We start from the raw sequence: 112,781 nt of genomic DNA on the forward strand, positions 1-112,781 counted from the left end.
CCTACGGCGTGCTGGCGCTGATCATGCTGGGCTACTTCGTCCTGGGCGCCATCATGGACGAGCTGGCCATGATCCTGCTCACGGTGCCCATCGTGTTCCCGGCCATGATGCAGCTGGGGTTCGACCCGGTGTGGTTCGGCGTCATCATCGTGATGGCCGTGACCTTCGGCATGATCTGCCCGCCGGTGGGCATCAACGTGTTCGTCATCAACTCCATCGCGCGCGACATCACGCTGGGCCGCATCTACCGCGGCACCATGCCCTTCATCGCGGTGGACCTGGTGCGGCTGGTGATCCTGTGCGCCTTCCCGGCGATCTCGCTGTGGCTGCCGGGGCTCATCCGATGACGTCCTTGGTGCCCCTGGTCGAAACCGACCGCGGCGGCACGCTGGAGTGCGTGCACTTCGGTGCAGTGGCGGTGGCCGATGCCCAGGGCCGGCTGCTGGCCCATGCCGGCGACGCGCGCTGGCTCACCTTCAGCCGCTCCACGCTCAAGGCGCTGCAGGCGCTGCCCTTCATCCAGGGCGGCGGTGCGCGGCAGTTCGGCTTCGGCGCGCCCGAGCTCGCGCTGCTGTGCGCCAGCCACAGCGGCGAAGCCGTGCACGTGGCCACCGTCGACGGCATGCTGGCCAAGGCCGGCCTGCGCCACCAGGCGCTGCGCTGCGGCTGCCATGTCCCGATGTTCGTGGAGCTGGGCCTGGGCCCGGCGCCGGCCCGGGTGGACGAGCGCCACCACAACTGCAGCGGCAAGCATGCGGGCTTCCTGGCGTACTGCGTGCAGCACGGGCTGGCGCTGGACAGCTATCTCGCGCCCGACCACCCGCTGCAGCAGGCGATCCGGCGCGACGTGGCGCGCGCCGTCGGGATGGCGCCGCAGGAATTGAGGATGGGCATCGACGGCTGCTCGGCGCCCAACTACGCCCTGCCGCTGGCCCACCTCGCGCGCGGCTATGCCCGGCTGGCCAGCGGCGCGGCCGATCCCGAGTTCGGCGAGAGCTTCGCCCTGCTCGCGCAGGCGATGACGTCGCATCCCGAGCTGGTCTCGGGCAGCGGCCGCAACGACCTGGCCTTCATGCAGGCCGGCCGTGGCGACTGGGTGAGCAAGGTGGGGGCCGACGGCGTGCAGGTGGTGGGCAGCCGGTCCCGCCGCCAGGCCTTTGCGCTCAAGGTCGCCGACGGCAGCAAGCTGGCGGCGCAGGCTGCCAGCGTCGAGGTGATGGAGCAGCTGGGCTGGCTGGACGCGGAGCAGCGTGCGGCGCTGCAGCCCTGGCGCGCCGAAACCCTCCTCAGCGTGCGCGGCACCCCAGTGGGCCGGCGCCGGGCCGTGTTCCGCCTGGCGGGCGCTTCCGGCTGAGCCCCGGCCCGCGCGTGGCGCGGGGGCCTCAGGACGTGGCGACCAGCATCAGCGCGGCTTCGAGCCGGTTGATCTCGTCGCCCAGCTCGAGCTTGATCTGCGGCTCCTCGAACGGCGGCTGCAGCGTGCCGCCGTCGATGGCGCTGAGCACCAGCCGGGCGTCCAGCAGCGCGTCAAGCAACAGCTTCAGTTCTTCGGGGGTGAACTGCGCGGTGGAGGGGGCCATGGCAGGCAGTGTGCGGCGGGCCATGGCCATGCCGGAATGGCCCTTTCGCATCATCTTGGTGAGCAAACGCTGCTTTGGCAAAGTGTCGTTACCAAGGTTCGCAGGCACGCGCCGGGGAAAGGGCGGTCTCCTACGTGCTCGCATGCTAAGCATTCTTACGATGGGCCATCCTCTGCTTGCACCGACCGCGCCATGAACGACACCTCCCAAGAATCCCCCCTGGCCAAGCTCAAGCGCTACGACGACATGCGGCCCGGCATCCCCGGCGAGCACTGGCTGACCCTGGCCGCCGGGCTCGGCGTGTGGTGGGTCTCGCGCAGCCACCGCTCGCCGGTGGTGCGCACCCTGGGCATGGTCGCCGCCACCGCGCTGGTGGGCCGTGCCGCCAGCGGCCGCGATGGCCTGGCCAAGGTGCTGCGCTGGCTGCCGGTGGGGCAGGGCATCCGCCCCATGTGAGGCCCGGCGGCGCCGGCTTCAGGCGCTGCGGAAGATGAAGTACACGGCGCCCACCATGCACAACGCCGCCCACAGGTAGTCGAGCTTGAGCGGCTCCTTCAGGTAGAACACCGCGAAGGGCACGAACACGGCCAGCGTGATCACCTCCTGCATGATCTTGAGCTGGCCCACGCTGAAGCCGGCCTGCTGGTAGCCGATGCGGTTGGCCGGCACCTGCAGCAGGTACTCGGCCAGCGCGATGCCCCAGCTCACCAGCGCCGCCACGTACCAGGGCGCGGTGGCCAGGTTCTTCAGGTGGCCGTACCAGGCCAGGGTCATGAAGACGTTGCTCGCGACGAGCAGCGCGATGGTCTGCAGCGAGAGCGGCAGGGCGGTGAGGGTGTTCATGGCGCGGCAGGATACCTGCCGCACCACCAAACTCAGCGCCGGCGCCGCAGCAGGTAGACCGCCAGCCCGACCGCGGCGGAGGCCACCACGGCCTTCCGGACGAAGCCGGCCCGGTTGTGGCGCCACTCCGCGCCCGCGCCCATCTCGCCCAGGATGTTGGGGATGTGGCCGTGCGCCAGGTCCGAGAGCAGGCCCTCGCCCACGTTCACGCGGTCGGCTGCCAGCAGGATCATCCAGTGCCGGATGTCGTTCTCGCTGAACCGGTAGGCGACGTCGCGCAGCTTGCCCGACAGCCCCGCCGGCGGGGCGCTGGTGCCGAACACCGGCGTGATGCCGGGCCGCTCGATGGAGTGGTAGACCTTGACCTTGGGTTGCTGCTGCGCCGGCGCGTCCCAGTGCACGTTGTCCAGCCGCGGCGGGGTGCGCTCCATCGGCACGGCGGGCCGGTTGGCACGGTCCAGGTCGGCGCCCCAGCCGGGGATGTGCGACATGTCCTCGGCGGTGCGGCCGTGCTGCCGCTGGTGCTCGACCGGATCGGTCTTGTCCGCGTAGCGGGGCGCCTGGTGGTCGGTGGAGGGGGTGATGACGGTGTCCATGGGGCCTCCTTGCGTCAGTGCCGGTTCGGTGGGATCAGCACCGGCTTGATGCAGTTGTCCAGCTTGCTGGAGAACAGGTGGTAGGCGTCGGCCACCTCTTCCATGGGGATGCGGTGGGTGATGATCTCGCTGGGCTTGATGTGCCCGGCCTGGATGTGCTCGATCAGCCGCGGCAGGTGGCGCTTGACACTGGCCTGGTTCATGCGCAGCGTCAGTCCCTTGTTGAGCGCGTTGCCGATGGGCACGGCGTTGAAGGTGGGCCCGTACACGCCCACGATGGAGACGTTGCCGCCCTTGCGCACGGAGTTGATGGCCCAGTGCAGCGCGGTGGCGGCGCCGGCCTGGATGGGCAGCACCACGCCGGTCAGCCGCTGCATCGCATTGCCGGAGGCCTCGGCGCCCACGGCGTCGATGCACACGTCCGGCCCCAGCCCGTCGGTGATCTTCTTCAGGTGCATGGCCATGTCGCGCACGTCCTTGAAGTTCACGATCTCGCAATGGGCGAACTCCCGCGCGAACTCCAGCCGGTATTCGAGGTGGTCGACCACGATCACCCGGCCGGCGCCGAAGAACCAGGCCGAGCGCGCCGCGAACAGGCCGACCGGGCCGGCGCCGAACACCACCACGGTGTCGCCCTGCTCGATGCTGCCCATCTCGGCCGCCTGGTAGCCGGTGGGGAAGGCGTCGGTCAGCAGCACCGCGTCGTCCACGTCCATGTCCTGCGGGATCACCGTGGGGCCGACGTCGGCCATGGGCACCCGCACGTACTCGGCCTGCCCGCCGTCGTAGCCGCCGGCGGTGTGGGAGTAGCCGTAGATGGCGCCCACGGCCGTGGCCTGCGAGTTGGTGTTGTGGCAGTTGCCGTAGAGCTCCTTCTTGCAGAAAAAACAGGAGCCGCAGAAGATGTTGAAGGGCACCAGCACGTGGTCGCCCTTCTTCAGGTTCTGCACCGAGGGGCCCACCTCCTCCACCACGCCGGTGAACTCGTGGCCGAAGGTCATGCCCACGCGGGTGTCGGGTACCAGGCCATGGTAGAGATGCAAGTCCGAGCCGCAGATGCATGAGCGGGTGACGCGCACGATGGCGTCGTTCGGGTGCTCGATCTCGGGCTCCGCCTTCTGGGCGGCGCGGACGCGGTAGGGCCCGCGGTAATTCATGGCCAGCATGGAACCTCCAGCAAGTAAAAAGTGGATACAGCGGGACGGGGCAAACGGCATGCCTGCTCGACATCGGCCCCGGCGGCGGCGGTTGTCGCCACAATGGGGCCGATGGACGAGACCCGCAGGACCATTGCCCTCATCGGCGCGCCCACCGACGTGGGCGCCAGCGTGCGCGGCGCCGGCATGGGGCCGGACGCACTGCGCGTGGCGGGCCTGGCCGATGCCCTGCGCGCGCACCGGTTCACGGTGGTGGACCGCGGCAACCTGGCCGGCCCGCCCAACCCGGGGCTGGCGCCCGAAGGCGGCCTGCGCCACCTGCAGGAGGTGGTCACCTGGAACCGCTCGGTGTTCGACGCGGTCGACGCGGCGCTGGGGCAGGGCGAGTTCCCGCTGCTGATGGGCGGCGACCACTGCCTGGCCATCGGCTCCATCAGCGCCGTCGCCTGGCACTGCCGGCGCCAGGGCAAGCAGCTGCGCGTGATCTGGCTGGACGCCCACACCGACGTCAACACCGAGGCCATCAGCCCCAGCGGCAACATCCACGGCATGCCGGTGGCCTGCCTGCTGGGCCACGGCCCGGCCTCCCTGGTGGGCTGGAGCGGCGAGCGCGCGGCGCTGGAGCCGCAGGACATCGACTTCATCGGCATCCGCAGCGTGGACCGGGACGAGAAGCAGGCCATCCGCCAGCTGGGGCTGCAGGTCTACGACATGCGCCACATCGACGAGCACGGCATGCGCAACACCATGACCGAGGCGCTGCACGACATCGGCGACAACACGCACCTGCACGTGAGCTTCGACCTGGACTGCCTGGACCCGATGGACGCGCCGGGCGTGGGCACCGGCGTGCGCGGCGGCCCCACCTACCGCGAGATCCAGCTGTGCATGGAGATGATCGCCGACACCGGCCGCATGGGCTCGCTGGACGTGGTGGAGATCAACCCTGCGCTGGACGTGCGCAACCGCACGGCGGAGCTGGCCGTCGAGTTCGTGCAGAGCCTGTTCGGCGCTTCCACGCTGGCGCGCTGACCTTCCCGGCCCACGGGCCGGGAAGGTCAGCTCTTCCGTAAGCGCTTTGCTACCATGGGCCCCGCCGAGCAGTCGATGTCTCTTCGCAGCGCTGCATTTCAATTCCTACCGAAGGGAGCTGGCGTATGAACGCGGCGAACCAACCCGGACTGCTGTCCACCGGCATCCCCGGCCTCGACACCATCCTCGGCGGCGGTCTCACCCCCCACCGCATCTACCTGGTCGAGGGCGAGCCCGGCAGCGGCAAGACCACCTCCGGCCTGCAGTTCCTGATGGAAGGCGCGCGGCGCGGCGAGTCGGTGGTGTACATCACCCTGGCCGAGTCGCGCGAGGAGCTGGCCGCGGTGGCCGGCGGGCATGGCTGGGACCTGGCCGGCATCCACCTGCACGAGGTGCTGCCCAAGGAGGACCTGCTGGCGACGGAGCAGCAGTACTCGATGTTCCACCCCTCCGAGGTCGAGACCGCCAGCACGCTGCAACTGATCCTGGGCGTGGTGGAAGAGCGCAAGCCCACCCGCATCGTGCTCGATTCGCTGTCCGAGCTGCAGCTGCTGGCCGAGTCGCCGCTGCGCTACCGGCGGCAGGTGCTCGCGCTCAAGCAGTTCTTCTCCTCGCGCCAGGTCACGGTGCTGCTGCTGGACGACCGCACCGCCTCGGCCGCCGGCGACCTGCAGGTGCGCAGCATCGCCCACGGCGTGATCCAGCTGGACCACGCGGTCAAGGAGTACGGCGCGGAGCGGCGGCGCCTGCGCGTGGTCAAGTACCGGGGCCGTGGTTTCGTGGGCGGCCTGCACGACTACAACCTGGGACAGGGCGGCCTGGTGGTGCACCCGCGGCTGGTGGCGGCCGACTCGCGCGCCATCGGCGCCCGGGAGCAGGTGCACAGCGGCCTGGCCACGCTGGACGTGCTGCTGGGCGGCGGCCTGGAGGAGGGCACCAGCACCCTGATCGTCGGGCCGCCCGGCACCGGAAAGTCGTCGTTGGCCGCCCAGTTCGTGGATGCGGCCAACCGGCGCGGCCAGCGCGCGGCCATGTTCCTGTTCGAGGAGTCGGCCAGCAACATGCTGCACCGCGCCGACGGCCTGCAGATGAACCTGCGCAACTCCATCGATGCCGGATTGCTCAGGGTGCAGCAGATCGACCCGGCCGAGCTGACGCCGGGCCAGTTCGCCGCCGCGGTGGTGCAGGCGGTCGAGAGCGGCGTCAAGTTCGTGGTGATCGACAGCCTCAACGGCTACCTGAACGCCGTGCCGGACGAGCGCTTCCTCACCACCCACCTGCACGAGCTGCTCACCTACCTGGGCCAGCACCAGGTGGTGACCCTGCTGGTGGGGGTGCAGCAAGGCATGCTGGGCGGCACCATGTCCAGCGCGCTGGACGCGAGCTACGTGGCCGACAACGTGCTCATGCTGCGCTACTACGAGCACAATGGGGAGATCCGGCAGGCGGTGTCGGTGTTCAAGAAACGCGGCAGCACGCACGAGCGCACCATCCGCGAGTTCTCCATCACGCAGCAGGGCATCCGCGTGGGCGAGGTGCTGCGCGGCTACCGCGGGCTGCTGACCGGCGTGCCGGTCCCGCTCGCCGCCGCGGCGAACGACGACACCGACTGATGGAACGGCGCATCCTCATCCACGCCCCGCAGGGACAGGATGCCCGCCTGGCCGAGAAGCTGTTCCGTTCGGTCGGTCTGGACGTCGGCAGCTGCGCCTCGGACGGCGAGCTCGGCGCCCAGCTCGAGCAGGGCGTGGGCGCGCTGCTGGTGGTGGAAGAAGCCGTGGCCGGCGCGCTGCGCGGCGGGCTGGGCCGCTACCTGGCCCAGCAGCCGGCCTGGTCGGACCTGCCGATCCTGGTGCTGGCCAAGCACGGCGCCGACTCGCTGGAGGCGCAGCGCGCGCTCGGGCAGCTCGGCAACGTGACGCTGATGGAGCGGCCGGTGCGCACCATGGCCCTGGTCAGCGCCGCCCGGTCGGCCTTGCGGGCGCGCGAGCGGCAGTACCAGGTGCGCATGCTCAACCAGCGCAAGGACGAGTTCCTGGCCACGCTGGCGCACGAGCTGCGCAACCCGCTGGCGCCGATCCGCAACGCCATGTCCATCATCGAGCGCCAGCATCCCACGCCGCAGACCACCCGGCTGGTGGCCATGGTCGAGCGCCAGGTCGGCCACCTCAAGCGGCTGGTCGACGACCTGCTGGACGTGGCCCGCATCACCAGCGGCAAGCTGGAGCTGCAGCGCTCGCTGACGACGGTGGACCAGGTGGTGACGCACGCCGTCGAGATCGCCCAGGCCGCCATCGCCGAGAAGGGCCACCGCCTGGCCATCGAGCAGCCGCCGGCCCCCGTGACGCTGCTCGCGGACCACACCCGGCTGGTGCAGAGCGTGGCCAACCTGCTGGTCAACGCGGCCAAGTTCACGCCGCCCGAGGGCGACGTGGCCCTGGTGGTGGAGATCGACGGGCTGCTGGCCCGGTTCGCCGTCCGCGACAGCGGCAAGGGGCTGGAGCCCGGTTCCCTGGAGCGCATCTTCGACATGTTCGAGCAGGCCCGCACGGTGGGCGAGCCCACCGGTGGCCTGGGCCTGGGGCTGCACCTGACGCGCGCCTTCGCCGAGCTGCACGGCGGCACGGTAAGCGCGCGCAGCGAAGGCCTGGGCCGGGGCAGCGAGTTCCTGCTCAGCCTGCCGGTGGTGGTGGAGGAGGGCCGGGCACAGCCGGGATTGGCCGTAGCGGGCGCCGCGGGCGCCGCCTTGCCGCGCAAGGTGTTGGTGGTGGACGACAACGTCGATGCCGCCCTGACGCTGGAGGCGCTGCTGTCGCTGCATGGCCTGGCGGTATCGGTGGCGCACGACGGTGCGGCGGCCGTGCAACGCGTGCAGGCCGAGATGCCCGACGCCGTGGTCATGGACATCGGCATGCCGGTGATGAACGGCTACGAGGCGGCGCGCCGCATCCGCAGCGATTTCAGCGGCGGCAAGCCGCTGCTGATCGCCCTGACCGGGTGGGGGCAGTACGCCGACCGGACCCGGGCCCAGGAGGCCGGCTTCGACTTCCACTTCGTCAAGCCGCTGGCGATCGACGAGCTGATGGGCTGCCTGTCGCGTTCGCTGCCGGTGGGGGGCGCACTTTAGGCAACGTTCTTACTCACAGTTACTCACAGGGTTTTGCCCATGCTCGTTACTGTCGAGCTTGCGGCGATACTGGTTGCCATGGGCAGGAAGACAGGCAGCAAGAAGTGGGCTCCGTTGCAGGGCGCGGGTCGCCGTTCCGGGGAGGGACTGTCGACCATCCTGCCCTACCTGGTAGGCGCCCCCAGCGGCCTGCCCTCGGTGCTGGAAGGGCCCACGACGATCCAGCAGCCCGACCCGGGCGATCTCTACCCGCCCGCCCTGGAGGAAATCGCCGGCCCCTTCCATGGCTACTACTTCGCCTGCTACACGGTGCCCGAGCCGGGGGGGCACCGGGCCTACGCCAAGGTGTGCACCCGGCAGCCGACCGACGTCTGGATGGACGCGCCGGCCGGCGTGAAGGTCGCCGGGCCGCTGTGCGTGGACGAGTCCGAGGCGGTGCGCAAGGTGATCCGCGAGGCCCGCCGCCGGCTGGGCATCAGCTCGGACGGCAGCACCATCATCCGCATGATCGACCAGCTGTTGAACTGATCAGCCCGACAGCGCCTGGTTCAACGAGCGCAGATCGGCCGGCTTGACCAGGTGCCGGTCGAAGCCGGCCTCGCGGGCGCGCTGGCGGTCGCCCTCCTGGCCCCAGCCGGTCAGCGCCACCAGGCGCACCGCCGTGCCGCCCGGCAGCGCCCGGATGCGCCGGCAGGCCTCGTAGCCGTCGCAACCCGGCATGCCGATGTCCAGCAGCGCCGCCTGCGGCCGCAGCCGGCGCGCGGCCTCCACCGCTGCCAGGCCGTCGTGCACGCAGGTGACCTGGTGGCCCAGCGCGCGCAGCAGCAGGGCCATGCCGTCCGCCGCGTCCACGTGGTCGTCGGCCAGCAGGATGCGCAGGCCGCCGGCCGCTGCCGGCCCGGCGGACGCCGCCGCCGGGGCCGGCAGGGCCGCTGCAGCGCCCGGCGCCAGCGGCAGGCGCACGGTGAACACGCTGCCATGGCCGGGGCCGGCGCTGTCGGCGCGCACCTCGCCGCCGTGCATCTGCACCAGGTTCCTGACCAGGGCCAGGCCCAGGCCCAGCCCGCCCTGGCGCTGCGGCGACGGCTCGACCTGCACGAACAGGTCGAACACGCGGCCCAGCATGTGCCCGGGGATGCCTTCGCCGTCGTCCTGCACCCGCACCACCGCCTGCCGGCCTTCGGCCACCAGGGACAGCCGCACCGTGCCGCCGCGCGGGGTGTAGCGGGCCGCGTTGTTCAGCAGGTTGGCGAACACCTGGGCCAGCCGGACCTCGTCGCCGTCGACCCACAGCGGCTGCGGCGGCAGTTCGAGCACCAGCGCATGGCCGGCCGCCTCCAGCGCCGGCCGGCTGGTCTCCAGCGCGCCGTGCAGCACGCCGGCCAGCGCCACGCGGCTGCGCCGCAGCGGCACCTGGCCGTGGCTGATGCGGCTGACGTCCAGCAGGTCGTCCACCAGGCGGACCATGTGGCTGACCTGGCGCTCCAGGATGGCGCGCGCCCGCGCCGCCGTCGGCGCGTCCAGGCCGGGCTGCGCCAGCAGCTCCAGGCCGCTGCGGATCGGGGCCAGCGGGTTGCGCAGTTCGTGCGCCAGCGTGGCCAGGAACTCGTCCTTGCGGCGGTCGGCGGCGCGCAGCGCCTCCTCGGCCTGCTTGCGTTCGGTCAGGTCCACCGCCACCGAGATGTGCAGGCCGGGGTCCTCCAGCAGCGCGCCAGCGCTGAGGAAGGGCGTGCGGCCGCCGTCGGGCCGCAGGAACACCTTCTCGTAGCCGCCGCCCTGGCCTTGCGCCAGCAGGTCCGCCTCGGCGCGGGCCTGGGCCGGGGCCGACTCGGGCGCCAGCGCGGCGCGCCAGTCGAGCCGCCCGGCCTCGAAGTCGGCGCGGGTGCGGCCCATCATGCGCAGCATCTCGTCGTTGACGTAGCTGACGCGGCCCTGCAGGTCGCCCACGCCGACGCCCACCAGGTTGGCCTCGGCCAGGCGCCGGAACATCGCCTCGCTGCGCTGGCGCGCCGCCATCTCGCGCTCCAGGTCGCGCCGGCGCCGCTCGGAGCGGTCCCGCCCGCGCCGCAGCGAACCGACGATCAGCAGCGTGGCCGCCGCGGCGAGCACCGCGATGAAGAAGACGGCATGGCGCATGCCCGGCCCGGTCCAGGGCGCCACCAGCAGCTGCAGGCCCAGCGCCGCTGCCGTGGACACCGCCAGGGCGGCGATGCCGTAGCGCGCAGCTGTCCGAACCGCCACGGCCTGCATGTCAGCCCGAGCTCGCGGGTTGCGTGGCGGACCGGCCGCGCGCGCGCGCCGTCAGCAGGGCGCGCAGCGTCTCGGGCTCGACCGGCTTGACCAGGTGGTGGTCGAACTCGGCCTGCCGGGTGCGCTGGCGGTCGCGCTCCTGGCCCCAGCCGGTCAGGGCCGCCAGCGTCAGGGCCCGGCCGCCGTGGCGCGCGCGCAGGCGCCGCGCCACCTCGTAGCCGTCCATGCCGGGCATGCCCAGGTCCAGCAGCACCAGCTGCGGCTGCCAGTCCTGCGCCAGCGCCAGGGCCGAGGCGCCGTCGTGCGCCACCCGGGCCTGCGCGCCCAGCGTCGCGATCAGCAGCGCCAAGCTGTCGGCCGCGTCGGGGTTGTCGTCGACCACCAGCACGCGCGCCACAACCAGCGCCTCGGCGGCGAAGCGCCGGTGGGGGCGCGGTCCGGCGGCGGCCGGCGCCAGCAGCGGCAGGCGCACGGTGAACTCGCTGCCGCACCCCAGGCCGGCGCTGTGCACGCGCACCGAGCCGCCGTGCATCCCGGCCAGCCGCTGCGCCAGGCTCAGGCCGATGCCCAGGCCGGACTGCGCGCCGCTGTGGCGCCGGTCCACCTGGGAGAACATCTCGAACAGGCGCGGCAGCTGTTCCGGCGCGATGCCGATGCCGTTGTCGCGCACGCTGACGCAGGCCTGCCCGGCCTCGGCCCACGCCGACAGCTCGATGCGGCCGCCCCGCTCGGTGTAGTGCGCCGCGTTGTTCAGCAGGTTGCTGAACACCTGGGCCAGCCGCACGGCGTCGCCATGCACCGGCAGCGACGCCTGGGGCGGGCTGCAGCGGAAGTCGTGGCCCATGCGCTCCATCTCGGGCCGGCTGCTCTCCACGGCCGCCCGCAGCACGTCGGCCAGCTCCAGCCGCTCGCGCCGCAGCTCGATCTTGCCCCGGCTGATGCGCGAGGCCTCCATCAGGTCGTCCACCAGCCTCACCATGTGCAGCACCTGGCGCTCCAGCATGTCGTGCAGCTGCCGGAAGTCGACCTTGTGCCCGCCGGCGTAGCCCATCAGGTGCACCGCGTTGCGGATGGGCGCCAGCGGGTTGCGCAGCTCGTGGGCCAGCGTCGCCAGGAACTCGTCCTTGCGTGTGTCCGCCTCGCGCAGCGCCTGCACCAGCTGGTGGTGTTCCAGCCAGCCGGCGGCCGAGCGCGCCAGCAGGTCGGCGATGCGGGTCTCGCGGTCGTCCGGCCGGCCCGGCTGCTCGCGGAACAGCGTCAGCACGCCCAGCACCCGGCCGTCCATCGCCAGCAGGGGCGTGGCATGGGCCGCGCGGTAGCCGCCCACGCGGGCGGCCTCGCGGTAGGGCGCGAACAAGGGGTCCTGGTCGGTGTCCGCGATCACCACCCGTTCGCCCAGCAGCCAGCAGCTGCCGCAGGCACCGGCGCCTTTGGGGATGCGTCCGACCAGCTGCAGATAGGCACTGCGGAAGCCGCCGCTGGCGACCAGTTCCAGCTCGTCGCGCTGCGGCCGTACCAGGCTCAGCGTGCCACGGGCGGTGCCGCTGAGCGACAGGGCGGCCTGCATCACTCCCTGCAGGGTTTCCTGCAGGTCGCGGCCTGCGGCCAGGCGGGTGGAGGTCTCGTGCAGCTGGGTCAGGTCGTGGACCATGCGGCGCAGCCGCTCCTGATCCTGCAGCCGCTCCTGCTCGGCGCGCTTGCGCGCGCTGATGTCGATGGCGGTGCCCAGCACGCGCACGCAGCGCCCCGACGCGTCGAAGAGGCCGCGCCCCTTGGCGGCGACCCAACGCAGGATGCCGTCCTCCTTGCCGACGGTGCGGTATTCCACCTCGTACAGGGTGCGCAGCGCCGGATCGCAGGCCCTGGCGAAGGCCGCGGACGTGGCTTCGCGGTCCTGCGGGTGCAGGCCGGCGTAGAAGTCGTCCATCGACACGGGCACTTGCGGCGAGATCCCGAACATGGCCTTGACGCGCGGCTGCCAGAACAAGGTGCCGGTCAGGAGGTTGACGTCCCACAGGCCGACCTCGGCGGCCTCGGTCGCCAGGCGCAGCTGCTCCTCGCGCTCCTGCAGCGCCTGCTGGATGCGCCGGGCCTCGGCCGACTCGTCGGCGTCGCCGTGCGGGAACACAGGAACGGAAGAGGTGGGGGAAACGGTGGCGGTCATGGTCGGCAGCCCGACCACACACACCGTGAGGACGGGCGCCGACTATAGGCGCGGCCACTGCGGCGAGCAATACGTCACTGTCAGAACTGGCAGGGTCACCCCTGAACAGTCCAGTTGCTTTGCCCGCGAAAACAGCTTCAGGCCGCCTGGGTGCTGGCCGGGGCGCTCCTGGGCTTGTAGCGTGCGACGTACTCGGGCTGGAAGCTGCGCAGCTGCCCGTCGGCGAAGGCCACCGTCACCTGCACGCTGGACGCCTCGCGCACCTCGCCGCGGCCGTAGCGCCTGACCTTGACCAGGTCGCCGGGTGCCAGGGCAGGCGGCGATGCGGGCGCGGGCTTGCGCAGGCCGGCGTCGGGCTGGACCGCCGGCGCAGACGCCTGTGCGGCCTCGGCCTGCCGGATGCGCACGCAGTTGTCGCAATGGCCGCAGTGCTCGAATCCGGCATCGCCCTCCAGGTGCTCGAGCAGCACCCGCCAGCGGCACTGGCCGGTCTGCGCGTAGAACACCATGCGCTCCAGGGTCTCGCGGTCCTGCTCGCGCTTGTCGCGGTAGGCCGCCATCAGCGGGCGCACCGCGTCGCCTTCCAGGTTCTCGCGCAGCAGCCGGATGCCGCCATCGGCATCAATGGCGACGATGCCGCGCCGGCGCAGCAGGCCCAGCGCCACCTGGAGCTTGGACTTGGGACGCCCCAGCCAGGCCTGCAGCAGCGCCAGCGTCCAGGCGCCGCCCTCGTGCGGCGGCCCGCGCAGGGCCTGGTACAGCGCCACGGCATCGTCGTCGGTGGGGTAGCGGCCGGCCATGAAGAACTGCTGCACCGCCTTGTCGGCGCGCAGGTAGAGCAGGTGGCACAGCGCCGCCTGCCCGTCGCGCCCGGCGCGGCCGGCCTCCTGGTAATAGGCCTCCAGCCCGGACGGCAGCTGGTAGTGCAGCACGAAGCGGATGTCGGGCTTGTCGATGCCCAGGCCGAAGGCGTTGGTGGCCACCATGACGCGCAGGCGGCCCTCCATGAAATCGTCCTGCGCCGCGGCGCGCGCGGCCGCGGGCAGCTTGCCGTGGTACAGGCCGGCGCTTTCGTCGGCGGCCAGCAGGGCCTCGTGCAGCGCCTGCGCGGCCTTCACGGTGGCGGTGTAGACCAGGCCGCTGCCCTGGGCGCCGCGCACGAAGGCCAGGGCGCGCTCGAGCTTCTCCGGCTCGCGCGCGACCTGCTCCACCTTGAGCGCCAGGTTGGGCCGGTAGGCGCCGGTGTTGACGATGCCGGCGGCGGGGATGCCCAGCTGCTGCGCGATGTCACGCGCCACCTCCTCGGTGGCCGTGGCCGTGAGCGCCAGCACGGTGGGCCGGCCCAGGGCCTCGACCGCCGGCCCGATCTCCAGGAAGGCCGGCCGGAAATCGTGGCCCCACTGCGAGATGCAGTGCGCCTCGTCCACCACCAGCAGGCTGGTGGGGTGCCCGGACAGCGATTGCACGAAGCCTGGTTCGGCCAGCTTCTCCGGCGTGAGCAGGAGGATGCGCGCGGAGCCGTCCTCGGCGGCGGCTTGCGCCGCACGCGCCTCCTCGCTATCCAGAGCGCTGTTGAGCTGGACCGTGTGGACGCCGTGCTCGCGCAGCGACTCGCACTGGTCCTTCATCAGCGCGATCAGCGGCGAGACCACGACCGTGCGGCCGGGCAGCAGCACGGCCGGCAGCTGGTAGCACAGCGACTTGCCCGCGCCGGTGGGCATGATGGCCAGCGTGGGCCGGCCGGCCAGCACCCGGTCGATCACCGCGCGCTGGCCGGGGCGCATGCGGCGCACGCCGAAGGTGCGCTCCAGCGTCGCCTGGACCTGCTGCCGCGTGGCCGGCGCAGCCGCCTTGCGGCCTGCCATCCTCAGCGGTCGGACTCGGCCGTGCCCTCGTCGGCGCCGGCGTCGTCGGCATCCAGGTCGGTGAACTCCTGGCCATCGGGGTCGGCTTCGGGAAAGCCGTTGCCGCTGCCGGGGATGTTGTCGTCCTCGTTCATGCCGGCCGCTTCGCCGGCGGCGTCCATGCGCACCACGCGGTCGGGCGCGATGTCGGCGCCTTCCACCGCGTCAGCGCCGGCCACGGCGCCGCGCTCACCGGTGCCGGCACCGTCGCTGTCGCCGTGGATCTCGTCGGAGAACAGCGCATCGCTGCCGCTGTCGCTGCTGTCGCTGGGTCCCAGCAGGTCGCTGCCGCGGCCGCTGGGTTGGGTGGGCGCCCGGTCGGCGCCCAGGATGCTGCTGTAGGCCATGTGTCCTCCGAGGAATGGGTGCGTAGCGGCAGTGTGGGCGCGCACCCGGGCCCGCGGCGTCGGCTGCGGCGTGCGCCGGCTGTGGGACAAGGGCTACGCGCGGCGCGCGGCACCGTTCTTGCCCTTGTCCGTGCATGACATCTGCTCCCGTGGTGGTGATCGGTGCCTCCTTCGGGGGCGTCAACGCCTTGCTCGAACTGGCCGCCGCGTTGCCGCCGGACTTCCCCGCCATCGTGGGGGTGGTGCTGCACGTGGGCAGCCGCGCCAGCATCCTGCCCCAGCTCCTCAGCCGGCGCGGACCCCATCCGGCGGTGCACCCGAAGGACGGCGAGCCGCCCCGGCCCGGGGTGCTGTACGTCGCCCCGCCGGACCACCACCTGCTGCTCACGCCGCAGGCGGTCCGCCTGAACCGCGGGCCGCGCGAGAACTATGCGCGCCCGGCCATCGACCCCCTGTTCCGCAGCGCCGCCCTGGGCTGGCGCGAGCGCGCCATCGGCGTCATCCTCACCGGCGACCTCGACGACGGCACGGCCGGCCTGGCCGCCATCAAGCGGTGCGGGGGCATGGCGGTGGTGCAGGACCCGCAGGAAGCGGTGGGGCCCAGCATGCCGGCCAGCGCGCTGGCCCATGTGCAGGTCGACCACTGCGTGCGGCTGGCGCAGCTGGCGCCGCTGCTCGCGAAGCTGGTGGGCCAGCCCGCCCGGTCGCCCGCCACGGTGCCGCAAGACTTGCAAAGGGAGCAGGCCCTGTTCGAAGGAAACGATCCCATGGACCAACTCGCGCATCTCGGAGAGCCCTCCCTGCTGACCTGTCCCGACTGCGGCGGCGGCCTGGTCGAGCTGAAGGGGTCGCAGCCGCTGCGCTACCGCTGCCACACCGGCCACGGCTTCACCGCCCGCTCGCTGGAGGCGGCGCAGCAGGAGCAGGCCGACCACGCGCTGTGGAGCAGCCTGCGCTCGCTGCAGGAGCGCAGGCTGCTGCTGCTGCGCCTGGCCACCGTGGCCGAGGCCACGGGCGATGTGGCGCAGGCGCAGGCGGGCCGCCGCCAGGCCGAGCGTCTGCGCGAGCAGGCCGAACAGCTGAGCAGAATGATCGAGTCAGCGGACGCATAATCCATGCCCCGACCGGAAGGGGCAGGGATGAGCGCACAACCCGAAGCAGAACAGCACCAAGAACCCCCGACGGATGGCCTGGACGACGCGGTGCCCAGCCAGGGGTATCGCCTGATTCCGCTGGTGGGGCTGGGCGGCTCGGCCGGGGCGATCCCCGTGCTGCAGCAGTTCTTCCGCGCTGTGCCGGCCGAGGCCGGCCTGGCCTTCGTGGTCGTCATCCACCTCAATGCGGAGCACGAAAGCACGCTGGCCGAGCTGCTGCAGCGCACCACTCGCATGCGCGTCACGCAGCTGACCGAGCGCCAGCGCGTGGAGCCCAACACCGTCTACGTCATCCCGCCCGGCAAGTCCATCAAGGTGGGCGACGGCTTCCTGCGGCTGGACAGCCTGCAGCCCGAGCGCCGGCACGTGGCGGTGGACCTGTTCTTCCGCTCGCTGGCCGACGCGCACGGGCCGCACTCGGCGGCGGTGGTGCTGTCGGGCGCGGACGGCGACGGCGCCATCGGCATCAAGCGGATCAAGGAGCGCGGCGGCCTGACCATCGCGCAGGACCCGCAGGAGTGCGAGCATGGCGGCATGCCGCGCAGCGCGATCGCCACCGGCATGGTCGACTGGGTGCTGCCGGTGGCCGACATGGCGCCGCGGCTGCTGGCCTACTTCCGCCTCGAGAAGGCCCTGCGGCTGCCGGCCGAGGAGGCGCCCCCGGCGGCGGCCGCGCCGCCCGGGGGCCCGGGGCCGGCGGGCGACGGCGAGGAGGCGCCCCTGCGCGACGTGCTGGCCTTCCTGCGCACCCGCACCGGCCGCGACTTCTCGGCCTACAAGCGGGCCACCATCGTGCGGCGCATCGCCCGCCGCATGCAGGTCAACGGCACCGACAACCTGCACGGCTACCTGAACTGCCTGCGCACCCGGCCCGGGGAGGCGGGCGCGCTGCTGCAGGACCTGCTGATCAGCGTCACCAACTTCTTCCGCGACGCCGACTGCTTCGGCGCGCTGGAGGCGCACCTGGGCGAGCTGTTCCGTGACAGGGCGCCGGGCGACACGCTGCGCGTCTGGGTGCCGGCCTGCGCCACCGGCGAGGAGGCCTATTCGCTGGCCATCCTGCTGTGCGAGCGGGCCCGGCAGCTCGACGCGCCGCCGGTGATCCAGATCTTCGCCACCGACCTGGACGAGGAGGCCATCCGGGTGGGGCGCGAGGCGGTGTATCCGGCCACCATCGAGGCCGACGTGCCGCAGGAGCACCTGCGCCGCTACTTCCTCAAGGAGCACCAGGGCTACCGGGTGCGCCGCGAGGTGCGCGAGCTGGTGCTGTTCGCCCAGCACGACGTGCTCAGGGACTCGCCGTTCTCGCGGCTGGACCTGGTCTCCTGCCGCAACCTGCTGATCTACCTGAACCGCGAGGCGCAGCAGCGCGTGTTCCAGACCTTCCACTTCGCCCTGCAGCCCCACGGGCGGCTGTTCCTGGGCGCCTCGGAGTCGATCGAGGAGGCCGGCGGCCTGTTCTCGGTCATCGACAAGAAGAACCGCATCTTCGGCCTGCGGCCGGCACCGCGCCTGAGCCCGCCGACGCCGCACGGCCCGAGCTCGCTGGCGCTGGCGCTGGACCTGCCGCCGGCGCTGGCCGAGGCGCCCGCGATCCCCGGCCGCGGCCTGCAGCCGGTGGTCGCGCCGGTGCGTGCGCACCGGGCCGGCGAGGCCGGCCGCGGCACCTCCTGGGGCGAGGTGCACTTCAAGCTGCTGGAGGTGCTGGCGCCGCCCTCGGTGCTGGTGGACGCGGAGCACGAGATCCTGCACCTGTCGCCACAGGCCGGCCGCTTCCTGCAGTACGGCGGCGGCGAACCCAGCCGCAACCTGATGCGCGCCGTGCACCCCAGCCTGCGCATCGAGCTGCGCGCGGCCCTGTTCCAGGCGGCCCAGACGCAGCAGACCGCCGAGGTGGTCGCCACCCCGGTGGAGCTCGCGGGCCAGCCGATGGAGGTGCAGCTGCGCGTGAGCCCCACGCTCGAGCTGGCGCCGGACCTGTTCATGGTGATGTTCTCGGCCCGTCCGGTGGATGCCGCGCGCGCTCCCGCCCTGGCGGGGCCGGAGCGCGCCGGGGCCGACCCGGTGGCCCACCACCTCGACCGCGAACTGGAGCGGCTGAAATCGCACCTGCGCGACACGGTGGAGCAGTACGAGGCCTCCACCGAGGAGCTCAAGGCCAGCAACGAGGAACTGCAGGCCATGAACGAGGAGCTGCGCTCGGCCACCGAGGAACTGGAGACCAGCCGCGAGGAGCTGCAGTCCATCAACGAGGAGCTCTCCACGGTCAACTACGAGCTCAAGGCCAAGGTGGAGGAGCTGGCGCACGCCAACAGCGACATCCACAACCTGATGGACGCGACCGAGATCGCCACGGTGTTCCTGGACCGCGAGCTGCGCGTGATGCGCTACACGCCGTCGGCCGTGCGCATCTTCAACCTGATCCCCACCGACCTGGGCCGGCCGCTGGCCGACCTGGCGACCCGGCTGGAGTACCGCGAGCTGGGCGACGACGCCCGGCGGGTGCTGGAGCGGCTGATCCCGGTCGAGCGCGAGGTCGGGCTGGCGGACGGCAACTGGTTCCTCACGCGCCTGCTGCCCTACCGCACCCTGGACGACCGCATCGCCGGCGTGGTGCTGTCCTTCATCGACATCACCGAGCGCAAGAAGGCCGAGGAGGTGCGGCTGTGGCTGTCGGCCGTGGTCAACTCGACCAGCGACGGCATCGTCAGCTTCGCGCCGGATCTCACCGTGCTGAGCTGGAACTCGGGCTGCGAGCGCATCTTCGGCTGGAGCGCGCAGGAGATGATCGGGCAGTCGCTGGCCCTGACGGCGCCAAGCCAGGAGGAGCGGCTGCGCGCCAACGTGCGCCTGCTGGAGGAGGGCCGGGACCTCCATTTCGAAACCCTGCGCTGGCGCAAGGACGGCACCGAGATCCAGGTGGCCCTGTCCATCTCGCCCATCCGCGACCCCGACGGCCGGGTGATCGGCGGCACCGCCATCGTGCGCGACGTCACCGAGACGCGGCGCGCGCAGGAGCAGCTGCGCGCCAGCGAGGAGCGGCTGCGCCTGATCGTGGAGAACGCGCGCGACTTCGCCATCTTCTCGCTCGACCCGGAGCGCCGCGTCACGGCCTGGAACAGCGGCGCCCAGCGCCTGCTCGGCTACTCCGAGGAGGAGGTGCTCGGCCGCAGCGGCGACGTGATCTTCACCGAGGGCGACCGGGCCGCCGGCGCTGCGGAAGCCGAGGCGCGCAAGGCGCTGGCCGAGGGCCGGGCCGAGGACGAGCGGCCGCACCGGCGCAAGGACGGCAGCACCTTCTGGGCCAGCGGCGTGGCCATGCGCATGGACGACGCGGCGGGCACGGCGGTGGGCTTCGTCAAGATCCTGCGCGACCAGACCGAGCAGCGCGAAGCGCGCGAGGCGCTGGTGCGCAGCCAGGGCGAGCTGGTGCGCGCGCTGGAGGACAACCTGCGCGCGCGGCGCGAGCTGGAGGCGGCCGACGCGGCCAAGGACCGCTTCCTGGCCGTGCTGTCGCACGAGCTGCGCAACCCGCTGGCTTCCATCAGCAGCGCCTCGGAGATGCTGGCCGCGCCGGATACGTCCGGCGACGACCTGCGCCGCGCCGCCGACGTGGTGCGGCGCCAGGCCGACGCCATGCGCGAGCTGCTGGACGACCTGCTGGACGTTTCGCGGCTGCGCCTGGGGCGGCTGACGCTCAAGCGCCAGCCGGTCCTGCTGGCGGACGTGGTGGCCGCCGCGCTGGAGAGCACGCGGCCGCTGGTGCGCGCCGCCGGCCACCGGCTGACGGTGCGCCTGCCGCAGGAGCCGCTGTGGCTGCAGGCCGACCCGCTGCGGCTGGGGCAGCTGCTGTCCAACCTGATCGGCAACGCGGCCAAGTACACGCCCCACGGCGGGAAGATCGAGCTGTCGGCCGAGGCCGACCCGGAGCAGGTGGTCGTCACCGTGGCCGACAACGGCATCGGGATAGATCCGTCCGAGATCGAGCGCATGTTCGACCTGTTCACGCAGGCCCATGACGAGCGCGGCCGGCCCAACGACGGCCTGGGCATCGGGCTGGCGCTGTCGCGCAGCATCGCCGAACTGCACGGCGGCTGGCTGCGCGCCGCCTCGGCCGGCCGCGGCCAGGGCAGCCGGTTCCAGCTGGGCCTGCCCCTGCACCGGCCCGGCGCGGCCGAAGGCGCGGCAGCGGCCGCGGCGCCGGCTTCCTCCCCGCCGGCGGCGGAGCCGGGTGGCGGGGAACTGGTGCTGATCGCCGACGACAACGTCGACGCCGCCTGGGCGCTGGCCAAGCTGATGGAGCTGTCGGGCTTCCAGGTGGTGGCGGTGCACAGCGGCGAAGAGGCGCTGCGGCTGGCCCAGGCCCGGCGGCCGGCCATCATGCTGGTGGACATCGGCATGCCCGACCTCAGCGGCCACGAAGTGGCGCGGCGCGTGCGCGCCGGCGCGGGCGGCCAGGACGTGATGCTGGTGGCGGTGACGGGCTGGGGCCAGGAAGGCGACCAGCGCGACTCCCTGGCCGCCGGCTTCGACGCCCACCTTACCAAGCCGCTGAACATGGGCCGGCTCAAGTCGCTGCTGGCTGAGCTGCGGCGGCGCCGCGCGCGCTGAACGGGCGCGGTCCTTTCCGAGGGGGCGGCGCGGCCTGGTCTGACGCGCCGCGCACCCGGGGTTTGCCACATTGGCCGGCACTCCCCCGCATCCCCTGACTGAAAGGAAAATACCCATGGCAACCGACATGCGCCCGGGCTCCTCGGCCGCCCCGCTGGCCGCTTCCCCCACCCACCTCAATGCGCTGGACTGGATCTCGCTGGTGCTGATGATCGTCGGCGGCCTCAACTGGGGCCTGGTGGGCGCCTTCGACTTCGACCTGGTGGCCGCGCTGTTCGGCAGCGGCAGCATGCTCTCGCGCATCGTCTACATCCTGGTCGGCCTGGCCGCGGTGTACGGCATCGTCCTGATGGCGCGGCTGGCCCGCGGCCCGGCGCGCTGAGCGTGGACGCCTGGACGGCCGCCGCCTGCGGCGCGCTGTCGGCGGCATTGACGGGCGTGGTCCTGCTGCAGGCCGCCCGGCTGCAACGGGCCATCCAGCTGGCCGAGCGGCACCGGGCGCTGCCCCTGTTCCAGCGGCGGCGCCCCGGGGCGCCGCTGCGCATCCTGCTGCTGGGCGACAGCACCGGCGTGGGGGTGGGCTGCGACCCGGCCTCGCACTCGATAGGCGCGCGCCTGGCGCGCGACTGGCCCGACGCCGAGATCGTCAACGCCTGCAGCAGCGGCGCCCGGGTGCGCGACACGCTGGCGCGGGTGGCACGCGAGTCGCCGCAGTGGCGGCGCTTCGACCTGGTGCTGCTGCAGGTGGGCGGCAACGACGTGCTGCGCTTCGCGCGGCTGGATGCGCTGCGGCGCGACCTGCAGGAGCTGCTGGCGCGGCTGGCCGGCATCGCCGACCACGTGGTCTGGGCCGGCCTGGCCAACGTGGGCCGGGCGCCGCTGTTCATCCCGCCGTTCTCCTGGCTGCTCAGCGGCCAGGCGCGGCGCTGCTGCCGCCTGTTCGCCGAGTGCGCGCGGCAGGCGGACGTGGCCTTCATCGATTTCTACCGCGAGCCCTCGGAAGACCCGTTCTCGGCGGACGCGCCGCGCTACTACGCGCACGACGGCCTGCATCCCAGCGGCGAGGCCTACGCGTACTGCTACCGCGCCATGCGGCCGGTGATCGCGCGGGCGCTGGCCTAGCCGGGCATCAGCCCGCCAGCAGGGCGACGTTGCCGCCGGCCGCCGCCGTGTTCACGGTCAGCGTGCGCTCGGCGCAAAAGCGCGGCAGGTAATGCGGGCCGCCGGCCTTGGGCCCGGTGCCCGACAGGCCCTCGCCGCCGAACGGCTGCACGCCCACCACGGCGCCGATCATGTTGCGGTTGACGTAGACGTTGCCCACCCGCGCCCGCGCGGCCAGCGCCTGGGCGCGGCTGTCGATGCGCGTCTGGATGCCCAGCGTCAGGCCGTAGCCCAGCGCGTTGACCTGCTCGACCACCGCCTGCGGGTCGCCCGACCAGCGAGCTATGTGCAGCACCGGGCCGAAGATCTCGCGCTGCACGTCGGTGACGCGCTCCACCTCGAAGGCCTGGGGCGCGATGCAGTGCGGCGGCGCGGCGGGCGCCTCGGCGGGGGCAAGCACCGCGCGGGCCGTCTGGCGCAGCCGCTGCAGTTCCCCCTGGAGGCCGGCGAAGGCCTGCGCGTCGATCACCGGGCCGACGTCGGTGGACAGCAGGGCCGGGTCGCCCACCGTGAGCTCGCGCGCGGCGCCGGCCACCATCTCGATCACCGCGTCGGCGATTCCCTCGTGCACGCACAAGAGCCGCAGCGCCGAGCAGCGCTGGCCGGCCGAGCGGAAGGCGCTTTGCACCACCGCGTCGGCCACCTGCTCCGGCAGGGCGGTGGAGTCGACCAGCATGGCGTTGATGCCGCCGGTCTCGGCGATCAGCGGGACGATGGCGCCGTCCTTGGCGGCCAGGGCGCGCTGGATCAGCCTGGCGACCTGGGTGGAGCCGGTGAACACCACGCCGGCGACACCGGGCGCCGCGACCAGGGCCGCGCCCACCGTCTCGCCGGGGCCGTGCAGCAGCTGCAGCGCGTCCGGCGGCACGCCCGCCTCGTGCAGCAGGCGCACCGCTTCCCGGGCGACGGCCGGCGTCTGTTCGGCCGGCTTGGCCAGCACGGTGTTGCCGGCGGCCAGGGCGGCCGCGACCTGGCCGGTGAAGATGGCCAGCGGGAAGTTCCAGGGGCTGATGCAGACCCAGGGTCCGCGGCCGGCCAGGCGCAGTTCGTTGCGCTCGCCGGTCGGCCCCGGCAGCAGCGCGGGCTGCATCACGCGTTCGGCCTCGCCGGCGTAGTAGCGCAGGAAGTCCACCGCCTCGCGCACCTCGGCCACGGCGTCGCCCCAGGTCTTGCGCCCCTCGGCGACCAGCAGCGCGCACAGCGGCGCCATGCGCGCCTCCATGGCATCGGCGGCGCGGCGCAGGGCTTGGGCCCGTTCGGCCACGGGCCGGGCATCCCAGGCCGGGAAGGCCGCGGCGGCGCGCGCCACCGCGGCCGGCGCTTCGCCCGCCTGCGCCTGCGCCACCGGCGGCACCCGCAGCTGCGCATGCGCCGCCAGCAGCGGCGCGCGCATCGCCGCCACCGCCAGGTCCAGGCCCGCGCTGTTGCGCCGGCCGGGCCCGTACAGCCCGGCCGGCAGCGGCAGGGCCGGCTGCTGCGCCAGCCGCGCCAGCGAGGCCCGGGCCTGGGCCAGCGGCGAGGCCAGCAGCTGGTCCAGGCCCACGGATTCGTCGGCCAGCTGGTGCACGAAGGAGGAGTTGGCGCCGTTCTCCAGCAGTCGGCGCACCAGGTAGGCCAGCAGGTCGCGGTGCTTGCCGACGGGTGCGTAGACCCGCACGCGCGGCTCAAAGCCTCCCCCGGATGGGGGAGGTTGGGTGGGGGCGAGCCCAGCCTGCCCCGAAGGGGTGTATCGCGAAAGAATTTCGCGATACACCCCCTCTCCCATGCCGTGCAGCCGTTGCAGTTCGAATGCGGCACCCTCGCGCTCGGCCATCTGCCGGATGGCGGCGATCGTCCCGGCGTTGTGCGTGGCGAACTGCGGGTAGATGGCGTCGGCGGCCTGCAGCAGCGCCCGGGCGCAGGCCAGGTAGGACACGTCGGTGTGCTGCTTGTGCGTGAACACGGGGTAGTGCGGCAGGCCCAGCTCCTGGGCGCGCTTGATCTCGGCGTCCCAGTACGCGCCCTTGACCAGCCGGCACATGAAGCGCAGGCCCAGGCGCCGCGCCAGGTCCGCCACGTGCTCGATCAGTTCCAGCGCGCGCGTCTGGTAGGACTGCAGCGCCAGGCCGAAGCCGCTCCAGCGCGGATGCCGCTGCGCGACGCTTTCGGCCAGCGCCTCGAACACCGCCAGCGACAGCTCCAGCCGGTCCACCTCCTCGGCGTCGATGGTGAGGTTGAGGTTGGACCGGGCGGCCTGCTCGCACAGCTGCCACACGCGAGGCACCAGCTCGCGCAGCACGCGCTCGCGCTGCGCCTCCTCGTAGCGCGGGTGCAGCGCGCTCAGCTTGATGGAGATGCCGTCGCTCTCGGCCGGCGCCCGCGCGGCGTCGCCGCGCGCCGCGATGGCGGCGATGGCCGCGCGGTAGCTGGCCAGGTAGCGCTCGGCGTCGTGCGCGGTGCGCGCGCCTTCGCCCAGCATGTCGTAGGAGAACAGCAGCGCGGGCTGGGCGCGCCGGGCTGCATCCGCTTCGTCCAGCGCGGCGCCGATGTCCTGCCCCAGCACGAACTGGCGGCCCAGCAGCTGCACCGCGCGCAGCGTCGCGGCCACCACGGTGCGCGCGCCCAAGCGGGCCAGCAGGCCGCCGCCGTCCGGGGCGTCCGCCTGCTCCGGCAGCAGCTTCTTGGACAAGGCGATCGCGGCATTCGACAGCCGCGCCAGGGCGCCGTCGGCCGCGCCGGAGAAATCGGCACGGCCCAGCTGGTCGGCGGTCAGCGCCACGGCAGTCTCGGCGTCCGGCACGCGCAGCAGGGCCTCGGCCAGGCGCATCAGCGCCAGCCCCTCGGCGCTGGAAATGGGGTACTCCTTGAGCAGGCTTTCCATCGCCCAGAAAGGCGGCGGATGCCGGCGCACCGCCTGCACCCAGGGGGCGGCGGCGGCCGCGGCGGCAGCCCAGTCGAGGGCGCCTTCGAGCCGGCGCAGGCGGTCGGCCAGGACGGCGGCTTCGGGGCGGTAGGGGGAAGGCAGGCGGTCGGCGGCAGGTGTGTCCATGCCGCCATGGTGACGGGGTCTGTGGTGAATTTCAGGCTAAATATCGCCTTATCGCCGAACAATTCACTACGAAAAGGCTGGGCCGTGGCCGACATCGACCGCATCGACCGGAAGATCCTGGACGTGCTGCAGCACGACGGGCGCATCTCCAACCTCAAGCTGGCCGAGGCCGTGGCGCTGTCGCCCACGGCGGTGCTGGCGCGGGTGCAGCGCCTGGCGCGCGAGGGCTACATCCTGGGCTACGAGGCGCGCCTGGACCCGGCCAAGCTGGGCGCCGGCCTGCTGGTGTTCGTCGAGGTGCTGCTGGACCGCACCACGCCGGGCGTGTTCGACGCCTTCAAGGCGGCGGTGCAGGTGCATCCGGAGATCCTGGAGTGCCACATGGTGGCTGGCGGCTTCGACTACCTGCTCAAGACCCGCATGGCCGACATGCCGGCCTACCGCGGCTTTGCCGGCACGGTGCTGTGGCAGCTGCCGGGCGTGCGCGAGACGCGCACCTACGCGGTGATGGAGGAGGTGAAGAACACGGCCCGGCTGGCGCTGGGCTGAGCGGTGCCGGTGGGCAGTTTTCCTCACCCGGGCCGGGCGCGATGCGTCCTGGGCCGTTGCTGAGCCCCCGCTGGCGCGGGGAAGGTCACCATGGACCGTCCTCAACCCGACAAGGAGCAGCACGATGACCGACAAGTTCAGGCCGGGCGACCCGGTGGAGTGGAACTCGCACGGCGGCATCGCCAAGGGCAAGGTCAAGAAGAAGCTGACCAGCCGCACCCGCATCAAGGGCCACCAGGTGGCCGCCTCGCCCGACAACCCGGAGTACCTGGTCGAGACCGCCAGCGGGGCGCAGGCCGCGCATAAGCCCTCGGCGCTGCGCAAAGCGGGCCAGGAGGACAAGGCATGACGGCCGAGGCCGCATCGACCCTGGACGAGGCCAAGACCGTCCGCAACGAGTTCCGCGAGGCGGTGAACATGACGGTCGCGGAGCTGGAGAAATGGCTGGCCACGCCCGAGTCGCGCGAGGTGGGCTGGAAGGAGGAGGGGCAGGGCGAGTCCGTGGGCCACGCCTCCGGCCGGCGCATCGTGGAGCTGCTGGGCAAGCGCGCCCGCGACCTCAGCCGCGACGACCTGGCCCACATGCGCAAGGTGGTGGGTTACGTCCACCGCCACCTGGCGCAGCGCCCGCAGGCGGTGGAGAAGAGCCGCTGGCGCTATTCACTGATGAACTGGGGGCACGATCCGATGCGCCGCTGAGCGGCCGTCGGCCTCGTGCCCCGGGGCCGTTCAGCGGACCTTGCCGTCCTTCCAGGCCTGCAGCAGCTTGTCGTAGTCGATGGTCTCGCCCTTGGGCTTCTCGTTGGCCAGCTTGGCCCAGGGGGCGCCATTGGTGCTCAGGTACTTGGCCGGGTCTCCCTTGGGATTGAGCTTGGGCGCGCACTTGGCCATCCCGGCGCGCTCCAGCCGCGCCATCACCTGGTCCATCTCCTCGGCCAGCGTGTCCATCGCGGCCTGCGGGCTCTTCTCGCCGGTCACGGCCTGGGCCACGTTCTTCCACCACAGCTGCGCCAGCTTGGGGTAGTCCGGCACGTTGGTGCCGGTGGGCGTCCAGGCGACACGGGCCGGGCTGCGGTAGAACTCGACCAGGCCGCCCAGCTTGGGCGCCATGTCGGTCATGGCCTTGGACCGGATGTCGGATTCGCGGATGGGCGTGAGGCCCACCAGGGTCTTCTTCAGCGACGTGGTCTTGGCGGTCACGAACTGCGCATACAGCCAGGCCGCCGCCGTGCGGTTGGCGTCATGGCCGTTGAAGAACGACCAGGAGCCCACGTCCTGGTAGCCGTTCTGCATGCCCTGCTTCCAGTAGGGGCCGTTGGGGCCGGGGGCCATGCGCCACTTGGGCGTGCCGTCGGCGTTGACCACCGGCAGCCCGGGTTTGGTCATGTCGGCGGTGAAGGCGGTGTACCAGAAGATCTGCTGCGCGATCTGGCCCTGCGCCGGCACCGGCCCGGACTCGCCGAAGGTCATGCCGGTGGCGTCCTTGGGCGCGTACTTCTTCATCCAGTCCACGTACTTGGTCAGCGCGTAGACGGCCGCCGGCGAGTTGGTCGCGCCGCCGCGGGCCACCGAGGCGCCCACGGGCGTGCACTTGTCGGCGGCCACGCGGATGCCCCACTCGTCCACCGGCAGGCCGTTCGGGTTGCCGACGTCCGCGGTGCCGGCCATGGACAGCCAGGCATCGGTGAAGCGCCAGCCCAGCGACGGGTCCTTCTTGCCGTAGTCCATGTGGCCGTAGATCGGCTTGCCGTCGATGGTCTTCACGTCCTCGCTGAAGAAGGCGGCGATGTCCTCGTAGGCGCTCCAGTTCAGCGGCACGCCCAGGTCGTAGCCGTACTTGGCCTTGAACCTGTCCTTCAGGTCCTGGCGGGCGAACAGGTCGGCGCGGAACCAGTACAGGTTGGCGAACTGCTGGTCGGGCAGCTGGTAGAGCTTGCCGTCCGGCGCCGTGGTGAACTTGGTGCCGATGAAGTCCTTGATGTCCAGCCCGGGGTTGGTGAACTCCTTGCCCGCGCCGGCCATGTAGTCGGTCAGGTTCATCATCTTGCCGTAGCGGTAGTGCGTGCCGATCAGGTCGCTGTCGCTGATCCAGCCGTCGTAGATCGACTTGCCGGACTGCATCGAGGTCTGCAGCTTCTCCACCACGTCGCCTTCCTGGATCAGGTCGTGCTTGACGCGGATGCCGGTGATCTCCTCGAAGGCCTTGGCCAGGGTCTTCGATTCGTACTCGTGGGTGGTGATGGTCTCGGACACGACCGAGATCTCCTTCACGCCCTTGGCCTGCAGCTTCTTGGCGGCCTCGATGAACCACTTCATCTCGGCCATCTGCTGGTCCTTGCTCAGGGTCGACGGCTGGAACTCGCTGTCGACCCACTTCCTGGCTTCGGCCTCGCCGGCCCAGGCCTGGCTTGCGACCGCGCAGGCGGCGGCCAGGGCCAGTGCGGAATAGCGCATCTTCATCTCATGTCTCCTCAAGGATCACGCGCTCCCCCGATCTGCAGTGAGGGTCACCACGGCCCCGGGGAAGCAACCGGGCCGGATTCCCGAAACCAAGGCTAGCCGCGCCGCATGATCAGGGCCAGCACGGCCATCGAGACGGCGAAACTGATCCAGATGCTGGGCTCGCGCTCCAGCCCGAACCACTGGGTGAACTTGCCGGCCAGGCCGATGAACGCCAGGTTGATGTAGCCTGCCGCCAGCAGCCCGATGAACAGCCGGTCGCCGCGCGTCGTGGCGATCGGCAGGAAGCCCTTGCGCAGGGTGGTGGGCGACTTGAGCTCCCACACGGTCATGCCCGCGAGTAGCAGCACGATGCAGGTGAAGAACACCGCCACCGGCAGGGTCCAGGCCATCCAGTCGAGCATGGCGGTCCTCCTTCGTCAGACGCGGCCCATCGCGAAGCCCTTCGCGATGTAGTGCCGCACGAACCAGATGACGATGGCGCCCGGCACGATGGTGAGCACGCCGGCGGCCGCCAGCGTCGCCCAGTCCATGCCCGAGGCCGAGACGGTGCGCGTCATGGTCGCCACGATGGGTTTTGCGTCCACGCTGGTCAGCGTGCGGGCCAGCAGCAGCTCGACCCAGCTGAACATGAAGCAGAAGAACGCCGCCACGCCGACGCCGGCCTTGATCAACGGCAGGAAGATGGTGAGGAAGAAGCGCGGGAACGAGTAGCCGTCGATGTAGGCGGTCTCGTCGATCTCGCGCGGGATGCCGCTCATGAAGCCTTCCAGGATCCACACCGCCAGCGGCACGTTGAACAGCAGGTGGGCCAGGGCCACCGCGATGTGCGTGTCCATCAGGCCCACGGTGGTGTAGAGCTGGAAGAAGGGCAGCAGGAACACCGCGGGCGGCGTCATGCGGTTGGTGAGCAGCCAGAAGAACACGTGCTTGTCGCCCAGGAAGCTGTAGCGCGAGAAGGCGTACGCGGCCGGCAGCGCCACCGTCAGCGAGATGACGGTGTTGATGGCGACGTAGATCAGGCTGTTGATGTAGCCCGAATACCAGGACGGGTCGGTGAAGATGGTGCGGTAGTTGTCCCAGGTGAACTGCCGCGGCCAGAACGAGAAGCTGGAGAGGATCTCGCCGTTGGTCTTGAAGCTCATGTTGACCATCCAGTAGATGGGCAGCAGGGCGAAGACGATGTAGGCGACGAGGAACAGCGAGCGCGCCTGGAAGCGGGGCCTATTCATGGCCGTCCTCCTTGGATTGCGTCCCGACCCGCTGCATCCAGTTGTAGAGGATGAAGCACAGCAGCAGGATGATCAGGAAGTAGATCAGCGAGAAGGCCGCCGCCGGGCCCAGGTCGAACTGGCCCACGGCCTTCTGCGTGAGGTACTGCGACAGGAAGGTGGTGGCGTTGCCGGGGCCGCCGCCGGTGAGAACGAAGGGCTCGGTGTAGATCATGAAGCTGTCCATGAAGCGCAGCAGCACCGCGATCATCAGCACGCCGCGCATCTTGGGCAGCTGGATGTAGCGGAACACGGCGAGGCGGCTGGCGCCGTCGATGCGCGCGGCCTGGTAGTAGGCGTCGGGGATGGAGCGCAGGCCCGCGTAGCACAGCAGGGCAACCAGCGGCGTCCAGTGCCACACGTCCATCACCAGCACCGTGAGCCAGGCGTCGCGCGCGTTGCCGGTGTAGCTGTAGTCGATGCCGGCCTTCTGCAGCGCGGCGCCCAGCAGGCCGATGTCGCCGCGGCCGTAGATCTGCCAGATGGTGCCCACCACGTTCCAGGGGATCAGCAGCGACAGGGCCACCAGCACCAGCACCAGGGAGGCCTTCCAGCCCTGCGCCGGCATGGACAGCGCGAGGGCGATGCCCAGCGGGATCTCCACCGCCAGCACCGCCAGCGAGAAGGTGAGCTGGCGCAGCAGGGCACCGTGCAGCTCCTCGTCGCGCATCACCGAGGCGAACCACTCGGTGCCGACGAAGACGCGCCGGTCGGGCGAGATGATGTCCTGGACCGAGTAGTTCACCACCGTCATCAGCGGCAGGATGGCCGAGAACGCCACGCACAGCAGCACCGGCAGGACCAGCAGCCAGGCCTTCTGGTTGACGGGTTTGGTGGTTCCATTCATGCGACCAGCTCCTCGTCCTTGTAGAAACAGGTGTGCTCGCCCACCAGCTGCAGCCAGACCGGCTCGCCAGGCGCCGGCACGGGCGTGCCGGGCGCCAGGCGCGCCTTGACGCTCTGGCCGGCCACGGCGGCGGTGAGCATCAGGTAGGTGCCGATGTCCTGCAGCCGCGCCACCTGCGCGGGCAGGGCGCCCGCCTCGCCGGGGGCGGCCAGCCGCACGTACTCGGGGCGCACGCCGAGCTTGAGCTCGCCCTCGGGCAGCGCGCGCCCGGCGGCCAGCCGGGTGCCGCCCACCGACAGCGAGCCGCCGCCGTCGGCCTGCGCCGGCAGGAAGTTCATGCCGGGCGAGCCGATGAAGTGGCCGACGAAGGTGTGCCGGGGACGCTCGAACAGGGCGTCGGCGCTGCCCACCTGCACCGCGCGCCCGCGCGTCATCACCACCACCTGCTCGGCGAAGGTGAGGGCCTCGACCTGGTCGTGCGTGACGTAGATCAGCGTGAGCCTGAGCTCCTGGTGGATCTGCTTGAGCTTGCGCCGCAGCTGCCACTTCAGGTGCGGGTCGATCACCGTGAGCGGCTCGTCGAACAGCACGGCCGACACGTCGGAGCGCACCAGGCCGCGGCCCAGCGAGATCTTCTGCTTGGCGTCGGCGGTGAGCCCCGCCGCCCGCTGGTTCAGCTGGCCGGAGAGTTCCAGCATCTCGGCGATCTCGCCGACCCGCCGGGCGATCTGCGCCTGCGGCAGCCGGCGGTTGCGCAGCGGGAAAGCCAGGTTCTCGGCCACCGTCATGGTGTCGTAGATCACCGGGAACTGGAATACCTGCGCGATGTTGCGCTGTTGCGGGCTGCGGGTCGTGACGTCCTGGCCGTCGAAGCGGACGCTGCCCTGCGAGGGCGTCAGCAGGCCCGAGATGATGTTCAGCATGGTGGTCTTGCCGCAGCCCGAGGGCCCCAGCAGCGCGTAGGCCCCGCCGTCCTCGAAGCTCATCTTCAGCGGCAGCAGCGCGTAGTCGCTGTCGGCGCGCGGATTCGGGCGGTAGGCGTGGGCCAGGTCCAGGTCGATGCGCGCCATGTCAGGTCCTGGGCGGCCGGGGCGGCGCCACCAGCAGGGCGCCGTCGCTGCCGAACACATAGGTCTGCGAGGGATGCAGGTACAGGGTGATCGCCTCGCCCAGCCCGAAGCGGTGCACGCCGGGCAGCTGCGCCACCACCTCGCCGACGCCGGTGGCCACGTGGACGAAGGTGTCCGAGCCGGAAATCTCCGCCAGCTCCACGCTGCCCGCCAGGCCGATGTCGCCCGGGCCCTGGCGCACCCGCAGCGCCCCGGCGCGCACGCCCAGGGTCAGCGCCCCCGAGGCGGCGGACGGCAAGGGGATGGACAGGGCCAGCCCGCCGCCCAGCTCCACCCCCAGGCTGGCTGCGGTGGCCGCCAGCAGGTTCATCGGCGGGTCGCTGAAGGCACGGGCCACGCGCAGCGAGCGCGGCGCGTGGAACACCTCGGCGGTCGGCCCGTACTGCAGCAGCTCGCCGGCATCCAGCACGGCGGTGTAGCCGCCCAGCAGCAAGGCCTCGCCCGGCTCGGTGGTGGCATAGACGACCGTGGATTCGCCCGCGGCGAACAGCTGCGTGAGCTCGTCGCGCAGCTCCTCGCGCAGCTTGTAGTCCAGGTTGACCAGCGGCTCGTCCAGCAGCATCAGCGGCGCGCCCTTGGCCAGCGCGCGGGCCAGCGCCACCCGCTGCTGCTGGCCGCCGGAGAGCTCGGCCGGGTAGCGGTCGAGGAACATATCGATGTGCAGGCGGCGGGCCAGCTGCCGCACGCGGTCGGCGACGTTCCTGTCGCCGCGCAGCTTCATCGGCGAGGCGATGTTGTCCGCGACGCGCAGCGACGGGTAGTTGATGAACTGCTGGTAGACCATGGCGACATTGCGCTCGCGCACGGGCACGCCGGTCACGTCGCGCCCGTCCACCCGGACGCTGCCGCGGCTGGGGCGGTCCAGTCCGGCCATGATGCGCATCAGGCTGGTCTTGCCGGCCTGCGTGGCGCCCAGCAGCACCGTCACGGCGCCGGGCTGCGGCGCCAGGCTCATCTCGTACAGCCACTGCTGCGCGCCCACGCTCTTGCCGATGCGGTCCAGGGTCAGCTGCATCACGCCACCATCCGTGTTTCGTGCCGATCTTCCATCCAGCAGGCCACCGCGTCGCGCTGCGCCGGGCTGGAGTGCAGCCCGAGCTTGCTGCGGCGCCACAGCACGTCGTCCGCCCGGGTGGCCCATTCGTCGCGGCGAAGGTGGTCGAGCTCGGCCTCGTACAGGCCCGGCGCCACTTCCCGGCCCATGCCGGCGGCGGAAGCTGGCAGGAACCGGTCGACGCGGGCGCCATAGCTGCGCGCGAGGCGCAGCAGCAGCGGGTCCGGCAGCCAGGGATGGCTCCGCGCCAGGGCCTGGCAGAACCGCGCCAGGTCCACGTCGGGCCGCCGGGCGGGGCCGATCCAGGCGCTCAGGTCGCCGCCGGGAAGCAGGGCCTGCCGGGTCCACGCCGGCCGGGACTGGCCCAGCATGCGGCCGACCTGGTCGGCCGCCTCCTCGGCCAGCTTGCGGAAGGTGGTGATCTTGCCGCCCCACACCGTCAGCAGCGGCGCGCCCACCGTGTCCGGCTCCAGCAGGTAGTCGCGCGTGACGGCCGACGGGTCGCCCGAGGCGTCGTCCAGCAGCGGGCGCACGCCCGAGTAGCTCCACACCACGTCGGCCGGGGCGACCGGCCTGCGCAGGTAGCGGCTGGCCTGCCCGCACAGGTAGGCGGTTTCGGCGGCGTCGATGCGCGCGCCGCGGGCGTCGCCGCGCAGCTCCACGTCTGTGGTGCCGATCAGGGTGAACCGCTGCTCGTACGGGATGGCGAAGATGATGCGCTTGTCGGCGTTCTGGAACACGTAGGCGTGGTCGTGCTCGAAGCAGCGCGGCACCACGATGTGGCTGCCCTTGACCAGCCGCAGGCTGCGGCCGGGGCCCGCGCCGGCGCCGGCCGGGCGGGCCTGGCGCAGGAAGCCCTCGGCCCAGGGGCCGGCGGCGTTGACCAGCACCCGCGCGCCCAGCTCGCGGGCCGGGCCGCCGGCCGGCTGCAGGGTTGCCGTCCAGCCCTGCGCACCGCGCACGGCGGCTGTCACGCGGGTGCGGGTGTGGACCACCGCGCCGCGCTCGCGTGCATCGATCGCGTTGAGCACCACCAGGCGGGCGTCGTCCACCCAGCCGTCGGAGTACACGAAAGCGCGGTCCAGGTGCGGCTGCAGGCATTGCCCCAGCGCATGGCCGCGCAGCGAGACCGTCTGGCAGCCGGGCAGCAGCTGGCGCCGCGCCAGATGGTCGTACAGGAACAGCCCGGCGCGGATCATCCAGGCCGGGCGCATGGCGGCGTCGTGCGGCATCACGAAGCGCAGCGGCCGCATGATGTGCGGCGCGCTGCGCAGCAGCACCTCGCGCTCCTGCAGCGCCTTGCGCACCAGCGAGAACTCGTAGTGTTCGAGGTAGCGCAGGCCGCCGTGGATCAGCTTGGTGGACGCGGACGAGGTATGCGAGGCCAGGTCGTCCTGCTCGCACAGCACCACCCGCCAGCCGCGGCCGGCGAGGTCGCGCGCGATGCCAGCGCCGTTGATCCCGCCGCCGACCACCAGCACGTCGCAGCCGGCGCACGCCGGGGCCTCGCCGCGCGCGGCGGGGGGTGCCTGCGTGTGTGCTCCAGGATTCACGGCCTGCCCTTGTGTGTGTCCGTGGTGGTTCGGTTTTTTTCATTCTTGTTGTTTTGGGCGCGCTTTCCCTCAGCGTTTTCCCTCGCCTTGTTCGTTATTTTTCGTTTTAGAGTCGCCCGCTGGATTGCCAGGGCCCAATGGGATGTGGTGGTGAATTCGAATCCGCGCCAGATCAAGCTGCTGAACGTGGTCCGTCTGCGCGGGGCGGCCACCGTGGAGGAACTGGCCGACACCCTGGGCGTGACGCTGCAGACCGTGCGGCGCGACGTGCAGCGCCTGGCGGATGCCGGCCTGCTCGCGCGCTTCCACGGCGGGGTGCAGGTGCCGAGCTCGACGGTCGAGAACATCGCGCACCAGCAGCGCGAAAGCCTCAACGCCGCCGGCAAGGCCGCCATCGCCCGCGCCGTGGCGGGCCAGGTGCCCAACGGCTGCTCGCTGGTCATCAACATCGGCACCACCACCGAAGCCATCGCCCGCGCCCTGCTGCACCACACGGGGCTGCGCGTGATCACCAACAACCTCAACGTGGCCGCCATCCTCAGCGGCAACCCCCAGTGCGAGGTGATCGTCGCCGGCGGCGTGGTGCGCACGCGCGACCGGGGCATCATCGGGGAGGCGACGGCCGACTTCATCCGCCAGTTCAAGGTCGACATCGCCCTGATCGGCATCTCGGGCATCGAGGCCGACGGCTCGCTGCGCGACTTCGACTACCGCGAGGTCAAGGTGGCCCAGACCATCATCCAGCAGTCCCGCGAGGTCTGGCTGGCCGCCGACCATAGCAAGTTCAACCGGCCGGCGATGGTGGAGCTGGCCACGCTGCCGCAGATCGACCGCCTGTTCACCGACCGCGCGCCCCCGGAGCCGTTCCCCACCCTGCTGGCCGACGCTGGCGTACGCTGCGACATCGCCGCCGAATGAAAGCACACGCATGACCTACCTGCTCGCCCTGGACCAGGGCACCTCCAGCTCGCGCAGCATCGTGTTCGACGGCCAGGGCCGCATCGTGGCCCAGGCGCAGCGCGAGCTGCCGCAGATCTTCCCGCAGCCCGGCTGGGTCGAGCACGACGCGATGGAGATCTGGCGCGGCCAGCTGGCCACCGCGCGCGAGGCACTGGCCCAGGCCGGCATCCATGCGCGCGAGGTGCGCGCGCTGGGCATCACCAACCAGCGCGAGACCACGGTGCTGTGGAACCGCGCGACGGGCCAGCCCATCCATCACGCCATCGTCTGGCAGGACCGGCGCACCGAGCCCCTGTGCGTCCGGCTGCGCGAGCAGGGCCACGAGGCGCTGATCCGCTCGCGCACGGGGCTGGTGATCGACGCCTACTTCGCCGCCACCAAGATCGCCTGGCTGCTCGAAAACGTGCCCGGCGCGCGCGAGCAGGCGCTGCGGGGCGAGCTGGCCTTCGGCACCATCGACAGCTGGCTGCTGTGGCAGCTGACGGGCGGCGCCCTCCATGCCACCGACGTGAGCAATGCCTCCCGCAGCATGCTGTTCGATATCCACCGCAACCGCTGGGACGACGAGCTGCTGGCACTGCTGGACATCCCTGCCTCCTTGATGCCCTCGGTGCTGCCCTCCAGCGCCGCGTACGGGCCCACGCGGGCCGATCTGCTGGGTGCGCCCATCGCCATCGGCGGCGTGGCCGGCGACCAGCAGAGCGCGCTGTTCGGCCAGGCCTGCTTCGCGCCCGGCATGGCCAAGAACACCTACGGCACCGGCTGCTTCATGCTGATGCACATGGGCGGGCGCTTCCAGCGCTCGGCCAATGGGCTGATCACCACCAGCGCGGCGCAGGCCAGCGCCCGGCCCGAGTTCGCGCTGGAGGGAAGCGTGTTCGTCGGCGGCGCCGTGGTGCAGTGGCTGCGCGACGGCCTCAAGGCCATCAGGAGCAGCGCCGAGATCGAGGCCCTGGCCGCCAGCGTGCCCGACACCGGCGGCGTCACCCTGGTGCCGGCCTTCACCGGCCTGGGCGCGCCGTACTGGCAGCCCGACGCCCGCGGCACCCTGACCGGCCTGACCCGCGGCACCACCATCGCCCACGTGGCGCGCGCCGCGCTGGAGAGCATCGCCTGCCAGAGCGCGGCGCTGCTGCAGGCCATGAGCCGCGACGCCCAGGTCGCCGGCGGCGCCCCGCTGGCCGAGCTGCGCGTGGACGGCGGCGCCAGCGTGAACGACCTGCTGATGCAGTTCCAGGCCGACCTGCTGGGCATCCCGGTCGTGCGGCCGGCGGTGACCGAGACCACGGCGCTGGGAGCCGCCTACCTGGCGGGGCTGTCGGCCGGCGTGTTCGGCGGCACCGCCGACCTGACGGCCCTGTGGCGCGCCGAACGTCACTTCGAGCCGGCCTGGGACCGCGGCCGCGCGGCCGAGCACATGGCGCGCTGGGAGCACGCGGTGCGGCAGGCCACCGCTTCCTGAAAGCGCCGCCCGGCGCGCACAATGGCCTGGCCCGCTCCAGGGCATGCCCCCAAGGAGACCGCCATGACACGCCAACCCGTCCTGATCGCCGTGGCCGCAGCCGCGCTGGCGCTGCCGGCCTGGGCCCAGAGCCTCAAGCCCGGCCTCTGGGAGGTGCAAAGCCGCCTGCACGGCAACCCGCAGATGGAGCAGGCCATGGCCGAGATGAACCGGCAGATGGCCGGCATGTCCCCCGCCCAGCGAAAACAGATGCAGGAGACGATGGCCCGGCAGGGCGTGCAGATCGGCGCCGGTGCGGGCGGCGCCACCGCCACCCGCATCTGCATGACCCGCGAGATGGCCGAGCGGGGCGAGGTCACGGGCCAGCAGGGCGACTGCAGGACCCACGGGCAGCAGCGCATCGCCAACACCCTGAGGATGGCCTTCACCTGCACCCAGCCGCCCGCCCGCGGCGAGACGCAGGTCACCTTCCTGGGCCCCGAGGCCTACAGCATGAAGATGACCTCCACCACCACGGTGGCCGGCAAGGACGAAACCGTGAGCATGGAAGGCTCGGGCAAGTGGGTCGCCGCCGACTGCGGCAACATCAGGCCGCTGGTGCCGCCGAAGAAGTAGGCCCGCGGCTCTTTTGCACTTCCCAACACGGCAGGCGCCCCACAGCCGGCCTGGCTGTGGTCCAGTGGATGGCATGGACCACCACCCCGGCATCTTCCCGACCTTCTTCCTGTCCGGCTTCGAGTGCTCGACCTTCGACTGGAAGGGCGGCGGCCGCCGCAACCTGGTCGAGGAAACCCAGCACCGCGAGCATGCGATGGAGGACTACCGGCTGCTGCGCGAGCTGGGCATCGCGGTGGCGCGCGAGGGGATCCCCTGGCCGCTGGCCGACCGGGATGGGCGGTTCGACTTCAGCTGCATCGAGCCCATGGTCGAGGCCCTGCGGACGCACCGCATCACGCCGGTCTGGGACCTGTGCCACTACGGCTACCCCGACGGCCTGGACCCTTTTTCCGCCGAGTTCAGCCGCTCCTTCGCGCGCTACTGCCGCGCCGCGGCCGAGCATGTGTCGCAGCGCCTGCCGGGCCCGTACTTCTTCACGCCGATCAACGAGATCACCTTCTTCGCCTTCTGCGGCGGCGAGTGGGGCTGGGTCGCGCCGTACTGCAACAGCCGCAAGGACCGCGAGCGCCTGCGCATCGCGCTGTGCGCGGCCGCCATCGCCGGCGTCAAGGCGATCCGCGAGGTGCTGCCCGAGGCGCGCATGATGCACGTCGATCCGCTGGTGCAGGTGGTGGCGCCGAGGGACCGGCCCGACCTGGCCGACGAGGCGGCGCACGAAACCCACGTCGACACCTTCCTGGCGTGGGACATCCTGTGCGGGCTGGCGCACCCCGAGCTGGGCGGCTCGCCCGAGGTCCTGGACATCGTCGGCGCCAACAACTACTCGTTCGGGCAGATGGAGTACCGGCAGGAGGGCCCGCACCAGGCACTGGAGCCCGGCCATCCCGGCATCGAGCCCCTGTGCCACCTGCTGCAGCGCATCTGGGAGCGCTACCGCCGCCCGATGGTGATCGGCGAAACCAGCGGCATGGGGCAGGGCCGGCCGGAGTGGCTGCGCGACGTGATGCACGAGGCGCTGGCGGCGGTGAACCAGGGGATGGACCTGCATGGCGTGTGCCTGTTCCCGGCCGTGGACATGCCCGACTGGCACACCGGACAGTGGCTGCACAACGGCATCTGCGACCTGGTCGAGGAAGAGGGCGGGCGGCTGCGGCGCGTGCCGCACGCGCCCTACGTCGACGAACTGCGCCGCTGGCAGAAGGAGCTGAACCGGGTGACGGTGCTGGACGCGGACCCGTACAGCGACCCGGTGGACCTGGGCGACGTGGTCGAGGCCGCCAGGCGCCTGCGGCCGCGCCCGGACGCCGACTGGCACTAGGGCTTCGTCGCATCGATCCAGTGCTCGACGGCGTTCGATGGAGAGCCCAGACCTGGTGCCGGCGCAAAGGAGTGCAGTAGCGCCGGTGCACCGAAAGGAAGACCGGACCATCTCAGCAATCCCAAGCAACAATTCAGACGCAGAGCCGCTGCGTCACGACGTCTGCTCTGGGTCGGAAGCGGACATCTTGAAGTTATAGGGTCGTGAATCCGCCATCCATCACGATTTCGCTACCGATCGCGTAGGCCGACTCGTCGGAGGCGAGGAATACCGCAGCGTGCGCGATTTCCACCGGGTCTGCGAACCTTCCGGCCGGCAGCTGCTTGAGCAGGGACTGGCTCATCTCCTGCAGCGCGTCGTCAGGCAGGCCCAGTTTTCGGTAGATCGGTGTTGCGACGGGGCCCGGACTAAGCGTGTTGACGCGCACGCCACGTGAGACAAGTTCGCCCGACAGCGTGCGCGCCAGTGAGCGCAGTGCGGCCTTCGTGGCCGAATAGACGCTGGAAGTCGCCATTCCGATGTGTGCATTGACCGAGCCGGTTAGCACGATGGACGCAGGATTTGCGAGGACCGGAAGCAAGGCCTGCATCAGGAAGAAGGGTCCCTTGAGGTTGACGTCGACAGAGCGGTTGAAACTCTGTTCGTCCCACTCCTCCAAGGGCTTGAACACGCCGATGCCGGCGTTGAGCACGGCGACATCGAGTCGGCCGAAAGTATCCTCCACGCGCAAGCGGAGCAGTTGCTGGTCGCCGGCTTTGCCGGCATCAATCCTGACCACAGGGACTTCGCGTCCCAGTTCCTGCCGCGCGCGGTCCAGGGTGTTCTCGTTCCAGCCGGTCACCATCACGCGCGCGCCTTCCAGCAGGAACTGCCGGGCAGTTGCCAATCCGATGCCTGTCGTCCCGCCGGTGATGAGGGCGCGCTTTCCTTTGAGTCTGTCCATGTTGCTGGGTCCTGTTTTGTGCGGCCGATTGCCGAGAAGCGGACCTTAGGACTGCGGCTACTTCGGGACTCGCCAGATATGGACATGTTGTTCCCGAAGCTGATGTCCGCTTTCGGCCAGAAGCAGCCGTCCAGTCCGTCGGACGGGCAGCCCGGTTAACATGGCTGGGTGATGAGGCGCATGCACTCCGGAAAGCGAGAACTGATCGTCGGCGCCGGTTGGCTAGCTTTGGCTGGCTTGGCCGGTTGCGCCGCGCCGCTGGCGACCCGCACGGACGCCGCCATCCCGTGGCCGTCATCGATCTCTGACCAACAGGCCGGGGAAGCCGCGTTCCTTGCTTTGGGTCTCGTGGGTACCCCGTACCGCTATGGGGGCAACACGCCCGAGACCGGGTTTGATTGCAGCGGCTTGATCGGTTACGTCTACCAGCAATCGGCAGGCATCTCACTGCCACGAACGGTGGCGCAGATCAGCCGCTGGGGCCAGTCAATCGACGCCGGTGCGGTGCGCGCCGGGGACCTGGTGATCTTCGGCAGCAACGGCGTTGCGTCGCATGCGGCCATCCACGCCGGTGAGTCGCGCTTCGTGCACGCTCCCAGCACCGGAGGCACCGTTCGGCTGAATGTGATCAGCGAGCGCTACTGGAAGACGCGTCTCCTGGACTACCGCCGAGCCTGAGTTAACCCTCGGCTGCGCGGGCACCGAGCCGCTGTCGTCTCTGGTGTGCGCTCAAACAGGGGAAGGGATGTCCGCTCCGGGTCGGAACCGGCCGTAGGGCGCATCGTCGCCGCTGCGCGCAAGGAGCTCACGACGCCAGGCCCTGAAAGCTGGCCAGCTGTAACAGGCGTGCATCGAATGTGTCGCACCAGAGTCGCGCTGTCGACGCGGCGGGACGCGATCGCCAGACGTGGTGCGCGCACTGCGTGGATGAGCAGGCACACGTGGGGGAAATCGTCATGAGGGGCGCACGCCAATAATGCGCGTCCCTCGGCAGATGCCGGCACTTCGAAAGTCAAGCATGCGCTTCCCCTTACGTCACCGCCCCGTCACCGCGGTACTGTTCTCGCTGCTGCTCCTGGGCGGCTGCGGCGGCGGCGACGATCGCCCGCCGGCTGGCGCCCCGCTCGCCGTGCAGGCGAAGGGGACAGCCAACCCGTCGCAATCGGATCCCTCGTGCGCCGCGCTCACCGCGAACGGCTCCGTGGTCGTCGGCTCCGGCCTGCCGGGCGACCCGGCGGCGCCCGAGCTCGCGTCCGGCTACCGCACGGGCCTGCAGGCGGTGCATGCCAAGAGCTTCATGGTGGTGACGGCCAACCCGCTCGCCAGCAAGGCCGGCTGCGACGTGCTGAAGGCCGGCGGCACCGCGGCCGACGCGGCCGTGGCGGTGCAGGCGGTGCTCGGCCTGGTCGAGCCGCAGTCGAGCGGCCTCGGCGGCGGCGCCTTCCTGATGCACTACGACGCCAGGACCCAGGTGGTGCAGACCTACGACGGGCGCGAAACGGCGCCGGCCGCGGCGACGGAGAACCACCTGCGCTGGATCGACGACCAGAACGACCGCACCACGCCGCGCCCGAGCGCGCGTGCGAGCGGCCGCTCCATCGGCACGCCCGGCGCCGTGCGGATGCTCGAGCTGGTGCACCAGGAGCACGGGCGCAAACCCTGGAAGAACCTGTTCGACGCCGGCATCGACCTGGCGGACAACGGCTTCCGGATCCCGGGCCGGATGGCGGATGCGATCGCCGGCGCGCGCACCAACCTGCAGCGCGACGCCGAAGCGGCGGCGACCTACCTGAACCCGGACGGCTCGGCCAAGGCGCTGGGCACGGTGCTGACGATCCCGGCCTATGCGGCGACGCTGAGGGCCATCGCGGAAGGCGGCGCGGATGCGTTCTACACCGGGCCGATCGCGCGGGACATCGTGGCCAAGATCAACGTCACCGCCAGCGCCGACGGCAGCACGCCGATCACGCCCGGCAAGACCACCGCGGCGGACCTCGCGAACTACCGCGCCAAGAAGCGCGACGCGGTGTGCACCACCTACCGCGTCTACTGGGTGTGCGGCATGGGCCCGCCGTCCTCCGGCGGCATCGCGGTGGCGCAGGCACTGGGCATCCTGGAGAACTACGACCTGCGCCTGTACCCGCCCACCGACGTGGACAACGAGGGCGGCCGGCCGCAAGCGATGGCCGTGCACCTGGTGACGGAAGCCCAGCGCCTGGCCTATGCGGACCGCGACAAGTACGTCGCCGACACCGACTACCAGCCGCTTCCCGGCAACGGCGTTGCCACGATGGTCGACAAGGACTACCTGCGCGCCCGCGCGGCCCTGATCAATCCCGCCACCAGCATGCGCACGGCGCAGCCGGGCAACCTCGGCCCCGTCCCGGCCGGCATCATGCCGCCCTCGCCCGAGAGCGGCACGACGCACATGACCATCGTCGACCGCGACGGCAACGTGGTGTCGATGACGACCACCATCGAGGCGGGCTTCGGCTCGTACCACATGGCGCGCGGCTTCATGCTGAACAACGAGCTGACCGATTTTTCCGCCGCGCCCGCCGACGCCAACGGCCAGCCGATCGCCAACCGGGTCCAGGCCGGCAAGCGCCCGCGCAGCTCGATGGCGCCCACGCTGGTGTTCCGCAAGGCGGCCGACGGCTCGCGCGGCGAGTTCCTGATGGCCACCGGTTCGCCCGGCGGCGCGGCGATCATCCAGTACGTGACCAAGACGCTGGTGAGCGCGCTGGACTGGAACCTCGATGCGCAGCAGGCGACCTCGCTGGTGAACTTCGGCGCCTCCAACAGCCCGAACACCTCCATCGGCGGCGAGCATCCGAAGATCAATGCCGCCAACAACGGCGCCAACGATCCACTGGTGCTGGAGCTGCGCGCGATGGGGCACACGGTGAACGTCGGCTCGCAGGCCAGCGGCGTCGGCACCGTCATCCGGCTGCAGGACCGCAAGGGCACCCTGCAAGGCGGCGCCGACCCGCGCCGTGAAGGGCTGGTGCTGGGAGATACTTTCACGCCTTGAGTCCGGCGGCGGTTCCATGTTTCGTCTAGCGGGGGCGTTGCAGACTGCACAGAAGCGACACAGGCGGACGCCTGCAACCAACGCGGTCAGGGCTGGCGCTCCTGCCGGGTATGGGGATGGTGATGCCGTTCATAGTGCTGCCGGAGCAGATCTTTGCCGTAGTCATTTCCGTTCGGAGTCCTGACAACACTGTGAATGTGTTCCCTCGTTGCCCGTCCTCTCTCCAAATGCGTCAGCGCGATCGGTGCTTGATGATCGAACTCGATGAGGATCACGGGACTTTGCACACGGTAGTAGAACACCCCGTCATTCCTGGTCTCCCCGATCCAGGCGAAGTACGTGTCGTCAAGGTGTCGCATGACTTCGCTCATCTTCACCGAAGCGTGCTGTTCGCGCAGGTTGCCGACATGCACGGAGATCAAGTCGACAAGGCGGGCCCGTTGCCGCGCAGACAACTCCCGGGCAGGTATGCCGGCATGGTCAAGAACGAGGTTGTCCTTGAACGCTTCAGCCAGGGTATTCGCCCCAGCTTTGGCAGCGCTTAGAACGGCTTTTCTCCGTTGTGACGCACTCAGGTCGTTGATCAGCTCAAGCCCCTTGGCTTGCTCCACTTGGAGCACGGCCGTACCGGCGTACTTTCCGGCTTTCGCGACAGCCGGCTCCGACCCCATGAAAGTGGGTGTCATGACGACTTGATCACCAAGAACGAAGTAGTTGATGACCAGGTGATGGCCATCGAGCTGCCAACCCCAGGGCTGATCGGCCGACGGTTCGCCCATCAGTGTCAGGTAATAGTAGCCCTCTCCGTATTCGTCAAACTTGCCGGTCAGTTCGGCGAGCGTGTGATTCAGGCGCATGATGTCTTGTGACTGGCGCAGACCTTTGGCGCTGAGTGACGCCCTGAGTAGCCCCAGTGCCACATCGCGCTGGCCCGCGCTCATCTCGCCAAATGCAACTCCCTGGCGGACGTAGAAGTGCGGGTTCATCCACTTCCGCCACTCGATGTCGTCAACGGGAAACCTAGTCTTCGCGCGCTGCGCCTCGGTCAGGGCGCTGAGGAACTCGACAGCAGCTTGGCGGACGGGCTCGGTCGATACGCCTGTCGATCGGTTTTCGAAGAGATTCGGCACCACCCGTCCATCTGTGGTCACCCCCCGGAACGGTTCGCCAAGCCCACGCGCCTCTGCTTCAAGCGACCTGCGCAGGTTAATGTCAGCCCGCGACAGCGCTGGTTCGCTTTGCTGGGCGGTCGCGTGTAGCGGCACAGTCAAAGCGACTGACATCACAGCGATGGCGCAGAGCGGGCTGCGTGCGGGGCCTGAAAATCGGTTCATCGCTTGCTCCTTGAAAGTTGTTGCGTGCGAGGTGCGAGATGGGATCAGGGCGCCAGCACCAGAACCTCGTGCAGGTCGGTCGCGGCATCTCCACCCACACGCAGCGCGCCGCCGAACACGTGAATCCGGTTGCCGATGGCAGCCGCACCCAACCCATGCCGCGCCGTCGGCAGCGGCGGGGCGGCGCTCCACCGGTCGGCCTGAGGGTCATAGACCCAGCTCTCGGAGAACACCTTTTGTTCGGGCACCCACTGCTCGCCGCCAAACGCGAAGAGCCTGCCGCCTTGCGCGGCAGCCGCCAAACCCCCTTGTGCCTGAGGCATCGGCGCACGCGTCTCCCAGCGGCGGATGGCCGGATCGAACACCTCCAGGGTGGGGACATTCACCTGCCGCAGGCTGCCGTCGGGCTGCTTGAGCGCCTGCCGGCCCCCGACCACGTAAATCTTGCCGCCGATGACCGCGCCGGCTGCGCTGTTGCGCGCGGTCGGCGCATCGGGCAGCCGTGACCAGCGGCCGGTGGCGGTATCGAACATTTCTGCCAGGTTCGTGTCGGCATGGTCGTTGAAGTGGCTGGCGTCGCGGCTGGCACGCACCCGGCCGCCGAAGACATAGACCTTGCCGTCCACCGCGGCTGTGACGCCTTCGGCTCGCGGCTGCGCCATGGGAACCCCGGTGCGCCAGCGATCGGCCGCCGGGTCGTACACGAACACCTCGGGCTGCGCCTGCCAGTTGGGAAAGCCCCCGCTGAAGCCGCCAATGCCGTAGAGCAGGCCGCCGGCTGCGGCCAGCGCGATGTGATGCCGAGCCTGCGGCAGCGTGGCCAGGCGCGTCCATCGATCGCCGGCAGGATCGTAGGCCTCGAAGTGCGCCGAGTAGCCCGTGTTCGGGCTGAGCAGGCCGCCGGCGACATAGATGCGGCCGTTCAGCACTTCGGGATACAGCTCCTGGCGGGCCACGCCGGCCGGTGCCGCCTTGCTCCAAGTCGCCGCTTGCTGCGCCGGTGCGTGCGCGGCGGCCGCGGCGAGGGCCGCCGCCGCCACTGGAGCGGCCAGGTGCCTGAGGTAGCTTGATGAGGTGTTCATTCGCTTGTCCGGTGCTCGATGCGATGGCTGCATGTTAGGAAGGGTGCGGCCGCGCGACTACCTACATAATCCTGCATGGCCTGTTAACCTACAGTGAACAATGCGCTCCCTGCTCCCCGATCTCGAGCTGTTCGCCGCGATTGCCCGCCACGGCAGCTTCCGGCGCGCCGCGGCCGAGCGGAAGGTGTCGACCTCACTGGTCAGCCAGGGGATGCGCAAGCTCGAGGACCAGCTCGGCGTGGTGCTGCTGCGGCGCACCACCCGCAGCGTCGCGCCGACGGCCGCCGGCGCCGAGCTGCTGGTCAGCCTGGAGCCAGGGCTGCGGCAGATCCAGGACGCGGTCGAGCGCATCAACCTGCATCGCGGCTCGCCGATCGGGGCGTTGCGCATCAACGCGCCCGCGCCGATCGCGCAGTTCCTGCTGGCTCCGCTGGCCGCGCGCTTCACACGCGAACACCCGGACGTCGCCATCGAGATCGTCGCGGAGGCTGCCAGGCAGGACATCGTGCTGGAGGGCTTCGACGCCGGCGTGCGCTTCGGCAAGGACGTGCCGCAGGACATGGTGGCGGTGCGCATCGGGCAGCCCCAGCGGTACGCCATCGTCGCCTCGCCGCGCTACTTGCGCGATGTGCCCGAGCCGCGCGCCCCGCGGGAACTCAAGCGCCACGAATGCATCCGCCGGCGGTTCCCCGCGGGCACGCTGCAAGCCTGGGAGTTCCAGCGGCGGATTGCGAACGTGGAGGTGCCGGTTGGGCGGATCGTGGTCAATGATGCGCAGATCGCGGTGAACGCGGCGGTGGCCGGCGGCGGGCTGGCCTACGTGCACGAGAAGTACGTGGAGCGCGAGATCGCTGCCGGCGAACTCGTGCGGTTGCTCGAGCCCTGGTCGCCGGGCATCGGCGTGCCCTACCTCTACTACCCACGGCAACGTTATCTATCTGCGGCGCTGCGCGCCTTCATCGACCTTGCGCGTATGCAGGCGCCTGCGGTGGACTAACTCGCGCGCTCTCGAGTACTCAACCTGAACCCCTGCGGCGGGAACTCGAGAAGGCTTTCTGGGATGTGTACGCTTTGGGTCGGAGCAGACATCGACTGAGCCCGCTTATTCAGGCAACTGCGAGAACCAGTCCCGGTAAGGCGTGTTTCTAGCCAGCTTGCGGTTGAAGTCCGGCGCACCGTCGGTCCACCACACGGGACCTCGTTCTCCAAGCGCTCGCTTCACGGAATCCACCTGATCGCGAGCGGCCCGACGCTCCGCCTCGGAAAGCGCGCCGCGCAGAGCACGCCTCGCGTCCATCAGCTGCTTCACCAGCGCATCCCACACGTTCTCAGGGATGCCCGGGTTTGCCTTGCTCCGCGCAGCGATCGATCAGGCACCACAGTGCGACCGCCTTGGCGGATGTTCAGGACGCCGTCATTCGCCATTGCAATGGCAACGGCGCGGACCCGGGGCATCAATGGTCGCCACTCATCCCGCTCCAGCGCTCTGGCGGCTTCCGACGGACAGATCGTCGCCGGCGGCTCACGGCTGTCCAGGAGGGTCGTAATGGCTTTGCAAATCTGTCCGTCCGTCACGCGCATGGACGTGATGGTGGCACGCCCGGCCGGAGCACGCAGATGTCTGCTTCCGGCCAGAAGCAGCCGTTTAAATCGGTTGTGACAAGCGCCTCAGGAAGGCTCGACTCCCGCGGGCCACCCCGGACCCGCCCGGTTCTGAGGGTGGGCGACGACGCCGCTAACAAGATGCTGAACCGAACTTGCCCTGGGCTCTCACGTCTGTGCGAGCACATTGGCCGGAATAGGGCAGTTGGTGCAAACGCGAGGGTCGCACAAGCGGCAGAGAGTGCAGCGTTCCAAGTCTGTGGTCTCAAGCGATGTCAGCATCTTGTGCAGAAGGGCAGCGAACGTCTCCTGCTCGCTCGCGGACAAACCTGCCAGCAGCGGACGCATGGCAGCCAGGCGCCTTTTGAGAAGTTCCTCCCGCAGCGCTTCACCATTGGCGGTGAGATAGAGCGCAACGGCGCGTCGGTCGCGACCGACGCGCCTTTCAACAAGATCATCGGCAACGAGTCGGTCCACAAGGCGCACCGCCCCAGGGTGGGACAGCCCAAGAATGCGCCGCAGTTGGTCGTTAGATGGGCCGGAGCCGTACCCAATGACGACCAGAGCTGCGGGTGTCTCGCCCACGTGACTCAAGATGTCCCGCGCCATCTCCTCGATGCGGTCGGCAACGGCCAGCCCGACAACGCCGAGTAGGTTGGCGGTGCGGTCAGCCGCCCGCCTTGGAGTTGGGGTGCTCAGCTTGTTCACTTGACGATGCGTGCGCAGCGCACATAATAGAGGATCAACGACCTGGAGCTCAACATGATCGACCACATTTCCATCGGCGTCAGCGACATTGCGAAGACAAAAGAGTTCTATCACTCCGCTCTGAAGCCGCTTGGCTACTCGTGCTTGAGTGAAGGGGAGGGTTCATTAGGCTACGGCAAGGACGAAACCATCCAGCTTTGGACGAATGTTGCCAAGAAGCCGGTCAAGGCCGACATGGACTCTGGGCTTCACTTCTGCTTCGCGGCGCCAACCCGCAAGAGCGTCGACGCCTTCTACAAAGCGGCTGTAGCGGCTGGTGGCCGTGACAACGGAAAGCCAGGTCTGCGCGAAGACTACGGGCCCAATTACTACGCGGCTTACGTCATCGACCCGGACGGCTACCGTCTCGAAGCTTACTGCAGCAAGGCGAGCTGATAAGCCGTCGTCATGCCCAAGTACACCACTAAGCCGCTCGACGAGACCACATGGCCCGATTTCGCTCGCTTGGTTGAGGCGAACAATGGTGTCTGGGGCGGCTGCTGGTGTACTTGGTACCACGGCGCAGACGCGCAGGGAGCCGGCCGCTCAAAAGTGAACCGCGAGACAAAGGAGTGCCTCGTTCGGCAGGGACGCGCGCACGCTTCACTTGTCTTTGAAAGCGAGCAGTGCGTAGGCTGGTGTCAGTTTGGCTCGCCCGAAGAGCTCCCGCGCATCCACAACAGCCGGGCCTACCTAGCCACTAACCCGGCACCTCCTGACTGGCGCATTACCTGCTTTTTCTCCGGCAAAGGCTACCGCGGCAAAGGCGTCGCAGATGCGGCACTGAAGGGGGCGGTCGAGCAAATCAAAAAGCTCGGAGGTGGCCTGGTCGAAGGCTTCCCAGAGGACATCGAGGGCCGTAAGGCTTCCCCTGCCTTCCTATTCAATGGGACGCTCACGACTTTTGAGCGCCTTGGCTTCAAGCGTGAGCGGATGATTGGAAAGCACAAGTGGGTCGTCACCCGGAGAGTTTCGACCTGACATGCTGCCTTGTCTTGAATCCGGAACTAGATCTACGTGGTGAGTAGGTCCCGGTGCTCGCTGTGATTTTCCTGCGAACGCCGGATTTACATTGGCACGCACGTCTGCTTTGGGTCGGAGGCAGACCTTGCAACCGGCGGACTGCGAGTCCCCCGGCAGGATGTCCGCTTCCGGCCAAATGCAGACGTCCGCAGCAGAATTGTCGATTGCCCCCAGGCTCGTTCGTCGTCCAGGCAGAGGATCATCCCTCTGCACCTCATCGGAGAACACCACCATGGCCAAGCAAATGATCAGCAAGAACACGATCTGCCTCTGGCACGACGGCACCGCCCTGGATGCGGCGCAGTTCTATGCCAGCACATTTCCGGACAGCGCGGTCAAAGCTGTTCATCTCGCGCCCGGCGACTACCCTTCCGGCAAGCAGGGGGACGTGCTGACGGTCGAGTTCAGCGTCGCAGGCATCCCTTGCCTCGGGCTGAACGGCGGCCCTGCGTTCAGTCACAGCGAGGCCTTCTCGTTCCAGATAGCGACGGAGGACCAGGCCGAAACGGATCGCCTGTGGGCCGCGATCGTCGACAACGGCGGCCAGGAAAGCGCCTGCGGCTGGTGCAAGGACAAGTGGGGCCTGTCGTGGCAGATCACGCCCCGCGCCCTTATCGAGGCGATCTCCGATCCTGACCCCGCGGCGGCCAAGCGAGCATTTGAGGCGATGATGCAGATGACGAAGATCAACATCGCGACGATCGAAGCGGCGCGCAGGGGTTGAGCGCAGCCCGGCCCTGCGGTAGTTCGCGCCGGCCGTTCTCGGCCGCTATCGGCCATAAGCAGCTGTCCCTCACCAGGACCGCTGGCAGAATCGATCTGCACCCGACCAACCTGCTCCACGTTCGATGAACGCCCCAGACCAGCCGATCCTTGCATGGCAGGAAGATGGCCAGCAGCGCCAGGCCCGATGGCGATCCGAGGCAGGCTGGCCGGCGCCGGCACGCGTGCAGCTTGCCGACGACCGGATGCCGGCCGATGTCGCCTTCCGCCTGGCCAGCGAAGGGACGGCGCTCCTGTGGCGCGGCGACTTCCAGAATGCGCGACAGCTCCTGCAGGCACTCGGTCGCCGGCTCGACCGGCCAGCGCGCAAGGCGGTCATGGCGTCGGAGCCGCCCGCGCAAGCCTTCTACCGGCACCGCCAGGCGCAGGGGCGCCGTGCGCGGGTGCTTGGCATGGTGCTGGTTGAAGTCGACGGTGACCACGGCATCCGTCTTCGCCGGGCGCCCGACCTGCGCGTGGCAATCAGCGAAGCGTGGGGACCGCCGGACGGGCTGTCCCATGTGGTGTCGCTGCGCGAATGCCTGGGACTGGTGGGCGCGCATGAATGGCGCAAGGCGGGCGTGGAGGTGCCGGCGCTCGGGCCGCCGCCGGCCAACCGGATCCACGCGCACTACGGCGTGTTCTCGCCGGTACGCGGCGAGTACCTCGACTTGATCGGCGCCGCGCCCCTGCCCGCCGACGCCTCGCTGGCCTGGGACATCGGCACGGGGACGGGCGTGATCGCAGCCGTGCTCGCGCGTCGCGGGGTGGCACGCATCGTCGCCACCGACCTGAACCCGCGTGCGCTCGCCTGCGCTCGTGAAAACATCGAGCGCCTGGGTCTGCAGGGACGGATCGAACTCGCCGAAGTCGACCTGTTCCCGCCTGGATCGGCCCCCCTCATCGTGTGCAACCCGCCGTGGCTGCCCGGCAAGCCCAGCTCGACGCTGGAGCAGGCTGTCTACGATCCCGGCAGCCGCATGCTGCGCGGCTTCCTTGCCGGACTGCGCGAGCGGCTTGCCCCCGGGGGCGAGGGCTGGCTGGTGCTGTCTGACCTGGCGGAGCACCTGGGCCTGCGTTCGCGAGACGAACTGCTCGCGCACTTCCATGCTGGTGGGCTCGCCGTTCGCGGGCGTCTCGACGTGCGTCCGCGCCACCCGAAAGCCAGCGATGCGAACGAGCCGTTCGCGGCGGCCCGCAGCCGTGAAGTCACCTCTCTCTGGCGCCTGGGCGCAGGCTGAGGGCCGACGCCGTTCTCCGGCTCAGCCCATTCGCTGGAGACGCGCGGATTCTTCCAGTCGCGCATCCTCGATCTCGCGCAGTACGGCGGTCAGGTCCACGGCGCCCGCCGCTGGTTCGTAGCGGCCGGTCAGGGGCATGCCTGGTTCCAGCAGGCCGCCGGCGTACGACGCCCAGATCTCGGGACCGTACTGCGTCGCCAGCAAGCCGGGGGCGTACCGGCCGAAGAAGGCGCGCAGGTTGTCGACATCCCGCAGCAGCATGCGCGGAGCGTGGTTGTTGCCCGCAGCGTCCACCGCCTGCGGCAGGTCGATGATCACCGGCCCATCGGCGGCCAGCAGGATATTGAATTCCGACAGGTCGCCATGGATCACGCCGGCGCAGAGCATGCGCACGACGTCGCCGATCAGCGTCGCATGGTGCTGCCGTGCCTGCGCCTCGCTGAAGCTCAGGTCGTTCAGCCGCGGTGCGGCATCGCCCTGGTCGTCGGCGACCAACTCCATCAGCAGCACGCCGTCGTGGAAGTTGATCGGCCGCGGCACGCGCACCCCGGCGGCGGCCAGGCGGTACAAGGCGTCGACCTCGGCGCTCTGCCACGCTGTTTCCTGCTGTTGTCGACCGTAGGCTGTGCGCTTGGATATGGCGCGTGCCTGGCGGCTGTTGCGCACCTTGCGGTTCTCGGTGTAGTCCACCGCCTGGCGAAAGCTGCGCTTGTGGGCTTCCTTGTAGATCTTGGCCGCGCAGGTCTCCCCGCCGCAGCGCACCACATAGACATCCGCCTCCTTGCCGCTCTTGAGCTGGCGCACTACGCTGTCGATGAGGCCTTCGGCCATGAGAGTCTGGAGGCGGGGAGGGGTTTTCACCGCCTGATTGTGGGCTATCGCGCGTACGACACGTCAGTTCACCGGTTCGGCCTTCCACCCCGCGGCCACGAAGACGATGGGCTTTTCTGCGATCAGCGTGCGCCGGCTGCGAGCAGGAGGCGCTCGACGGCGTCCTGCCGGCGCTGCCGCGCATGCGCAAGTGGTGTCAAGCCGTGCGTGTCCGCGAGGTTCACGTCCGCATTGCGGGCGATGAGCATCTTGACGATCTCCTGGTGCGCCGCGCCACCATCGCCGAGGATCACGGCCTCCAGCAGCGCGGTCCAGCCGAGCTTGTTGACGTGGTCCACGTCGATCGGCGTCGTCAGCAGCAGGCGCACGGTGTCCACATGGCCGTAGTGGCATGCGGGAACCAGGGCCGTGCCGCCATAGCGGTTGGTGCTTTTCAGGTCTGCACCGGCGGCCGCAACGATGGCCGTCCGGCCGTTCGCATCTCGCTGTTCGACGTCGGCTCCACGGTCGAGCAGCACCCCGCACCTGCGCCAGATCACCGCGCGCGGCGGCTTCCACCAACGAAGGCTGTCCCGCTCGAGGTTGGCCGAGCACGGCTTCGCAGACGGCCGCTTGCAGGAAGCCGATCAGTATCAGGCGGCGGCGGTTCATGGCCGCATTGTGAAGGCGCGTGCCTGCCTTCGGCCGGGCTCAATCCGTGCCGTGCTACCATGCCTGCTGCTGGACGTTCTAAAGATCGTCGTTCCACTGGTTTTTTCTTCTCCTTCCTTCGGCCTGGCACTCCGAAGCGACGTTGTCGAACTCCCCTCCCGATGTTCTCTGGCGTTGTGCAGGCGCACGGCATGTCGCTTTGCGACCAATTCCTAATGGAGACATCATGGGAAACAAACTCTACGTGGGCAACCTGCCTTACTCCTTCGGCGATAGTGAGATGCAACAGGCTTTCAGCCAGTTCGGGACCGTCGGCAGCGCCAAAGTCGTCATGGACCGGGACACCGGCCGGTCCAAGGGCTTCGGTTTCGTCGAGATGGGGAGTGCGGCCGAAGCTCAGTCCGCGATCCAGGGCATGCACGGCCAGCAGCACGGCGGCCGTGACCTCGTGGTCAATGAGGCCCGCCCGATGGAGCCACGCACTGGCGGTTCTGGCGCCGCCCGTCGCTTCTGATGGCCAAGGAAGAACTGATCGAGATGCGCGGTCGCGTGGACGAGATCCTGCCGGACTCGCGCTGCCGCGTCATCCTCAGCAACGGGCATCAGCTGGTGGCCTACACCGGCGGCAAGATGAAGAAGCACCGCATTCGCATCATTGCCGGCGACGACGTGACTCTCGAGCTTTCGCCGTATGACCTGACCAAGGGCCGCATCATGTTTCGGCATTTGCCGGAACGACGGGCGGATGGCGGTGGCGCCCGGCCTGCCCAGCGGCGCTGACCAGCATCTCCCCAAGCGAAGGCCTCATTGCGGGGCCTTTTTCATGCGGACAGCACCTGCCACTTAGGTAAGCTGCGCTCAGACCTTGCGCGCCCGTCCGCCGAAGATCGCCGTGCCCACGCGCACCAGGGTGCTGCCGGCGGCGACGGCGGCCTCCAGGTCCGCCGTCATGCCCATGGACAGCGTGTCCAGCGCCAGCCCGGCCTGCCGCAGCTGCCGGAACAGGGCCGCGGCCCGCAGGTGGACCTGGCGGGCCGACTCGAAATCCGGCGCCGGCTCGGGGAGGGTCATCAGGCCGCGCAGCGAAAGGCGCGGCAGCCGGGCGACCTCCTGCGCCAGCGCCAGCGCCTCCTGCGGCGCGATGCCGGCCTTGGTCGGGCCGCCGTCGATGTTGACCTGGATGCACACCTGCAGGGGCGGCAGCGCCGGCGGCCGCTGCTCGGACAGCCGCTGCGCGATCTTCAGGCGGTCCACGGTGTGGGCCCAGTCGAAATGCTGCGCCACCAGGCGCGTCTTGTTGCTCTGGATCGGGCCGATGCAGTGCCACTCCAGGGGCAGGTGCGCCAGCGCCGCCCGCTTGTCCACCGCCTCCTGGATGTAGTTCTCGCCGAACGCGCGCTGGCCCGCCGCGTGGGCCTGGGCCACGGCCTCGGGGCCGAAGGTCTTGGACACGGCCAGCAGCGTGACTTCGTCCGCACGGCGTTGCGCCGAAGCACAGGCCGCGGCGATGCGCGAGCGTACTTGTTGGAGGTTGTCTGGAATCGTCGTCATAATCGATCGGGACTGGAACGACAAGAGGGACTCGTGGATATTACCCAGCTGCTGGCATTCAGCGTGAAGAACAAGGCGTCCGACCTGCACCTGTCCGCCGGCCTGCCCCCCATGATCCGCGTGCACGGCGACGTGCGCCGCATCAACGTCGACGCGCTGGACCACAAGCAGGTGCACGCCATGGTGTACGACATCATGAACGACACCCAGCGCAAGAACTACGAGGAGTTCCTGGAGTGCGACTTCTCGTTCGAGATCGACGGCCTGGCGCGCTTCCGCGTCAACGCCTTCAACCAGAACCGCGGCGCGGCCGCCGTATTCCGGACCATCCCGTCCAAGATCCTCTCGCTCGAGCAGCTCAACGCGCCCAAGATCTTCGGCGAGCTGGCGCTCAAGCCGCGCGGCATGGTGCTGGTGACCGGCCCCACCGGCTCGGGCAAGTCGACCACGCTGGCCGCGATGGTGAACTACCTGAACGAGACCGAGTACGGCCACATCCTGACGGTGGAGGACCCGATCGAGTTCGTGCACGAGTCCAAGAAATGCCTGGTGAACCAGCGCGAGGTCGGGCCGATGACGCTGTCGTTCGCCGCGGCGCTCAAGTCGGCGCTGCGCGAGGACCCGGACTGCATCCTGGTGGGCGAGATGCGCGACCTGGAGACCATCCGCCTGGCGATGACCGCCGCCGAGACTGGCCACCTGGTGTTCGGCACGCTGCACACCTCCAGTGCCGCCAAGACCATCGACCGGATCATCGATGTGTTCCCGTCGGAGGAAAAGGAGATGGTGCGCGCCATGCTGTCCGAGTCGCTGCAGGCGGTGATCTCGCAGACGCTGTGCAAGACCAAGGACGGCAACGGCCGGGTGGCCGCGCACGAGATCATGCTGGGCACCAGCGCCATCCGCAACCTGATCCGCGAGGCCAAGGTGGCGCAGATGTACTCGGCGATACAGACCGGCAACAGCTTCGGCATGCAGACCCTGGACCAGAACCTGGCTGACCTGGTCAAGCGCAACATGATCAGCCCGGCCGAAGCCCGCAGCAAGGCCAAGATCCCCGAGAACTTTCCCGGATAAGCGAGGAGCAGCACGATGGAACGCGACCAGGCCAGCAAATTCATCAACGACCTGCTCAAGCTGATGGTCAGCCGCAACGGCAGCGACCTGTTCATCACCGGCGACTTCCCGCCCGCCATCAAGGTGGACGGCAAGGTCACCAAGGTCTCGCCGCAGCCGCTGAACGCCGGCCACACGCTGGCGCTGGCCCGCTCGATCATGAACGACAAGCAGGCCTCGGAGTTCGAGCGCACCAAGGAGTGCAACTTCGCGATCTCGCCGGGGGGCATCGGCCGCTTCCGCGTCAACGCCTTCGTGCAGCAGGGCAAGGTCGGCATGGTGCTGCGGGTGATCCCGCAGGTGCTGCCCACCATCGACGGCCTGGGCGTGCCGCAGGTGCTCAAGGAGGTGGTGATGGCCAAGCGCGGCCTGGTGGTGCTGGTGGGCGCCACCGGCTCGGGCAAGTCGACCACGCTGGCGGCCATGATCGACTGGCGCAACGAGCAGAGCCAGGGCCACATCATCACCATCGAGGATCCGGTGGAATTCGTGCACCCGCACAAGAACTGCGTGGTGACGCAGCGCGAGGTCGGCCTGGACACCGACAGCTGGGAGGCGGCGCTGAAGAACACGCTGCGCCAGGCGCCCGACGTGATCCTGATGGGCGAGGTGCGCGACCGCGAGACCATGGAGCACGCGATCGCCTTCGCCGAGACCGGCCACCTGTGCATGTGCACGCTGCACGCCAACAGCGCCAACCAGGCGCTGGACCGGATCATCAACTTCTTCCCCGAGGAGCGCCGCACCCAGCTGCTGATGGACCTGTCGCTCAACCTCAAGGGCATGGTGTCGCAGCGCCTGGTGCCCAAGCAGGACGGCAAGGGCCGCGCGGCGGCGGTGGAGATCATGCTCAACACCCCGCTGATCTCCGACCTGATCTTCAAGGGCGAGGTCTCCGAGATCAAGGAGATCATGAAGAAGAGCCGCAACCTGGGCATGCAGACCTTCGACCAGGCGCTGTTCGATGCCTACGAGGGCAACGTCATCAGCTACGAGGACGCGCTGCGCAACGCCGACTCGGTCAACGACCTGCGGCTGCAGATCAAGCTGAACAGCCAGCGGGCCAAGACCCAGGACCTGTCGGCGGGCACCGAGCACCTGGCCATCGTTTAACTTGGAAATCGCTGCGCGATTTCCAAGTTGTTTTCCTGATCAGTTGAAGGAGGACCGGCGGAGCCGGATCCTCTTTCAAAGGGTGTTCGCGCTGCATGCTATTGCGCGCGAACGGAGCGCCCGCTGGCAGCGGGCGTTTTCATTCCGGGCAGTCCGAAGTTCCTAGAATCCGGCCTTCCACCACCCCTAAGGCCGACCATGCCCAGCACCAACCCCAAGACCTACGACCCCACTCCGTCCCGCAAGGTGGCCTTCCTCGGCCTGGGCGTGATGGGCTTTCCCATGGCGGGCCACCTGGCCCTGGCCGGGCACCAGGTGACCGTCTACAACCGCAGCGCGGCCAAGGCCCAGGCCTGGGCCGGCGAGTTCAAGGGCCAGTCCGCGGCCACGCCGCGCGAGGCGGCGGCGGGCTGCGACCTCGTGTTCTGCTGCGTCGGCAACGACGACGACCTGCGCTCGGTGGTGCTCGGCGCCGACGGGGTGCTGGCCGGGATGAAGCCCGGCGCGGTCTTCGTCGACCACACGACGGCCTCGGCCGACGTGGCCCGCGAGCTGTCGGCCGCGGCGGCGGCCAAGGGCCTGAAGTTCGTCGACGCGCCGGTGTCCGGCGGCCAGGCCGGCGCGCAGAACGGCCTGCTCACGGTGATGTGCGGCGGCGACAAGGCGGCCTTCGAGGCCGCCCGGCCGGCGGCGATGGCGTTCTCGCGCGCCTTCACCCACCTGGGCCCCAGCGGCGCCGGCCAGCTGGCCAAGATGGTCAACCAGATCGCCATCGCCGGCCTGGTGCAGGGCCTGTCGGAGGCCATCGCCTTCGGCCAGAAGGCCGGGCTGGACATGGCCCAGGTGCTGGAGGTCATCGGCAAGGGCGCGGCCCAGAGCTGGCAGATGGACAACCGCGGCAAGACCATGATCGAAGGCAAGTTCGACTTCGGTTTCGCGGTCGACTGGATGCGCAAGGACCTGGGCCTGGTGCTGGACGAGGCCAAGCGCAACGGCGCGCGGCTGCCGGTCACCGCCCTGGTCGACCAGTTTTACGCGGACGTGCAAAACCAGGGCGGGCGCCGCTGGGACACTTCCAGCTTGATCACGCGTCTTAAGTGAGCGCACGCTGTGAGCTAAGGCCCTACGGCCACTCGCTCGCTGCCGCCTAGCCCGCCAGTCCGGCCGCGCACGCCATCGCCGTTGGTCCAGGAACGCGGATTGCCGTGTTGACGCTCTTTACGGCAAAGGGCGATCAATGGATGAGGACACCCCGGGGCGCGCCGACCTTTCGCGGCGCAAGTTCCTGCTCAGCGGCTCGGCCGGAGCGGCAATCCCCCTCACGATGGGTGCGCCGGATCAGGCGGCGGCCCAAGGCCGCCTGCCGCGGGCCGGCACCGCGCCGGCTGGTGGCTCGATGCCGCTGGTGTTGCAGGTCAACGGCACCGAGCACCGCCTGAACCTCGATCCCCGCACCACACTGCTGGATGCGCTGCGTGAGCACGTGGGGCTGGCCGGCTCCAAAAAGGGCTGTGACCATGGGCAGTGCGGCGCCTGCACCGTGCTGGCTGGCGGCGAACGGGTCCTGTCCTGCCTGACGCTGGCGGTGCAGGCGCAGGGACGGCCGGTGGTCACCATCGAGGGCCTGGCCCAGGGCGACGCCCTGCACCCCATGCAGCAGGCCTTCATCGACAACGACGCCTTCCAGTGCGGCTACTGCACGCCCGGGCAGATCATGAGTGCGGTGGCCTGCGTCCAGGAGGGGCGTGCCTCGAACGACGCCGAGATCCGCGAGTACATGAGCGGCAACCTGTGCCGCTGCGCCGCCTACCCGAACATCGTCGCGGCGGTGCGCGAAGCCGCTCCCCGCATGCGGAGGACCTGATGCGGCCGGTCACCCATACCTTGTCACCGACCCGCAGGGCGCGGTGCGCGCCGCCTCGGACGCTGCCGCCGAAACGCCGGTGCGTGCGCCGGTGCAGTACCTGGCCGGCGGCACCACCCTGGTCGACCTGATGAAGCTGGACGTGATGCGGCCGGCGCAGCTGGTGGACATCACCCGGCTCCAGGCTCCCGGCCTGCACAGCATCGAGGCCGGCCGCGACGGCCTGCGCATCGGCGCGCTGGCGACCATGCGCCAGGTGGCCGACCATCCCGCGGTGCGGCGCGACTACCCGGTGCTGTCGGACGCCATGTGGCTGGCGGCCTCGCCGCAGATCCGCAACATGGCGCGCACCGGCGGCAACGTGCTGCAACGCACGCGCTGCGCCTACTTCCGCGACATCAGCTGGCCCTGCAACAAACGCGAGCCGGGCAGCGGCTGTTCGGCCCTGGAGGGGCAGAACCGCTGGCACGCGGTGCTGGGCACCTCCGAGTCGTGCATCGCCAGCTACCCCGGCGACTGGGCCACCGCGCTGGTGGCGCTGGACGCCACCGTGCACACGCTGGCACCGCGCGGCGCGCGCTCGCTGCCGTTCGCGCGGCTGCACCGCCTGCCCGGGCAGACGCCGCACATCGAGACCGTGCTGGCGCCCGGCGAGCTGATCACCGGCTTCAGCGTCCCAGCGGCGCCCTTCATGCGGCGCTCGCTGTACCTTAAGGTGCGCGACCGCGAGTCTTACGAGTTCGCGCTGGCCAGTGCCGCGGTCGCGCTCGATCTTGACGGCGAAACCGTGCGCCAGGTGCGCATCGGCCTGGGCGGGCCGGTGGCCGTGCCCTGGCGCGCGCGAGAGGCCGAGGCCGCGCTGGCGGGCAGGCCGCTGACCGAGGCCAATGCCCTGGCCGCCGCCCGCGCCGCCTTTGCCGGCGCCCGCCCGCGCGAGCACAACGCTTTCCGCATCCCGCTGGGCGAACAGACGCTGGTGCGGGCCCTGATGCAAGCCAAGACCATGGAGGTGGCGTCATGAGCGCACCGGTGCCGAAACCACAGGCCAACATGGGCGAGCCAATCGCCCGGCGCGAGGCCCGCGCCAAGGTCACCGGCGCGGCACGCTATGCCGCCGACATGCCGGTGGCCAACCCCGCCCATGCCTATCTGGTCACCAGCACCATCGGCAGAGGGCGCGTGCTGGGCTTCAACGAGGCGCCGGCGCGCGCCGTGCCGGGCGTGCTGGCCGTGATGACGCATGCCAACCGGCCCAAGCTGCAGGAGGTCAAGCACTTCTTCGCCGGCGGCCAGGGGCTGACGGCGGTGCCGCCGCTGGCCGGGCCCGAGGTGCACCACGACGGCCAGATCGTGGCGATGGTGGTGGCCGAGACCTACGAGGCCGCGCGCGAGGCGGCGCACCGCCTGGGCGTGCGCTACGAGCGGCAGGCGCCGGCGGCCACCTTCGGCTCCAAAGGCCTGGTCGAACAGCGCACGGCCGAGGTGCTGAAGGAGCGCAAGGATCCCGCGCTGGGCGACGCGGAAGCGGGTTTTCGCGCCGCCGCCGCGGTGGTCGATGCGCAGTACGGCACGCCGACCCAGCACCACAACCCGATCGAGCTGTTCGCCACCACGGCGCACTGGCTGGGTGACGAGCTCACCGTCTACGAGCCCAGCCAGTTCGTCTACGGCCTGCGCACCGGGCTGGCCGAGCAGCTGGGCATGCCGCCGGAGAAGATCCGCGTCGTCAACGACTTCGTGGGCGGGGCCTTCGGCTCCAAGGGCGCCTTGACCCAGCGCACCGCGCTGGTGGCACTGGCGGCGCGCCAGCTCGGCCGGCCTGTCAAGCTGGTGGCCACCCGCGACCAGGGTTTCACCATCTCGGGCCATCGCCACGAGACGCGGCATCGCGTGCGCCTGGGCGCCACGCGCGAAGGCCGCTTCACCGCCTACCAACACGACATCTGGGAGCTGAATGGGCGCACCGACCCCTACGTGAACGGCGGTATCGAGAACTCGGCGGCCATGTACGCCTTCCCGGCCGTGGCCAGCACGGGCCGGATGGTGCGCGCCGACCGCAACCCGCCGATCTTCATGCGCTCGCCGCCCGAGGTGCCGGTGATGTACGCGCTGGAGAGCGCGATCGACGAGCTGGCCGTCCGGCTGTCCATGGACCCGGTGGAGCTACGCCGCCGTAACGACACCGACAGGAACTGGGTCACCGGTAAACCGTACACCAGCCGCAGCCTGATGCAGTGCTACGACGCGGCCTCCGAGGCCTTCGGCTGGCGCCGCCGCAACCCGCAGCCGGGCTCCATGCGCGAGGGCGACTGGCTGGTGGGGTGGGGCTGCGCGACGGCCACCTACCCCACCCAGATGTCGCCCGCAGTGGCGCGCGTGCGGCTGGCGGCGGACGGCACGGCGCGGGTGGAGATCGCGGCGCACGACGTGGGCACCGGCGCCTACACCGTTATCGGCCAGATGGCCGCGCAGTGCCTGTCCCTGTCGCCGGAGCGCGTGGCGGTGACCATCGGCGACAGCGTGCTGCCGCCGGGGCCGGTGTCGGGCGGCTCGGTCACCACGGCCAGCGCCTGCTCGGCCGTCAAGCTGGCGTGCGACCAGATCCTGGCGCGGCTGGGCCTGGCGGGCGGGGTGGATGAGCCGCAGCGGAAAGCGGCCTTCGAGAAGCTGCAGCTGGGCGCTATCGAGGAGACCGGCAACTACGTCCCGGCCTCCAGCCGCAGCAAGAGCACTGCCGGCCTGTACAGCGGCAGCGTGGACATCAGCGGCGGCGCCAACATGGAGAACGGCGTCAAGACCATGTTCGCTTTCGGCGCCGAGTTCGTGGAAGTGCGGGTGCATGCGCGCACTCGCGAGATCCGGGTGCCGCGCATCGTCGGCGCCTTCGCCGCGGGCCGCATCATGAACCCGCGCACGGCCCACAGCCAGCTGATGGGCGGGATGATCTGGGGCATCGGCTCGGCCCTGCACGAGTTCACCGAGATCGACACGCGCGAGGCGCGCTACATCAACGACAACCTGGCCGAGTACCTGGTGCCGGTGAATGCCGACATCCGCCAGGTGGACGTGATCTTCGTGCCCGAAGTCGACCAGGAGGCCAACCCGGTGGGCGCCAAGGGCATCGGCGAGCTGGCCAACGTGGGCACGGCCGCGGCGGTGGCCAACGCGGTGTTCCACGCCACCGGCCGGCGCATCCGCGAGCTGCCCATTACCGTGGACAAGCTGATCGCCTGAGGCGTGCCGCCTGTGGCGGGCCTCAGCGCGTCGGCGGCTGCGACGCGGGCGGCTGCGGCCGCGTGTAGGTCTGGATGCGGGCCAGCTCGTCCTCGCTGATGATCTCGAACATGCGCACGACCTTCTGCACGCTGCCCACCGAGCGGGCCAGCTGGGTGGCGCGGTCGGCCTCGCGCTGCGTCACGCGGCCCATCAGGTAGACCGTGCCGCGCTCGGTGACCACCCGGAAGGCGCCGGCGAACAGGTCGCGCGCATCGACGAGGGTCGCGCGCACCCTGCTGGTGGTCAGCACGTCCGCCGACCGCTGCGTCAGCGTGCTGGCCGGGCCGATGGCCAGCTCGTTGACCACGCCCATCACGTTCTCGACCTGCGTGACCGCCTGCTCGGCGGTCTGCTTGTGCGCCTCGTCGGGCACCTCGCCGCTCAGCAGCACGCGGCGGTTGTAGCTGGTGACGTTGACGTGGGCGCGCTCGCCCATCAGGCCGCGCAGGCGGTTGGCCGCGCGCATCTCGATGCCCTCGTCCTCCAGCTGGGCGCCGGAGGTGCGGCGGTCGATGGCCACCAGCGTGCCGACCGCGGCGCCGCCCACCATCAGGGGCACGCAGGCGCCGAGCGCGCCGGCCGCGAGGACCGCAGCCAGCGCGGTGAGCGCCAGCCGGCGCGGGAACCAGGGGTGTCGTTGTTGCTTCATGTCGGGGTTTCCTGTTCTCCCAGCAGCTGGGCGTCTACGCCGTCGCAGATGCAGTGCAGCGCCAGGATGTGCACCTCCTGGATGCGGGCGGTGCGTTCGTGGGGCACGCAGATGTGCACGTCGGTCTCGCGCAGCGCGGCGCCGATCTTGCCGCCGCCGCGCCCGGTGAGCGCCAGCACCGTCATCTCGCGCTCGTGCGCCGCCTCGATGGCGGCCAGCACGTTGGCCGAGTTGCCGCTGGTGGAGAGAGCCAGCAGCACGTCGCCGGCCTGGCCCAGGGCGCGTACCTGCTTGGAGAAGATGCGGTTGAAGTCGTAGTCGTTGCCGACCGCCGTCAGGATGGAGCTGTCGGTGGTCAGGGCGATGGCGGCCAGCTCGGGCCGCTCGCGTTCGAAGCGGCCCACGAACTCCGCCGAGAAATGCTGCGCGTCGGCGGCCGACCCGCCGTTGCCGCAGGCCAGCACCTTGCCGCCGCTGGTGACGCAGGCCAGCACCGCCTGCACGGCCGCCGCGATCGGCTTGCTCAGCGACTGCGCGGCCTGGTACTTCAGGTCGGCGCTGTCGATGAAGTGCTGTTGGATCCGTTGTTCGAGCATGGGCCGGGATGATACCGCTGCCCGTGCGGGTGCCCGCCGCGGCCGCCGGAAGCCGTGCCCGCCAAGCCATTGTGGCCGGGATTTTCCGCCGCCGGTTTGCACTCATCCGCTGCAGCGCAGGCGGTGGCCGGCCCTCGGGTATCTGCGCAGTTTTCATTTTTGCGTTGCTTCGAAAGTAGAGCGCTGTTCTACTGCGTCTCCGATCGGGGTACAGCACCATCAGGGAGACAACATGAAGCTGCACGACGGTACCTGGGCAGGCCTGCGCCCTCTGCGCAGCGGCGCCTCGGCACGAGCCGCGCCACGGCCTGCACCCTCCTTTATTTCCCTTCCCTTCCAATGAACCGCCTTGACTGTGGAGAAAGAGCATGAGCACGTATTCGGAGACCGCTCCCGCAGCAGCGGTGCAACAAGAAGATGCCACACCCCCGCGTAGCAGGGCCGTCGTCTACGACCGCAGGCTGGTTGGCACGAAGAACTTCTATGCCGGGCTCACCGTGACCGTGCCCACGCTGTTCACCGCGTACGCGGTCTTTCTCGCTTTCCGCGAGGGCGTGAGCGGCCTGGATATCGCCATGTGCCTGGTGATGTACCTGCTCACGCTGATGGGCATCACGGTGGGGTTCCACCGGCTGCTGGCGCACCGCTCCTTCGTCGCCGACCGCTGGGTGAAGATCGTGTTCGCGGTCTTCGGCACCTGGGCCGCCCAGGCGCCCGTGATCCATTGGGTGGCCAACCATCGCAGACACCATGCGACCTCCGACCAGCCGGGCGATCCGCATTCGCCCCATCTGTCGGGCAGCACGCTGAGCGGGCGCATCAAGGGACTGTGGCACGCGCACATCGGCTCGATGTTTGCGCCGGAGGTGACCAACTACGCGACCTTCGGGCCCGATCTGCTGCGCGACCCCGACATCCGCTGGCTCAACAACAACTACCTGTGGGTCGTGCTGTCCGGCCTGGCGCTGCCGGCGGCCATCGGCGGCCTCGTCACACAGAGCTGGTGGGGCGCATGGACCGCTCTGGTGTGGGGCGGCTTCGTGCGCATGTTCGTCGTGCACCACGCGATCTGGGCCATCACCTCCATTGCGCACACCGTAGGCCGCCGCGTGTATGAGTCCGGCGACCACGCGCGCAACTTCGCGCTGCTCGCGCTCGTCACGGGCGGCGAGGGCTGGCACAGCACGCACCATGCGTTTCCGCGCACCGCGATCTTCTCGACCGCGCCGTGGCAGATCGACATCGGCGGCATCTTCATCTGGGCGCTGGAAAAGATGGGCGCGGCGCGCGAAGTCAACCGCCTCACACCCGAACAGATGCGCGCGAAAGCGCTTTACCGCTGAGTTGTCTTATCCAAAGACTGGAGATATGTATGAACACGGAAGTTGAAAACGACGTCGTTGATCGGGTCTCTGCCAAGCCAAGCGCCACCGACATCGAGAACTGGATGGTCAGTTACGTCAGCCGGGTGCTCGGCGTGGATCGCGCCAGGATCGATCCGGGCCGCTACTTCAACAACAACGGCCTGGACTCCCTGACGACCATCGTCATGACCGAGGAACTCGGTCGCTGGCTCGGCCGCGAGATCGACCCCACCCTCCCGTACGACCATCCGAGCATCAGGCGCTTCGCGGCTTACCTGGCCGCCCAGGGCGCCTGAGGCGTCACGCCCACACAGGATCTCCGCCATGCTCGACACCGACACCCTCCAGCGGCCCAGCCCCGGCGCCTCCAAGGACGCGATCCAGTTCCACTACGACGTCGGCAACGACTTCTACCACCTGTGGCTGGATGAAACAAAGACCTACACCTGTGCGCTCTGGAACGAGGGCGACGACATCGCCGCGGCACAAAAGCGCAAGCTCGACCATCACATCACCGAGGCCAAGGCGCCGGGCGTGGCGCGCGCGCTGGACATCGGATGCGGCTGGGGACCCTGCCTGCGGCGCATGGTGGAGACCCATGGCGTCCAACACGCGGTGGGCCTCACGCTCAGCCAGGCGCAGGCCGACTACGTGAAGTCGCTGGGTAATCCGGGGATCGAAATCCGGGTGGAAAGCTGGTTCGATCACGAGCCTACCGCGCCTTATGACGCCATCATCTCCATCGGCGCCTTCGAGCACTTCGCCCGGCCGGACGTCGCGCTGGCCGAGAAGATCGACGGTTACCGGGCCTTCTTCGACCGCTGCCGGCGCTGGCTGCGGCCCGGCGGGCGGCTGTCCCTGCAGACCATCGTGTACGAGAATTCCGACCGCGCCGACCTGAGCCCCTTCATCCTGGAGCGAATCTGGCCGGAAACCGACCTGCCGCGGCTGGCCGACATCTGCACCGCCGTGGAACGCAAGTTCGAGGTGGTACGCCTGCACAACGACCGCCAGGGCTACGTACGCACCTGCGCCGAGTGGGTGCGGCAGCTGGGCGTACACCGGGACAAGATCGTCTCCACGGTCGGCCTGGACACGTACGAGCGTTACGTGCACTGGCTCAAGCTCTCCATGGTCGGGTTCCACACCGGCACCATGGGCCTGCTGCGGATCACGTTCCAGCGGATCGACTGACCCGGCACCACGGCGCGCATGTGGCCCGAACCGATCGCTGTCGTCGGCATCGGCTGCCGATTCCCCAAGGCACCCGGGATCGAGCAGCTGTGGAAGCTGCTCATGGACGGGGTGGACGCGGCCGGCGTCCGCCCCCGCGCGGAATGGCTGCTTCCCTCCTATGTCGATGAGACGCACGAGCACATCCGCTGGATTCTCGATTGCCCGGGCGGCTTCATCGACCGGAATGAGCTGCCCGCCAATCTGATCCCCGACACGCTGCCCGACGGCGGCTCGGTGCTCGATCCCCAGCAGGCGGTTTTCGTGCAGTGCGCCACCGAGGCGCTGGCCGACGCCGGGCTGGCCGATCTGCCGGTACGCGACGGCGCCGTGGTCGGCGTATGGTGCGGCGCCACCAACATCGACTACCACCGTTGGCTCTACAGCCGCGCCAGCAACATCTGCATCGCGGGCTATGTGGGCTCGGCGATCGCCGCCATCTCCAACCGCGTGTCCAACCAGCTCAACCTGCGCGGGCCCAGCCTGACCATCGACTCGGCCTGCACGTCCGGCCTGGCGGCCGTGCACCTGGCCTGCCAGAGCCTGCTGCTGGGCGAGTCGGACTTCTGCCTGGCCGGCGGCATCAACATCATCATCAACCCGGACTCCAGCCTGACCTTCGTCGCCAGCGGCATGTTGTCCAAGTCGGGGCGCTGCCGGGTGTTCAGCGCCGACGCCGACGGCTACATCCGCGCCGAAGGCTGCGCGGTGCTGATGCTGGAAAGACTCAGCCAGGCGCGCGCCGCGGGACGCCGCGTCCACGGGCTGATCCTGGGCTCGGCGCTCAACCACACGGGCGAAAGCGCGGGCATCAGCATGCCGCGCGCCTCTGCCCAGGTGGATCTGATCCGGCGGGCGCATGCCGCCGCCGGCGTCACGGCCGCCCAGGTCCAGTACGTGGAGGCACACGCGGTGGGCACGCCGCTGGGCGACATGACGGAACTCGCCTCGCTGGAACAGGTATTCGCCGAACGCGCAGGCGGTGGCGGTGGCAAGGTGACGGTCGGCTCGCTCAAGACCAACTTCGGCCATTGCGAAGCGGCGTCCGGCCTGGCCGGCCTGCTCAAGGGCTTGTGCATCGCGAGGCACCGCAAGATACCGCCCAACCTGCACTTCAACGACATCAACCCGCGTTCGCGCAAGAGCGGGCGCGTCCTGCACATTCCGCTGGAGGCCATGGACGCGGGGGCCGGGCGGGTCATCGCCGGCGTCTCCACCTTCGGGGCCACCGGCGCCAACGGCCACATGATCGTGGCCGCCGATGCGTCCTGAAAGACATCAAGCGAGGAAAGAACCGATGAACCAGCAGACCGATCGGCGCGAGGAAATCCTGAATGCAACGAGAACCCGCACCTTCACCTGGGAGGATCCGCACAAGCTGTTCGGCATCGCCCGCACCATGAGCGGCTTGGAACTGATGCGCAAGATGATGGGGGGCGAGATTCGCCTGCCGCCCATCATGGAACTGGTCGACTTCCGCCTTCGCCGCGTGGATCCCGGCGAGGTGGATTTCGTGTTCATGCCGCAGGAGTTCCACTTCAGCCCGATCGGCACGGTGCACGGCGGGATCGCCTGCACGCTGCTGGATTCCGCGATGAGCTGCGGGGTCTACGCGGCGATCCCGGCCGGCGCGGCGTTTACCACGCTGCAGTTGAACGTGAACCTGATCCGGCCGATCACGCTGGAAAGCGGCGAGCTGCGCTGCGAGGGCAAGGTCGCCCATCTCGGCGCGCGCACCGCCACCGCCGAGGCCCGCCTGGTGGACTCCGGGGGCAGGCTTTACGCCCACAGCTCCACCACCTGCATGATCTTCCCGGCGACGTCCAAGTAGCCGGCGCCGCCGCGCCGGCCACACAGCCGCAGCACACGACAGCACCATGGAGACCCTCGTCGCGCCGCCGACCAGCCGCACCGGCGAAGCCACGATCCTGGAGGTGTTGCTGCGGCATGCCGCCTCGACGCCCGACCGTGTCGCCTTCCGCTTCCTGGCAGGCGGCGACGTGGAGTCCGACAGCGTCACCTTCGGCCAACTGGCCGACCAGACGCGGGCCTTGGCGCTCAGCCTGCATGCGTCCGAGGAAATGGGCGCCTGCGTGCTGCTGCTGCTCGATTCGGGCCTGGCCTTCATCAAGGCCATGTTCGCCTGCATGTACGCCGGCCTGGTGCCGGTGGCGGTGGATCTGCCGCGGCCGAACCGACCCACCGACCGGCTGGAAGCCATCGTGCGCCATTCGGGCTGCCGCGCCCTCATCACCAGCAAGGCCGACCTGCCGCGCGTGGAGAAGCTGATCGTCGCGGTGCCGGCGCTCGCCGCGCTGGAATGCCACCTGGTCGACACCGCAACCGCCGGCCCGATCGCGGGGACGGCGCTGCCGCGTCCGGCGGCAGGGCACGCCGCCTTCATCCAGTACACGTCGGGCTCGACCAGCACGCCCAGGGGTGTCGTGGTCACGCACGGCAACCTGATGTCCAACCAGGTGCAGATCAAGTCCGCGTTCGAGCACGACGAACACACGAAATTCTGCGGCTGGCTGCCCATGTTCCACGACATGGGGCTGATCGGCAACGTGCTGCATCCGCTCTACCTGGGCATCGAGTGCACGCTCATGCCGCCCGCCGCCTTCGTGCAGCGGCCACTGCGCTGGCTGGACGCGATCTCCAGGTACGGCGCCACCACCGCGGGCGGCCCGAACTTCGCGTATGACCACTGCGTGAGCCGGATCGCGGAGGCCGAGATCGACAGGCTTGATCTCTCCGGCTGGCGTGCCGCCTTCAGCGGCGCCGAGGCGGTGCGCGCTTCGACGCTGCGGGAATTCGCGCGCAAGTTCGCGCGCGCCGGCTTCGACCCCACTGCCTTCCTGCCGTGCTACGGGCTGGCGGAAGCCACGCTGCTGGCGGCTGGCCATTCGCGCTTCGGGCGCGCCGAGCCTGTCGTGCTGCGCGTGGACCGCGCGCAGCTGGAACAAGGCCGCCTCCGGTGCGCCGACCCGGCGGCCGGTGCCGCGGCCGGCGTCGAACTGGTGTCCAACGGCCCGCCCGCCCCCGATCAGACCATCTTCATCGTCGATCCTGCGACCGTCCAGCCATGCGCTGCGGGCGAGATCGGCGAGATCTGGCTGGCCGGCCCCAACGTCTCGGCCCGCTATGCGCACGACGCCGAGCGCACCCAGAGCGTCCTGCACGCCCGGCTGCCCGGCTGCGAGCAGCGGTTTGTGGCCACGGGCGACTTGGGCACGCTCTGGAGCGGGGAACTGCTGGTGGTGGGGCGGCGGAAGAATCTGATCATCGTGCGCGGCCGCAAGATCCATGCGGAGGACCTGGAGCACCTGGTCGGCCGCAGCCACGAACTGTTCCAGCGCAACCGTTGCGCCGCATTCGCCGTGCAGGCCGACGCCGCCGGTGAGGAATCCGTGGTGATCGTGCAGGAAGCCGTGCGCCGCCCGCGCAGCGAGGCCGAGGTGCGGCAAGCGCTGGCCGGCGCGCTCGACCTGATCGCGGAGCATTTCGACCTCGTGCCGCTCGACATGGTGCTGGTGCTGCCAGGCACCATCCCGGTCACCACCAGCGGCAAGATCCGGCACGCGCCCTTGCGCAGGGCCTATCTGGCCGGCGAGATCATGCCGGCACCGGTGCGCGAAGGGTCGGCGGGCTGAAGTGTCCTGCGTTAGCGGTGGGGTAAGCGCACGGCAATGCCGGCGCTCAGATCGAGAAGGCCGAGATGCCGGTCTGCGCGTGGCCGAGGACCAGCGCGTTGACGTCGCTGGTGCCTTCATAGGTGTTGAGGGCCTCCAGGTTGCACATGTGCCGCATCACCGAGTAGGCGTCCGACATGCCGTTGCCCCCCAGCATGTCACGCGCCGTGCGCGCGATGTCCAACGCCTTGCCGCACGCATTGCGCTTGAGCATGGCAATGGCTTCGGCCGGCAACCGTCCCTGGTCCAGCAGGCGCCCGGCCTGCAGCGCGGCCGCCAGTCCCAGCGCGATCTCGGTCTGCATGTCCGCCAGCTTCTTTTGCACCAGCTGGTTGGCTGCAAGTGGCCGGCCGAACTGGCGGCGCTGCAGCACGTAGCCCCGCGCCTCGTGCCAGACGGCGGTGGCCGCGCCCATGGCGCCCCAGCACAGGCCATAGCGCGCCTTGTTGATGCAGGCCAGCGGCCCGCGCATGCCTGCCGCGTCCCCGAGCACCTGGAAGGGCGGGACGAGCACCTCGTCCATCACCACATCGCCGGTGGCGGAGGCGCGCAGGCCCAGCTTGCCCGTGATGGCGGCGGTGGACAGGCCCGGCATGCCGCGCTCCAGGATGAAGCCGCGGATCATCGCCGGCGTTCCGGCCTTGGCCCAGATCACGAACAGGTCCGCGATCGGCGCGTTGCTGATCCAGGTCTTGCGGCCGGACAGCACGAAGCCATCTCCGTGCGGGCGCGCGGTGCTGGCCAGGCGGCTGGGGTCGGAGCCATGATCGGGTTCGGTCAGGCCGAAGCAGCCGATGGCCTCGCCCGCGGCCAGGCGCGGCAGGTAGCGGTCCTTCTGCGCTTGGCTGCCGAAGCGGTGGATGGCGTGCATCACCAGGTTGGACTGCGAGCTGACCATGGTGTGGAAGGCGGAATCCACGCGTTCCAGCTCGAAGCCGATCAGGCCGGCGCACACGCTGTTCATGCCAGCGCAGCCCCAGCCCTGGATGGTGGCGCCCAGCAGCCCCATGCCGCCGAACTGCAGGAACAGCTCGCGTGGCGTGGTCTCGCTGCGGTACAGCTCGCGCACGCGCGCAGCCAGCTCGCCCGCCGCGAACCTGCGCAGCGCCGCCTGCAGCGCGCGCTCTTCCTCGGTCAGCTGCTCCTCGATGCGCAGCAGATCCTCCCAGCAAGCGCGCGGATGGTCCTGCGGTTGCATTCAGTGCGTCCCGCGGGCGGCGTGCGCGCGGCTCACGCCGCATCCCCGTGCTGCTGCGGCTCGCGCCGGCCCTGCCGCAGGAAGTCCACCACCCGGCGCACCACCGGCTCGGCCCGCAGGATCTTGCGATGGCCGTAGCCCTCGGTCATGAACAGCTGCGCGCCGGGCCAGCTGCGGTGCACCGCGCGACCCTCGTGCGGCAGCACGAAGTCGTCGTCCGCATCCTGCACCACGAGGCCCTTGACGTGCGGAAGGCGCGCCACGATCTGCTCGATGGAAAAACGGTTCCACACGTCGGGAAAGTCACGTGCCAGCTGCTGCTTGAACAGCTCGCCTGGCGCCTTGGGCACGCCCAGGCGCTTCTCGACCTTCTGGTAGACCGCTTCCATGTTCTGCGGCGGAGCGATCAGCGCGATGCGCTCGACCGCGATGTCCTCCAGCGCAACCAGGGCGAACGAGCCCCCCATGGAGTGGGCGACGATGGCGTACAGGCTGCCGGCCTGGCGCGCCACCTCGGCCACCATCTGGCTGATGATCACGCCGTTGGTCTGCCGGCCCGCCGACTCGCCATGGCCGTGGGCGTCGAAGGTGAGCACGCGGAACCCGGCCTCCACCAGCGGCTTGAAGAAGGCCATCATCTGCGTGCCCCGGCCGTCCCAGCCGTGCACCAGCAGCACCGCCGGTCCGCGGCCCTGCGCATACAGCTTGTAGCCGACGCCGTTGACGCGGAACTCGCTGACCTCGGCCTCCCGCTTGAAAGCCAGCTCGCGTGCGGAGGGGCGGTGCCGGATCGGATGGCACCACAGCCAGTACAGCAGCCGGCTCGCCAGCCGCGTGCTCAGCGCGTTGGTGGCCCGCAGCACCATGCCCAGGAGGCGGAAGATGCGGTCTTCGGCGGTGACCGCCGGCTGGGTTGCTGTATTCGAAGTCATTGGTTACATGCGCTGGACCACGACACTGCCGGCGGAATAGCCGGCGCCAAAGGAACAAAGGACGCCCACGGAGCCGCTTCGCAGATCGTCGCGGAATCGGTGGAAGACGGCAAGCGCGCCGGCGGCTGCCAGGTTGCCGTGCTCGGCGAGGATGCTGGGAGCGCGGCGCTCGTCCATGGGGCGGCCGAACAGCTTCTCGCAGATCAGCTTGTTGATGTGGGCATTGGCCTGGTGCAGCCAGACGCGCTGTACATCGCCCGGCTGGATCGCCAGCCGGCCCAGATGCTCCAGGATGTGGCCGCTCGCCAGCGGCACCACGTCGCGCATCACCTTCACGCCGTTCTGGCGGAAGGTCGCGGGTTCCGTGGCCTCGTCGATGCAGCGCGAGAGGAAGCCGAAGTCGTTTCGGATCGCGTTGGAGAAGCGGGTGTGCCGCGCGTGCCCCAGGATGCGGAAGCTGCAGGCGGCGGTCACGCGGTCCGCCGCCTGCAGCACCACCGCGGCCGCGCCATCGCCGAAGATGAAATGCGAGGTCCGGTCGCGGAAGTCCACCTGCGCGGTGGCGAGTTCCGGGATCACCACCAGCGCGCTGTCCACGCTGCCCGCGACGATGGCGTCGGCCGCGATCGCGATGGCGAAGGTGGCGCAGGAACAGGCGGCGCTGATGTCGAAGGCGCATGCGTCCTGGGCGCCCAGCGCCTGCTGCAGCTCGATCGCGATGGCGGGGTAGGCGCGCTCCAGCGCAGTGGCGCCGGCGATCACCATCCCCAGCCGGGCCGGCTCGAGCCCGGCCGCCGCCAGCGCCTGTCGCGCCGCGTGCGCGCCGATCTCGGCCTGCATCGACAACTCGGTCGCCGCCCGCCGTGCCAGCCGCGGCCGCATGCGATCCACGTCCAGGATGCCGTCCTTGTCGATCACCCGGCGGCTGCGGATGCCCGAGGCCTTGACGATGGGGGTGGCGTCGGCATAGGGCCGCTCGCCGCCTGCGCCGCGTCGCTTCAGGAAGGTGTTGTACGAGTCCACCAGCTCCTCGTTGGTGATTTCATGCGCGGGGTGAAACACCCCGCTGCCGCTGATGACCGCCTGTGGCCCTGCCAATTGCCTGGCGCCGGTCGCATCAGTTGCAGGCCACGACGCCCGAGCGGCGGTCGACGCACACGTCGGTGTTGCGCACGCCGTTGAATGCATAGGTCCTTGGCGCCGCGTCGCCCGACGGCCAGCGTACCTGCAGCGAGCGCAGCGTGCCCTCGCCCAGGCCGACGATCAGGGTGTCGTGCGCCGAGCAGGTGGCGCCACCCTGGGTGGCGCGCACGGTACGCATCACGTTGCCGTTGACCAGCACCTCGGCGCCGACCGCATGGATATTCTTGCCGGTGTCGTCGCGCAGCTTCACCTTGACCCAGTTGCTGGGGTTCTGCTTCCTGCCGTTCTGGTTGATATAGAGCGTGGTCAACCCGGGCTCATAGGTGGTGGGCGCCTTGGAGAGCTTGTTGACGGGCGGCACGGCCAGCGGCTTGCCCAGCACATTCACCTTGAGGTTGCGCGCATCGGGCGAATTCGAGGTGTATCCGCCGATGTGCGTGACCAGAATATCGCCGAAACCGTCGTTGTTCAGGTCGGCGGACATCACGCACATCGCCTGCTCGTGCAGCCGGTAGATGTCCATTGCCTTGCCGCCGGAGGAATCGAGGCCGTAGCCTTCGTACGATCCCGTGTCGCCTACGTACACGTAGTCGCGCTTGTGCCAGCCCGAGCCGGGTGAGGGCCGGCGCGGCGGATTGTGGTCGTAATCCATGTGCCGGATGTCCAGCAGCCGGTACTCCAGCGTACGGTCGCGGAAATGGATGTTGCCGGGGCTGCTGATGTTCTCCAGGAAGCGGCCCGGCCCGCCGGCCATGTCGCCGAAATTGTCGCCGCCGCGGCCCAGGCCGCCGGCGAAATACAGGTCCAGCTTGCCGCGGTTGTCGGCGTCGAACATGGCCACGTTGTAGGCGAACTCCAGGCCCGCCAGCGTCGTGGCGAACTTGCGCTTGTCCACCTGCTCACGGTACTCGGGCAGCACGTTGGCCTTGTTCAGCTGGTCGGGCGGCAGCACGGTGGAATAGTCCACCTTCGCCAGATCCGAGCGCAGCTCGACGCCGCGCCGGGCGTCCCAGGCCAGGATCGCGTTGCTCAGGTTGTTGACGCCGTGCGCGTAGGCCATGTTGGACGCCGTGGTGATCGTGGTCTCCTTCTCGTCCTTGATCAACAGGCGCGTGTTGCGGGTCGACATGACCTGGCTGCCGCAGTTGGTGACCACCGCCTGCTCCCTGCCGCTGCCGTCCAGGTCGCCGGCGGCCATGCCCATCCAGCAGCCCTCGTAGGCCAGATCGTTGAATTTCTTCTCGTACTTGAAGCCCTTGCCGGCCATGTTCCTGTACACGCGGAACCGGTTGCCCTGGTCCGTGGAGACCACCAGGTCGGACCAGCCGTCCTTGTCGTAGTCCATGAAGAGCGCCGCCCAGCTGTGGTCGGCCGGCTCGCCCACCTGCTTGCCCTGGTAGATGTCCAGGGAGTTCTGCTCCTTCCTGCCGGCGCCCGGCCGGTAGGAATAGCTCTCCACGGCGCCGGCCTTGTGCACACCCGCCAGGTCGTCGTCGGCGACGTCGACGAAGGCGAGTTCGCCGCTCTCCACGAGCATGTTCTTGTAGAGCTGTCGCCGGTTGCCGGCGAAGTGGTCGCGCGTGAAGCCGGTGAAGTCGGGATCGATGAAATTGGCCACCACGATGTCCAGGTCGCCGTCGCGGTCGAAGTCGAACACCTCGGCGCTGACGGAAGCCCACTTGCCGCCCAGGCCCGTGCGCTCGGTCGCATCCTCCCACTCGGGAATGCCGTTGCCGTTCTTGTCGCCCAGGTTCAGCAGCATGGAGTTGCGGCCTTCGGGCTCCAGCTTGCCGTTGACGTCGACCATCTTGTTCAGGCCGTCCTCCATTCCCAGCCCTGCGGACAGGAAGGACGGCGCCTTGGCCAGCACCGCGCGCGAACTGGACTCGCGGCCCAGGTTGGTGCCCGCCGGGTAGATGCGCCAGGCGTAGTCGTCGTTCTGGAACGGCAGGCCGAAGTGGCCATTCAACACCAGGATGTCCATCCTGCCGTCGCCGTTCACGTCCGCGCAGGCCGCGCCCCAGCCGATGCGGCCCTCGCCGTCGTCGGGCTCGTCCACGCTGGCGCGTGGCTTGTACTTGCCCTCGAACACCAGCTCGCCTTCCATGCGGACGCGATCGGCGCCCGGCTGCTTGAGCAACTGCTGCACCGACTTGAACATCGGGCTGCCGTCCTTGTCGTTGCCCTGGTTGATGAGCAGGCCGTTGGGCCGCGGCTTGAAGCGCTCGGTGCCCACCGTGTGGCCCGGCGTGGGCTTGGCCACGGTGCGCTGGATGTTGGGGAAGAACAGGTCCAGCCTGCCGTCGCCGTTGACGTCGCAGGCGGTGGCCCCGCGGAACCAGGCGGTGTTGAACTCGCGGTGCTCGGCCAGCTCGCCCAGGTTCTCCAGCTTGACGAAGGGCATCACGTCGCTCGCCACCTCGATGCGGTCGGGCACCGGCAGCGCGGCGCCCGCGAGCCAGGCCTTGGTCTGCGTGGTCTCGCTCATGAGGCCGGCGCGCATCAGCAGCAGCTCGCCCATGATCTTGACCTTGATCGGGTCGCTGTAGTACTTCCAGTAGCCGAACCCGGCTGCGGCCAGCAGGAGCACCAGCAGGCTCGAGGCGGCGATCTTCAAGGCTTTCATGGCATGTCTCCTCAGATGATGTTCACGTCTTCGTACGAGCGAAAGAGTGGCGGCTGGTAGGCGGACGAACTCGCGCGCAGCTTCTGCGCGAGCGGCTCCGTGATCTCCACCTCCAGCTCGAGCAGGTCCAGGATGCGTTCATAGGCCACGAAGGTCACGCGCAGGAAGGTGCGCTCGCCCCTGGTGAACACACGCAGCGCCATCTGCTCGACGCCGCCTTCGTGGTTGTTCTCCAGCCGCCACTGGCCGTCGCGCCAGACGGTCTGGTAGCCGTAGTGCGGCACCGGTCCGTCCTTCAGGCGCAGGTGACGCCGCTCGGCGAACTCCGCGGGCGGGTTGACCCCGACGCCGAACGAGGGCAGCAGGTAGTCCTCCTGATCGACCAGCAGCGCCAGCGGGATGTTGCCCATCACGATGCGGCGCTGGCGGTCCTTGGCATAGACCGAGATCTCCAGGAACTCATCGCCCGCCGCGGCCGGCTTGCCGTCGCGGAACCGGGTGAGCGGCTTGACCGACCTGACCTCCACGTCCTCCCAGAACGGGTCGAACGGGATGGTTTTCTTCTCGTCGCCGCTGTAGATGCCCGGATTGACGAACTTGCGCGTGCTGAAGATGTCGCCCGCCTCCAGGTCGGCGAAGGTCTTGGCGTCGATGGTGTTGGCCGCGCCGAACAGGCTGAAGCCGCGTGTCACCTCGAAGTATTTGTTCTGCGACTTCTGGCGCGATTCCTGGCTGGAATAGCTGCCGATCTGCTTGCCGGCCGACACCTTGGCCTTTCCCTGGAACAGCAAGGGCCCCTCGGTGCGCAGCCGGCCCAGGTCCGCCGGCACCGAGGTGATGTCGCCGCGGTACTTCAGGGCGGAAATGATCTCGCGGTCCGGCAGGTCGATGCCGTTGGCGCGGCGGATCATTTCCGCGTACACCGGCCAGGGCATGTTGAACCAGGCGTGGTACATCTCGCCGACCGCGTCGGTCGCCGACAGCTCCCACAGTCCCGCCTTCAGGCAGTTGTTGGTGATGCTGAAGCGCTTCGGCCTGGCGAGCTTGTTGGGCACGATGGCGCCGCCCTGGCCGGTCGTGTAGTCCTCTTCGCCGCCGGCGTTCAAGAAGGGCCTGGGCAGGTCGTTGAAGTAGGCAAGGGTGCTGTTCCTGGCCTGGTACGCCAGCATCAGCCCGTTACGGCCGAATTCGGCGAGCATCAGGTTGGCGCGGTCGAAGTCGTCCAGCCCGCCCGGCGCGGTGGCGTAGGGCAGGATGGGCACCATCTGGTAGGCGTCCAGGTTCTCGAGGTTCACCGTCTTGCCGCCGTCCGGGGAGGCGATCTGCAGCGAGAAGCGCGTCCCCTCGGGCGCCAGCTGGATCTTCGGTATGCGCGTCAACTCATCCAGCACCGAGGAATAGCGGTTCACCGATTGCGTGGACGGATTGATGGGGCCGCCCCTCGCGTCGCGGTGCTCCATGTTGAGATTGAGCGGGATGTTCTCCAGCGGCTCGGCCGTCCACAGCCTCCAGCCCAGCCCGGCCGCGGCCGCCAGCACCAGGACGCACACGCCCCGCACGACCGGACGGCGCCGCCAGCCAGGTGCGGCGCCGAATCCGGGCGTTGCCAGTCCTTGCGGCGCTTGGGCGGCACCTAACGACTCGTAGACTTGCATGGGGTTCTCCTCGCGAAAAGACTGGTGGCTGTCAGCAGGAAATAGCCAAGCACCTGCTCGGACCACAGGGATTCCAGAACGTGGGTGGCCGCGACGAAGTCGGCCCAGGCGGGCTCGCCGATCAGCCGCACGACCGTGTCGCGATGCGTGGCGGCGTTGGCCCGCCACCGCACGAAGGTGGGCGCGGTCGCGGCGGTCAGGTCCAGCATCTCGACCTGGTCGAAGCCCGCGCTGCGCGCCTGGCTCGCGTACAACGCGGGCGGGCGCATCAACGCCCGGCCAAACACGCGGGCGAGCAACAGGAACTCGTCGCGCCGCGCGATCACCTCGGCAAGGGCCAGCTCGCGCGTTTGCACGACATCGCACAGCACCACCTGGCCGCCGGGCTTGAGCACGCGCCGCAGCTCGGTGAAAAGCCTGCGTTTGTCCAGCATCAGGTGCGACGACTCCATCACCCACGCGGCCTCGAAGCTCTGGTCGGCAAAAGCCATGGCCTGGGCATCACCCAGCTCGAAATGCAACAAGCCCGCGAGATCGCCGGGAACGGTCGCGCGAGCGATGTCGATGCAGGCGGTGCTGGGCGAGATGCCGGCCACCGCGCAGCCCAGGCGCCGCGCGAGCGCCTGCGCCGGCGCGCCGGTGCCACAACCCACGTCCAGCACGCGCGTGCCCGGACCGATACCGCGCAGGCGCTCCAGCATGCGTGCGGTGAGCGATCCGGTCGCGTGCTCCAGGCTCTCGCCGCCGGACTCGAAATACCCGTAGTGCAGGCTGCTGCCGAGCAGATATCCCCAGGCCCGGGCCACGGCGTCGTAGTGGCGGGCGCTGTTGACGCGGCACGCCTCTAGCACGTGAGGCCTCCGTCGATCACCAGCACCTGGCCCGTGATGAAGCCGCCGGCCGGCGAGGCCAGCAGGTCCAGCGCGCCCACCACGTCTTTCACCGTCCCCAGGCGGCCCAGCGGGGTGCGGCGCTCGATCTGGCGCAGCTGTTTGTCGTCCAGGGACTGGCTCATCTCGGTGCGCAGGAAACCCGGCGCGACCGAGTTCACCGTGATGCCCCTGGAGCCCAGCTCGCGCGCCAGCGCGCGCGTGTACCCGTCCAGCGCTGCCTTGGAAGCGCCGTAAACCGAGAGCCCCCGATAGCCCGAAGTGCCGACGATGGAGCTGATGTTGACGATGCGGCCAAAGCCGGCGGCGAGCATCATGCGCGAGACCTCGCGCGTCAGGCGCAGGGTGCCTTTGATGTTGAGATCGACCACCGCGTCGATGTCCTCGTCGTTGAACAGCGCGACCACGCCTGCGAGCGCTATGCCCGCGTTGTTGACCAGCAGGCTGACCGGGCCGAACCGCTGCGCCGCCGCCCGCACGAACCGCTTGCAGTCCCCGTCCTTGACGAGGTCCAGCTCCTCGAAGAAGAAGCTGTCGGGATGGCGCTGCTGCAAGGCGCGCGCCGCGTCGGTGGTGCGGCGGCTGAAACTCGCGACCTTGTGGCCCCCCGCCAGCAAGTGCTCGACGATGCCCAGGCCGAGGCCGCGCCCGCCGCCGCTGACGACGGCGATGTGGCGGTCGGGTGGGGTGCCGTTCATGCCGCCGCCCGTCGCGCCAGCTTCATGTTGGCGGTTTCGAGGGCGTCCACATAGACGATCTGCCGCGGCCGCGCGTGCCGCCCGAGGACGCTGCAGGCGGCCCGGATGCGCGGCTCCACCTCTTCTGGCAGATGGCCTCGATGCAGGACCACGCGCAGCCGCACGATCTGCCCGGTCATGGGGTTGGGACGGCCCTCGGCGATCGCGGTCGCCACGCCCGGTAGCGGGTTCACCAGAGCCTCGATCTGCTGCGGGTAGACCTTCATGCCGCCGACGTTGATCGTCTCCGACTTGCGCCCGAGGAACAGCACCCTTTCGGCCGTGCGCTCGACGAGATCGCCGGTGGCGCGGTAGTGCGTGGCCGGGCCCGAACCCTGGCGTACGTGCAACTCGCGGTTCACGATCCGCAGCAGGGCGCCACCTTGCGCCTGCGGGTCGAAAAGCGAAAGCGGTAGGCCGGCGCGGCAGTCCTTGACCGAAACCACCGAACCCAGCTCGGTCGACGCATAGACCTGCGAGATGCTGACGCCGGGGTACAGGGCCGCGATGCGGTCCAGCACTTCCTGCGTGACGACCTCGCCGCCCAGCGTGACGTGGCGCAGCGTGACGATGGGTGATGCGCAGGCCGGCGAGACGAAGGCGGCGCGCCAGAAAGTGGGAGTGCTGCTGATGTGCGTGGCACCCTCCCTGCTTGCCGCCGCCCACATCGCCGGAACCTGGGCGCAGGCGGGCACGATCAGCACCTCCCCATGAACGAGCGCATGCAGCAGCACCTGAATGCCTGCGAAGTGCGCCAGGCCATAGGCAAGCAGCCAGCGCCGAGGCCCGGCCGGTGGGCTGACGCGCACGGCCGCGACCAGGTCGCGCCAACGCAGGTCGATGGCCTTGGACTGTCCCGTCGTGCCGGAACTCAGGATACGGATGCCGCTATCCGGTGCCGCCGGAAGTTCCAGCAGCCTCGCATCGGCTGCGCAGGCCGGATCCAGCGCGAGCGCGCGGTCGCCGAATGCGTCCGAAAGCCCGGGCTGCGCCGCCGCATCGCACAGAACGGCCTGGCACTCCATGCGCGCCGCCAACCGCTGCAGCTCCTGCCGCGGCAGGCTGTCACTCAGTATCACCGCCGATGCGTCCAGGCGAGAAACGGCCGCGAGTGCCGCCACCATGCGGCCAGACGGCACCATGCACAGACCGAAACGCTTGTGGCCGGCCCGGTGCAGCTGGAGCGCCCATGCATCGGCCAGCGCGCACAAGCGGGCGGCCGGCCACGGCCCTTCGTGCGCTATCAGCGCGGGCTCGTCGGGCGCGCGGGCGGCGAGGTCGGAAAGAAGGGCGTACAGCATCGTGCTCCTGCCTCTCAGGCATAGAAGTCCAGCAGATCGCGAACGCGCGCGGGATACTGGCCCTGGGTATACGGATCACGGCCAAACTGCTGTTCCAGGTTGGCCGAGAATTCGGCGACCGTCAGCGAGTCGAATCCGAGATCCTCGTCCTGGATGAAGGATTCGTCGGTGATGCCGATGTCCTGGCGGCCCTGCTCCTCGAGTAGCTTGTGGATGATCTGATAGATGACGTCGCGGTTGCTCACATGGCCTCCCAAGCCGCTCGCAACGGCTGGCGCGACACCAGACCACGAGCGACGCAAAGCGCGAGGCACCCGCGTCGATTCGACGGGCTCCCCGATCAAATAACGGTCGAGCTGCGCCAGGCGCGTGACATCACCTGGCGGCAAGTGACAGGGCCCGCGTCTCCAGTGGGCCGCATTCTGTAGCCTCCTTTTACGCTTGATCGGTGTCTTTATCGGAGTTGATCCGTATGCTGCTTTCATTGCAACAGGGAGATGAAAGTATGCGAACGCTCGATTCGCCGGATGCGGCTGTCCTCTATAAATACCCGCGGGTTCTGGCGCTGCTTGAAGTTTTCATGGCGCGCCCGGCAACACTGTCCGCGGTCGCCGGCCAGGCTCACATTCCTCTTGCCTCGGCGCATCGCATGGTCGAACGCCTGATCTCGATCGGTGCGCTCGAAGTGGCGGGGATGATCGAACGCGGTGGCCGCGCGATGAAGCTCTACCAAGTCACCGCGCCTGCGTTCTTCGTCCCGTCCACCATCGAACGCGAGTGCCTGCCGGATGAAGTGGTGCGTCGCACGCTTGACTCTCACCTGGACGAACAGGTTCCGGGGCTGATGAAGGCCGCCCGCGAGGCGCTGGGCGACTCCGCCGCATCTGAATGGGGCATGGTCGTCTACGCTGATCGGCACGGGCATCTGGTGGCGCGGCCCGACTTCAAGCAGGGTCGCACGCCCAGGCTGCTGGACGACAACAGCCCGGCCTACCTGAACTTCTACCTGGACGACTTGCGCCTGAATGTCTGCGACGCCAAGAGGCTGCAGCGCGAGCTGGTCGATCTGCTCAAGCGCTACAAGTGCGTAGAACCCGGCTCGGGCACCTACACGCTGTCGGTCATCATGGCGCCCATGGTCGCCAGGCGCCGATAAGCGCGTGCCTCCAGCGCGCTGTGTTCTAGCGTAAGGTCGCTCAGCCGGCGTCGAACGCCGCCCGCAGCCACTCGATGCGCCCGGCCTCCACCGCCACCACGTCGAAGCGGCAGGGCGGCGGCGCGGGCAGCCGCATCAGGAAATGCCGGGCTGCGAATACGATGCGGCGCTGTTTGGTGCCGCCCACGCTGGCGGCGGCGCCGCCGAAGGCCCGGCCGGCGCGCCGGCGCACCTCGACGAAGACCAGGGTGCCGTCGGGCTCGCGCATCACCAGGTCGACCTCGCCGCCGCCGCGGTGCGGCGTCCGATAATTGCGCGTGACCAGCCGCAGCCCGGCCGCGCGCAGGTGCGCCAGCGCGCGGTCTTCCGCCGCGTCGCCCGCCGCCTTGGTCGTGCCAACCGCCTTCCCCGGGAGCTCCATGAGTGCCTCTTCTCCGGCTCTGTCCTCGCCGCCGTTCGCTTCCGCCCTGAGGGCCGCGCGCGAGGCGGCCGGTGCGCAGCATTATCCGCAGGGCGCGCTGTACGTCGTTGCCACGCCCATCGGCAACGTCGCCGACCTGAGCCTGCGGGCCCTGCACGTGCTGGCCCTGGCCGACGCCGTCGCCTGCGAGGACACGCGCCACACCCAGGCCCTGCTGCGCGCCTGCGGCCTGGATCGCCCGGCCGCGCAGATGATCGCCGTGCACCAGCACAACGAGGCCGAGGCGGCGCAGCAGGTGGTCCAGCGGCTGCGCCAGGGCCAGCGCATCGCCTATGCCAGCGACGCCGGCACGCCGGCCGTCAGCGACCCGGGCGCGCGCCTGGCGGCGGCGGCGCACCAGGCCGGCCTGCGGGTCGTGCCCCTGCCGGGCGCCAGCAGCGTGACCGCGGTGCTCAGCGTGGCCGGCGCGGTGGCCGACGACGGCGGCTTCGTGTTCGAAGGTTTCCTGCCCGCCAAGGCCGGCGAGCGCGACGCGCGCGTGCAGGCGCTGGCGCAGGAGCCGCGCGCCGTGGTGCTGCTGGAGGCGCCGCACCGCATCGCCACGCTGGCCCAGGCGCTGGCGCCGCTGGGCGCGCGGCCGCTGACCGTCGGCCGCGAGCTCACCAAGCAGTTCGAGCAGGTGGCCGTGATGGCGTGCGAGGCCTTCGCCGGCTGGCTGGCGGCGGACGCGGTGCGCAGCAAGGGCGAGTTCGCGCTGGTGCTGCATCCCTGGTCCCAGGCGCAGGCGGCGGAGTCCGGCGAAAAGCTGCTCGCGCTGCTGGTCAAGGAGCTGCCGCTCAAGACCGCCGTGCGCATCGCGGCCGAGGCGAGCGGCGGGTCGCGCAATGTCTTGTACGAGCTGGCGCTTCGCATGAAGAAAGACAGCGACTGAGGAGCGAAGGCGGTCGCGGTTGCGGTCAAGCCGGATCCGGACGGCGGGTGGCCGACGCAGGCGCCGAATCAGACCGCCAGCGGATCCACGTCCACCGCCCAGCGGATCAGGCCCTTCTCGCGCAGCGACAGCAGCACCGGCTGCCAGGCCGACAGGAAACGCTGCAGCGCCGCGCGCGAGGTGCTTTCCGCCAGCAGCTGGGCCCGCTCGACGTTGGCCACTCGCTGCACCGCCATCGGAACGGCCGAGTAAAGGACCACGTGCTCCGCCCCTTCCAGGCCCGGGGCCGCCTCGCGCGCGGCGTTCAGGAAAGCCTGGGCCGCCTCCTGGGTGCGCGCCTCGGCCCGCAGCAGCGCCTGGTAGGCGAAGGGCGGCATGCCGGCCTGTTCGCGCTCCTGGAGCTGCTGCGCGGCGAACGCCGCAAAGTCGTGCCGCCGCAGCGCCGCGAACAGCGGGTGCGCCGGATGCCAGGTCTGCACCCACATCTCGCTGGCCGCCGCCTGCGCGGCGTCGCGGCCGGCGCGGCCGGCGGCCTGCATCAGCAGGGCGAACAGCCGCTCGGGCGCGCGGAAGTCGGCGGAGAAGAGGGCGCTGTCGGGGTTGAGCGCCGCCACCAGGGTGATGCGGCGGAAGTCGTGGCCCTTGGTCACCATCTGCGTGCCCACCAGCACGTCGACCTCGCCGCCATGCACCTGGGCCAGCTGCGCTTCCAGCGTGCCCTTGTGCCGGGTGGTGTCGGCGTCGATGCGGACGATGCGAACCGCGCCGCCGTCGGGCCGCCGCACGCCGGCCAGCAGCTCGCCCAGGTGCTCCTCCAGCCGCTCGGTGCCGCGGCCGAGCGGCGCAATGTCCAGGTTGCCGCACAGCGGGCAGGCGCGCGGCACCCGTTCGGTGAAGCCGCAGTGGTGGCAGCGCAGGGTGCGGTCGATCTTGTGGAACACACGGTAGGCGCTGCAGTGCGGGCAGTCGCTCTTCCAGTCGCAGGCGGTGCAGGCCAGCACCGGCGCGTAGCCGCGGCGGTTGAGGAACAGCATCGACTGCTCGCCGCGGGCGATGCGCTCGGCCATCGCCTCCAGCAGCGGCGGCGACAGCACGGCTTTCTTGGGCTGGTGGTTCATGTCCACCACCCGCACCCGCGGCAGGGCGCCGGCGCCGATGCGCTCGGGCATGGCCAGCCGCCGGTAGCGGCCGCGCTCGCCGGCCTGCCAGCTCTCCAGCGAGGGCGTGGCCGACCCCAGCACCACGGTGGCGCCCTCCAGCCGGCCGCGGTAGACCGCCAGGTCGCGCGCCGAGTAGCGCGCGCCTTCCTGCTGCTTGTAGCTGGGGTCGTGCTCCTCGTCCACCACGATCAGGCGCAGCCGCGGCAGCGAGGCGAACACGCCCATGCGGGTGCCCAGCACGATGCGCGCGGCGCCGGCGTGCGCCGCCAGCCAGTGCCGCAGCCGCTGCGGGTGGGTCAGGCCGCTGTGCAGCGCCACCACCTGCTCGGCGCCGAAGCGCGCGACGAACAGCGATTGCAGCTGCGGGGTCAGGTTGATCTCCGGCACCAGCACCAGGGCCTGGGCCCCGGGGTCGCGCTCCAGCAGGTCCTGCACCGCGCGCAGGTAGACCTCGGTCTTGCCGCTGCCGGTGGCGCCATGCAGCAGGAACGGGCCGGGGCCGGCCTGCAGCTGCGCCAGCGCCTGTTGCTGCTGCTGCGTGAGGGCGGGGGCGCCCGCCGCCTGGGCGGTGGCCGGCAGGTCCGGCGCCACCCGTTTCAGCCGGCGCGCCAGCTGCACGGCGTTCAGGCCGCGCAGCTGCACCGGCAGGGCCGCCAGCGCGACCTCGCCGGGGCTGCGCTGGTAGTAGCCGGCGGCGAAGCCGACCAGCCGCCGCCAGGCCGCCGGCAGCGGCGCCACGCCTTCCAGCACGCCGGCGATGGGCTTCTCGGCCAAGTCGGCCGGCGGCGGAGCAGCCGCGGGGTCCGCGTCCCACACCACCCCCAGCACCTCGCGCCGGCCCAGGGGCACGCGGACCAGCGTGCCAGGTGCAAGCGGCAACTCACTCAGGTAGCTCAACGGTCCGACCACGGTGCTGTGGGCCGGCGTGGCGACGATGACGGCCAGTCGGTGCGGCATGGTAGCTCTGCTTAGCCGCCGAACTTCAGGCGGTTTGCAGGTTTCGGTCTTAAGTCTTTGATTTAAGCCGGCTTTGTCAGCCGTCCCGAGTTTCTGTGGATAACTTTGTTGATAGACCGCGGCCGGCCGGGCCCAAGGCCTGAAAAATCAAGGGTTTGACTGCATTGCCCGCAAAAAGGGCACCGAGGGAAATTCAGCAAAATCAAGCACTTACGGCAGCTATGGCTTTTGTAGCGCGGCTGCCGGGCGGCGCCGTGACCTTGTGCCCCGCAACATGGTTTTTGTGCATAAGTCAAGCCGTGCGGCGCGGCATTTCCCAGCGGCCCACTTCGGGATGTCCCTGATGCCTGACCGCCGGGTCAGGCGCTGGTGCGGCCGCGCTGGCGCCGCGAATGGGCGTGGACGGCATCGACGAGTACTTTCACATGCTCGGGCGGGGTGTGCTGGCTGATGCCGTGGCCCAGGTTGAAGACATGGCTGGGACCCGTGCCGCCCCCGGTGTGGGGGGGGCCGAAGCTGTCGAGCACGGCCCGGACTTCGGCCTCGATGCGTTCCGGCGGGGCGAACAGCACGTTCGGGTCCAGGTTGCCCTGCAGCGCCTTGGACCCGCCCACCAGCTGCCGGGCGCGAGCCAGGTTCACCGTCCAGTCCACGCCCAGGACCTCGCAGTCCAGCTGGCCCATGGCCTCCAGCCACAGCCCGCCGCCCTTGGTGAAGACGATGCGCGGGATGGGCTGGCCCTCGTGCTCGCGCTTGAGCTGGGCCAGCACGCGGCGGGTGTAGTCCAGGCTGAAGCGCTGGAAAGCGCCGTCGGCCAGCACGCCGCCCCAGCTGTCGAACAGCATCACGGCCTGGGCGCCGGCCTCGACCTGCGCGTTCAGGTAGGCCGCCACCGCATCGGCGTTGACCGCCAGGATGCGGTGCATCAGGTCGGGCCGGCCGTACAGCATGCTCTTGACCAGGCGGTAATCCTGCGAGCCGGCGCCCTCCACCATGTAGCAAGCCAGGGTCCAGGGGCTGCCGGAGAAGCCGATCAGCGGCACGCGGCCGTCCAGGGCCCGGCGGATCGAGGCGACGGCGTCGAACACGTAGCGCAGCCGCTCCATGCCGGGCACGGCCAGGGCCGCCACCGCCGCCTCGTCACGCACCGGCGAGGCGAAGCGCGGCCCCTCGCCGTTGGCGAAGCTCAGGCCCAGCCCCATGGCGTCGGGCACGGTGAGGATGTCCGAGAACAGGATGGCCGCGTCCAGCTCGTAGCGCTCCAGCGGCTGCAGGGTCACCTCGGTGGCGTAGTCCACGTTCGTGGCCAGGCCCATGAAGCTGCCGGCGCGCGCGCGGGTGGCGCGGTACTCGGGCAGGTAGCGGCCGGCCTGGCGCATCAGCCACACCGGCGTGTGCGGCGTGGCCAGGCGATGGCAGGCGCGCAGGAAACTGTCGTTCTTCAGCGGAGCGAAACTCATGGCGGGATTGTCGCAGGCGCCTTCCGCCGCCACGGTGCGACACTGCCGTTCATGAGCGATACGTTCGAGCAGGCCAAAACCTTTTTCCTGCAGGGCCTGCACCACTACCAGCAAGGCCGCTTCGAGCAGGCCCAGACCCAGTTCGAGGCCTCGCTGGCGCTGCTGCCGGGACGGCCGTCCACGCTGGCCAACCTGGGCGCTTGCCGGGTGCAGCTGGGCCGCCACGACGAGGCGGTGGCCCTGCTGGACGAGGCGCTGGCGCAGGAGCCGGGCGACGCGGGCGCCTGGGGCCACCGCGCCACGGCGCTGGCCGAACTGGGCCGGCTGGAGCAGGCGCTGGACAGCGTGGACCGGTCCCTGGCGCTGGAGCCGCGTTCCGGCCGCGGCTGGGGCCTGCGCGGCAACCTGCTCAAGGACCTGGGCCGCCCCGACGAGGCCATCGCCGCCTTCGAGCAGGCCGTCGCGCTGGGCCACGAGGTCGACCTGCACCGCTACTTCCTGGCCGGCCTGCGCGGCCAGGCGGCGGCGCCCGCGCCGCCGCGCGCCTATGTGGAGCTGCTGTTCGACGGCTATGCCGACGGTTTCGACCAGCACCTGGTGCGGCGCCTGGGCTACCGCGCGCCCGAGGTGCTGGCGCAGCCGCTGCGCGCCGCGGGCGGCGGCGCGGTGGACAGCGCGCTGGACCTGGGCTGCGGCACCGGCCTGTGCGCGCCGCTGCTGCGGCCGCTGGCGCGCCGCCTCACCGGCGTGGACCTGTCGGCCGGCATGCTGGCGCGCGCGCGCACGCTGGGCCTGTACGACGAGCTGGTGCAAGCCGATCTGGCCGAGCACCTGCAGGCCACCGGGGCGCGGCATGACCTGGTGGTGGCGGCGGACGTGTTCGTCTACGTCGGCGCGCTGGGCGCCGTGTTCGCCGGCGCCGCCCGCGTGCTGCGGCCCGGCGGGGTGTTCGCCTTCTCGGTGGAGGAAGCCACCGGCGGTGCCGAGCTGGAGCTGCGGCCCAGCCTGCGCTACGCGCATGCCGAGGGCGGGTTGCGCCGCCTGGCCGCGACCCACGGCTTCGAGGTCATGCGCGCGCTGCGCCAGCCTATCCGCCACGAGCAGGGCCATCCCATCGCGGGCCTGTACCTCTGGCTCACCAAAGGCTGAGCTTCAGCTGCCTGAACCAGTCCGCTCCATTTGCTGACACACCGTCACCAGGATTGTCTTTAAGCTTCGCAGCCCGAGCGTGGCCGGCTCCGCTCGACCGCGCCTGACGAACAAGGAGAAGCTTTTTGGATTTCGGCTACCCGCGCCCGCAACTGCAACGCGCGCAGTGGATATCCCTCAACGGCACCTGGCGTTTCTGCTACGACGACGCCGGGCAACTGCAGAACCCGGCCCAGATCGAGCGCTGGCCGCTGGAGATCACGGTCCCCTTTCCCCCGGAGTCCAAGGCCAGCGGCATCGGCGACCAGGGCTTCCACAAGACGGTGTGGTACCAGCGCGAGGTCGACCTCAAGCCCGGCAACGACCGCGTCATCCTGCGCTTCGGCGCGGTGGACTACTCGGCGCGCGTCTGGGTCAATGGCAGCCTGGCCGCCACCCACGAGGGCGGCCACACGCCTTTCTCCGCCGACATCACCCACATGCTGGACCCGTCGGGCCGGCAGGTCATCACCGTGCGCGCCGAGGACGACCCGCAGGAGCTGACCAAGCCGCGCGGCAAGCAGGACTGGCAGCTGGAGCCGCATTCGCTCTGGTACCCGCGCACCACCGGCATCTGGCAGACGGTGTGGATGGAGCGCGTGCCGCGCACCTACGTCGACAAGATCCGCTGGACCCCGCGCGTGGAGGGCTTTTCCATCGGCTTCGAGGCGCGCCTGGGGGGCGACCGGGCCGAGGACCTGTCCATGGAGCTGATCCTGCGCCACGAGGACCGGCTGCTCGCACGCGACCGCTACCGCGTGGTCGACGGCGAGGTCGACCGCTCGATCGCGCTGTCCGACCCCGGCATCGACGATTTCCGGAACGAGCTGCTGTGGAGCCCCGAGCGGCCCACGCTGCTGGACGCCACGGTGCGGCTGATGCAGGGCGATCGGGTCATCGACGAGTTCACCTCGTACACCGCGCTGCGCTCGGTCAAGACCCTGCGCGACCGCTTCATGCTCAATGGCCGCCCCTACGTGCTGCGCCTGGTGCTGGACCAGGGCTACTGGCCCGACACCCTGCTGGCCTCGCCCGGCGACGACGCACTGCGGCGCGACGTGGAGCTGGCCAAGGCGATGGGCTTCAACGGCGTGCGCAAGCACCAGAAGGTCGAGGATCCGCGCTACCTCTACTGGGCCGACAAGCTGGGCCTGATGGTCTGGGGCGAGATGCCCTCGGCCTACCGCTTCACCCGCACCGCCATCAAGCGCACCATGCGCGAATGGTCCGAGGTGATCGACCGCGACTACAGCCACCCCTGCGTCATCGTCTGGGTGCCGTTCAACGAGTCCTGGGGCGTGCCCGAGCTCACCTCGGTGCAGAGCCAGCGGCATGCGGTGGAGGCGCTCTACCACTTCACCAAGACGCTGGACGCCACGCGGCCGGTGATCGGCAACGACGGCTGGGAGTCCAGCGCCACCGACATCATCGGCATCCACGACTACGACGCCAACACCGAGCACATCCGCCAGCGCTACGGCGCGGAGATCCAGCCCGAGCAGCTGTTCGACCGGCGCCGGCCAGGCGGCCGCATCCTCACGCTGGACGGCTACCCGCACCGCGGCCAGCCCATCGTGCTCACCGAGTTCGGCGGCATCGCCTTCCAGCGGCACGCCGACCCGGCGGTGAAGAAGACCTGGGGCTACACCCGCGCCGACACCGAGGAGGACTTCGCCCGGCTCTACGAGGGGCTGCTGCGCACGGTGATCCACACGGCCCTGTTCAGCGGCTTCTGCTACACGCAGTTCGCCGACACCTTCCAGGAGGCCAACGGCCTGCTGTACGCCGACCGCACGCCCAAGGTGCCGCTGGAGCGCATCAAGGCCGTGACCAGCCTGTCGCGCACCTACATCCCCGGGGGCGTCTAGCGTGCACACCCTGGAGCTGGCCAAGCCCGACGGCCGCGGGCTGACGCTGTACAGCCGCCGGCCCATCGACCCGGCGCTGCAGGCGCCCAGCCCGTTCCCGGAGCCGCTGGCCGGCAGCCCGCACCTGCGCTGGCACCCGCTGCGCGGCGAGTGGGTGACCTATGCGGCCTACCGCCAGGGCCGCACCTTCCTGCCGCCGCCCGAGTACAACCCGCTGGCCGGCACCACCGACCCGGCCAACCCCACCGAGGTGCCGGCCGGCAGCTGGGACATCGCCGTCTTCGACAACCGGTTCCCCTCGCTGGCCCGGCCCGCCGGCGGCGACGCGCCGCCGCAGCTGATCGTGCCCACGCGGCCGGCGGACGGGCACTGCGAGGTGGTGGTGTTCACGCAGGACCCGAGGAGCTCGCTGGGCGCGTTGCCGCCGGACCACATCGACCTGCTGATGCGGGTGTGGGGCGAGCGCACGCAGCGCCTGGCGCGGCGCGAGGGCATCCGCTACGTGCTGCCGTTCGAGAACCGCGGCGTGGAGATGGGCGTGACCCTGCACCACCCGCACGGCCAGATCTACGCCTACCCGGTGGTGCCGCCGGTGCCCGCGCGCATGCAGCAGGTGGCGGCCGAGCACCACGCGCAGCACGGCCGCGGCCCGCTCGCGGCGTTGATCGAGGGCGAGCGCCGGGACGGCCGGCGCATGCTGTACCAGGGGCCGCATGCCGTGGCCTTCGTCCCGGTGTGCGCGCGCTACCCGTACGAGGTGTGGGTCGCCCCGGTGCGGCCGGTGGAAGGCTTCGCCCAGCTGCAGGACGCCGAGCGCGCCGACCTGGCGCGCGCCCTCAAGACCGTGCTGCTCAAGTACGACGGCCTGTGGCAGCGCCCGCTGCCCTACCTGATGGCCTGGTACCAGGCGGCCCTGGACGGCCAGCCCCATCCCGAGGCGCACCTGCACGCCCAGCTCTACCCGCCGTACCGCACGCGCGACCGCCTGAAGTATTTGGCCGGCACCGAGATCGCCGCCGGGCTGTTCGCCATGGACGCGCTGCCCGAGGACAAGGCGGCCGAGCTGCGCCAGGTGGAGGTGGGCTTCTGATGGCGGCCAGCTTCGAAGAGGCTTTCGGCGCCGCGCCGCAGGCGCGCGCCGAGGCGCCCGGCCGGGTCAATCTGCTGGGCGACCACACCGACTACAACGACGGCTTCGTGCTGCCCGCGGCGATCCCGCAGCGCACCCGCGTGGCCATGCGGCGCAACGGCGGTGCCGATTTCGCGCTGCATGCGGCCGAGCTGGGCCACGGCGCGCGCTTCGGCCTGGACGCGCCGCCCACCGAGCAGTTCGCGCGCTATGTCTACGGCTGCCTGCGCCTGGTGCAGGATGAAGGCGCGCAGGTCCCCGGCCTGGACATCCATGTGGCCTCCGACGTGCCCATGGGCGTGGGACTGTCCTCCAGCGCGGCTCTGGAGGTGGCGACGCTGCGCTGCCTGCGCGAGCTGCTGGGCTTGGGCGTAGACGACGTGCGCATCGCCCAGCTGGGCCAGCGCGCCGAGATCGAGTACGCCGGCGTGAACGTCGGCATCCTGGACCAGATGGCCTCCAGCCTGGCCTCCACCGAGCGCGCGCTGTTCCTGGACACGCGCAGCCTGGAGCGGCGCCCGGTGCCGCTGCCGGCCGGCGGCCAGGTGCTGGTGCTGGATTCGGGTGCGCCGCGCAGCCTGGCGGCCAGCGGCTACAACCAGCGCCGCGCCGAGTGCGAACAGGCGGCCCGGGCCCTGGGCCTGGCGTCGCTGCGCGACGTCCCCGATCTGGCGGCCCTGGAGGGCCTGCCCGAGCTGCTGCGCCGCCGCGCACGCCATGTGTTCACCGAGAACCGGCGCGTGCTGCAGGCCGTCGAGGGCATCGCTGCCGCGGCTTTCGGCGCGCTGATGAACGAGTCGCACGCCAGCCTGCGCGACGACTACGAGTCCTCCGCGCCCGAGGTGGACCGCCTGCAGGCGCTCCTGCAGCGGCATCCCCGGGTGCATGGCGCGCGCATCACCGGTGGCGGCTTCGGCGGCGCCTGCGTGGCGCTGGTGCGCGCGGACAGCGCATCCCAGGTCGCGGCCGACGTGCTCGCCGCCTTCGGGCCGCAGGGCCGGCAGCTGGTGCCCATGCCCTGAGCGGGCACGGGCACGGGCCTCAGGCCGTCTCGGCGGTGGACCGGGACAGGGCGTCCAGCAGCGGGGGCTCGTCCGTGCAGCCCAGCGTGCGGGCCGGTTCGGCCAGGGTCTGCGACGAGGCCAGCGCCGACAGGTAGCGCTCCAGGCCGCTTTCCAGGGCGGGCATGAGCTGGCCGCGTTCGCTGGCCAGCGGTGCGTAGCGCGGCCGCGGCGCGACCTGTCCCAGCTCGGCGCCCGGGCAGGGCTGGACCAGGCCGGTGGGCAGTCCCGCGGCCTGCGCCGCCAGCTGCGCGAAGCCGGCCCAGCTCACGGCGCCGCGGTTGGCCAGGTGCCAGATGCCGCGCTCGCCGTCGATCAGCAGGTCCAGCGAGGCCTGCACCAGGTCGGGCACGTAGGTGGGCGAGACGAACTGGTCCGACGCCGCACGCCAGGGCTCGCCGCGCTGCAGCGCCTCCAGCGCCAGCGTCACGAAGTTGTGCCGGTCCCAGGGGCCGAAGAAGGCAGCGGTGCGGATCACCAGCGCGGCCGGGTCCTGGACCAGCATGCGGCGCTCGGCCTCCAGCTTGCTGCGGCCGTAGGCGTTGAGCGGCGCCGGCACATCGGACTCGACGTAGGCCGAACCCTTGCGCCCATCGAACACCAGGTCGCTGGAAAAGCCCATGTGGCGCACGCCGCGCCGGGCGCAGGCGGCCGCCAGCACGGCGGGGCCGTGCACGTTGTCGCGCCAGTGGCGCGGCTCGTGCTCGGCATCGTCGACCCGCACGAAGCCGGCGGTGTTCACCACCGCCCAGGGCTGCCAGCGCTCCAGCGCCGCCTCCACCGAGGCGGGATCGCCGATGTCCATCTCGGCGCGCGACAGCAGCCGGTAGGGCAGGCCGCGCAGCTCGCACAGGCGCGCATAGGCGCGGCCCAGCGTGCCGGTGGCGCCGGTGATCAGCAGCGGCCGGCCCGTGACCGGCAGGGCCTGCAGCTCGCCATGGCAGGGATAGGCCAGGCGCAGCTCGCGCTGCCACCAGCCGGGGCCGGCCAGCACCGGGCTGTCGGGCGCCTGGCCGGCGGCCAGCTGGCGCGCCAGGCGGGCCAGGGCCGTGGGCCGCGGCGTCGCGGGCGTGCCGTCGGCCGCGGGGCCGGCGCTCACGTCCCACAGGCCGGGCTCGTAGTGGCCGGCGTCGCGCGTGACCAGGCTGTCCCAGTCGTAGGTGCCGAAGGCGGCCCAGACGGTGACGGCGCGCAGGTCCAGGCCCTCTTCACGCAGCGCCTGGGCGCAGGCCCAGGTCTGGTGCAGCCAGCGCAGCTGCTCCTCGCGGCTGCAGCCCAGGTGCACCTCGGTGACGGCCATGGGCAGGCGGTAGCGCTCCCAGGCCTCGCGCAGCCTGGCGCGAAAGCCGCCCAGGTGGGCGCCGTGGATGCGCAGGGTCTCGACATCGACGTAGCGGTCGCGGCCGTTGCCGCCATGCAGGGCCTCGGGGTAGCGCTCCAGCCGGTCGTCCAGGAAGCGCTCGCTGGTCACGTAGGCGTTGATGCCCAGCAGGTCGGGCGGGCAGGGCGCCTGCACCAGCGCCAGCAGCTCCTCCTCGCTGGCGCCGTTACGCACCAGGTAGCCCCACAGCGGATGGCCGCGGTCCACCTTGCCGCACAGCAGGTCGAAGCTCAGCCAGCGGCGCACGTTCTCGAAGTCCGCCTGGTACTGCAGCCGCGGCGAGTTGCAGGTGGTGAAGCCCAGGTCGTCGGTCTGCACCAGCTGGGCGCGCGGGTTGACCTCGCGCACCGCGCGCATCGCGGCCACCGTGCCCTGGATCTCGCCGAGCAGCGCGCGCACGAATGCGGCGTCATCGCGGCCATGCGGGTACCAGTGGCCGTACAGCCCGGCGAAGCGCGCCGTGGTCAGCGGCTCGTTCACCGGCGTCCAGGCGTCGACCTGCGGGTAGCGCTGCGCCACGGCGCAGGCATAGGCGGCCAGCAGCCTGGGGAAATCCGGGTCCAGCAGGTGCGTGTGGCGCGGCCCGCTGCCATGGTGCAGCAGGCCGACGATGGGGGCGACGCCCAGGTCGGCCATGCGGGCCATGCGCTGGTCGGCCCAGCGCCAGTCGGCATCCTCCAGCGCGCCGGGCGCCGTGCGTTCCCACAGCAGGGGAAAGCGGATGCGCCGCACGCCCAGGCCGGCCAGCCGGTCCAGGTCGTCCAGCCGGTGGGCGAAGCCGTTGCGCTCGATCTGGTCGAAGAAGCGGTCGCCGACGCGGTTGACGGTGCACTCCGGCCCCGCCCACAGCTGCAGCGGTGTCGTCCTGCGGCCCGTCATGCCGGGCGGGCCGTTTCCGTGAGGACCGCGGCGGCTTCGGCACCCGCCTGGTGGCGCTGCGCCAGCCGCTTGAAGGTGGCCAGGGCCTGGCCCACCACCTGGTCCATGTTGTAGTACTTGTAGGTGGCCAGCCGGCCGACGAAGGTGACGTTCTCCATCTGCTCGGCCTCGGCCTCGTACTTGCGGTACAGCTGCGCGTTCTCCGGCCGCGGCACCGGGTAGTAGGGGTCGCCCTCGGCCTGCGGGAACTCGTACACCACCGAGGTGCAGGGATGCTCCTGGCCGGTGATGTGCTTGAACTCGCTGATGCGGGTGTAGCCGTAGTCGTTGGGGTAGTTCACCGTGCCCACCGGCTGGAACTGCTCCTGCCGGAAGGTCTGGTGCTTGAACTCCAGGCTGCGGTAGGGGAGCTTGCCGTGCTTGTGGTTGAAGAAGGCGTCGATGGGGCCGGTGTAGACCATGTGCTTCCACGGCACCAGCTCCACCATCTCGCGGTAGTCGGTGTTGAGCATCACCTTGATGTTCGGATGCGCCAGCATGCGCTCGAACATGCGCGTGTAGCCGTGCAGCGGCATGGCCTGGAAGGTGTCGGCGAAGTAGCGGTCGTCGCGGTTGGTGCGGGTGGGCACGCGGGCCGTCACGCTGGCGTCCAGCTCCGACGGGTCCATGGCCCACTGCTTGCGCGTGTAGCCGCGGAAGAACTTGTTGTAGAGGTCGCGGCCGACCTTGCTGACCACCACGTCCTCCGAGGTCCTGATCTGCTCCTTCTTCTCGGCCACCGACTCGAAGAACTTCTCCAGCTCGAAAGCGGTGAGGTTCAGGCCGTAGAGCTTGTTGACCGTATCCAGGTTGATGGGCATGGGCACCATCTGCCCGTCCACGCTGGCCAGCACGCGGTGCTGGTAGGGCCGCCACTCGGTGAAGCGCGACAGGTAATCGAAGATGTCGGCCGAGTTGGTGTGGAAGATGTGCGGCCCGTAGGGATGGATGAGGATGCCGTGGTCGTCGTAGCGGTCGTAGGCATTGCCGCCGATGTGCGGCCGCTTGTCCACGATCAGCACCCGCTGGTTCAGCTCGCTGGCCAGCCGTTCGGCCAGCACGCTGCCGGCGAAGCCGGCCCCCACGATCAGGTAGTCGAAGCCTCGTTGCCCCGGTACTGCGGCGGAGGCCGCCGACTTGAATCCCTCGCTGACTTTGTCCAACTGCGTGCTCCTTGATGTCGCAAAACGTCGCGTTCATGCGGCCGGCACGCCAGGCCGCGGTTGCCCACGTCAGCAAAGGGCAAACGCTGTGCCTGGCATCAGCAGAAGAGGCAGGCTTGCGACTCCCAGGCCGCGCGAGCGGCTCCCTCCGAATCCGTGGGTGTTCGCCGGAGCCCTGCCAGCCAAAGTGCTGGCGGCCCCGTCTCAGCTCTTATATTTGACCGAGCAGCCGTAGGGCCGTGTCGTCGAAACGCTGAGGGGCTTGCCGGACAAGGCCTCACCCAGGCCCTGGCGCACGTAGTTGGTCGCGCGCGGGATGTCCTGGGCATTGGCCGAGGGGATGCTGTCGATGCCGCCCGCGTAGACCAGCCGTCCCTGCGGGTCGACGATGTACAGGTGCGGCGTGGTGCGCGCGCCGTAAGACTTGCCCACGGTGCCTTCCTCGTCCATCAGCACGGCGGTCGGCGCGGCCTTGCGCTCCTGCTTCCAGGCCATGAGCTTGGCCGGCTCCAGCCAGTCGCCGCTGTCCCGGGCCGTCGAGTTGACCGACAGCCAGACCACGCCCTGGTCGGTGGCGGCCTTCTGCGTGGCCGGCATGTTGCCGCTGTTGTAGTGCTTCTGGACGAAGGGGCAGCCGGGGTTGGTCCACTCCAGCACCACGTGCTTGCCGCGGAAATCGCTGAGCCTGACGGTCTTGCCGGCGGCATCCTTGAGCGTGAACTCGGGCGCGGGCTGGCCCACGGTGGCGGCGGCCTGGGCGGTGGCGGCCAGGGCGGTGAGGGAGGCGGCGATCAGGGTACGGCGCAGCATGGGCAGGCTCCTTGTTTACAGGTTGGCGATCACGGAACGGACTTCCTCCACCCCCAGCACCTCGGACAGCACCACCGGCGGGCTGCCCTTCTTGTAGACCACGTACACCGGCACGCCGCTGCGGCCCAGCCTGGCCAGCGCGGCGGTGATGGCCGCATCGCGCCGGGTCCAGTCGGCACGCAGCAGCGCGACGTTCTTGGCGCTGAAGTCGGCCAGCACGTCCTCGCGCGCCAGCGTGGTCTTCTTGTTGTACTGGCAGGTCACGCACCAGGCGGCGGTGAAGTCCACGAACACCGGCTGGCCGGCGGCCAGCAGCTCGTCCACCCGCGCGGGCGACCAGGGCTGCCAGCGCTCGCCGGCGGCGCCCGCCACGGCACCCGCCGCCGGCGCGGCCTGGATGACATTCGGGCCGGCGGCCCAGGCCAGCAGGGCGAAGGCGGCCAGCGAGACGGCGGCCAGCGCCGTCCGTGCGCGGCCGCGCAGGCCCAGCGTCCACACGATGAAGCTCAACGCCACCAGCAGCCCCAGCAGCGCACCGGCCCCGTCGATGCCGCTCTGCTGGCCCAGCACCCACACCAGCCAGGCCACGGTGGCGAACATGGGAAAGGCCATCAGCCGGCGGAAGGTGTCCATCCACGGACCCGGCCGCGGCAGCCGCCGCGCCAGCGCCGGCAGCCAGCTGGCCGCCAGGTAGGGCAGGGCCATGCCCACGCCCAGCGCGGCAAAGACGGCCAGGGCCTGCGCCGGCGGCAGCGCCACCGCCAGGCCCAGCGAGGCGCCCATGAAGGGCGCGGTGCAGGGCGAGGCGATGGCCACCGCCAGCACGCCCGACAGGAAGGCATCGCCGGCAGGATGCCGGCTCTGCAGCGTCGCCAGGCGCGAGGGCAGGAAGCTGCCGAACTCGAACACGCCCGCCAAGTTCAGGCCGATCAGCGTGAACAACGCCGCCAAGGCCGCCACAACGGCCGGCGACTGCAGCTGGAAGCCCCAGCCCAGCTGCTCGCCGGCCGCGCGCAGCGCCAGCATTGCCGCGCCCAGCGCCAGGAAGGACAGCACCACGCCGGCGGTGTAGGCCAGCCCGCCGAGCCGGCGCTGTTCGCCGCCATGCTGGGCGAAGCCCACCACCTTGATGGCCAGCACCGGGAACACGCAAGGCATGAGGTTGAGGATCAGCCCGCCGAGCAGGGCACCCAGCAGCGCCGCTCCCAGGGTGAGCGAGGACGCGGGCGTCGGCGCCGCGGCGGACAAGGCGGCGTTGTCGCGCAGCGCGGCCTGCAGGGCGGGCGGGACGGCCGCGGGCGCCGCCGTGGCCGGCCAGCGGTCCTGCACCTGGACCTCGGCGCGCCAGCCCTGGCCCCCGTGCGCGAGCACCACGGGCATGGCCGCGGGGCTCTGGCTGCGCTGGGGCGACAGCGGCACGGCCGCGGTCCAGGTGGCACCCTGCCATGCCTGGGTCCAGGCGCCGGCGGTCTGGATCACCTCGCCGGTTTCGGGGAAGAACTCCAGCTGGCGGCCCTGCAGCGCCGCCGGCAGCCCGGCCACCGCGAAGCGCAGCGTGTCACCGTCGATCCGCACCGTGCTGCCGGCCGGCAGCGGCTGCGGCTGCGCCTCGAAGCTGGCCTGGAACGCCGCGCCGTGCAGCGCCGTGGTGCTGTTCAGCGGCAGCTGCAGCGCGAACTCGCCGTCCTCGGGGATGCACTCCTTCTTGCACACCAGCCAGCTGGCCTTGAGCCGGATGTCCAGCGCGCTGGCCAGCGGGCCCGGCTTGAAATCGGGCGCGATGGCCAGCGGCACCGGCAGCAGCACCGTGCCCTCGTAGCCGTAGTTCGCCAGGTTGCCCAGGGGGATCTTGCGCGGGACCGGCCAGGCGATGTCGCCGGCCAGCACGCCCGCAGGCAGTGTCCATTCCAGCTGGGTGGGCAGGCCCGAATCGCCGGAGTTCTTCCAGTAGGTGTGCCACTCGGGCTGGTGGGCCAGCTGCAGGCCCACCCACACGGTCTTGCCGGGGCCCACCCCGTCCGGCGCATGGGCCATCAGCTCGGCCCGCACGCGCTCGGTGGTCACCGTGGCGCGGGGGCTGTTCTGGGCCCAGGCCTGCGCCAGCAACGCACAGCCTGCTACCAGAAGCAGAGCGAAGAGAAAGCGGTGTGAAATCCTCACGGGTGTCGGAGCGCGACCGTGGCGCCAAGTTCCGCAAAGCCCAGCACCACCCGCCGGGTGCTTGCCGACTTCTTCTCGATCCTGGTGACCACGACGCTGCCGATCTCGGCCGTGTTGGCCACGTGGGTGCCGCCGCAGGGCTGGAAATCGATGGCGTCACCGATGCGGATGGTGCGTATGCGGCCCGTGCCGCGCGGCGGCTGCACCGACATGCTCTTGACCAGCGCCGGGTTGGCGTCCAGTTCCTGGTCCGTGATCGCGCCCACCACCACCGGGTGGGCCGCGGCGACCAGCCGCGCGATGCCCTCGGTGAGCGCTTCCTTGTCCAGCGGATCCGTCATGTGGAAGTCCAGCCGCGCGTACTCGGGGGTGATGGAGCAGCCGTTGACCGGCTGCGGCACCAGGTGGCACAGCAGGTGGGTGGTGGTATGGAAGCGCATCAGCCGGTGCCTGCGATCCCAGGCGATGCGCGCCGTCACCGCATCGCCCGGCTTCAGCCCGGCCAGCGCCTGCGCCTGGCCGGCCGCGGGCAGGTGGCAGATCTCGTCCGTCGGCTCGCCCTGGGCGTTCCTGCCCTTGCGGGTGTCGGCGACGGCGATCTCGCGGCCGTCGGCCAGCACCAGCACGCCGCTGTCGCCGGCCTGGCCGCCGCCTTGCGGGTAGAACACGGTACGGTCCAGCACGATGCCGGCCTCGCCCAGGGCCACCACGGCGGCGGTGCACTCGCGCAGGTAGCCATCCTCACGGAACAGGTCTTGGGTCATGCCCCGATTCTGGCGGTTCTGGCCTACAGTCCGCCACACCCGACCCGAGACTGCCCGCATGGAATCACGACGCCCCTCCTCCCTGGCCTTTGCCGTCGCCAGCGCGCTGCTGGCGGGCTGCGGCGACATCTCGCGGCTGCCCGAGGGCGCGGCCGTCGGTCCCACGCCGCAGCTGCCGGCGCCAACCACCCGCCTGATCCCCACGGTGAACGTGGCGCCGGCCCAGGGCTGGCCGGGCGGCGGCCAGCCGGTCGCGGCCGCGGGCTGGCGGGTGACGGCGCTGGTGCGCGGCCTGGCGCACCCGCGCTGGCTGCACGTGCTGCCCAACGGCGACGTGCTGGTGGCCGAGAGCAACAAGCCCGCGCCGCCGCCCGGCCAGGAGCCGCGCGGCTTCAAGGCCTGGGCCGCCCGGCTGGTGATGAAGCGCGCCGGCGCCGGCGTGCCCAGCGCCGACCGCATCAGCCTGCTGCGCGACGCCGATGGCGACGGCGTGGCCGAAACGCGCACGGTGTTCCTGGACGGCCTGCACTCGCCCTTCGGCATGGCGCTGGTGGGCAGCCAGCTCTACATCGCCAATGCCGATGCCGTGGTGCGGGTGCCTTACACGCCCGGCGACACGCGCGCCGGCGCCGCGCCGGTGAAGGTCGCCGACCTGCCCGCGGGCCTGAACCACCACTGGACCAAGAACATCCTGGCCAGCCGCGACGGCCGCACGCTGTACGCCACCGTCGGCTCCAACAGCAACGTCGGCGAGAACGGCCTGGCCGCGGAGGAGGGCCGCGCCGCCATCTGGGCGATCGACCTCGCCAGCGGCAACAAGCGGCTGTTCGCCACCGGCCTGCGCAACCCCAACGGCCTGGCCTGGGAGCCGCGGACCGGCGCCTTGTGGGCCGTGGTCAACGAGCGCGACGAGCTGGGCAGCGACCTGGTGCCCGACTACCTGACATCGGTGCGCGAGGGCGGCTTCTACGGCTGGCCCTGGTTCTACTGGGGCAGTCGGGCCGATGCCCGCGCGCCCGGCAGCGCGCCGCAGCAGCCCGTGCTCACGCCCGACTACGCGCTGGGCAACCACGTGGCGCCGCTGGGCCTGGCGTTCAGCGACGGCCGCCTGCCCGCGCCCTTCGACAGCGGCGCCTTCGTCGGCAACCACGGTTCCTGGAACCGGCGGCCGCTGTCGGGCTACAACGTGGTCTTCGTGCCGTTCGCGCAGGGGCGCCCCTCCGGCGCGCCGCGCGACTTCCTCACCGGGTTCCTGAGCCCGCAGGGCGACGCCTGGGGGCGGCCGGTGGGCGTGGCGCTCGACGGCAGGGGCGGCGTGCTGGTGGCCGACGACGTGGGCAACACGGTCTGGCGCGTGGCCCCGGCGCGCTGATCGCGGTTCAGCCGTGTAACGGACGACACCTCTTCTTACATTGCGTACGCAAGCCGGCATCAGGTTCCTACACTGCAAAACACAGCAGCACCTCGTTACGTGCTGCATGGAGGTGCCATGAGAACAGTGCAAGCATTGCAATGCGCGGCGGCCATGATGGCCGGCGCGCTGTGGGTGTCGGCCGCGAGCGCCGCGCCGGGGGACGGGCCGTCTGCGCGGACGGCGACCACCATCGCGCAAAGCGGCAGCGGCGCCGCGGCGCAGCCCAAGGCCGCCGCGAAGGCCAAGCCCGCTGCGGCAGCCTCCAAGGACGGCGCCAGCAAGGCCGCCGTCCGGCCTGCCTCCAAACCCAAGGCGGCCCCGCGGACCGCCGCCAAGCCGCGCGCGCCGGTCAAGCGCCCGACGGCCAGGACCGCCGCGCCGGCAGCCGCCGCCCTGGCGGCCAAGGCCGCGCCGGCCTGGAGCGATACCGAGAGCCGCCTCACGCGGCCCGGCGACCATCCCTTCACCATCGCCCACGGCGGCCTGGCGCGCAGCTACCGCGTGAACCTGCCTGCCGGCTACCACCCGGCGACGCCGGCGCCGCTGCTGGTGCTGCTGCAGGGTGCCTCGCGCGAATCCGCCCGCGACATCCAGGACCTGGCGCGGCAGGCACAGGCCCAGGGCTTCATCACCGTGTTCCCGCAGGGCGCCGCGCGCGGCCTGGACGGCAAGGCCCTGGTCAAGGCGGCCTGGAACGCGGACCGCGAACCGGCGGCCGACGACGTGGGCTTCGTCATGCAGGCGGTGGCCAACGTGTTCCGGCAGGCCAGCATCGACCGCGAGCGCATCTACGCGGCCGGCCTGGGCGAGGCGGCCGCCATGGCCTGGCGGCTGGCCTGCGACAAGCCCGACATCTTTACCGCGGTGGTGGGCATCGGCGCGGCGCAGCCTGCCGGGCCGTGCTCGCCCAGCCTCCCCGTCTCCGTGCTGCATTTCCAGGCGGGCGACCCCTTGCCCGGCGCCGCTCCCGGCACGCGGGATCCCGCCGCGCAGTGGGCCCAGCTGAACGGATGCAGCGCCGCCCCGCGCCGCATCCTGGACATCGGCGCGGACTACTGCGAAAGCTATGGCTGGTGCCGCGGCCAGGCCGAGGTCCAGCGTTGCGTGGCCGGCAGCGATGGCGAGTCCCCGGCCAAGGGCGGCGCCCTGACCATCTCGGCCACGGACCGGATGTGGGACTTCCTCGGGCGGCGCTGAACGAGCGGCCGCTAGCAGAGCTTGGGCCGGCCGTCGCGCTCGTACTGCACCGTCACGCCGCTGGGGAACTGCAGGTAGCGCACGCCTTCCACGCAGGCCACCGAGTAGCCCGTGAGGTTGGCCGTGACCTTGCGGTCGAACCAGCCGCAGCCGGCCAGTGCCATGGCCAGCACCATCACCACCAACTTGTTCATCGCCGCCTCGCTGTGTTGCCGTCGTTGCCGCCGTTCTAAGGCAAGTGCGGCCGCCGCGGCGTAGGCCGGACCCTCAGGTCCCTTGTCGCAACGGCGCCCCTTCCAGCTGCGGCGCGGGCGGCAGGCCGGTGACCCGCAGGATCTCCTCCTCCGACAGCGTCTCCTGGTTCAGCAGCGCCCTCACCAGCGCGTCCAGCGCCGGCCGGTGCTCGCGCAGCCGCCGCTGGGCCTCCTCGTGGCAGCCCTGGATGATGCGCTGCACCTCCGCATCCACCAGCGCCGCGGTCTGCTCGCTGAACGGCTTGTCGCCGCCCACGCCGGCCGCGGTGCCGAGGAAGCGGTTCTCGCGCGGCGCGAGCTGCACCATGCCGACCGCGTCGCTCATGCCCCAGCGCGTGACCATGCTGCGCGCCAGCTGGGTGGCCTGCTCGATGTCGTTCTCCGCGCCGGTGGTCCGGGTGCCGTACACCACCTCCTCGGCGGCGCGGCCGCCCAGCATGCCGATGATGCGGGCGCGCAGGTAGGCCTCGGGGTAGTTGTAGCGGTCGGTCTGCGGCCGCTGGTAGGTGACGCCCAGCGCCTGGCCGCGCGGCACGATGCTCACGCGGTGCACCGGGTCGGCGCCCGGCACCACCAGGCCCAGGATGGCATGGCCGCCCTCGTGGTAGGCGATGCGCTCGCGGTCCTGCGGCGACAGCAGCAGCGGCCGCTCCGGGCCCAGCACGATCTTCTCCAGCGCATCCAGGAAGTCCTTGTGCGCCACCGCGGCCTCGTTGCGGCGCGCGGCCAGCAGCGCGGCCTCGTTCACCAGGTTCTGCAGGTCCGCGCCCGAGAAGCCCGGCGTGGCCTGGGCCAGCTCCTCCAGCCGCACGTCGCCGGCCAGCGGGACCTTGCGCACGTGCACGCGCAGGATGGCCTCGCGGCCGGCCTTGTCCGGCAGGTTGACCACCACGCGCCGGTCGAAGCGGCCCGGCCGCAGCAGCGCGCGGTCCAGCACGTCGGGCGTGTTGGTGGCCGCCAGCACGATGATCCCTTCGCGGCCGGAGAAGCCGTCCATCTCGGTGAGGATCTGCTGCAGCGTCTGCTCCTGCTCGCTGTGGCCGCCGCCGAAGGCGATGCCGCCGCGCGCGCGGCCGATGGCGTCGATCTCGTCGATGAAGATGATGGCCGGCGCGCTCTCGCGCGCCTGCTTGAACAGGTCACGCACGCGGGCCGCGCCCACGCCCACGATCATCTCCACGAACTCGGCCGCGCTCATCGAGAAGAAGGGCACGCCCGCCTCGCCGGCCACCGCCTTGGCCAGCAGCGTCTTGCCGGTGCCCGGCGAGCCGATCAGCAGCACGCCCTTGGGCGCGGTGCCGCCCAGGCGCGTGTACTTGTCGGGCGCCTTGAGGAAATCGACGATCTCCACCAGTTCGGCTTCGGCCTCGTCGATGCCGGCCACGTCGTTGAAGGTGATCCGGTTGGCGGGGTCGCCCGCGTCGTAGCGCTTGGCCTTGCTGCGGCCGATGCCGAACATGCCGCCCATGCCGCCGACCCCGCCGCCCTGCGCCGCGCGGCGGTACATCCAGACGTAGAAGCCGATGATGAGCAGCGCCGGGCCGAAGTACAGCAGCGTGGTCCATAGCCCGCCCTGCTGGATCGGCACCGCGCTGATCTCCACGCCGTGGCGGATCAGGAAGTCCTCCAGGCCGCGGTCGAAGAAGGCCGGCAGCTCGGTGTTGAAGTAGGCCGAGGTGCGCGGTGGCGGCAGCAGCCGGCGGTCCAGCGTGGTCGGGCGCGGCGGCTGGCCGGCCTGCTTGACCTCCTCGGGCGTGGGCCAGGTGACGGGCTGCTTGAAGCGGCCTTCGATCGTGGTGCCGCGGCTGTACAGGGCGGTGACGTTGCCCGCCGCCACCTGCTGGCGGAACTCGGTGTACGGCACGGTGACCGGCTGCTCCCCGGGGAACAGGAAGCGCATCAGCAGGTAGTTGACCAGGAACAGCAGCGCGAACAGCCCCAGCGCCTTGCGCGGCGGCAGGCGGCTGCCCAGCGGATTCGGCTTGGTGCCCGGCGGGACGGTGGGCTTGGCGGGGTTCTGCGAAGCGTTCATGGCGCGATCATGCGCAAGCCTTACCGCGGCTGAGCGTCAGCCGCGGGCGCGACCGCGCGCCGGGCGGTGCCGCCCGGCGCCCAGCGAGCTGCGCTCAGCGCTGGCCCTGCTGCCGGCGCCAGCTGCCGTAGGCGTCGTCCATGCGCTGGCGGCGGCTGTCGTCCGCTCCGGCGCCGGCGGTCCTGCCGTCGGCCGGGCCCGCGCCCATGGTGCCGAGCTCGCCACTGCCGCCGCCACTGCGCTGGGCCTGCTGGGGCGCCGGCGGTAGGCGGTTTTCGAGGGCCTGCCCGGTGCTGCGCATCCTGTCTGCGCCGCGGCGCGCGACGTTGCCCGTCGCGCTGGCAGCGCGCTGGGCACCGCGCTTGGTGGCCTGGCCGGCACGCTTGGCGCCTTGCACGCCCTTGTCGACGACTCCACCCGCGGTGGTGCGCTGGCCGGCAGCCTGGCTGCCGCTGTCGCGGGTCTGGGCGATGGCGGAGCCGCCGAAGGCAAGGGCGGCGGCGATCAGGATCGGTGACAACTTCATGGCGACTCCTTGAAAGACTCGGGTTCGGATGCTTCCATCAGAACGCCGACGGCGCATCCGGGCTGTCGGAGCCGGCAGCAAAAGCGTGTCGGGCGGTGGCGCGCCGGTCGGGCTGCGGATGGGCCAGGGCGCAACGCGGGCGGGCTCACGGCCCCGTGCAGCGGCGATCCTCCTGCGCGCTCATGCCGGCAGCGGCAGCGCCGTCTTGTAGCGCACCTGCTTGAGCGCGAAGCTGGAGCGGATCTTCTCGATGCCGGGGATGGGCGTCAGCTGGTTCAGGATGAAGCGCTCCAGTGCGGCGATGTCGGCCAGCGCCACGCGGATCAGGTAGTCGCTGTCGCCGGTCATCAGGTAGCACTCCATCACCTCGTCGTGCTCGGCGATGCGGCGCTCGAACTCGGCCAGCGAGCCGCGCGACTGCTCCTTCAGGCTGATGGAGATGAACACGTTCAAGCCCAGGCCCACGGCCTTGGGGTCGGCCAGCGCCACATAGCGCTGGATCACGCCCGCCGCCTGCAGGGCCTTGACGCGGGCCAGGCAGGGCGAGGGCGACAGGTGCACCCGCCGCGCCAGCTCCACGTTGCTCAGGGAACCGTCCTGCTGCAGCTCGGCCAGGATGCGCAGGTCGATGCTGTCCAGTTGCATGGAATGCTGTAGATGAAGAAGTTGACGGCAGATCGTGCTGCCATGCAGTGTATCCGTCCGCTTTTCGATACCCCATGCCGGCCCGCTTTGCCTACAGTGCGAGCTGGAGACAAGCACCCCATGACCGACCACAGCATCACCCGCTTCCTGTTGGCCGACGGCCGCAACGACACCGATCCCACCGAAACCGCCGAATGGCGCGACGCGCTGCTGTCGCTGGTGGCGGTCCAGGGCCCGGCACGGGCCCGCCATATCCTGGACGAGCTGGCGGCGCTGGCGCGCGGCCCGCACATCGCCTGGTCGCCCGAGCTGGTCACGCCCTACGTCAACACCATCCCGGTGGACCGGCAGCCGGTGTTCCCCGGCGACCTGGCCATCGAGGAGAAGCTGGCCTCGCTGATGCGCTGGAACGCGCTGGCCCTGGTGGCCCGGGCCAACGCCGCCTACGGCGAGCTGGGCGGCCACATCGCCAGCTACGCCAGCGCCGCCGACCTGTTCGAGGTGGGCTTCAACCATTTCTTCCGGGCCGGCAACCCCGCCCACGGCGGCGACCTGGTGTTCTTCCAGCCGCACAGCGCGCCGGGCGTGTACGCGCGGGCCTTCCTCGAGGGGCGCCTGACGCAGCAGGACCTGGCGCATTACCGCCAGGAGATCACCGCGCCCCAGCACGGCGCCCGCGGCCTCTCCAGCTACCCGCATCCCTGGCTGATGCCGGACTTCTGGCAGTTCCCCACCGGCTCCATGGGCCTGGGGCCGATCAGCTCGATCTACCACGCGCGCTTCATGCGCTACCTCACGCACCGCAACCTGCTCGACTGCGGCGCCCGCAAGGTCTGGGGCGTGTTCGGCGACGGCGAGATGGACGAGCCCGAGAGCATGAGCGCGCTCACCCTGGCCTCGCGCGAGAAGCTGGACAACCTGGTGTGGGTGGTCAACTGCAACCTGCAGCGGCTGGACGGCCCGGTGCGCGGCAACGGCCGCATCGTCGACGAGCTGGAAAAGCTGTTCCGCGGCGCAGGCTGGAACGTGGTCAAGCTGCTGTGGGGCAGCGACTGGGACGGCCTGTTCGCGCGCGATGCCCAGGGCGCGCTGCTGCGCGCCTTCGCGCACACGGTGGACGGGCAGATGCAGACCTTCGCCGCCAAGGACGGCCGCTTCAACCGCGACAACTTCTTCGGCCAGAACGAGCAGCTGCAGCGGCTGGCCCAGGGCATGACCGACGAGCAGATCGACCGGCTCAAGCGCGGCGGCCACGACCTGGTGAAGATCCACGCCGCCTACGCCGCGGCGGCGGCGCACGAGGGCCAGCCCACGGTGATCCTGGCCCACACCAAGAAGGGCTACGGCATGGGCACGGCCGGCCAGGGCCGCATGACCACGCACAGCCAGAAGAAGCTGGACGAGGCGGCGCTGCTGGAATTCCGCAACCGCTTCAACCTGCCGCTGTCGGACGAGCAGGCCCGCAACCTGGAGTTCTTCAAGCCGGCCGAGGACAGCGCGGAGATGCGCTACCTGCACCAGCGCCGGGCCGCGCTGGGCGGCCACATGCCCCGGCGCGAGTCGGCCTCGCCCGTGCTGCCGGTGCCGCAGCTCGCCTCCTATGCGCAGTTCGCCACCCAGGCCGGCGGCAAGGAGATGTCGACCACCATGGCCTTCGTGCGCCTGCTGGGCAACCTGCTGAAGGACCCGCAGCTGGGGCCGCGCATCGTGCCCATCGTGGCCGACGAGGCCCGCACCTTCGGCATGGCCAACCTGTTCAAGCAGGTGGGCATCTACTCCAGCGTGGGCCAGCGCTACGAGCCGGAGGACATCGGCTCGGTGCTGTCCTACCGCGAGGCGCTGGACGGCCAGATCCTGGAGGAGGGCATCAGCGAGGCCGGCGCCATCGCCAGCTGGACGGCCGCGGCCACCAGCTACAGCGTGCACGGCTTTCCCATGCTGCCGTTCTACATCTACTACTCGATGTTCGGCTTCCAGCGCGTGGGCGACGCGATCTGGGCGGCGGCCGACCAGCGGGCGCGCGGCTTCCTGCTGGGCGCGACCTCGGGCCGCACCACGCTGGGCGGCGAGGGCCTGCAGCACCAGGACGGCAGCAGCCACCTGGTGGCGGCCACCATCCCCAACTGCAAGGCCTGGGACCCGGCCTTCGCCGGCGAGATGGCGGTGATCGTCGACCACGGCATGCACGAGATGCTGGTGGAGCAGCAGGACGTCTTCCACTACATCACGCTGATGAACGAGAACTACGCCCAGCCGGACCTGCCGGAAGGAGCGCAAGAAGGCATCATCCGCGGCTGCTACCGGTTCGCCGGCTACCCGCCCGCGGCTCCCGGCGCGCCGGCCGGAGACACGGTGACGCTGCTCGGCTCGGGCGCCATCCTCACCGAGGTGATCCGCGCGGCGCAGCAGCTGGCCGCCGAAGGCATCGCCTGCGAGGTCTACAGCGTGACCAGCTGGAGCGAGCTGGCGCGCGACGGCATCGCCTGCGAGCAGCGCGCGCTGCGCGGCGAGGCCCACACCGAGCCCTACCTGCGCGGCCTGCTGGCGGCAGGGCGCGGGCCCATCGTGGCCGCCACCGACTACGTGCGCGCCGTGCCCGAGCAGGTGCGCGCCTTCCTGCCGGAGGGCCGCCGCTACCTCACCCTGGGCACCGACGGCTTCGGGCGCAGCGACACCCGGGCAGCGCTGCGGGCGTTCTTCGGGGTGGATGCGGCCCACATCGCGCGGGCGGCGCGGCACGCGCTGGGACGCTAGCCAGCGCTCGGCCGTACCGCTACCATCGGCTGAAACTGGTTTCAGTTCAGCCCATGCCTGCACCTGCCGTTCCGTCCTTGCCGCCTGCCGCCCCCGACGCGGGCCTGCGCGCCACCATCGCCGACGTTGCCCGGCGCGCCGGGGTCTCCAAGGCCACGGTCTCGCGCTTCCTGAACCGGCGCGACGAGCTGCTGACGCCGGAGATCGCGCGCCGGGTGGAGGCGGCCATCGCCGAGCTGGGCTACTCGCCCAGCCCCATGGCCCAGGCCCTCAAGCGCGGGCGCTCGCGCCTGATCGGCCTGGTGGTGGCCGACGTGACCAACCCGTTCTCGGTGGCCGTGCTGCGCGGCGCCGAGAAGGCCTGCCAGCAGGCCGGCTACCTGCTGATGCTGTTCAACCTGGGCGACGACGCCGACCGCGAACGCGACGCCATCGAGGCGCTGGTGGCCTACCAGGTCGAAGGCCTGATCCTCAACACCCTGGGCCGCGACGAGCGGGCGGTGGCCGCCGCCGCGCGCAGCGGCCGGCCGGTGGTGCTGGTGGACCGCCGCCACGCCGAGATGCAGGCCGACTTCGTTTCGCTGGACAACGCCGGCGCGGTGCGGCTGGCAGCCCGGCACCTGGTGGACGCCGGCTGGGACGAGCTGCTGTTCGTCAGCGAGCCGGTGGCCGGGGTCAGCTCGCGCCAGGAGCGCGAGGCGGCGTTCCGCGCCTTCGTGGCGGATGCCGCGGGCATCGCCGGCCGCAGCGTCGAGTCCTGGGCGGGCGGCGCCGAGGCGCTGGCCCAGGCGCTGCGCGACCTGCGCGCCCGGGGACGGCGGCCCGCCGTGCTGGCCAGCAATGCGGTGGTCACCCTGCGCGTGGCCGAGGCGGTGGCGGCGCTGGGCTGGCGCTTCGGCGGCGACCTGGGCTTCGTCGGCATCGACGAGACCGAATGGGCGCCGCTGGTGGGCCCGGGCCTGAGCACCGTGGCCCAGCCCACCGACGCGCTGGGGCGGCTGGCCACGGCCTGCCTGCTGGAACGCCTGCAGGGGCTGACGGTGCCGCCGCGGCAGATCCTGCTGCCGGGGCAACTGGTGGCGCGGCGCTCTTCCTTGGGCACGCAAGCCTAGGGTAAATCCGGATGAAAGGCTGAAACCGGTTTCTATAATGAATCTAAGAAACCGGTTTCAGTGATTCCTGCCTGATTCCTTACCGTCCCCGCTTTCCCTTGAACTACGACTTCCAGTTCGACGCCGTCTTCGCCGCCTGGCCTTTGTTGCTGCGCGGCACCTGGATCACGATCCAGCTCTCGCTCACGGCCACCGTGCTGGGCCTGGGCGTGGCCATCGCCTGCGCCTGGGCCAAGACCTCGGGACCGGCGCCGCTGCGCTGGGGGGTCAATGCCTACATCGAGCTGATCCGCAACACGCCGTTCCTGGTGCAGCTGTTCTTCTTTTTCTTCGCGCTGCCCGCGCTGGGGCTGCGCTGGTCGGCCCACGCCGCGGCGCTGGTGGCCATGGTGGTCAACCTGGGCGCCTACGCCACCGAGATCATCCGCGCAGGCATCGAGTCCATCCCGCGCGGCCAGATCGAGGCCGGCCTGGCGCTCAACCTCAAGCGCCACCAGGTGTTCCGCTTCATCGTGCTCAAGCCCGCGCTCAAGGCCATCTACCCGGCGCTCACCAGCCAGTTCATCCTGCTGATGCTGAGTTCGGCCGTGGTGTCCGCCATCTCCGCCGACGACCTGACCTCGGTGGCGGCCAACCTGCAGTCGCAGACCTTCCGCAGCTTCGAGATCTACATCGTGGTGGCCGGCATCTACCTGGCGCTGGCGCTGGCCTTCTCGGGCCTGTTCCGGCTGGTCTACCGCCTGGCCCTCAACTACCCGGACCGCCGCTGATGCGCACCTTCGGCTTCCCCGAGTTCCTGTTCATCCTGGAAGCGGCCCGGTGGACCATCGGCCTGTCGCTGATGGCCTTCGTCGGCGGCGCCCTCGGCGGCCTGCTGGTGGCGCTGGCGCGCACCAGCGAGAACGGCCTGGCGCGCGCCGTCTCCACCGCCTTCGTGCAGGTGTTCCAGGGCACGCCGCTGCTGCTGCAGCTGTTCCTGATCTTCTTCGGCGCGCCGGTGCTGGGCTGGGACGTCAACCCCTGGGTGGCCGCCGGAATCGCGCTGATCCTCAACACCAGCGCCTTCCTGGGCGAGATCTGGCGCGGCTGCATCCAGGCCATCCCGCGCGGCCAGTGGGAGGCCGCCGAGGCGCTGGGCCTGCGCTACGCGGCGCGCATGCGCGACGTGATCCTGCCGCAGGCCTTCAAGATCGCGCTGCCGCCCACCGTGGGCTACCTGGTGCAGGTGATCAAGGGGACCTCGCTGGCCGCCATCATCGGCTTTACCGAGGTCACGCGCGCCGGCCAGATCATCAACAACGCCACCTTCCAGCCGCTGGTCGTCTTCAGCGTGGTGGCCCTCATCTACTTCGCCCTGTGCTGGCCGCTGTCGCTGCTGGCCGGGCGGATGGAGCGCCGCCGGGCGGCGGCACTGGCCCGCTGAGCGGGCCGGACCTTTCCCTTTTCAACGGAGACACTTCCATGCACCACTTCTCCCGCCGCGCCTTCGCCGCCCTCGGCCTGGCCGCCACCGCCACCCTCGCAGCCCTGGCCGCCGCGCCCGCCTGGGCCCAGGCCCCGGAAGAGATCAGGAAGAAGGGCGAGGTCACCGTCGGCCTGCTCGTGGACTTCCCGCCCTACGGCACCACCAACGCGCAGAACCAGCCCGACGGCTACGACGCCGACGTGGCGCGCCTGCTGGGCAAGGAGTGGGGCGTCAAGGTGAACCTGATGCCGGTGACCGGACCGAACCGCATCCCCTTCCTGCTGACCAACAAGGTCGACCTGCTGATCGCCTCCCTGGCCGTGACGCCCGAGCGCGCCAAGCAGGTGCAGTTCTCCCAGCCTTATTCCGCCGCCACCATCGTGCTGTTCGGCGGGAAGAAGGCCAGCATCAAGGCGCCGGCCGACCTGAAGAACGTGCGCGTGGGTGTCGCCCGCGCCAGCACCCAGGACGTGGCGCTGACCGCGATGGCGCCCCAGGGCACGGAGATCCGCCGCTTCGACGACGACGCCTCGGCCATGCAGGCCCTGATCTCCGGCCAGGTCGACGCGATCGGCTGCTCCACCACCGTGGCCGCCCAGATCAACAAGCGCCAGCCCGGCGCCTTCGAGCCCAAGTTCGTGCTGCGCCAGCAGGAGATGGCGGTCGCCATGCGCCCCGGCCAGGAGCCGCTGCTCAAGGCCGTGAACGAGTTCGTGGCCAAGAACACGGCCAACGGCGAGCTGAACAAGCTGTACCGCAAGTGGCTGGAGACCGACCTGCCGAAGATGCAGTAACGCCGCCGCGAGGAACCGCCATGAACCGCCAGGTCGACGCCAAGGCCGAGCCCATCATCCGCCTCGAAGGCGTGGAGAAGTGGTTCGGCAAGTTCCAGGTGCTGTCCGCCATCGACCTGCGGGTCGCCGCCGGAGAGCGCATCGTGGTGTGCGGGCCCTCGGGCTCGGGCAAGTCCACCCTGATCCGCTGCATCAACGGCCTGGAGGCGGTGAACAAGGGCCGCATCCTGGTGGACGGCATCGACCTGACCGGCGGCAGGCGCAGCATCGACAAGGTGCGCGCCGAGGTCGGCATGGTGTTCCAGCAGTTCAACCTGTTCCCGCACCTCACCATCCTGCAGAACTGCACGCTGGCGCCCATGCGCACCCGCGGCGTGAGCCGCGAGGAGGCCGAGGCCACGGCGATGAAGTTCCTCACCCGGGTGCGCATCCCGGACCAGGCGCACAAGTACCCCAGCCAGCTCTCGGGCGGGCAGCAGCAGCGCGTGGCGATCGCCCGGGCGCTGTGCATGACGCCGCGCGTCATGCTGTTCGACGAGCCCACCTCGGCGCTGGACCCCGAGATGGTCAAGGAAGTGCTGGACACCATGATCAGCCTGGCCGAGGAGGGCATGACCATGCTGTGCGTGACGCACGAGATGGGCTTCGCCCGCAGCGTCGCCGACCGCGTGATCTTCATGGCCGATGGGCGCATCGTGGAGGAGGCGCCGCCGCAGCAGTTCTTCACCCGGCCGCAGCACGAGAAGACGCGCAACTTCCTGGGCCAGATCCTGAGCTCGCACCACCAGCCGTCGGCCGCCTGATGCAGCAGGTCCTGATCTCGCTGGGTTCGTTCGGCGCGGCCGAGGTGCGCCGCCACGGCCAGCTGTGGTTCACCCGGCTGGCTCAGGCCGCCGGCGCCGACGGCGTGGAGGTGCGCGGCGAGCTGCTGAACGACGCCGGCGCCGAGCTGCCCGCCATCGCCGAGGCGGCGGCGCGCCGCGGCTCGGCCCTGGTCTATTCCAGCCCCGACGGCTTGTGGGCCGGCGACGGCTCGCTCGACGGCGCGGCCCTGGAGCGCGCGCTGCAGGCCACGCGGGCGCTGGGCGCGACGCGCCTGAAGATATCCATCGGCGGCTTCGGCGCCGCCTCGGCCGGCAGCTTCGCGCAGCTGGCGGCCGCCCTGGCCGGGCGCGGCATCGAGCTGGTGATCGAGAACGACCAGACCGTCGCCGCCGGCACCCTGGCCGCGCTGCAGGCCTTCTTCGCCCAGGCCCAGGCCGCCGGCCTGCCGCTGGGCATGACCTTCGACATGGGCAACTGGCACTGGACCGGTGAATGCCCGCTGGAGGCGGCCCGCGCCTGCGGTCCGCGCGTCGCCTACGTGCACTGCAAGGGCGTGCAGCGCCAGCCGCACCGCTGGGTCGCGGTGCCGCTGGCCGAATCGGCCGCGCCCTGGCGCGCGGTGCTGCGCACGCTGCCGCGCGGGCTGCCCTGGGCCATCGAGTACCCGCTGCAGGGCGACGACCTGCTGGCCGTGACGCGCGAGCAGGTCGCCCGGCTGCGCGAGGTGTCCGCCACCCTGGAGGCTGCGGCATGAGCGGCGATCACCGCTTCGACGTCGCCCTGTTCGGCGAAATGCTGCTGCTGCTGGTGGCCGACCGGCCCGGGCCGCTGGAGTCGGTGCCGTCGTTCCACAAGCGCACGGCCGGTGCCGAGACCAACGTGGCGATCGGGCTGGCGCGCGCCGGCCTGCGCGTGGGCTGGGCCAGCCGCCTGGGCACCGACTCCATGGGCCGCTACCTGCTGGGCGAGATGCGGCGCGAGGGCATCGACTGTTCCCGCGTCAGCTGCGATCCGGCGCAGCGCACGGGCTTCCAGTTCAAGGGACGGGTCACCGACGGCAGCGACCCGCCGGTGGAGTACCACCGCAAGGGCTCGGCGGCCAGCCGGATGACGCCGGCCGACATCGACGTGGACTGGCTGCTGGGCGCGCGGCACCTGCATGCCACCGGCGTGTTCCCGGCGATCTCGGCGACCGCCCTGGCGACCGCGCGCCAGGCCCTCGAGCTGATGCGCGCCGCCGGCCGCACCATCTCCTTCGATCCCAACCTGCGGCCCACGCTGTGGGCCACGCCCGAGGACATGCGGCGCGAGATCAACGCGCTGGCGTTCCAGGCCGACTGGGTGCTGCCGGGGCTGGAGGAGGGGCGCTTCCTGACCGGCGAGCGCTCGCCCGAGGCCATCGCCCGCTTCTACCGCGAGCGCGGCGCCAGCCTGGTCGCCGTCAAGCTCGGGCCCGAGGGCGCGTACTACGACGGCGAGCAGGGCAGCGGCCACGTGCCGGGCTTTCCGGTCCGGGAGGTGGTCGACACCGTGGGCGCCGGCGACGGCTTCGCGGTCGGCGTGGTCAGCGCCTTGCTGGAAGGCCGCGGCACCGCCGACGCGGTTCGCCGCGGCGCCTGGATCGGCGCGCGCGCCGTGCAGGTGCTGGGCGACACCGAGGGCCTGCCGACGCGCGCCGAACTGCAGGCGGCTGGGCTGTGAGCATGGTACGCAAGTCGGTGCTGGTGTTCCGCGAGCTGCCGCCGGACCAGCTGGCGCGCATCACCGCGGTGCACGAGGTGGTGGTGGCCAATCCGCGCAAGCCCGCCGAACGCCCGGCCTTCGAGGCCGCCTTGCCGCACGCCCACGGCCTGATCGGCTCCAGCCATCCCGTCACGCCGCAACTGCTGGCCCAGGCGTCGCAACTGGAGGTGATCTCCAGCATCTCCGTGGGCGTGGACAACTATCCGCTGGACGCGCTGCGCGAACGCGGCATCCTGCTGTGCCACACGCCGGGCGTGCTGACCGAGACCACGGCCGACACCGTGTTCGCCCTGGTGATGGCCACCAGCCGGCGCATCGTCGAGCTGGCCAACCACGTGCGCGAAGGCCGCTGGGACCGCAACATCGGCGAAGACCTGTTCGGCTGGGACGTGCACGGCAAGACCCTGGGCCTGCTGGGCTTCGGCCGCATCGGCCAGGCGGTGGCCCGGCGCGCGGCCCTGGGGTTCGGCATGCCGGTGCTCTACCACAGCCGCCGGCCGGTGGACATGCCCGAGCTCGCGGGCCGCGCCGTCCACACGCCGCTGGACCGATTGCTGGCGCAAGCCGACATCGTGGCCGCGGTGCTGCCGCTGACGCCGCAGACGCGCGGGCTCATGGGCGCGCGCGAGTTCGGGCTGATGAAGCCGGGCGCGATCTTCGTCAACGGCGGCCGCGGCGCGACGGTGCAGGAGGACGCGCTGCTGCAGGCGCTGGACCAGGGCCGGCTGCGCGCGGCCGGCCTGGACGTGTTCGCGACCGAGCCCCTGCCGCCGGACTCGCCCCTGCGGCGCCATCCGCGCGTCACGGCGCTGCCGCACATCGGCTCGGCCACCCACGAGACGCGCCAGGCCATGGCCGCCCTGGCGACCACCAACCTGCTGCAGGCCCTGGCGGGCCAGCGGCCGCAGGCGGTGTACGCGGGCGGCGCCTGAGCCCGCGTCGTCGCCTCGGCGCGATTGCCCATAATCGCGGCCATGGCCACCTTCCCGCCGCCCGCCGCGCCGCTGCCCTCCCGCTTCTGGGCCGACCTGTCCACCCGCCAGTTCGCGCAGCTGCAGGCCGCGGGCCGGGCGCAGGAGGTGGTGGCGGTGCTGCCGGTGGCCGCCATCGAGCAGCACGGGCCGCACCTGC

103 protein-coding genes and 1 pseudogene (2 of these 104 running past the window's edge) are annotated in these 112,781 nt (G+C 70.6%); 57 read left to right on the top strand and 47 right to left on the bottom strand.

The genetic code is table 11. The features are described 5' to 3' along the window. Together RTA_RS02150 and RTA_RS02155 are read left to right on the top strand one after the other, a co-directional pair. Positions 1-347: the 3' portion of a TRAP transporter large permease gene (locus RTA_RS02150; protein WP_013899729.1), read on the top strand. The gene continues 955 nt to the left of window position 1, outside the view; 347 of the gene's 1,302 nt are visible here — the last part of the coding sequence; the start codon falls outside the window, past its left edge; the stop codon is at positions 345-347. After that, a complete protein-coding gene (locus RTA_RS02155; protein ID WP_013899730.1) occupies positions 344-1,354 on the top strand; it encodes an asparaginase in 1,011 nt (336 codons plus the stop codon). Before RTA_RS02150 ends, RTA_RS02155 begins: the two co-directional genes overlap by 4 nt. A 28-nt stretch (positions 1,355-1,382) precedes the next feature. On the opposite strand, the gene RTA_RS02160 is transcribed toward RTA_RS02155, so the two are convergent. Then, positions 1,383-1,580: a hypothetical protein gene (locus RTA_RS02160; RefSeq protein WP_143762884.1), complete on the bottom strand. Its 198-nt coding sequence runs from the start codon at positions 1,578-1,580 to the stop codon at positions 1,383-1,385. 192 nt (positions 1,581-1,772) lie between these two features. Here RTA_RS02160 and RTA_RS02165 point away from each other — a divergent pair, with 192 nt between their 5' ends. Then, positions 1,773-2,036: a hypothetical protein gene (locus RTA_RS02165; RefSeq protein WP_013899732.1), complete on the top strand. Its 264-nt coding sequence runs from the start codon at positions 1,773-1,775 to the stop codon at positions 2,034-2,036. A gap of 18 nt (positions 2,037-2,054) precedes the next feature. On the opposite strand, the gene RTA_RS02170 is transcribed toward RTA_RS02165, so the two are convergent. Genes RTA_RS02170 through RTA_RS02180 form a run of 3 tightly spaced genes read right to left on the bottom strand, consistent with a single transcriptional unit; the run spans position 2,055 to position 4,185 of the window. Then, positions 2,055-2,423: a DMT family protein gene (locus RTA_RS02170; protein WP_013899733.1), complete on the bottom strand. Its 369-nt coding sequence runs from the start codon at positions 2,421-2,423 to the stop codon at positions 2,055-2,057. A 32-nt stretch (positions 2,424-2,455) separates the two neighbouring features. After that, complete coding sequence (locus RTA_RS02175; protein WP_013899734.1) at positions 2,456-3,019, bottom strand: hypothetical protein; 564 nt, start codon at positions 3,017-3,019, stop codon at positions 2,456-2,458. Between the two features lie 14 nt (positions 3,020-3,033). Further along, positions 3,034-4,185 carry a zinc-dependent alcohol dehydrogenase gene (locus RTA_RS02180; protein ID WP_013899735.1) on the bottom strand — a complete coding sequence of 384 codons (1,152 nt, stop codon included), beginning with the start codon at positions 4,183-4,185 and terminating at the stop codon, positions 3,034-3,036. Between the two features lie 102 nt (positions 4,186-4,287). Here RTA_RS02180 and rocF point away from each other — a divergent pair, with 102 nt between their 5' ends. The 4 genes from rocF (at position 4,288) to RTA_RS02200 (ending at position 8,863) form a co-directional block, all read left to right on the top strand. Then, the gene (rocF, locus tag RTA_RS02185) at positions 4,288-5,208 is read left to right on the top strand and encodes an arginase (protein ID WP_041674973.1); all 921 of its coding nucleotides are present in this window, start codon (positions 4,288-4,290) and stop codon (positions 5,206-5,208) included. A 125-nt stretch (positions 5,209-5,333) separates the two neighbouring features. Then, positions 5,334-6,821 (top strand): ATPase domain-containing protein, encoded by a 1,488-nt coding sequence (locus RTA_RS02190; protein WP_013899737.1) that lies wholly within the window; start codon positions 5,334-5,336, stop codon positions 6,819-6,821. Next, positions 6,821-8,335, top strand: a complete 1,515-nt coding sequence (locus RTA_RS02195; RefSeq protein WP_013899738.1) for a hybrid sensor histidine kinase/response regulator — start codon at positions 6,821-6,823, stop codon at positions 8,333-8,335. The genes RTA_RS02190 and RTA_RS02195 overlap by 1 nt, the downstream gene beginning before the upstream one ends. 78 nt (positions 8,336-8,413) lie before the next feature. Further along, positions 8,414-8,863 carry a hypothetical protein gene (locus RTA_RS02200; protein WP_143762885.1) on the top strand — a complete coding sequence of 150 codons (450 nt, stop codon included), beginning with the start codon at positions 8,414-8,416 and terminating at the stop codon, positions 8,861-8,863. On the opposite strand, the gene RTA_RS02205 is transcribed toward RTA_RS02200, so the two are convergent. The 4 genes from RTA_RS02205 to RTA_RS02220 all read right to left on the bottom strand — a co-directional run bounded on the left by RTA_RS02205 (position 8,864) and on the right by RTA_RS02220 (position 15,000). Further along, positions 8,864-10,585, bottom strand: coding sequence for a hybrid sensor histidine kinase/response regulator (locus RTA_RS02205; RefSeq protein ID WP_013899740.1), 1,722 nt, complete (start codon positions 10,583-10,585; stop codon positions 8,864-8,866). It lies immediately after the preceding gene. Position 10,586: 1 nt separating this feature from the next. Further along, entirely contained in the window at positions 10,587-12,749 is a 2,163-nt protein-coding gene (locus RTA_RS19600) for a PAS domain-containing hybrid sensor histidine kinase/response regulator (RefSeq protein WP_013899741.1), read from the bottom strand. Between the two features lie 137 nt (positions 12,750-12,886). After that, a complete protein-coding gene (locus RTA_RS02215) occupies positions 12,887-14,614 on the bottom strand; it encodes a RecQ family ATP-dependent DNA helicase (protein ID WP_013899742.1) in 1,728 nt (575 codons plus the stop codon). 2 nt (positions 14,615-14,616) lie between these two features. Further along, positions 14,617-15,000 (bottom strand): hypothetical protein, encoded by a 384-nt coding sequence (locus RTA_RS02220; protein ID WP_013899743.1) that lies wholly within the window; start codon positions 14,998-15,000, stop codon positions 14,617-14,619. Positions 15,001-15,134: 134 nt separating this feature from the next. Here RTA_RS02220 and RTA_RS02225 point away from each other — a divergent pair, with 134 nt between their 5' ends. From RTA_RS02225 to RTA_RS02240, 4 genes are all read left to right on the top strand, one after another. Next, on the top strand, positions 15,135-16,112 hold the full coding sequence (locus RTA_RS02225; RefSeq protein ID WP_013899744.1) for a chemotaxis protein CheB: 978 nt from the start codon (positions 15,135-15,137) through the stop codon (positions 16,110-16,112). 27 nt (positions 16,113-16,139) lie between these two features. Next, entirely contained in the window at positions 16,140-20,765 is a 4,626-nt protein-coding gene (locus RTA_RS19605; RefSeq protein WP_013899745.1) for a PAS domain S-box protein, read from the top strand. Between the two features lie 115 nt (positions 20,766-20,880). Next, positions 20,881-21,147: a DUF378 domain-containing protein gene (locus tag RTA_RS02235; protein ID WP_013899746.1), complete on the top strand. Its 267-nt coding sequence runs from the start codon at positions 20,881-20,883 to the stop codon at positions 21,145-21,147. Between the two features lie 2 nt (positions 21,148-21,149). Then, entirely contained in the window at positions 21,150-21,887 is a 738-nt protein-coding gene (locus RTA_RS02240) for an SGNH/GDSL hydrolase family protein (protein ID WP_013899747.1), read from the top strand. A 7-nt stretch (positions 21,888-21,894) separates the two neighbouring features. Here RTA_RS02240 and RTA_RS02245 read toward each other — a convergent pair whose 3' ends face one another. After that, positions 21,895-24,954 (bottom strand): L-glutamate gamma-semialdehyde dehydrogenase, encoded by a 3,060-nt coding sequence (locus tag RTA_RS02245; RefSeq protein ID WP_013899748.1) that lies wholly within the window; start codon positions 24,952-24,954, stop codon positions 21,895-21,897. Between the two features lie 84 nt (positions 24,955-25,038). Here RTA_RS02245 and RTA_RS02250 point away from each other — a divergent pair, with 84 nt between their 5' ends. From RTA_RS02250 to RTA_RS02260, 3 genes are all read left to right on the top strand, one after another. Next, positions 25,039-25,503, top strand: a complete 465-nt coding sequence (locus RTA_RS02250; protein WP_013899749.1) for an Lrp/AsnC ligand binding domain-containing protein — start codon at positions 25,039-25,041, stop codon at positions 25,501-25,503. A gap of 124 nt (positions 25,504-25,627) precedes the next feature. Continuing rightward, positions 25,628-25,852 (top strand): hypervirulence associated TUDOR domain-containing protein, encoded by a 225-nt coding sequence (locus RTA_RS02255; RefSeq protein ID WP_013899750.1) that lies wholly within the window; start codon positions 25,628-25,630, stop codon positions 25,850-25,852. Beyond that, entirely contained in the window at positions 25,849-26,202 is a 354-nt protein-coding gene (locus RTA_RS02260) for a DUF3140 domain-containing protein (protein ID WP_013899751.1), read from the top strand. Before RTA_RS02255 ends, RTA_RS02260 begins: the two co-directional genes overlap by 4 nt. A 30-nt stretch (positions 26,203-26,232) precedes the next feature. Here RTA_RS02260 and RTA_RS02265 read toward each other — a convergent pair whose 3' ends face one another. The 7 genes from RTA_RS02265 to glpD form a co-directional block, all read right to left on the bottom strand. Continuing rightward, positions 26,233-27,963, bottom strand: coding sequence for an ABC transporter substrate-binding protein (locus RTA_RS02265; RefSeq protein WP_013899752.1), 1,731 nt, complete (start codon positions 27,961-27,963; stop codon positions 26,233-26,235). Positions 27,964-28,058: 95 nt separating this feature from the next. Beyond that, positions 28,059-28,367 (bottom strand): DUF2160 domain-containing protein, encoded by a 309-nt coding sequence (locus RTA_RS02270; RefSeq protein WP_013899753.1) that lies wholly within the window; start codon positions 28,365-28,367, stop codon positions 28,059-28,061. Positions 28,368-28,382: 15 nt separating this feature from the next. Then, positions 28,383-29,195, bottom strand: coding sequence for a carbohydrate ABC transporter permease (locus RTA_RS02275; RefSeq protein WP_013899754.1), 813 nt, complete (start codon positions 29,193-29,195; stop codon positions 28,383-28,385). Beyond that, complete coding sequence (locus RTA_RS02280; RefSeq protein ID WP_013899755.1) at positions 29,188-30,081, bottom strand: carbohydrate ABC transporter permease; 894 nt, start codon at positions 30,079-30,081, stop codon at positions 29,188-29,190. Before RTA_RS02280 ends, RTA_RS02275 begins: the two co-directional genes overlap by 8 nt. Further along, entirely contained in the window at positions 30,078-31,151 is a 1,074-nt protein-coding gene (locus RTA_RS02285) for an ABC transporter ATP-binding protein (protein WP_013899756.1), read from the bottom strand. The genes RTA_RS02280 and RTA_RS02285 overlap by 4 nt, the downstream gene beginning before the upstream one ends. A 1-nt stretch (position 31,152) precedes the next feature. After that, positions 31,153-32,226, bottom strand: a complete 1,074-nt coding sequence (locus RTA_RS02290) for an ABC transporter ATP-binding protein (protein ID WP_013899757.1) — start codon at positions 32,224-32,226, stop codon at positions 31,153-31,155. Beyond that, on the bottom strand, positions 32,226-33,818 hold the full coding sequence (gene glpD / locus RTA_RS02295; RefSeq protein WP_013899758.1) for a glycerol-3-phosphate dehydrogenase: 1,593 nt from the start codon (positions 33,816-33,818) through the stop codon (positions 32,226-32,228). Before glpD ends, RTA_RS02290 begins: the two co-directional genes overlap by 1 nt. Before the next feature lie 150 nt (positions 33,819-33,968). Here glpD and RTA_RS02300 point away from each other — a divergent pair, with 150 nt between their 5' ends. The 4 genes from RTA_RS02300 to RTA_RS02315 all read left to right on the top strand — a co-directional run bounded on the left by RTA_RS02300 (position 33,969) and on the right by RTA_RS02315 (position 38,176). After that, on the top strand, positions 33,969-34,736 hold the full coding sequence (locus RTA_RS02300) for a DeoR/GlpR family DNA-binding transcription regulator (protein ID WP_041675941.1): 768 nt from the start codon (positions 33,969-33,971) through the stop codon (positions 34,734-34,736). A 10-nt stretch (positions 34,737-34,746) separates the two neighbouring features. Next, on the top strand, positions 34,747-36,240 hold the full coding sequence (gene glpK / locus RTA_RS02305) for a glycerol kinase GlpK (RefSeq protein WP_013899760.1): 1,494 nt from the start codon (positions 34,747-34,749) through the stop codon (positions 36,238-36,240). Between the two features lie 63 nt (positions 36,241-36,303). Further along, positions 36,304-36,855, top strand: a complete 552-nt coding sequence (locus RTA_RS02310; protein WP_013899761.1) for a DUF3617 domain-containing protein — start codon at positions 36,304-36,306, stop codon at positions 36,853-36,855. A 73-nt stretch (positions 36,856-36,928) separates the two neighbouring features. Further along, positions 36,929-38,176, top strand: a complete 1,248-nt coding sequence (locus tag RTA_RS02315) for a glycoside hydrolase family 1 protein (protein WP_041674975.1) — start codon at positions 36,929-36,931, stop codon at positions 38,174-38,176. A 193-nt stretch (positions 38,177-38,369) separates the two neighbouring features. Here RTA_RS02315 and RTA_RS02320 read toward each other — a convergent pair whose 3' ends face one another. Then, positions 38,370-39,119, bottom strand: a complete 750-nt coding sequence (locus RTA_RS02320; RefSeq protein WP_013899763.1) for an SDR family oxidoreductase — start codon at positions 39,117-39,119, stop codon at positions 38,370-38,372. A 180-nt stretch (positions 39,120-39,299) separates the two neighbouring features. Here RTA_RS02320 and RTA_RS02325 point away from each other — a divergent pair, with 180 nt between their 5' ends. Beyond that, positions 39,300-39,797: a C40 family peptidase gene (locus tag RTA_RS02325; protein WP_013899764.1), complete on the top strand. Its 498-nt coding sequence runs from the start codon at positions 39,300-39,302 to the stop codon at positions 39,795-39,797. A 340-nt stretch (positions 39,798-40,137) separates the two neighbouring features. Beyond that, the gene (locus RTA_RS02330) at positions 40,138-42,153 is read left to right on the top strand and encodes a gamma-glutamyltransferase family protein (protein WP_041674976.1); all 2,016 of its coding nucleotides are present in this window, start codon (positions 40,138-40,140) and stop codon (positions 42,151-42,153) included. 86 nt (positions 42,154-42,239) lie between these two features. Here the strand turns inward: RTA_RS02330 and RTA_RS02335 are convergent, their stop codons facing one another. After that, on the bottom strand, positions 42,240-43,487 hold the full coding sequence (locus RTA_RS02335) for a DUF3500 domain-containing protein (protein ID WP_013899766.1): 1,248 nt from the start codon (positions 43,485-43,487) through the stop codon (positions 42,240-42,242). Between the two features lie 44 nt (positions 43,488-43,531). Continuing rightward, complete coding sequence (locus RTA_RS02340; RefSeq protein ID WP_049871207.1) at positions 43,532-44,602, bottom strand: Kelch repeat-containing protein; 1,071 nt, start codon at positions 44,600-44,602, stop codon at positions 43,532-43,534. Between the two features lie 67 nt (positions 44,603-44,669). Between RTA_RS02340 and RTA_RS02345 the strand changes: the two genes are divergently transcribed. Next, on the top strand, positions 44,670-45,566 hold the full coding sequence (locus RTA_RS02345; RefSeq protein WP_013899768.1) for a LysR family transcriptional regulator: 897 nt from the start codon (positions 44,670-44,672) through the stop codon (positions 45,564-45,566). Between the two features lie 308 nt (positions 45,567-45,874). Here RTA_RS02345 and RTA_RS21435 read toward each other — a convergent pair whose 3' ends face one another. After that, a complete protein-coding gene (locus RTA_RS21435; protein ID WP_013899770.1) occupies positions 45,875-46,150 on the bottom strand; it encodes a DUF3253 domain-containing protein in 276 nt (91 codons plus the stop codon). A gap of 189 nt (positions 46,151-46,339) precedes the next feature. Further along, entirely contained in the window at positions 46,340-46,879 is a 540-nt protein-coding gene (locus tag RTA_RS20060; RefSeq protein WP_226986102.1) for a MarR family winged helix-turn-helix transcriptional regulator, read from the bottom strand. A gap of 54 nt (positions 46,880-46,933) precedes the next feature. Between RTA_RS20060 and RTA_RS02355 the strand changes: the two genes are divergently transcribed. From RTA_RS02355 to RTA_RS02365, 4 genes are all read left to right on the top strand, one after another. Beyond that, entirely contained in the window at positions 46,934-47,314 is a 381-nt protein-coding gene (locus tag RTA_RS02355) for a VOC family protein (RefSeq protein WP_013899772.1), read from the top strand. A 12-nt stretch (positions 47,315-47,326) separates the two neighbouring features. Beyond that, positions 47,327-47,899, top strand: a complete 573-nt coding sequence (locus RTA_RS20065) for a hypothetical protein (RefSeq protein ID WP_013899773.1) — start codon at positions 47,327-47,329, stop codon at positions 47,897-47,899. 286 nt (positions 47,900-48,185) lie between these two features. After that, on the top strand, positions 48,186-48,665 hold the full coding sequence (locus RTA_RS02360; protein WP_041675946.1) for a VOC family protein: 480 nt from the start codon (positions 48,186-48,188) through the stop codon (positions 48,663-48,665). A gap of 124 nt (positions 48,666-48,789) precedes the next feature. Then, positions 48,790-49,944, top strand: a complete 1,155-nt coding sequence (locus tag RTA_RS02365; protein ID WP_193384809.1) for a methyltransferase — start codon at positions 48,790-48,792, stop codon at positions 49,942-49,944. 21 nt (positions 49,945-49,965) lie between these two features. On the opposite strand, the gene RTA_RS02370 is transcribed toward RTA_RS02365, so the two are convergent. Both RTA_RS02370 and RTA_RS02375 read right to left on the bottom strand, forming a co-directional pair. Further along, complete coding sequence (locus tag RTA_RS02370) at positions 49,966-50,805, bottom strand: PA4780 family RIO1-like protein kinase (protein WP_041674978.1); 840 nt, start codon at positions 50,803-50,805, stop codon at positions 49,966-49,968. Positions 50,806-50,897: 92 nt separating this feature from the next. After that, positions 50,898-51,426 (bottom strand): annotated as a pseudogene (locus RTA_RS02375) (ankyrin repeat domain-containing protein). A 226-nt stretch (positions 51,427-51,652) separates the two neighbouring features. Here RTA_RS02375 and rbp point away from each other — a divergent pair. After that, positions 51,653-51,940 carry an RNA-binding regulator gene (rbp, locus tag RTA_RS02380; protein ID WP_013899779.1) on the top strand — a complete coding sequence of 96 codons (288 nt, stop codon included), beginning with the start codon at positions 51,653-51,655 and terminating at the stop codon, positions 51,938-51,940. Continuing rightward, entirely contained in the window at positions 51,940-52,206 is a 267-nt protein-coding gene (gene infA, locus RTA_RS02385) for a translation initiation factor IF-1 (protein WP_013899780.1), read from the top strand. Before rbp ends, infA begins: the two co-directional genes overlap by 1 nt. Positions 52,207-52,284: 78 nt before the next feature. On the opposite strand, the gene RTA_RS02390 is transcribed toward infA, so the two are convergent. Next, positions 52,285-52,977, bottom strand: a complete 693-nt coding sequence (locus RTA_RS02390) for a YggS family pyridoxal phosphate-dependent enzyme (protein ID WP_013899781.1) — start codon at positions 52,975-52,977, stop codon at positions 52,285-52,287. A gap of 33 nt (positions 52,978-53,010) precedes the next feature. Here RTA_RS02390 and RTA_RS02395 point away from each other — a divergent pair, with 33 nt between their 5' ends. The 6 genes from RTA_RS02395 (at position 53,011) to RTA_RS02420 (ending at position 60,304) form a co-directional block, all read left to right on the top strand. Further along, positions 53,011-54,054 (top strand): type IV pilus twitching motility protein PilT, encoded by a 1,044-nt coding sequence (locus tag RTA_RS02395; RefSeq protein ID WP_013899782.1) that lies wholly within the window; start codon positions 53,011-53,013, stop codon positions 54,052-54,054. Between the two features lie 15 nt (positions 54,055-54,069). Then, positions 54,070-55,206 carry a PilT/PilU family type 4a pilus ATPase gene (locus RTA_RS02400; protein WP_013899783.1) on the top strand — a complete coding sequence of 379 codons (1,137 nt, stop codon included), beginning with the start codon at positions 54,070-54,072 and terminating at the stop codon, positions 55,204-55,206. Positions 55,207-55,404: 198 nt separating this feature from the next. Continuing rightward, positions 55,405-56,307, top strand: a complete 903-nt coding sequence (locus RTA_RS02405; protein ID WP_013899784.1) for an NAD(P)-dependent oxidoreductase — start codon at positions 55,405-55,407, stop codon at positions 56,305-56,307. A gap of 136 nt (positions 56,308-56,443) precedes the next feature. Next, the gene (locus RTA_RS02410) at positions 56,444-57,070 is read left to right on the top strand and encodes a (2Fe-2S)-binding protein (protein ID WP_013899785.1); all 627 of its coding nucleotides are present in this window, start codon (positions 56,444-56,446) and stop codon (positions 57,068-57,070) included. A 43-nt stretch (positions 57,071-57,113) separates the two neighbouring features. Then, entirely contained in the window at positions 57,114-58,091 is a 978-nt protein-coding gene (locus RTA_RS02415; RefSeq protein WP_013899786.1) for an FAD binding domain-containing protein, read from the top strand. Beyond that, positions 58,088-60,304 carry a xanthine dehydrogenase family protein molybdopterin-binding subunit gene (locus RTA_RS02420; RefSeq protein ID WP_013899787.1) on the top strand — a complete coding sequence of 739 codons (2,217 nt, stop codon included), beginning with the start codon at positions 58,088-58,090 and terminating at the stop codon, positions 60,302-60,304. The genes RTA_RS02415 and RTA_RS02420 overlap by 4 nt, the downstream gene beginning before the upstream one ends. Before the next feature lie 22 nt (positions 60,305-60,326). On the opposite strand, the gene RTA_RS02425 is transcribed toward RTA_RS02420, so the two are convergent. Together RTA_RS02425 and RTA_RS02430 are read right to left on the bottom strand one after the other, a co-directional pair. Next, a complete protein-coding gene (locus tag RTA_RS02425; RefSeq protein WP_013899788.1) occupies positions 60,327-60,995 on the bottom strand; it encodes a BON domain-containing protein in 669 nt (222 codons plus the stop codon). Beyond that, a complete protein-coding gene (locus tag RTA_RS02430) occupies positions 60,992-61,591 on the bottom strand; it encodes a phosphoheptose isomerase (protein ID WP_013899789.1) in 600 nt (199 codons plus the stop codon). Before RTA_RS02430 ends, RTA_RS02425 begins: the two co-directional genes overlap by 4 nt. A gap of 368 nt (positions 61,592-61,959) precedes the next feature. On the opposite strand from RTA_RS02430, the gene RTA_RS02435 reads away from it, so the two are divergent. The 6 genes from RTA_RS02435 to RTA_RS02460 are packed head-to-tail and all read left to right on the top strand — an operon-like array spanning position 61,960 to position 67,841. Then, positions 61,960-62,934: an acyl-CoA desaturase gene (locus tag RTA_RS02435; RefSeq protein WP_013899790.1), complete on the top strand. Its 975-nt coding sequence runs from the start codon at positions 61,960-61,962 to the stop codon at positions 62,932-62,934. A 29-nt stretch (positions 62,935-62,963) separates the two neighbouring features. Continuing rightward, complete coding sequence (locus tag RTA_RS02440; RefSeq protein WP_013899791.1) at positions 62,964-63,251, top strand: acyl carrier protein; 288 nt, start codon at positions 62,964-62,966, stop codon at positions 63,249-63,251. Positions 63,252-63,279: 28 nt separating this feature from the next. Further along, positions 63,280-64,149, top strand: coding sequence for an SAM-dependent methyltransferase (locus RTA_RS02445; protein WP_013899792.1), 870 nt, complete (start codon positions 63,280-63,282; stop codon positions 64,147-64,149). A gap of 18 nt (positions 64,150-64,167) precedes the next feature. Further along, complete coding sequence (locus RTA_RS02450; RefSeq protein WP_013899793.1) at positions 64,168-65,460, top strand: beta-ketoacyl [acyl carrier protein] synthase domain-containing protein; 1,293 nt, start codon at positions 64,168-64,170, stop codon at positions 65,458-65,460. A gap of 25 nt (positions 65,461-65,485) precedes the next feature. Further along, positions 65,486-66,019 (top strand): PaaI family thioesterase, encoded by a 534-nt coding sequence (locus tag RTA_RS02455; RefSeq protein ID WP_013899794.1) that lies wholly within the window; start codon positions 65,486-65,488, stop codon positions 66,017-66,019. A 46-nt stretch (positions 66,020-66,065) separates the two neighbouring features. Then, complete coding sequence (locus RTA_RS02460) at positions 66,066-67,841, top strand: fatty acyl-AMP ligase (protein WP_013899795.1); 1,776 nt, start codon at positions 66,066-66,068, stop codon at positions 67,839-67,841. 46 nt (positions 67,842-67,887) lie between these two features. Here RTA_RS02460 and RTA_RS02465 read toward each other — a convergent pair whose 3' ends face one another. From RTA_RS02465 to RTA_RS20910, 9 genes are read right to left on the bottom strand one after another with little or no spacing between them, the layout of a single operon-like run. Continuing rightward, entirely contained in the window at positions 67,888-69,078 is a 1,191-nt protein-coding gene (locus RTA_RS02465; RefSeq protein WP_013899796.1) for an acyl-CoA dehydrogenase family protein, read from the bottom strand. A 32-nt stretch (positions 69,079-69,110) separates the two neighbouring features. Next, positions 69,111-70,010 (bottom strand): alpha/beta fold hydrolase, encoded by a 900-nt coding sequence (locus tag RTA_RS02470; protein ID WP_013899797.1) that lies wholly within the window; start codon positions 70,008-70,010, stop codon positions 69,111-69,113. A 3-nt stretch (positions 70,011-70,013) separates the two neighbouring features. Continuing rightward, positions 70,014-71,108: a beta-ketoacyl-ACP synthase III gene (locus RTA_RS02475; RefSeq protein ID WP_041674980.1), complete on the bottom strand. Its 1,095-nt coding sequence runs from the start codon at positions 71,106-71,108 to the stop codon at positions 70,014-70,016. A gap of 19 nt (positions 71,109-71,127) precedes the next feature. Continuing rightward, on the bottom strand, positions 71,128-73,779 hold the full coding sequence (locus tag RTA_RS02480) for an FG-GAP repeat domain-containing protein (protein ID WP_013899799.1): 2,652 nt from the start codon (positions 73,777-73,779) through the stop codon (positions 71,128-71,130). Positions 73,780-73,790: 11 nt separating this feature from the next. Then, on the bottom strand, positions 73,791-75,434 hold the full coding sequence (locus RTA_RS02485) for a hypothetical protein (RefSeq protein ID WP_013899800.1): 1,644 nt from the start codon (positions 75,432-75,434) through the stop codon (positions 73,791-73,793). Then, positions 75,413-76,285: an SAM-dependent methyltransferase gene (locus RTA_RS19610; RefSeq protein ID WP_013899801.1), complete on the bottom strand. Its 873-nt coding sequence runs from the start codon at positions 76,283-76,285 to the stop codon at positions 75,413-75,415. Before RTA_RS19610 ends, RTA_RS02485 begins: the two co-directional genes overlap by 22 nt. Further along, positions 76,279-77,022, bottom strand: a complete 744-nt coding sequence (locus RTA_RS02495; protein ID WP_013899802.1) for an SDR family NAD(P)-dependent oxidoreductase — start codon at positions 77,020-77,022, stop codon at positions 76,279-76,281. Before RTA_RS02495 ends, RTA_RS19610 begins: the two co-directional genes overlap by 7 nt. After that, a complete protein-coding gene (locus RTA_RS02500; RefSeq protein ID WP_013899803.1) occupies positions 77,019-78,362 on the bottom strand; it encodes a class I adenylate-forming enzyme family protein in 1,344 nt (447 codons plus the stop codon). The genes RTA_RS02495 and RTA_RS02500 overlap by 4 nt, the downstream gene beginning before the upstream one ends. Before the next feature lie 14 nt (positions 78,363-78,376). Further along, a complete protein-coding gene (locus tag RTA_RS20910) occupies positions 78,377-78,607 on the bottom strand; it encodes a phosphopantetheine-binding protein (protein ID WP_013899804.1) in 231 nt (76 codons plus the stop codon). Between the two features lie 260 nt (positions 78,608-78,867). Here RTA_RS20910 and RTA_RS02510 point away from each other — a divergent pair, with 260 nt between their 5' ends. Beyond that, positions 78,868-79,518: a helix-turn-helix domain-containing protein gene (locus RTA_RS02510; RefSeq protein ID WP_013899805.1), complete on the top strand. Its 651-nt coding sequence runs from the start codon at positions 78,868-78,870 to the stop codon at positions 79,516-79,518. 40 nt (positions 79,519-79,558) lie between these two features. Here the strand turns inward: RTA_RS02510 and RTA_RS02515 are convergent, their stop codons facing one another. Next, positions 79,559-79,939 (bottom strand): YraN family protein, encoded by a 381-nt coding sequence (locus RTA_RS02515; protein ID WP_013899806.1) that lies wholly within the window; start codon positions 79,937-79,939, stop codon positions 79,559-79,561. Here RTA_RS02515 and rsmI point away from each other — a divergent pair. Continuing rightward, the gene (gene rsmI / locus RTA_RS02520; protein WP_013899807.1) at positions 79,938-80,870 is read left to right on the top strand and encodes a 16S rRNA (cytidine(1402)-2'-O)-methyltransferase; all 933 of its coding nucleotides are present in this window, start codon (positions 79,938-79,940) and stop codon (positions 80,868-80,870) included. The genes RTA_RS02515 and rsmI overlap by 2 nt on opposite strands. Before the next feature lie 68 nt (positions 80,871-80,938). Here rsmI and RTA_RS02525 read toward each other — a convergent pair whose 3' ends face one another. Continuing rightward, a complete protein-coding gene (locus RTA_RS02525; RefSeq protein WP_013899808.1) occupies positions 80,939-82,987 on the bottom strand; it encodes a primosomal protein N' in 2,049 nt (682 codons plus the stop codon). Positions 82,988-83,346: 359 nt separating this feature from the next. Further along, positions 83,347-84,447 carry a uroporphyrinogen decarboxylase gene (hemE, locus tag RTA_RS02530; RefSeq protein WP_041675968.1) on the bottom strand — a complete coding sequence of 367 codons (1,101 nt, stop codon included), beginning with the start codon at positions 84,445-84,447 and terminating at the stop codon, positions 83,347-83,349. Positions 84,448-84,498: 51 nt separating this feature from the next. On the opposite strand from hemE, the gene RTA_RS21345 reads away from it, so the two are divergent. The 4 genes from RTA_RS21345 to galK all read left to right on the top strand — a co-directional run bounded on the left by RTA_RS21345 (position 84,499) and on the right by galK (position 89,654). Next, positions 84,499-85,596, top strand: a complete 1,098-nt coding sequence (locus RTA_RS21345; protein ID WP_013899810.1) for a tetratricopeptide repeat protein — start codon at positions 84,499-84,501, stop codon at positions 85,594-85,596. A gap of 125 nt (positions 85,597-85,721) precedes the next feature. Next, the gene (locus RTA_RS02540) at positions 85,722-87,503 is read left to right on the top strand and encodes a glycoside hydrolase family 2 protein (RefSeq protein ID WP_013899811.1); all 1,782 of its coding nucleotides are present in this window, start codon (positions 85,722-85,724) and stop codon (positions 87,501-87,503) included. A 1-nt stretch (position 87,504) separates the two neighbouring features. Further along, the gene (galT, locus tag RTA_RS02545; RefSeq protein ID WP_013899812.1) at positions 87,505-88,593 is read left to right on the top strand and encodes a galactose-1-phosphate uridylyltransferase; all 1,089 of its coding nucleotides are present in this window, start codon (positions 87,505-87,507) and stop codon (positions 88,591-88,593) included. Continuing rightward, positions 88,593-89,654, top strand: coding sequence for a galactokinase (galK, locus tag RTA_RS02550; protein WP_013899813.1), 1,062 nt, complete (start codon positions 88,593-88,595; stop codon positions 89,652-89,654). Before galT ends, galK begins: the two co-directional genes overlap by 1 nt. A 19-nt stretch (positions 89,655-89,673) precedes the next feature. Here galK and RTA_RS02555 read toward each other — a convergent pair whose 3' ends face one another. The 5 genes from RTA_RS02555 to RTA_RS02575 all read right to left on the bottom strand — a co-directional run bounded on the left by RTA_RS02555 (position 89,674) and on the right by RTA_RS02575 (position 96,889). Next, positions 89,674-91,953, bottom strand: coding sequence for a sugar nucleotide-binding protein (locus RTA_RS02555; RefSeq protein WP_013899814.1), 2,280 nt, complete (start codon positions 91,951-91,953; stop codon positions 89,674-89,676). Next, positions 91,950-93,155: a UDP-galactopyranose mutase gene (gene glf, locus RTA_RS02560; protein WP_013899815.1), complete on the bottom strand. Its 1,206-nt coding sequence runs from the start codon at positions 93,153-93,155 to the stop codon at positions 91,950-91,952. The genes RTA_RS02555 and glf overlap by 4 nt, the downstream gene beginning before the upstream one ends. A gap of 204 nt (positions 93,156-93,359) precedes the next feature. Then, a complete protein-coding gene (locus RTA_RS02565) occupies positions 93,360-93,971 on the bottom strand; it encodes a thioredoxin family protein (protein WP_041674983.1) in 612 nt (203 codons plus the stop codon). 9 nt (positions 93,972-93,980) lie between these two features. Then, positions 93,981-96,071, bottom strand: a complete 2,091-nt coding sequence (locus tag RTA_RS02570; protein ID WP_013899817.1) for a protein-disulfide reductase DsbD family protein — start codon at positions 96,069-96,071, stop codon at positions 93,981-93,983. A 50-nt stretch (positions 96,072-96,121) separates the two neighbouring features. Further along, complete coding sequence (locus tag RTA_RS02575) at positions 96,122-96,889, bottom strand: alanyl-tRNA editing protein (protein WP_041674984.1); 768 nt, start codon at positions 96,887-96,889, stop codon at positions 96,122-96,124. A gap of 58 nt (positions 96,890-96,947) precedes the next feature. Here RTA_RS02575 and RTA_RS02580 point away from each other — a divergent pair, with 58 nt between their 5' ends. Both RTA_RS02580 and RTA_RS02585 read left to right on the top strand, forming a co-directional pair. After that, positions 96,948-98,261: a PQQ-dependent sugar dehydrogenase gene (locus tag RTA_RS02580; RefSeq protein ID WP_013899819.1), complete on the top strand. Its 1,314-nt coding sequence runs from the start codon at positions 96,948-96,950 to the stop codon at positions 98,259-98,261. Between the two features lie 117 nt (positions 98,262-98,378). After that, on the top strand, positions 98,379-99,500 hold the full coding sequence (locus RTA_RS02585; RefSeq protein WP_013899820.1) for a CE1 family esterase: 1,122 nt from the start codon (positions 98,379-98,381) through the stop codon (positions 99,498-99,500). A gap of 11 nt (positions 99,501-99,511) precedes the next feature. Here the strand turns inward: RTA_RS02585 and RTA_RS02590 are convergent, their stop codons facing one another. From RTA_RS02590 to RTA_RS02605, 4 genes are all read right to left on the bottom strand, one after another. Then, a complete protein-coding gene (locus RTA_RS02590) occupies positions 99,512-99,694 on the bottom strand; it encodes a hypothetical protein (RefSeq protein ID WP_013899821.1) in 183 nt (60 codons plus the stop codon). Between the two features lie 73 nt (positions 99,695-99,767). Beyond that, positions 99,768-101,786: an ATP-dependent zinc metalloprotease FtsH gene (gene ftsH / locus RTA_RS02595; RefSeq protein ID WP_013899822.1), complete on the bottom strand. Its 2,019-nt coding sequence runs from the start codon at positions 101,784-101,786 to the stop codon at positions 99,768-99,770. Between the two features lie 94 nt (positions 101,787-101,880). Next, positions 101,881-102,312, bottom strand: coding sequence for a TrbL/VirB6 family protein (locus tag RTA_RS02600; RefSeq protein WP_013899823.1), 432 nt, complete (start codon positions 102,310-102,312; stop codon positions 101,881-101,883). A 180-nt stretch (positions 102,313-102,492) separates the two neighbouring features. Further along, positions 102,493-102,957, bottom strand: coding sequence for an Lrp/AsnC family transcriptional regulator (locus RTA_RS02605; protein ID WP_041674986.1), 465 nt, complete (start codon positions 102,955-102,957; stop codon positions 102,493-102,495). A 120-nt stretch (positions 102,958-103,077) separates the two neighbouring features. Here RTA_RS02605 and mdeB point away from each other — a divergent pair, with 120 nt between their 5' ends. From mdeB to RTA_RS02655, 10 genes are all read left to right on the top strand, one after another. After that, complete coding sequence (gene mdeB / locus RTA_RS02610) at positions 103,078-105,711, top strand: alpha-ketoglutarate dehydrogenase (protein WP_013899825.1); 2,634 nt, start codon at positions 103,078-103,080, stop codon at positions 105,709-105,711. 53 nt (positions 105,712-105,764) lie between these two features. Continuing rightward, positions 105,765-106,823, top strand: a complete 1,059-nt coding sequence (locus RTA_RS02615; RefSeq protein ID WP_013899826.1) for a LacI family DNA-binding transcriptional regulator — start codon at positions 105,765-105,767, stop codon at positions 106,821-106,823. Positions 106,824-106,921: 98 nt separating this feature from the next. Next, positions 106,922-107,593, top strand: coding sequence for an amino acid ABC transporter permease (locus RTA_RS02620; protein WP_013899827.1), 672 nt, complete (start codon positions 106,922-106,924; stop codon positions 107,591-107,593). Further along, positions 107,593-108,246, top strand: coding sequence for an amino acid ABC transporter permease (locus tag RTA_RS02625; protein ID WP_013899828.1), 654 nt, complete (start codon positions 107,593-107,595; stop codon positions 108,244-108,246). The genes RTA_RS02620 and RTA_RS02625 overlap by 1 nt, the downstream gene beginning before the upstream one ends. Positions 108,247-108,284: 38 nt before the next feature. Beyond that, positions 108,285-109,082 carry a transporter substrate-binding domain-containing protein gene (locus RTA_RS02630; protein ID WP_013899829.1) on the top strand — a complete coding sequence of 266 codons (798 nt, stop codon included), beginning with the start codon at positions 108,285-108,287 and terminating at the stop codon, positions 109,080-109,082. 20 nt (positions 109,083-109,102) lie between these two features. Beyond that, the gene (locus RTA_RS02635; protein WP_013899830.1) at positions 109,103-109,885 is read left to right on the top strand and encodes an amino acid ABC transporter ATP-binding protein; all 783 of its coding nucleotides are present in this window, start codon (positions 109,103-109,105) and stop codon (positions 109,883-109,885) included. After that, entirely contained in the window at positions 109,885-110,661 is a 777-nt protein-coding gene (locus tag RTA_RS02640) for a sugar phosphate isomerase/epimerase family protein (RefSeq protein ID WP_013899831.1), read from the top strand. Before RTA_RS02635 ends, RTA_RS02640 begins: the two co-directional genes overlap by 1 nt. Continuing rightward, positions 110,658-111,608: a sugar kinase gene (locus RTA_RS02645; RefSeq protein ID WP_013899832.1), complete on the top strand. Its 951-nt coding sequence runs from the start codon at positions 110,658-110,660 to the stop codon at positions 111,606-111,608. The genes RTA_RS02640 and RTA_RS02645 overlap by 4 nt, the downstream gene beginning before the upstream one ends. Before the next feature lie 2 nt (positions 111,609-111,610). Then, positions 111,611-112,582: a 2-hydroxyacid dehydrogenase gene (locus tag RTA_RS02650; protein ID WP_193384811.1), complete on the top strand. Its 972-nt coding sequence runs from the start codon at positions 111,611-111,613 to the stop codon at positions 112,580-112,582. 42 nt (positions 112,583-112,624) lie between these two features. After that, positions 112,625-112,781, top strand: partial view of a creatininase family protein gene (locus tag RTA_RS02655; protein ID WP_041674987.1) — the start only. Its footprint extends 704 nt past the window's final position; the window shows 157 of its 861 coding nt (coding positions 1-157); the start codon lies at positions 112,625-112,627; its stop codon lies beyond the right edge, outside the window.

Origin of the sequence: Ramlibacter tataouinensis TTB310, from assembly GCF_000215705.1 — a bacterium.
GTDB classification, from domain to species: Bacteria; Pseudomonadota; Gammaproteobacteria; order Burkholderiales; family Burkholderiaceae_C; genus Ramlibacter; species Ramlibacter tataouinensis.

Bases quoted from the DNA above. Each gene is read 5' to 3' on its own strand.
- RTA_RS02460 (WP_013899795.1), top strand. From the start codon at position 66,066: ATGGAGACCCTCGTCGCGCCGCCGACCAGCCGCACCGGCGAAGCCACG.
- RTA_RS21345 (WP_013899810.1), top strand. From the start codon at position 84,499: ATGAGCGATACGTTCGAGCAGGCCAAAACCTTTTTCCTGCAGGGCCTG.
- RTA_RS02420 (WP_013899787.1), top strand. From the start codon at position 58,088: ATGAGCGCACCGGTGCCGAAACCACAGGCCAACATGGGCGAGCCAATC.
- hemE (WP_041675968.1), bottom strand. From the start codon at position 84,447: ATGAGTTTCGCTCCGCTGAAGAACGACAGTTTCCTGCGCGCCTGCCAT.
- RTA_RS02390 (WP_013899781.1), bottom strand. From the start codon at position 52,977: ATGACGACGATTCCAGACAACCTCCAACAAGTACGCTCGCGCATCGCC.
- RTA_RS02495 (WP_013899802.1), bottom strand. From the start codon at position 77,022: ATGAACGGCACCCCACCCGACCGCCACATCGCCGTCGTCAGCGGCGGC.
- RTA_RS02465 (WP_013899796.1), bottom strand. From the start codon at position 69,078: ATGCAACCGCAGGACCATCCGCGCGCTTGCTGGGAGGATCTGCTGCGC.
- RTA_RS02615 (WP_013899826.1), top strand. From the start codon at position 105,765: ATGCCTGCACCTGCCGTTCCGTCCTTGCCGCCTGCCGCCCCCGACGCG.
- RTA_RS02445 (WP_013899792.1), top strand. From the start codon at position 63,280: ATGCTCGACACCGACACCCTCCAGCGGCCCAGCCCCGGCGCCTCCAAG.
- RTA_RS02650 (WP_193384811.1), top strand. From the start codon at position 111,611: ATGGTACGCAAGTCGGTGCTGGTGTTCCGCGAGCTGCCGCCGGACCAG.
- galK (WP_013899813.1), top strand. From the start codon at position 88,593: ATGGCGGCCAGCTTCGAAGAGGCTTTCGGCGCCGCGCCGCAGGCGCGC.
- rbp (WP_013899779.1), top strand. From the start codon at position 51,653: ATGGGAAACAAACTCTACGTGGGCAACCTGCCTTACTCCTTCGGCGAT.
- RTA_RS02480 (WP_013899799.1), bottom strand. From the start codon at position 73,779: ATGAAAGCCTTGAAGATCGCCGCCTCGAGCCTGCTGGTGCTCCTGCTG.
- RTA_RS02260 (WP_013899751.1), top strand. From the start codon at position 25,849: ATGACGGCCGAGGCCGCATCGACCCTGGACGAGGCCAAGACCGTCCGC.
- RTA_RS02165 (WP_013899732.1), top strand. From the start codon at position 1,773: ATGAACGACACCTCCCAAGAATCCCCCCTGGCCAAGCTCAAGCGCTAC.
- RTA_RS02195 (WP_013899738.1), top strand. From the start codon at position 6,821: ATGGAACGGCGCATCCTCATCCACGCCCCGCAGGGACAGGATGCCCGC.
- RTA_RS02275 (WP_013899754.1), bottom strand. From the start codon at position 29,195: ATGAATAGGCCCCGCTTCCAGGCGCGCTCGCTGTTCCTCGTCGCCTAC.
- RTA_RS19600 (WP_013899741.1), bottom strand. From the start codon at position 12,749: ATGACCGCCACCGTTTCCCCCACCTCTTCCGTTCCTGTGTTCCCGCAC.
- RTA_RS02310 (WP_013899761.1), top strand. From the start codon at position 36,304: ATGACACGCCAACCCGTCCTGATCGCCGTGGCCGCAGCCGCGCTGGCG.
- RTA_RS02630 (WP_013899829.1), top strand. From the start codon at position 108,285: ATGCACCACTTCTCCCGCCGCGCCTTCGCCGCCCTCGGCCTGGCCGCC.
- rocF (WP_041674973.1), top strand. From the start codon at position 4,288: ATGGACGAGACCCGCAGGACCATTGCCCTCATCGGCGCGCCCACCGAC.
- ftsH (WP_013899822.1), bottom strand. From the start codon at position 101,786: ATGAACGCTTCGCAGAACCCCGCCAAGCCCACCGTCCCGCCGGGCACC.
- RTA_RS02470 (WP_013899797.1), bottom strand. From the start codon at position 70,010: ATGACTTCGAATACAGCAACCCAGCCGGCGGTCACCGCCGAAGACCGC.
- RTA_RS02190 (WP_013899737.1), top strand. From the start codon at position 5,334: ATGAACGCGGCGAACCAACCCGGACTGCTGTCCACCGGCATCCCCGGC.
- rsmI (WP_013899807.1), top strand. From the start codon at position 79,938: ATGAGTGCCTCTTCTCCGGCTCTGTCCTCGCCGCCGTTCGCTTCCGCC.
- RTA_RS02405 (WP_013899784.1), top strand. From the start codon at position 55,405: ATGCCCAGCACCAACCCCAAGACCTACGACCCCACTCCGTCCCGCAAG.
- RTA_RS02175 (WP_013899734.1), bottom strand. From the start codon at position 3,019: ATGGACACCGTCATCACCCCCTCCACCGACCACCAGGCGCCCCGCTAC.
- RTA_RS02500 (WP_013899803.1), bottom strand. From the start codon at position 78,362: ATGCTGTACGCCCTTCTTTCCGACCTCGCCGCCCGCGCGCCCGACGAG.
- mdeB (WP_013899825.1), top strand. From the start codon at position 103,078: ATGACCGACCACAGCATCACCCGCTTCCTGTTGGCCGACGGCCGCAAC.
- RTA_RS02625 (WP_013899828.1), top strand. From the start codon at position 107,593: ATGCGCACCTTCGGCTTCCCCGAGTTCCTGTTCATCCTGGAAGCGGCC.
- RTA_RS02220 (WP_013899743.1), bottom strand. From the start codon at position 15,000: ATGGCCTACAGCAGCATCCTGGGCGCCGACCGGGCGCCCACCCAACCC.
- RTA_RS02580 (WP_013899819.1), top strand. From the start codon at position 96,948: ATGGAATCACGACGCCCCTCCTCCCTGGCCTTTGCCGTCGCCAGCGCG.
- RTA_RS02635 (WP_013899830.1), top strand. From the start codon at position 109,103: ATGAACCGCCAGGTCGACGCCAAGGCCGAGCCCATCATCCGCCTCGAA.
- RTA_RS02585 (WP_013899820.1), top strand. From the start codon at position 98,379: ATGAGAACAGTGCAAGCATTGCAATGCGCGGCGGCCATGATGGCCGGC.
- RTA_RS02170 (WP_013899733.1), bottom strand. From the start codon at position 2,423: ATGAACACCCTCACCGCCCTGCCGCTCTCGCTGCAGACCATCGCGCTG.
- RTA_RS02555 (WP_013899814.1), bottom strand. From the start codon at position 91,953: ATGACGGGCCGCAGGACGACACCGCTGCAGCTGTGGGCGGGGCCGGAG.
- RTA_RS02345 (WP_013899768.1), top strand. From the start codon at position 44,670: ATGCGCTCCCTGCTCCCCGATCTCGAGCTGTTCGCCGCGATTGCCCGC.
- RTA_RS02315 (WP_041674975.1), top strand. From the start codon at position 36,929: ATGGACCACCACCCCGGCATCTTCCCGACCTTCTTCCTGTCCGGCTTC.
- RTA_RS02280 (WP_013899755.1), bottom strand. From the start codon at position 30,081: ATGAATGGAACCACCAAACCCGTCAACCAGAAGGCCTGGCTGCTGGTC.
- glpK (WP_013899760.1), top strand. From the start codon at position 34,747: ATGACCTACCTGCTCGCCCTGGACCAGGGCACCTCCAGCTCGCGCAGC.
- RTA_RS02160 (WP_143762884.1), bottom strand. From the start codon at position 1,580: ATGGCCCCCTCCACCGCGCAGTTCACCCCCGAAGAACTGAAGCTGTTG.
- RTA_RS02235 (WP_013899746.1), top strand. From the start codon at position 20,881: ATGGCAACCGACATGCGCCCGGGCTCCTCGGCCGCCCCGCTGGCCGCT.
- RTA_RS02205 (WP_013899740.1), bottom strand. From the start codon at position 10,585: ATGCAGGCCGTGGCGGTTCGGACAGCTGCGCGCTACGGCATCGCCGCC.
- RTA_RS02510 (WP_013899805.1), top strand. From the start codon at position 78,868: ATGCGAACGCTCGATTCGCCGGATGCGGCTGTCCTCTATAAATACCCG.
- RTA_RS02225 (WP_013899744.1), top strand. From the start codon at position 15,135: ATGACATCTGCTCCCGTGGTGGTGATCGGTGCCTCCTTCGGGGGCGTC.
- RTA_RS02330 (WP_041674976.1), top strand. From the start codon at position 40,138: ATGCGCTTCCCCTTACGTCACCGCCCCGTCACCGCGGTACTGTTCTCG.
- RTA_RS02515 (WP_013899806.1), bottom strand. From the start codon at position 79,939: ATGGAGCTCCCGGGGAAGGCGGTTGGCACGACCAAGGCGGCGGGCGAC.
- RTA_RS02335 (WP_013899766.1), bottom strand. From the start codon at position 43,487: ATGAACCGATTTTCAGGCCCCGCACGCAGCCCGCTCTGCGCCATCGCT.
- RTA_RS02645 (WP_013899832.1), top strand. From the start codon at position 110,658: ATGAGCGGCGATCACCGCTTCGACGTCGCCCTGTTCGGCGAAATGCTG.
- RTA_RS02425 (WP_013899788.1), bottom strand. From the start codon at position 60,995: ATGAAGCAACAACGACACCCCTGGTTCCCGCGCCGGCTGGCGCTCACC.
- RTA_RS02605 (WP_041674986.1), bottom strand. From the start codon at position 102,957: ATGCAACTGGACAGCATCGACCTGCGCATCCTGGCCGAGCTGCAGCAG.
- RTA_RS02600 (WP_013899823.1), bottom strand. From the start codon at position 102,312: ATGAAGTTGTCACCGATCCTGATCGCCGCCGCCCTTGCCTTCGGCGGC.
- RTA_RS02640 (WP_013899831.1), top strand. From the start codon at position 109,885: ATGCAGCAGGTCCTGATCTCGCTGGGTTCGTTCGGCGCGGCCGAGGTG.
- RTA_RS02485 (WP_013899800.1), bottom strand. From the start codon at position 75,434: ATGCAAGTCTACGAGTCGTTAGGTGCCGCCCAAGCGCCGCAAGGACTG.
- RTA_RS02440 (WP_013899791.1), top strand. From the start codon at position 62,964: ATGAACACGGAAGTTGAAAACGACGTCGTTGATCGGGTCTCTGCCAAG.
- RTA_RS02365 (WP_193384809.1), top strand. From the start codon at position 48,790: ATGAACGCCCCAGACCAGCCGATCCTTGCATGGCAGGAAGATGGCCAG.
- RTA_RS02265 (WP_013899752.1), bottom strand. From the start codon at position 27,963: ATGAAGATGCGCTATTCCGCACTGGCCCTGGCCGCCGCCTGCGCGGTC.
- RTA_RS02215 (WP_013899742.1), bottom strand. From the start codon at position 14,614: ATGGCAGGCCGCAAGGCGGCTGCGCCGGCCACGCGGCAGCAGGTCCAG.
- RTA_RS02430 (WP_013899789.1), bottom strand. From the start codon at position 61,591: ATGCTCGAACAACGGATCCAACAGCACTTCATCGACAGCGCCGACCTG.
- RTA_RS02450 (WP_013899793.1), top strand. From the start codon at position 64,168: ATGTGGCCCGAACCGATCGCTGTCGTCGGCATCGGCTGCCGATTCCCC.
- RTA_RS02435 (WP_013899790.1), top strand. From the start codon at position 61,960: ATGAGCACGTATTCGGAGACCGCTCCCGCAGCAGCGGTGCAACAAGAA.
- RTA_RS02325 (WP_013899764.1), top strand. From the start codon at position 39,300: ATGCACTCCGGAAAGCGAGAACTGATCGTCGGCGCCGGTTGGCTAGCT.
- RTA_RS20065 (WP_013899773.1), top strand. From the start codon at position 47,327: ATGCCCAAGTACACCACTAAGCCGCTCGACGAGACCACATGGCCCGAT.
- RTA_RS02255 (WP_013899750.1), top strand. From the start codon at position 25,628: ATGACCGACAAGTTCAGGCCGGGCGACCCGGTGGAGTGGAACTCGCAC.
- RTA_RS02290 (WP_013899757.1), bottom strand. From the start codon at position 32,226: ATGCAGCTGACCCTGGACCGCATCGGCAAGAGCGTGGGCGCGCAGCAG.
- RTA_RS02590 (WP_013899821.1), bottom strand. From the start codon at position 99,694: ATGAACAAGTTGGTGGTGATGGTGCTGGCCATGGCACTGGCCGGCTGC.
- RTA_RS19605 (WP_013899745.1), top strand. From the start codon at position 16,140: ATGAGCGCACAACCCGAAGCAGAACAGCACCAAGAACCCCCGACGGAT.
- RTA_RS02410 (WP_013899785.1), top strand. From the start codon at position 56,444: ATGGATGAGGACACCCCGGGGCGCGCCGACCTTTCGCGGCGCAAGTTC.
- RTA_RS02400 (WP_013899783.1), top strand. From the start codon at position 54,070: ATGGAACGCGACCAGGCCAGCAAATTCATCAACGACCTGCTCAAGCTG.
- RTA_RS02180 (WP_013899735.1), bottom strand. From the start codon at position 4,185: ATGCTGGCCATGAATTACCGCGGGCCCTACCGCGTCCGCGCCGCCCAG.
- RTA_RS21435 (WP_013899770.1), bottom strand. From the start codon at position 46,150: ATGCGCGTGACGGACGGACAGATTTGCAAAGCCATTACGACCCTCCTG.
- RTA_RS02270 (WP_013899753.1), bottom strand. From the start codon at position 28,367: ATGCTCGACTGGATGGCCTGGACCCTGCCGGTGGCGGTGTTCTTCACC.
- RTA_RS02200 (WP_143762885.1), top strand. From the start codon at position 8,414: ATGGGCAGGAAGACAGGCAGCAAGAAGTGGGCTCCGTTGCAGGGCGCG.
- RTA_RS02575 (WP_041674984.1), bottom strand. From the start codon at position 96,889: ATGACCCAAGACCTGTTCCGTGAGGATGGCTACCTGCGCGAGTGCACC.
- RTA_RS02355 (WP_013899772.1), top strand. From the start codon at position 46,934: ATGATCGACCACATTTCCATCGGCGTCAGCGACATTGCGAAGACAAAA.
- RTA_RS02455 (WP_013899794.1), top strand. From the start codon at position 65,486: ATGAACCAGCAGACCGATCGGCGCGAGGAAATCCTGAATGCAACGAGA.
- RTA_RS02320 (WP_013899763.1), bottom strand. From the start codon at position 39,119: ATGGACAGACTCAAAGGAAAGCGCGCCCTCATCACCGGCGGGACGACA.
- RTA_RS02360 (WP_041675946.1), top strand. From the start codon at position 48,186: ATGATCAGCAAGAACACGATCTGCCTCTGGCACGACGGCACCGCCCTG.
- RTA_RS02340 (WP_049871207.1), bottom strand. From the start codon at position 44,602: ATGCAGCCATCGCATCGAGCACCGGACAAGCGAATGAACACCTCATCA.
- RTA_RS02525 (WP_013899808.1), bottom strand. From the start codon at position 82,987: ATGCCGCACCGACTGGCCGTCATCGTCGCCACGCCGGCCCACAGCACC.
- infA (WP_013899780.1), top strand. From the start codon at position 51,940: ATGGCCAAGGAAGAACTGATCGAGATGCGCGGTCGCGTGGACGAGATC.
- RTA_RS02155 (WP_013899730.1), top strand. From the start codon at position 344: ATGACGTCCTTGGTGCCCCTGGTCGAAACCGACCGCGGCGGCACGCTG.
- RTA_RS02245 (WP_013899748.1), bottom strand. From the start codon at position 24,954: ATGGACACACCTGCCGCCGACCGCCTGCCTTCCCCCTACCGCCCCGAA.
- RTA_RS02285 (WP_013899756.1), bottom strand. From the start codon at position 31,151: ATGGCGCGCATCGACCTGGACCTGGCCCACGCCTACCGCCCGAATCCG.